The sequence below is a fragment of the Pseudomonas sp. RIT-PI-q genome (genome assembly GCF_001297125.1).
Lineage (GTDB): Bacteria > Pseudomonadota > Gammaproteobacteria > Pseudomonadales > Pseudomonadaceae > Aquipseudomonas.
The window spans coordinates 112,043-222,293 of sequence record NZ_LHPC01000038.1 but is presented as its reverse complement, the minus strand read 5'-3'; the positions used below and the strand labels follow the sequence as shown (position 1 = coordinate 222,293).

The 110,251-nt window shown below is 58.8% G+C and carries 112 protein-coding genes and 2 pseudogenes (2 of these 114 cut by a window edge); 51 read left to right on the top strand and 63 right to left on the bottom strand.

Translation table 11 applies throughout. The features are described 5' to 3' along the window. The 3 genes and pseudogenes from AEQ67_RS20360 to AEQ67_RS36815 form a co-directional block, all read left to right on the top strand. Positions 1 to 331, top strand: partial view of a tartrate dehydrogenase gene (locus tag AEQ67_RS20360; protein ID WP_059405621.1) — the 3' portion only. The gene continues 746 nt to the left of window position 1, outside the view; only the last 331 of its 1,077 coding nucleotides appear in the window; the start codon falls outside the window, past its left edge; its stop codon occupies positions 329 to 331. 137 nt (positions 332 to 468) lie between these two features. Then, positions 469 to 1,731 (top strand): annotated as a pseudogene (locus AEQ67_RS36820) (PDC sensor domain-containing protein); the annotation flags it as partial. A 345-nt stretch (positions 1,732 to 2,076) separates the two neighbouring features. Continuing rightward, positions 2,077 to 2,589: pseudogene (locus AEQ67_RS36815) on the top strand (methyl-accepting chemotaxis protein); the annotation flags it as partial. 72 nt (positions 2,590 to 2,661) lie between these two features. On the opposite strand, the gene AEQ67_RS20350 reads toward AEQ67_RS36815, so the two are convergent. The 12 genes from AEQ67_RS20350 to AEQ67_RS20295 all read right to left on the bottom strand — a co-directional run bounded on the left by AEQ67_RS20350 (position 2,662) and on the right by AEQ67_RS20295 (position 13,067). Next, the gene (locus AEQ67_RS20350; protein ID WP_059405619.1) at positions 2,662 to 3,477 is read right to left on the bottom strand and encodes an HpcH/HpaI aldolase/citrate lyase family protein; all 816 of its coding nucleotides are present in this window, start codon (positions 3,475 to 3,477) and stop codon (positions 2,662 to 2,664) included. After that, the gene (locus AEQ67_RS20345) at positions 3,474 to 4,316 is read right to left on the bottom strand and encodes an FAS1-like dehydratase domain-containing protein (RefSeq protein ID WP_059405618.1); all 843 of its coding nucleotides are present in this window, start codon (positions 4,314 to 4,316) and stop codon (positions 3,474 to 3,476) included. The genes AEQ67_RS20350 and AEQ67_RS20345 overlap by 4 nt, the downstream gene beginning before the upstream one ends. Positions 4,317 to 4,341: 25 nt before the next feature. Beyond that, a complete protein-coding gene (locus AEQ67_RS20340; protein ID WP_059405617.1) occupies positions 4,342 to 5,286 on the bottom strand; it encodes an electron transfer flavoprotein subunit alpha/FixB family protein in 945 nt (314 codons plus the stop codon). Between the two features lie 15 nt (positions 5,287 to 5,301). Beyond that, complete coding sequence (locus AEQ67_RS20335) at positions 5,302 to 6,051, bottom strand: electron transfer flavoprotein subunit beta/FixA family protein (RefSeq protein WP_059405616.1); 750 nt, start codon at positions 6,049 to 6,051, stop codon at positions 5,302 to 5,304. 37 nt (positions 6,052 to 6,088) lie between these two features. After that, positions 6,089 to 7,291 carry a CaiB/BaiF CoA transferase family protein gene (locus tag AEQ67_RS20330; protein WP_059405615.1) on the bottom strand — a complete coding sequence of 401 codons (1,203 nt, stop codon included), beginning with the start codon at positions 7,289 to 7,291 and terminating at the stop codon, positions 6,089 to 6,091. Between the two features lie 18 nt (positions 7,292 to 7,309). Further along, complete coding sequence (locus AEQ67_RS20325) at positions 7,310 to 8,473, bottom strand: acyl-CoA dehydrogenase family protein (RefSeq protein ID WP_059405614.1); 1,164 nt, start codon at positions 8,471 to 8,473, stop codon at positions 7,310 to 7,312. Between the two features lie 66 nt (positions 8,474 to 8,539). After that, a complete protein-coding gene (locus AEQ67_RS20320) occupies positions 8,540 to 9,136 on the bottom strand; it encodes a thiamine pyrophosphate-dependent enzyme (RefSeq protein WP_059405613.1) in 597 nt (198 codons plus the stop codon). Then, the gene (locus AEQ67_RS20315; RefSeq protein ID WP_007896342.1) at positions 9,124 to 9,663 is read right to left on the bottom strand and encodes a thiamine pyrophosphate-binding protein; all 540 of its coding nucleotides are present in this window, start codon (positions 9,661 to 9,663) and stop codon (positions 9,124 to 9,126) included. The genes AEQ67_RS20320 and AEQ67_RS20315 overlap by 13 nt, the downstream gene beginning before the upstream one ends. 215 nt (positions 9,664 to 9,878) lie before the next feature. Next, positions 9,879 to 11,105 carry a pyridoxal phosphate-dependent aminotransferase gene (locus AEQ67_RS20310; protein WP_059405612.1) on the bottom strand — a complete coding sequence of 409 codons (1,227 nt, stop codon included), beginning with the start codon at positions 11,103 to 11,105 and terminating at the stop codon, positions 9,879 to 9,881. Then, positions 11,102 to 11,740, bottom strand: a complete 639-nt coding sequence (locus AEQ67_RS20305) for an RraA family protein (protein ID WP_059405611.1) — start codon at positions 11,738 to 11,740, stop codon at positions 11,102 to 11,104. Before AEQ67_RS20305 ends, AEQ67_RS20310 begins: the two co-directional genes overlap by 4 nt. After that, a complete protein-coding gene (locus AEQ67_RS20300; protein WP_059405610.1) occupies positions 11,740 to 12,402 on the bottom strand; it encodes an RraA family protein in 663 nt (220 codons plus the stop codon). The genes AEQ67_RS20305 and AEQ67_RS20300 overlap by 1 nt, the downstream gene beginning before the upstream one ends. After that, the gene (locus AEQ67_RS20295; RefSeq protein ID WP_059405609.1) at positions 12,402 to 13,067 is read right to left on the bottom strand and encodes an RraA family protein; all 666 of its coding nucleotides are present in this window, start codon (positions 13,065 to 13,067) and stop codon (positions 12,402 to 12,404) included. The genes AEQ67_RS20300 and AEQ67_RS20295 overlap by 1 nt, the downstream gene beginning before the upstream one ends. 103 nt (positions 13,068 to 13,170) lie before the next feature. Here AEQ67_RS20295 and AEQ67_RS20290 point away from each other — a divergent pair, with 103 nt between their 5' ends. Then, entirely contained in the window at positions 13,171 to 14,064 is an 894-nt protein-coding gene (locus tag AEQ67_RS20290) for a LysR family transcriptional regulator (RefSeq protein ID WP_059405608.1), read from the top strand. 160 nt (positions 14,065 to 14,224) lie between these two features. Further along, positions 14,225 to 15,049: an alpha/beta fold hydrolase gene (locus AEQ67_RS20285; protein ID WP_059405683.1), complete on the top strand. Its 825-nt coding sequence runs from the start codon at positions 14,225 to 14,227 to the stop codon at positions 15,047 to 15,049. 62 nt (positions 15,050 to 15,111) lie between these two features. On the opposite strand, the gene AEQ67_RS20280 is transcribed toward AEQ67_RS20285, so the two are convergent. Further along, on the bottom strand, positions 15,112 to 16,476 hold the full coding sequence (locus AEQ67_RS20280; RefSeq protein WP_059405682.1) for an MFS family transporter: 1,365 nt from the start codon (positions 16,474 to 16,476) through the stop codon (positions 15,112 to 15,114). Positions 16,477 to 16,981: 505 nt separating this feature from the next. Here AEQ67_RS20280 and AEQ67_RS20275 point away from each other — a divergent pair. Then, a complete protein-coding gene (locus tag AEQ67_RS20275; protein ID WP_059405607.1) occupies positions 16,982 to 17,905 on the top strand; it encodes a LysR family transcriptional regulator in 924 nt (307 codons plus the stop codon). Positions 17,906 to 17,917: 12 nt separating this feature from the next. Here AEQ67_RS20275 and AEQ67_RS20270 read toward each other — a convergent pair whose 3' ends face one another. The 6 genes from AEQ67_RS20270 to AEQ67_RS20245 all read right to left on the bottom strand — a co-directional run bounded on the left by AEQ67_RS20270 (position 17,918) and on the right by AEQ67_RS20245 (position 24,418). After that, entirely contained in the window at positions 17,918 to 19,135 is a 1,218-nt protein-coding gene (locus AEQ67_RS20270) for a DUF3422 domain-containing protein (RefSeq protein WP_059405681.1), read from the bottom strand. Positions 19,136 to 19,341: 206 nt separating this feature from the next. Then, positions 19,342 to 20,859, bottom strand: coding sequence for an amidase (locus AEQ67_RS20265; RefSeq protein ID WP_059405606.1), 1,518 nt, complete (start codon positions 20,857 to 20,859; stop codon positions 19,342 to 19,344). Between the two features lie 248 nt (positions 20,860 to 21,107). Further along, positions 21,108 to 21,740: a nitrile hydratase subunit beta gene (gene nthB, locus AEQ67_RS20260; RefSeq protein WP_059405605.1), complete on the bottom strand. Its 633-nt coding sequence runs from the start codon at positions 21,738 to 21,740 to the stop codon at positions 21,108 to 21,110. Further along, complete coding sequence (nthA, locus tag AEQ67_RS20255) at positions 21,740 to 22,360, bottom strand: nitrile hydratase subunit alpha (protein ID WP_059405604.1); 621 nt, start codon at positions 22,358 to 22,360, stop codon at positions 21,740 to 21,742. Before nthA ends, nthB begins: the two co-directional genes overlap by 1 nt. A 29-nt stretch (positions 22,361 to 22,389) precedes the next feature. Further along, positions 22,390 to 23,430 (bottom strand): phenylacetaldoxime dehydratase family protein, encoded by a 1,041-nt coding sequence (locus tag AEQ67_RS20250; RefSeq protein ID WP_059405603.1) that lies wholly within the window; start codon positions 23,428 to 23,430, stop codon positions 22,390 to 22,392. Between the two features lie 91 nt (positions 23,431 to 23,521). After that, positions 23,522 to 24,418, bottom strand: coding sequence for a transporter (locus tag AEQ67_RS20245; RefSeq protein ID WP_082377924.1), 897 nt, complete (start codon positions 24,416 to 24,418; stop codon positions 23,522 to 23,524). 364 nt (positions 24,419 to 24,782) lie between these two features. Here AEQ67_RS20245 and AEQ67_RS20240 point away from each other — a divergent pair, with 364 nt between their 5' ends. The 3 genes from AEQ67_RS20240 to AEQ67_RS20230 all read left to right on the top strand — a co-directional run bounded on the left by AEQ67_RS20240 (position 24,783) and on the right by AEQ67_RS20230 (position 28,105). Beyond that, complete coding sequence (locus tag AEQ67_RS20240) at positions 24,783 to 25,832, top strand: helix-turn-helix domain-containing protein (RefSeq protein ID WP_236710386.1); 1,050 nt, start codon at positions 24,783 to 24,785, stop codon at positions 25,830 to 25,832. Between the two features lie 337 nt (positions 25,833 to 26,169). Then, complete coding sequence (locus AEQ67_RS20235) at positions 26,170 to 27,078, top strand: alpha/beta fold hydrolase (RefSeq protein ID WP_059405602.1); 909 nt, start codon at positions 26,170 to 26,172, stop codon at positions 27,076 to 27,078. A 106-nt stretch (positions 27,079 to 27,184) separates the two neighbouring features. Beyond that, positions 27,185 to 28,105: a hypothetical protein gene (locus AEQ67_RS20230; RefSeq protein WP_059405601.1), complete on the top strand. Its 921-nt coding sequence runs from the start codon at positions 27,185 to 27,187 to the stop codon at positions 28,103 to 28,105. On the opposite strand, the gene AEQ67_RS20225 is transcribed toward AEQ67_RS20230, so the two are convergent. Next, entirely contained in the window at positions 28,066 to 28,728 is a 663-nt protein-coding gene (locus AEQ67_RS20225) for a glutathione S-transferase family protein (protein ID WP_059405600.1), read from the bottom strand. The genes AEQ67_RS20230 and AEQ67_RS20225 overlap by 40 nt on opposite strands. Before the next feature lie 117 nt (positions 28,729 to 28,845). Continuing rightward, complete coding sequence (locus AEQ67_RS20220) at positions 28,846 to 29,748, bottom strand: DMT family transporter (RefSeq protein WP_059405599.1); 903 nt, start codon at positions 29,746 to 29,748, stop codon at positions 28,846 to 28,848. Positions 29,749 to 29,842: 94 nt separating this feature from the next. Between AEQ67_RS20220 and AEQ67_RS20215 the strand changes: the two genes are divergently transcribed. Beyond that, complete coding sequence (locus AEQ67_RS20215) at positions 29,843 to 30,739, top strand: LysR substrate-binding domain-containing protein (protein WP_059405598.1); 897 nt, start codon at positions 29,843 to 29,845, stop codon at positions 30,737 to 30,739. 1 nt (position 30,740) lies between these two features. On the opposite strand, the gene AEQ67_RS20210 is transcribed toward AEQ67_RS20215, so the two are convergent. Next, positions 30,741 to 32,171 carry an MFS transporter gene (locus AEQ67_RS20210; protein WP_059405597.1) on the bottom strand — a complete coding sequence of 477 codons (1,431 nt, stop codon included), beginning with the start codon at positions 32,169 to 32,171 and terminating at the stop codon, positions 30,741 to 30,743. Positions 32,172 to 32,304: 133 nt separating this feature from the next. Here AEQ67_RS20210 and AEQ67_RS20205 point away from each other — a divergent pair, with 133 nt between their 5' ends. From AEQ67_RS20205 to AEQ67_RS20185, 5 genes are all read left to right on the top strand, one after another. Next, positions 32,305 to 33,189 (top strand): LysR family transcriptional regulator, encoded by an 885-nt coding sequence (locus AEQ67_RS20205; protein WP_059405596.1) that lies wholly within the window; start codon positions 32,305 to 32,307, stop codon positions 33,187 to 33,189. A gap of 426 nt (positions 33,190 to 33,615) precedes the next feature. Beyond that, positions 33,616 to 35,004: a diguanylate cyclase domain-containing protein gene (locus AEQ67_RS20200; protein WP_059405595.1), complete on the top strand. Its 1,389-nt coding sequence runs from the start codon at positions 33,616 to 33,618 to the stop codon at positions 35,002 to 35,004. Between the two features lie 6 nt (positions 35,005 to 35,010). Further along, positions 35,011 to 36,339: a glycosyltransferase family 2 protein gene (locus AEQ67_RS20195; protein WP_059405594.1), complete on the top strand. Its 1,329-nt coding sequence runs from the start codon at positions 35,011 to 35,013 to the stop codon at positions 36,337 to 36,339. 1 nt (position 36,340) lies between these two features. Next, positions 36,341 to 37,174 (top strand): hypothetical protein, encoded by an 834-nt coding sequence (locus AEQ67_RS20190; protein WP_059405593.1) that lies wholly within the window; start codon positions 36,341 to 36,343, stop codon positions 37,172 to 37,174. Positions 37,175 to 37,180: 6 nt separating this feature from the next. Beyond that, the gene (locus AEQ67_RS20185; RefSeq protein ID WP_059405592.1) at positions 37,181 to 38,296 is read left to right on the top strand and encodes an HlyD family secretion protein; all 1,116 of its coding nucleotides are present in this window, start codon (positions 37,181 to 37,183) and stop codon (positions 38,294 to 38,296) included. Position 38,297: 1 nt separating this feature from the next. On the opposite strand, the gene AEQ67_RS20180 is transcribed toward AEQ67_RS20185, so the two are convergent. Further along, positions 38,298 to 38,567, bottom strand: coding sequence for a hypothetical protein (locus AEQ67_RS20180; protein WP_059405591.1), 270 nt, complete (start codon positions 38,565 to 38,567; stop codon positions 38,298 to 38,300). Here AEQ67_RS20180 and AEQ67_RS35875 point away from each other — a divergent pair. The 3 genes from AEQ67_RS35875 to AEQ67_RS20165 all read left to right on the top strand — a co-directional run bounded on the left by AEQ67_RS35875 (position 38,559) and on the right by AEQ67_RS20165 (position 40,420). Beyond that, positions 38,559 to 38,876, top strand: coding sequence for a hypothetical protein (locus tag AEQ67_RS35875; protein WP_059405590.1), 318 nt, complete (start codon positions 38,559 to 38,561; stop codon positions 38,874 to 38,876). The genes AEQ67_RS20180 and AEQ67_RS35875 overlap by 9 nt on opposite strands. Positions 38,877 to 38,982: 106 nt before the next feature. Continuing rightward, positions 38,983 to 40,050 carry a hypothetical protein gene (locus tag AEQ67_RS20170; protein WP_059405589.1) on the top strand — a complete coding sequence of 356 codons (1,068 nt, stop codon included), beginning with the start codon at positions 38,983 to 38,985 and terminating at the stop codon, positions 40,048 to 40,050. Positions 40,051 to 40,066: 16 nt separating this feature from the next. Further along, positions 40,067 to 40,420 (top strand): DUF1428 domain-containing protein, encoded by a 354-nt coding sequence (locus AEQ67_RS20165; protein ID WP_059405588.1) that lies wholly within the window; start codon positions 40,067 to 40,069, stop codon positions 40,418 to 40,420. 14 nt (positions 40,421 to 40,434) lie between these two features. Here AEQ67_RS20165 and AEQ67_RS20160 read toward each other — a convergent pair whose 3' ends face one another. Then, positions 40,435 to 40,629, bottom strand: a complete 195-nt coding sequence (locus tag AEQ67_RS20160; RefSeq protein ID WP_059405587.1) for a hypothetical protein — start codon at positions 40,627 to 40,629, stop codon at positions 40,435 to 40,437. Positions 40,630 to 40,689: 60 nt separating this feature from the next. Between AEQ67_RS20160 and thpR the strand changes: the two genes are divergently transcribed. Next, entirely contained in the window at positions 40,690 to 41,229 is a 540-nt protein-coding gene (gene thpR / locus AEQ67_RS20155) for an RNA 2',3'-cyclic phosphodiesterase (RefSeq protein WP_059405586.1), read from the top strand. Positions 41,230 to 41,617: 388 nt separating this feature from the next. Here the strand turns inward: thpR and AEQ67_RS20150 are convergent, their stop codons facing one another. From AEQ67_RS20150 to AEQ67_RS20130, 5 genes are all read right to left on the bottom strand, one after another. Continuing rightward, positions 41,618 to 42,715: a polyamine ABC transporter substrate-binding protein gene (locus tag AEQ67_RS20150; RefSeq protein ID WP_059405585.1), complete on the bottom strand. Its 1,098-nt coding sequence runs from the start codon at positions 42,713 to 42,715 to the stop codon at positions 41,618 to 41,620. Positions 42,716 to 42,897: 182 nt separating this feature from the next. Further along, complete coding sequence (locus tag AEQ67_RS20145; RefSeq protein ID WP_059405584.1) at positions 42,898 to 43,782, bottom strand: ABC transporter permease subunit; 885 nt, start codon at positions 43,780 to 43,782, stop codon at positions 42,898 to 42,900. After that, a complete protein-coding gene (locus tag AEQ67_RS20140) occupies positions 43,779 to 44,660 on the bottom strand; it encodes an ABC transporter permease subunit (protein WP_161807480.1) in 882 nt (293 codons plus the stop codon). Before AEQ67_RS20140 ends, AEQ67_RS20145 begins: the two co-directional genes overlap by 4 nt. 29 nt (positions 44,661 to 44,689) lie before the next feature. Further along, positions 44,690 to 45,832, bottom strand: coding sequence for a polyamine ABC transporter ATP-binding protein (gene potA, locus AEQ67_RS20135; RefSeq protein ID WP_059405582.1), 1,143 nt, complete (start codon positions 45,830 to 45,832; stop codon positions 44,690 to 44,692). A 354-nt stretch (positions 45,833 to 46,186) separates the two neighbouring features. Then, the gene (locus AEQ67_RS20130) at positions 46,187 to 46,948 is read right to left on the bottom strand and encodes a gamma-glutamyl-gamma-aminobutyrate hydrolase family protein (protein WP_059405581.1); all 762 of its coding nucleotides are present in this window, start codon (positions 46,946 to 46,948) and stop codon (positions 46,187 to 46,189) included. A 280-nt stretch (positions 46,949 to 47,228) separates the two neighbouring features. On the opposite strand from AEQ67_RS20130, the gene AEQ67_RS20125 reads away from it, so the two are divergent. The 6 genes from AEQ67_RS20125 to AEQ67_RS20100 all read left to right on the top strand — a co-directional run bounded on the left by AEQ67_RS20125 (position 47,229) and on the right by AEQ67_RS20100 (position 53,795). Beyond that, positions 47,229 to 48,605: a glutamine synthetase family protein gene (locus AEQ67_RS20125; protein WP_059405580.1), complete on the top strand. Its 1,377-nt coding sequence runs from the start codon at positions 47,229 to 47,231 to the stop codon at positions 48,603 to 48,605. A gap of 233 nt (positions 48,606 to 48,838) precedes the next feature. Continuing rightward, positions 48,839 to 50,329 (top strand): aldehyde dehydrogenase, encoded by a 1,491-nt coding sequence (locus tag AEQ67_RS20120; RefSeq protein WP_059405579.1) that lies wholly within the window; start codon positions 48,839 to 48,841, stop codon positions 50,327 to 50,329. Between the two features lie 52 nt (positions 50,330 to 50,381). After that, positions 50,382 to 51,668: an NAD(P)/FAD-dependent oxidoreductase gene (locus tag AEQ67_RS20115; protein WP_059405578.1), complete on the top strand. Its 1,287-nt coding sequence runs from the start codon at positions 50,382 to 50,384 to the stop codon at positions 51,666 to 51,668. 383 nt (positions 51,669 to 52,051) lie between these two features. Then, the gene (locus tag AEQ67_RS20110) at positions 52,052 to 52,600 is read left to right on the top strand and encodes a cupin domain-containing protein (protein ID WP_007895886.1); all 549 of its coding nucleotides are present in this window, start codon (positions 52,052 to 52,054) and stop codon (positions 52,598 to 52,600) included. Positions 52,601 to 52,773: 173 nt separating this feature from the next. Then, the gene (locus AEQ67_RS20105; protein ID WP_059405577.1) at positions 52,774 to 53,058 is read left to right on the top strand and encodes a hypothetical protein; all 285 of its coding nucleotides are present in this window, start codon (positions 52,774 to 52,776) and stop codon (positions 53,056 to 53,058) included. Continuing rightward, positions 53,055 to 53,795, top strand: coding sequence for a hypothetical protein (locus AEQ67_RS20100; protein ID WP_059405576.1), 741 nt, complete (start codon positions 53,055 to 53,057; stop codon positions 53,793 to 53,795). Before AEQ67_RS20105 ends, AEQ67_RS20100 begins: the two co-directional genes overlap by 4 nt. Positions 53,796 to 53,958: 163 nt before the next feature. On the opposite strand, the gene AEQ67_RS20095 is transcribed toward AEQ67_RS20100, so the two are convergent. Further along, positions 53,959 to 54,867: an alpha/beta fold hydrolase gene (locus tag AEQ67_RS20095; protein ID WP_059405575.1), complete on the bottom strand. Its 909-nt coding sequence runs from the start codon at positions 54,865 to 54,867 to the stop codon at positions 53,959 to 53,961. A gap of 283 nt (positions 54,868 to 55,150) precedes the next feature. Here AEQ67_RS20095 and AEQ67_RS20090 point away from each other — a divergent pair, with 283 nt between their 5' ends. Both AEQ67_RS20090 and AEQ67_RS20085 read left to right on the top strand, forming a co-directional pair. Continuing rightward, on the top strand, positions 55,151 to 55,621 hold the full coding sequence (locus AEQ67_RS20090) for a GNAT family N-acetyltransferase (RefSeq protein WP_059405574.1): 471 nt from the start codon (positions 55,151 to 55,153) through the stop codon (positions 55,619 to 55,621). A gap of 576 nt (positions 55,622 to 56,197) precedes the next feature. Further along, entirely contained in the window at positions 56,198 to 56,518 is a 321-nt protein-coding gene (locus AEQ67_RS20085) for a hypothetical protein (protein ID WP_152974884.1), read from the top strand. Positions 56,519 to 56,522: 4 nt separating this feature from the next. Here the strand turns inward: AEQ67_RS20085 and AEQ67_RS20080 are convergent, their stop codons facing one another. From AEQ67_RS20080 to AEQ67_RS20070, 3 genes are all read right to left on the bottom strand, one after another. Next, on the bottom strand, positions 56,523 to 57,221 hold the full coding sequence (locus AEQ67_RS20080) for a DUF4225 domain-containing protein (RefSeq protein WP_059405572.1): 699 nt from the start codon (positions 57,219 to 57,221) through the stop codon (positions 56,523 to 56,525). Next, the gene (locus tag AEQ67_RS20075; protein ID WP_059405571.1) at positions 57,214 to 57,714 is read right to left on the bottom strand and encodes an Hcp family type VI secretion system effector; all 501 of its coding nucleotides are present in this window, start codon (positions 57,712 to 57,714) and stop codon (positions 57,214 to 57,216) included. Before AEQ67_RS20075 ends, AEQ67_RS20080 begins: the two co-directional genes overlap by 8 nt. 256 nt (positions 57,715 to 57,970) lie before the next feature. Then, positions 57,971 to 58,264 (bottom strand): hypothetical protein, encoded by a 294-nt coding sequence (locus AEQ67_RS20070; RefSeq protein WP_059405570.1) that lies wholly within the window; start codon positions 58,262 to 58,264, stop codon positions 57,971 to 57,973. Positions 58,265 to 58,858: 594 nt separating this feature from the next. On the opposite strand from AEQ67_RS20070, the gene AEQ67_RS20065 reads away from it, so the two are divergent. Beyond that, positions 58,859 to 59,281 (top strand): HD domain-containing protein, encoded by a 423-nt coding sequence (locus AEQ67_RS20065; protein ID WP_059405569.1) that lies wholly within the window; start codon positions 58,859 to 58,861, stop codon positions 59,279 to 59,281. 83 nt (positions 59,282 to 59,364) lie between these two features. Here the strand turns inward: AEQ67_RS20065 and dctA are convergent, their stop codons facing one another. Next, positions 59,365 to 60,666 carry a C4-dicarboxylate transporter DctA gene (gene dctA / locus AEQ67_RS20060; RefSeq protein WP_059405568.1) on the bottom strand — a complete coding sequence of 434 codons (1,302 nt, stop codon included), beginning with the start codon at positions 60,664 to 60,666 and terminating at the stop codon, positions 59,365 to 59,367. Positions 60,667 to 60,922: 256 nt separating this feature from the next. Here dctA and AEQ67_RS20055 point away from each other — a divergent pair, with 256 nt between their 5' ends. After that, positions 60,923 to 62,329 carry an MmgE/PrpD family protein gene (locus AEQ67_RS20055; RefSeq protein WP_059405567.1) on the top strand — a complete coding sequence of 469 codons (1,407 nt, stop codon included), beginning with the start codon at positions 60,923 to 60,925 and terminating at the stop codon, positions 62,327 to 62,329. Positions 62,330 to 62,341: 12 nt separating this feature from the next. On the opposite strand, the gene AEQ67_RS20050 is transcribed toward AEQ67_RS20055, so the two are convergent. Both AEQ67_RS20050 and AEQ67_RS20045 read right to left on the bottom strand, forming a co-directional pair. Then, positions 62,342 to 64,078, bottom strand: a complete 1,737-nt coding sequence (locus AEQ67_RS20050; RefSeq protein WP_063854467.1) for a phospholipase D-like domain-containing protein — start codon at positions 64,076 to 64,078, stop codon at positions 62,342 to 62,344. Between the two features lie 93 nt (positions 64,079 to 64,171). Continuing rightward, entirely contained in the window at positions 64,172 to 64,387 is a 216-nt protein-coding gene (locus AEQ67_RS20045; RefSeq protein ID WP_059405565.1) for a PLD nuclease N-terminal domain-containing protein, read from the bottom strand. Between the two features lie 268 nt (positions 64,388 to 64,655). Here AEQ67_RS20045 and AEQ67_RS20040 point away from each other — a divergent pair, with 268 nt between their 5' ends. The 3 genes from AEQ67_RS20040 to AEQ67_RS20030 all read left to right on the top strand — a co-directional run bounded on the left by AEQ67_RS20040 (position 64,656) and on the right by AEQ67_RS20030 (position 66,512). After that, positions 64,656 to 65,144: an Hcp family type VI secretion system effector gene (locus AEQ67_RS20040; RefSeq protein ID WP_059405564.1), complete on the top strand. Its 489-nt coding sequence runs from the start codon at positions 64,656 to 64,658 to the stop codon at positions 65,142 to 65,144. Between the two features lie 7 nt (positions 65,145 to 65,151). Continuing rightward, a complete protein-coding gene (locus tag AEQ67_RS20035) occupies positions 65,152 to 66,129 on the top strand; it encodes a hypothetical protein (protein ID WP_059405563.1) in 978 nt (325 codons plus the stop codon). A gap of 74 nt (positions 66,130 to 66,203) precedes the next feature. Further along, positions 66,204 to 66,512, top strand: coding sequence for a hypothetical protein (locus AEQ67_RS20030; RefSeq protein ID WP_152974883.1), 309 nt, complete (start codon positions 66,204 to 66,206; stop codon positions 66,510 to 66,512). Positions 66,513 to 66,647: 135 nt separating this feature from the next. Here the strand turns inward: AEQ67_RS20030 and AEQ67_RS20025 are convergent, their stop codons facing one another. Then, complete coding sequence (locus tag AEQ67_RS20025) at positions 66,648 to 67,040, bottom strand: VOC family protein (protein WP_059405561.1); 393 nt, start codon at positions 67,038 to 67,040, stop codon at positions 66,648 to 66,650. A gap of 282 nt (positions 67,041 to 67,322) precedes the next feature. Here AEQ67_RS20025 and AEQ67_RS20020 point away from each other — a divergent pair, with 282 nt between their 5' ends. Genes AEQ67_RS20020 through AEQ67_RS20010 form a run of 3 tightly spaced genes read left to right on the top strand, consistent with a single transcriptional unit; the run spans position 67,323 to position 69,209 of the window. Beyond that, positions 67,323 to 67,811, top strand: coding sequence for an Hcp family type VI secretion system effector (locus AEQ67_RS20020; RefSeq protein WP_059405560.1), 489 nt, complete (start codon positions 67,323 to 67,325; stop codon positions 67,809 to 67,811). Positions 67,812 to 67,818: 7 nt separating this feature from the next. Beyond that, the gene (locus tag AEQ67_RS20015) at positions 67,819 to 68,796 is read left to right on the top strand and encodes a hypothetical protein (protein ID WP_059405559.1); all 978 of its coding nucleotides are present in this window, start codon (positions 67,819 to 67,821) and stop codon (positions 68,794 to 68,796) included. Then, positions 68,793 to 69,209 (top strand): hypothetical protein, encoded by a 417-nt coding sequence (locus AEQ67_RS20010; protein ID WP_059405558.1) that lies wholly within the window; start codon positions 68,793 to 68,795, stop codon positions 69,207 to 69,209. Before AEQ67_RS20015 ends, AEQ67_RS20010 begins: the two co-directional genes overlap by 4 nt. Positions 69,210 to 69,312: 103 nt before the next feature. Here AEQ67_RS20010 and AEQ67_RS20005 read toward each other — a convergent pair whose 3' ends face one another. From AEQ67_RS20005 to AEQ67_RS19985, 5 genes are all read right to left on the bottom strand, one after another. Continuing rightward, the gene (locus AEQ67_RS20005) at positions 69,313 to 70,728 is read right to left on the bottom strand and encodes a purine-cytosine permease family protein (RefSeq protein ID WP_059405557.1); all 1,416 of its coding nucleotides are present in this window, start codon (positions 70,726 to 70,728) and stop codon (positions 69,313 to 69,315) included. A 273-nt stretch (positions 70,729 to 71,001) separates the two neighbouring features. Continuing rightward, on the bottom strand, positions 71,002 to 72,150 hold the full coding sequence (gene argE, locus AEQ67_RS20000; protein ID WP_059405556.1) for an acetylornithine deacetylase: 1,149 nt from the start codon (positions 72,148 to 72,150) through the stop codon (positions 71,002 to 71,004). Then, entirely contained in the window at positions 72,147 to 72,824 is a 678-nt protein-coding gene (locus AEQ67_RS19995) for a DUF1028 domain-containing protein (protein ID WP_059405555.1), read from the bottom strand. The genes argE and AEQ67_RS19995 overlap by 4 nt, the downstream gene beginning before the upstream one ends. Positions 72,825 to 72,978: 154 nt before the next feature. After that, positions 72,979 to 73,395, bottom strand: a complete 417-nt coding sequence (locus AEQ67_RS19990; protein ID WP_059405554.1) for a RidA family protein — start codon at positions 73,393 to 73,395, stop codon at positions 72,979 to 72,981. 27 nt (positions 73,396 to 73,422) lie between these two features. Continuing rightward, positions 73,423 to 74,733, bottom strand: coding sequence for a flavin-containing monooxygenase (locus tag AEQ67_RS19985; RefSeq protein WP_059405553.1), 1,311 nt, complete (start codon positions 74,731 to 74,733; stop codon positions 73,423 to 73,425). 381 nt (positions 74,734 to 75,114) lie between these two features. On the opposite strand from AEQ67_RS19985, the gene AEQ67_RS19980 reads away from it, so the two are divergent. Further along, on the top strand, positions 75,115 to 76,347 hold the full coding sequence (locus tag AEQ67_RS19980; RefSeq protein WP_059405552.1) for an MFS transporter: 1,233 nt from the start codon (positions 75,115 to 75,117) through the stop codon (positions 76,345 to 76,347). Here AEQ67_RS19980 and AEQ67_RS19975 read toward each other — a convergent pair. Together AEQ67_RS19975 and AEQ67_RS19970 are read right to left on the bottom strand one after the other, a co-directional pair. After that, positions 76,344 to 76,832: a copper chaperone PCu(A)C gene (locus AEQ67_RS19975; RefSeq protein WP_059405551.1), complete on the bottom strand. Its 489-nt coding sequence runs from the start codon at positions 76,830 to 76,832 to the stop codon at positions 76,344 to 76,346. The two genes, AEQ67_RS19980 and AEQ67_RS19975, sit on opposite strands and share 4 nt — an antisense overlap. After that, complete coding sequence (locus AEQ67_RS19970) at positions 76,832 to 77,437, bottom strand: SCO family protein (RefSeq protein ID WP_059405550.1); 606 nt, start codon at positions 77,435 to 77,437, stop codon at positions 76,832 to 76,834. The genes AEQ67_RS19975 and AEQ67_RS19970 overlap by 1 nt, the downstream gene beginning before the upstream one ends. A gap of 515 nt (positions 77,438 to 77,952) precedes the next feature. Between AEQ67_RS19970 and AEQ67_RS19965 the strand changes: the two genes are divergently transcribed. After that, positions 77,953 to 78,153, top strand: coding sequence for a YbdD/YjiX family protein (locus AEQ67_RS19965; RefSeq protein ID WP_059405549.1), 201 nt, complete (start codon positions 77,953 to 77,955; stop codon positions 78,151 to 78,153). Positions 78,154 to 78,346: 193 nt separating this feature from the next. Next, positions 78,347 to 79,147 carry a hypothetical protein gene (locus AEQ67_RS19960; RefSeq protein ID WP_059405548.1) on the top strand — a complete coding sequence of 267 codons (801 nt, stop codon included), beginning with the start codon at positions 78,347 to 78,349 and terminating at the stop codon, positions 79,145 to 79,147. Between the two features lie 40 nt (positions 79,148 to 79,187). Here the strand turns inward: AEQ67_RS19960 and AEQ67_RS19955 are convergent, their stop codons facing one another. Both AEQ67_RS19955 and AEQ67_RS19950 read right to left on the bottom strand, forming a co-directional pair. Then, positions 79,188 to 79,928: a hypothetical protein gene (locus AEQ67_RS19955; RefSeq protein WP_059405547.1), complete on the bottom strand. Its 741-nt coding sequence runs from the start codon at positions 79,926 to 79,928 to the stop codon at positions 79,188 to 79,190. Positions 79,929 to 80,238: 310 nt separating this feature from the next. Further along, positions 80,239 to 80,487, bottom strand: coding sequence for a hypothetical protein (locus AEQ67_RS19950; RefSeq protein WP_059405546.1), 249 nt, complete (start codon positions 80,485 to 80,487; stop codon positions 80,239 to 80,241). A gap of 455 nt (positions 80,488 to 80,942) precedes the next feature. Between AEQ67_RS19950 and AEQ67_RS19945 the strand changes: the two genes are divergently transcribed. Beyond that, positions 80,943 to 81,611, top strand: a complete 669-nt coding sequence (locus tag AEQ67_RS19945) for a hypothetical protein (protein ID WP_059405545.1) — start codon at positions 80,943 to 80,945, stop codon at positions 81,609 to 81,611. Positions 81,612 to 81,651: 40 nt separating this feature from the next. Here AEQ67_RS19945 and speF read toward each other — a convergent pair whose 3' ends face one another. Together speF and AEQ67_RS19935 are read right to left on the bottom strand one after the other, a co-directional pair. Beyond that, the gene (gene speF / locus AEQ67_RS19940; protein ID WP_059405544.1) at positions 81,652 to 83,835 is read right to left on the bottom strand and encodes an ornithine decarboxylase SpeF; all 2,184 of its coding nucleotides are present in this window, start codon (positions 83,833 to 83,835) and stop codon (positions 81,652 to 81,654) included. A gap of 138 nt (positions 83,836 to 83,973) precedes the next feature. Next, on the bottom strand, positions 83,974 to 84,858 hold the full coding sequence (locus AEQ67_RS19935) for a serine hydrolase domain-containing protein (protein ID WP_059405543.1): 885 nt from the start codon (positions 84,856 to 84,858) through the stop codon (positions 83,974 to 83,976). A gap of 379 nt (positions 84,859 to 85,237) precedes the next feature. On the opposite strand from AEQ67_RS19935, the gene AEQ67_RS19930 reads away from it, so the two are divergent. Beyond that, positions 85,238 to 86,026: a DeoR/GlpR family DNA-binding transcription regulator gene (locus AEQ67_RS19930; protein WP_059405542.1), complete on the top strand. Its 789-nt coding sequence runs from the start codon at positions 85,238 to 85,240 to the stop codon at positions 86,024 to 86,026. Between the two features lie 361 nt (positions 86,027 to 86,387). On the opposite strand, the gene AEQ67_RS19925 is transcribed toward AEQ67_RS19930, so the two are convergent. After that, the gene (locus AEQ67_RS19925; protein WP_059405541.1) at positions 86,388 to 87,239 is read right to left on the bottom strand and encodes a CAP domain-containing protein; all 852 of its coding nucleotides are present in this window, start codon (positions 87,237 to 87,239) and stop codon (positions 86,388 to 86,390) included. Positions 87,240 to 87,381: 142 nt separating this feature from the next. Here AEQ67_RS19925 and AEQ67_RS19920 point away from each other — a divergent pair, with 142 nt between their 5' ends. The 5 genes from AEQ67_RS19920 to AEQ67_RS19900 all read left to right on the top strand — a co-directional run bounded on the left by AEQ67_RS19920 (position 87,382) and on the right by AEQ67_RS19900 (position 91,886). Continuing rightward, the gene (locus AEQ67_RS19920) at positions 87,382 to 88,002 is read left to right on the top strand and encodes a cell wall hydrolase (RefSeq protein WP_059405540.1); all 621 of its coding nucleotides are present in this window, start codon (positions 87,382 to 87,384) and stop codon (positions 88,000 to 88,002) included. Positions 88,003 to 88,189: 187 nt separating this feature from the next. Beyond that, positions 88,190 to 89,167, top strand: coding sequence for an NAD-dependent epimerase (locus AEQ67_RS19915; RefSeq protein ID WP_059405539.1), 978 nt, complete (start codon positions 88,190 to 88,192; stop codon positions 89,165 to 89,167). 116 nt (positions 89,168 to 89,283) lie between these two features. Further along, positions 89,284 to 90,024, top strand: a complete 741-nt coding sequence (locus AEQ67_RS19910) for a glycosyltransferase family 2 protein (RefSeq protein ID WP_059405538.1) — start codon at positions 89,284 to 89,286, stop codon at positions 90,022 to 90,024. Further along, the gene (locus AEQ67_RS19905; RefSeq protein ID WP_059405537.1) at positions 90,021 to 90,299 is read left to right on the top strand and encodes a lipid-A-disaccharide synthase N-terminal domain-containing protein; all 279 of its coding nucleotides are present in this window, start codon (positions 90,021 to 90,023) and stop codon (positions 90,297 to 90,299) included. Before AEQ67_RS19910 ends, AEQ67_RS19905 begins: the two co-directional genes overlap by 4 nt. Before the next feature lie 3 nt (positions 90,300 to 90,302). Continuing rightward, complete coding sequence (locus AEQ67_RS19900) at positions 90,303 to 91,886, top strand: ArnT family glycosyltransferase (protein ID WP_082377920.1); 1,584 nt, start codon at positions 90,303 to 90,305, stop codon at positions 91,884 to 91,886. A gap of 257 nt (positions 91,887 to 92,143) precedes the next feature. Here AEQ67_RS19900 and AEQ67_RS19895 read toward each other — a convergent pair whose 3' ends face one another. Beyond that, positions 92,144 to 95,635 (bottom strand): hypothetical protein, encoded by a 3,492-nt coding sequence (locus AEQ67_RS19895; RefSeq protein ID WP_059405536.1) that lies wholly within the window; start codon positions 95,633 to 95,635, stop codon positions 92,144 to 92,146. 124 nt (positions 95,636 to 95,759) lie between these two features. On the opposite strand from AEQ67_RS19895, the gene AEQ67_RS19890 reads away from it, so the two are divergent. Next, entirely contained in the window at positions 95,760 to 96,692 is a 933-nt protein-coding gene (locus AEQ67_RS19890; RefSeq protein WP_059405535.1) for a GlxA family transcriptional regulator, read from the top strand. Positions 96,693 to 96,926: 234 nt separating this feature from the next. Then, complete coding sequence (locus AEQ67_RS19885) at positions 96,927 to 97,901, top strand: nitrilase-related carbon-nitrogen hydrolase (RefSeq protein ID WP_059405534.1); 975 nt, start codon at positions 96,927 to 96,929, stop codon at positions 97,899 to 97,901. Between the two features lie 151 nt (positions 97,902 to 98,052). Here the strand turns inward: AEQ67_RS19885 and AEQ67_RS19880 are convergent, their stop codons facing one another. From AEQ67_RS19880 to AEQ67_RS19860, 5 genes are all read right to left on the bottom strand, one after another. Further along, a complete protein-coding gene (locus AEQ67_RS19880; RefSeq protein ID WP_059405533.1) occupies positions 98,053 to 98,751 on the bottom strand; it encodes a dienelactone hydrolase family protein in 699 nt (232 codons plus the stop codon). A 37-nt stretch (positions 98,752 to 98,788) separates the two neighbouring features. Beyond that, entirely contained in the window at positions 98,789 to 99,412 is a 624-nt protein-coding gene (locus AEQ67_RS19875) for a glutathione S-transferase family protein (protein WP_059405532.1), read from the bottom strand. A 45-nt stretch (positions 99,413 to 99,457) separates the two neighbouring features. Beyond that, positions 99,458 to 99,973 carry an HvfX family Cu-binding RiPP maturation protein gene (locus AEQ67_RS19870; RefSeq protein WP_059405531.1) on the bottom strand — a complete coding sequence of 172 codons (516 nt, stop codon included), beginning with the start codon at positions 99,971 to 99,973 and terminating at the stop codon, positions 99,458 to 99,460. A gap of 57 nt (positions 99,974 to 100,030) precedes the next feature. Further along, positions 100,031 to 100,234: an HvfA family oxazolone/thioamide-modified RiPP metallophore gene (locus AEQ67_RS19865; protein WP_059405530.1), complete on the bottom strand. Its 204-nt coding sequence runs from the start codon at positions 100,232 to 100,234 to the stop codon at positions 100,031 to 100,033. Between the two features lie 401 nt (positions 100,235 to 100,635). Continuing rightward, a complete protein-coding gene (locus AEQ67_RS19860; protein ID WP_059405529.1) occupies positions 100,636 to 101,478 on the bottom strand; it encodes an N-acetylmuramidase domain-containing protein in 843 nt (280 codons plus the stop codon). 165 nt (positions 101,479 to 101,643) lie between these two features. Between AEQ67_RS19860 and AEQ67_RS19855 the strand changes: the two genes are divergently transcribed. The 3 genes from AEQ67_RS19855 (at position 101,644) to AEQ67_RS19845 (ending at position 104,490) form a co-directional block, all read left to right on the top strand. Further along, positions 101,644 to 103,146: an aldehyde dehydrogenase family protein gene (locus AEQ67_RS19855; RefSeq protein WP_059405528.1), complete on the top strand. Its 1,503-nt coding sequence runs from the start codon at positions 101,644 to 101,646 to the stop codon at positions 103,144 to 103,146. A 214-nt stretch (positions 103,147 to 103,360) separates the two neighbouring features. Beyond that, entirely contained in the window at positions 103,361 to 103,711 is a 351-nt protein-coding gene (locus tag AEQ67_RS19850; protein WP_059405527.1) for a BON domain-containing protein, read from the top strand. Between the two features lie 155 nt (positions 103,712 to 103,866). Next, positions 103,867 to 104,490, top strand: coding sequence for a DJ-1/PfpI family protein (locus tag AEQ67_RS19845; RefSeq protein WP_059405526.1), 624 nt, complete (start codon positions 103,867 to 103,869; stop codon positions 104,488 to 104,490). A 185-nt stretch (positions 104,491 to 104,675) separates the two neighbouring features. Here AEQ67_RS19845 and AEQ67_RS19840 read toward each other — a convergent pair whose 3' ends face one another. Together AEQ67_RS19840 and cynS are read right to left on the bottom strand one after the other, a co-directional pair. Then, complete coding sequence (locus AEQ67_RS19840; protein WP_059405525.1) at positions 104,676 to 105,335, bottom strand: carbonic anhydrase; 660 nt, start codon at positions 105,333 to 105,335, stop codon at positions 104,676 to 104,678. A gap of 172 nt (positions 105,336 to 105,507) precedes the next feature. After that, positions 105,508 to 105,975 carry a cyanase gene (gene cynS / locus AEQ67_RS19835; protein WP_059405524.1) on the bottom strand — a complete coding sequence of 156 codons (468 nt, stop codon included), beginning with the start codon at positions 105,973 to 105,975 and terminating at the stop codon, positions 105,508 to 105,510. A gap of 122 nt (positions 105,976 to 106,097) precedes the next feature. Between cynS and cynR the strand changes: the two genes are divergently transcribed. Continuing rightward, entirely contained in the window at positions 106,098 to 106,982 is an 885-nt protein-coding gene (gene cynR, locus AEQ67_RS19830; protein ID WP_059405523.1) for a transcriptional regulator CynR, read from the top strand. Between the two features lie 5 nt (positions 106,983 to 106,987). Here the strand turns inward: cynR and AEQ67_RS19825 are convergent, their stop codons facing one another. The 6 genes from AEQ67_RS19825 to AEQ67_RS19805 form a co-directional block, all read right to left on the bottom strand. After that, positions 106,988 to 107,287 (bottom strand): hypothetical protein, encoded by a 300-nt coding sequence (locus AEQ67_RS19825; protein WP_059405522.1) that lies wholly within the window; start codon positions 107,285 to 107,287, stop codon positions 106,988 to 106,990. A gap of 137 nt (positions 107,288 to 107,424) precedes the next feature. Continuing rightward, complete coding sequence (locus AEQ67_RS19820; protein WP_059405521.1) at positions 107,425 to 107,754, bottom strand: hypothetical protein; 330 nt, start codon at positions 107,752 to 107,754, stop codon at positions 107,425 to 107,427. Between the two features lie 222 nt (positions 107,755 to 107,976). Beyond that, positions 107,977 to 108,129, bottom strand: a complete 153-nt coding sequence (locus tag AEQ67_RS35870) for a hypothetical protein (protein ID WP_161807478.1) — start codon at positions 108,127 to 108,129, stop codon at positions 107,977 to 107,979. Positions 108,130 to 108,328: 199 nt separating this feature from the next. Continuing rightward, entirely contained in the window at positions 108,329 to 108,850 is a 522-nt protein-coding gene (locus tag AEQ67_RS19815; protein WP_059405520.1) for a GNAT family N-acetyltransferase, read from the bottom strand. Between the two features lie 50 nt (positions 108,851 to 108,900). Next, positions 108,901 to 109,530 carry a glutathione S-transferase family protein gene (locus AEQ67_RS19810; protein ID WP_059405519.1) on the bottom strand — a complete coding sequence of 210 codons (630 nt, stop codon included), beginning with the start codon at positions 109,528 to 109,530 and terminating at the stop codon, positions 108,901 to 108,903. 78 nt (positions 109,531 to 109,608) lie between these two features. Continuing rightward, positions 109,609 to 110,251, bottom strand: partial view of a DNA topoisomerase III gene (locus tag AEQ67_RS19805; RefSeq protein ID WP_059405518.1) — the final stretch only. It continues 1,307 nt past the right edge of the window; the window shows 643 of its 1,950 coding nt (coding positions 1,308–1,950); its start codon lies beyond the right edge, outside the window; it ends in the stop codon at positions 109,609 to 109,611.

The window sequence follows — 110,251 nt, the reverse complement described above, 5'->3', positions numbered from 1 at the left end:
CCTCTCTGACCTCGGGCCGGCCTGCACGGGCACCATTGGTATTGCGCCGTCGGCCAACCTCAATCCGGAGCGCAAATTTCCTTCGCTGTTCGAACCCGTCCACGGTTCGGCGCCGGATATCTTCGGCCAGAACATTGCCAACCCTATTGCGATGATCTGGTCGGGCGCGTTGATGCTGGATTTCCTGGGTGACGGTCCAGAGTTCCGTGCGGCTCACGATGGGATTATGCAGGCCATCGAAACGGTCATTGCTCAAGGCCCCAAGACCCGTGATCTGGGCGGGCAGGGATCTACCCAGGAAGTCGGCCAGGCCATCGCCGACGCGCTCTGACCTCACCTGTTTGGCGAGTGGCGGTGCTTTCTTCGTTGGGCCGCCACTTGCGTTTCAGGCCGGTGTCTTCCGGCCATGGGTGGCAGGGCAGACCGCAGGAACAAGCCTCATAAAAAGTAAATCCACGGAGCGTTGACATGTCCATTCCCGGCTTATCCATAAAACTTCGCATCACCCTGCTGGCGGGTGTGTGCATGTTGGGCGTAGCGGCCATCCTGATAGGCTTTTCGATTTACCGGATCGACGCCATGTCGACATTGAGCAACGAGTCCAGCGCACGCAGCCTCAAGGAAGGCGCATTGCAGTACATGACGGCGTTGGGCGAGGAGCAGGCGCTCGTCGTCAGTCAGCGTTTTGTCAGCAGCCGGGTGTTTGGCGACGCGGTCATGCGCCAGGTCATGTTTGAGCGAGAACAAGCCAAGCGATTGGGCACTGATGCCAGAACCTTGCGTAGCGACCTGTTCAAACTGATGCAGCTGCAAGTGGCTGCCAATCCGGAGGTGCTGGGGTTGGGCGTGGGATTCGAACCTGATGCACTGGACGGTGATGACGCTCGTTTTGCCAACCAGCAAACGGACGGCGGGAATGAAAAAGGTCGTTTTGCGTCCTATGCCTCCACGCTTGTTCCGAGCTACACCATGAGCGAAAAAGAGATGGCTGATGACGGATCTCCAGGTACGTTCTGGTACACCTGCGCGTTCAAGTCCAGGCAGGACTGCGTCAGCAACCCGTATGCATTCACCAATACCAGTGGCGTCACGACGTTGATGTCAACGGTCTCGGTCCCACTGCTGAGCGGTGACTCGGTGTTTGGCGTCCTCTGTGTGGACTTGAGTCTGGCCAGTCTGCAGGCGCTGGTCGAACAATCCAGCCGTGCGCTTTACGACGGCCATGCACAGGTCAGTTTCATCAGTGCTGACGGTGTGGTTGCCGCCCGAAGTGGTGAGCCCCAGGCGTCGGGAAAACCGTGGGTCAACGCCGACCCGGCGCTAGAAAAACAAATCGCAGCGAGCATGAACGGTGATGCACCTGTGGTGCTCGAGAGTGACGGGAACATCATCGTCATCAAGCCGTTTTCACCGATTCCCGGTGCCGCGCGCTGGAGCGTTGTCATTCAGGTGCCGGAAGCGATCCTGCTGGCCTCGGCTGAAAAGCTCAAAGCGGCGCTGGCCAAGGCGAACAAGGAGGCGATTGTGGTCCAGCTGATCGTGGGTATCGTGGCGGCAACAGGCGGGCTGCTGTTGATCTGGATGCTGGCTTGCACCATTACTCGACCGATCCTGCGTGTCGCTGCAATGTTCAAGGACATCGCCAGCGGTGAAGGTGATCTGACACGCCGTCTGAACCCTGTCGGACGTGACGAAATGGGTGAATTGACGAGTTGGTTCAACCGGTTTCTCGACAAACTTCAGCCGATCATTGCCCAAGTGAAGTCTTCAGTGGGTGACACCCGTCGCACGGCTGACCAGGCAGCGGACATGGCGACACAAACCAGCAGTGGCATGCAGCAACAATTGCTTGAAGTCGAACAAGTGGCGGCCGCGTCTCAGGAAATGAGCGAGACCTCGCAGGAAGTGGCGCGCAATGCGGCCTCGGCGGCGCAAGCGGTGCGCAATGTCGATCGAGCGACCGAGGAAGGCGTGCAGACCATCGACAGGACCACGCAATGCATCACACAACTGGCGTTGGACATGCACCAGGCGATGCAACAAGTTGAGGAACTGGCCAGCAACAGCGAGCAAATCGGCTCAGTGCTCGAGGTCATTCGTTCAGTCGCCGAACAGACCAATCTTCTGGCGCTGAACGCTGCGATCGAGGCCGCCAGGGCGGGTGAGTCGGGTCGGGGATTTGCGGTCGTCGCGGACGAGGTGCGTCATCTGGCCAAGCGAACCCAGGTATCGGTTGGCCAAATCCAGCACGTCATCGAACACCTGCAATCGGGTACTCGAAGCGTGGTGCTGTCGATGCAAAACAGCCGCGCCCAGGCCGATCATAGTGTTGCGCAGGTGACGCTGGCTGTCGGCGCGCTGCAAAAAATCAACCAGGGCATCGAGATCATCAGCGATATGAACGTGCAGATCGCCAGTGCCGCAGAAGAGCAAAGCGCTGTTTCAGAAGAAGTGAACCGCAACGTCTCCAGTATCCGCGACGTCACGCATGTGCTGGCGCGTCAGTCGCAAGACTCTGCCAGCATCAGCCAGTCCCTGAATCTGCTAGCCAATCACCAGCAGCGTTTGATGGACGGTTTTCGTACTTGATGATTGGCGCTTGTTGCCTGGCAAGTGGGTTAAAAAGTGGTCAGCGCCTCAGCAACAGCGCTGACATTTGATTCAGCTCGCGCGCTGCAGAATGGCTTGCGCACGTCCAATAACCGGCGCATCGACCATTTGTCCCTCCAGCACAAAAACGCCTTCACCTGAGCTCGCGGCTTCCATGATGCGCTGTGCCCACTGCAGCTCTTCGATGCTGGGCTTTAACGCTTGATGAATGATTGCCACTTGGCTGGGGTGGATGCAAAGTGCGCCGCCAAAGCCCATGTCGCGGGCGAACTGAACGGCCGTGTGCAGGCCGGTGGTGTCCTGGATTGAGGGGAAAACCCCGTCCAGCGCCGGGGCCAGGCCAGCCACCCGGGTCCACAGCAACACCGCATAACGGGCGTGACTGAGGAACTCTTCAGCGGCACGACTGCCAGTAGTCAGGTTCAGGTCCAGGCCCAAATCAAGGCTGCCAAAGGACAATCGCTCAACGCCTTGGGCGCTGGCGATCGAGTCGAGTGCCGCCAAGCCTTTGGCGCTCTCGATGATCGGCCAGACAGGTTTGCCGCCGCTATTCGCGGTGGACACCTGCACCGCGCTTTCTGCTTTGGGCAACAGAAGGGCGGTCACGCCGGCATGGCGTCGGCATAGATCCAGATCTGCAGCGTGTGCCCAGTGATCCGCGGCATTGACGCGAACCAGCATCCGCGCATCCGGATGTTCATTCAAAAAGCGTTCAAGGTTATCCCTGGCGTACTCCTTTTGGTGTTCCTGCACGGCATCTTCCAGGTCGACAATGACCCGGTCCGCGCCGCTGGCGAGGGCCTTGAGGATGCGTTCGGGACGCGTGGCGGGCACAAACAAGGCGGAACGAACTACCGACGTATTCATGCTGTTTCCCCCTCGCTGAACTCGACTTCTGCGATCTGCGCAGTGCCGTGCTGATTGCCGGCCCAGAGCTGCGCCTTGCCGCTACCGGTCAAACGGCCGCCCACCTCGAAAGGTTGGGGTGAAATCAGCGGTCGCAGGCCACGGAAGGTGAAACGCTGCAGTCGCGCAGTCGGGTGCGCCCGGGTAAAGGCACGCAGGTTCAGCGTGGCGATCAATGGGCCATGCACCACCAGCCCCGGATAGCCTTCGGTCTCTGTGACGTAAGGCCAGTCATAGTGAATCCGATGGCCATTGAAGGTAACGGCGGAGTAGCGGAACAGCAGGGTCGGGGAGGGTTCGACCTGTTCCTGCCATTGGCCTTCAGGAACTGTTTCGCTGCTATTCAGTTTGGGCGGTGTCGGTTCCCGGTAGACGATGTCCTGCTCGTCCAGCAGTGCGCGCTGGCCGTCCTGGAAATACTCATGGCGTACCGTGACAAACAGCAGCGACCCGGTGCGGCCGTGCTTTTCCTCGACGTTGAGAATGGTCGATACGCAGGTGACATCGGCCTCTACCTTCAACGGTTGGTAGAACTCGATTCGGCTACCGGCCCACATGCGATTGCGGTTGTGGGCCGGCGGCAGGAAGCCGCCGAGCGCTGGGTGACCGTCCGGGCCCAGTTCGCTGGCGGCCACCGGCTCTTGAAAGAACGCCCAGTGCCACAGCGGCGGTAGCGGTTCGCCCGGCAACGGTGGCGCTTCGCTGAATGTCGCGGCAATGCGTTTTACCAACGTGAAACTGATCCGGTCCTGACTTTCCTGGCGGCGGCCGATCCAGGCTGAAAAATCGAAAGTGCTCATCGTCATCATTCCTGTAGGTCGGTGATCAGGCCAGGGCGGCCATTTCTGGAATCGCTTCAAACAAGTCCGCCACCAGGCCGTAATCGGCCACCTGGAAGATCGGCGCCTCTTCGTCCTTGTTGATCGCCACGATCACTTTGGAGTCTTTCATGCCGGCCAGGTGCTGGATCGCGCCGGAGATACCGACGGCGATGTACAGCTGTGGCGCAACGATCTTGCCGGTCTGACCGACCTGCATGTCGTTGGGGACGAAACCGGCGTCGACCGCAGCGCGGGAAGCGCCGACAGCCGCGCCCAGCTTGTCAGCCAGGGCGTACAGGTGTTTGAAGTTGTCGCCGTTCTGCATGCCGCGACCGCCGGAAACGACGATCTTGGCAGCGGTCAGTTCCGGACGATCGGACTTGGCCAGTTCTTCACCGACGAAGCTGGAAATGCCAGCGTCGTGTGCAGCGCCAACCGCTTCAACCGAAGCAGAACCGCCTTTAGCCGCTACCGGGTCGAAACCGGTGGCACGCACGGTGATCACTTTGACCGCAGCGTTCGATTGAACGGTTGCGATCGCGTTACCGGCGTAGATCGGACGCTTGAAGGTGTCAGCGCTTTCGACCGAGATGATCTCGGAGATCTGGTCAACGTCCAGCTGCGCGGCAACGCGTGGCAGGATGTTTTTGCCGTTGGAAGTGGCGGCCGCCAGGATGTGGCTGTAGCCCGCAGCCCCTGCTTCTTGAACAAGAGCAGCCACCAGAGGAGCGACGTTTTCCGGCAGCTGGTGCGCGTAAGCAGCATCGTCAGCGTTCAGGACTTTGCTCACGCCAGCGATTTTCGCAGCGGCTTCAGCCACGGCGCCAGCGCCTTGGCCTGCAACCAGCACGTGGATGTCGCCACCGATTTTGACGGCAGCAGCCACGGTGTTCAGCGTGGCCGGAGCCAGCACTTTGTTGTCGTGTTCAGCAATAACCAAGACAGTCATTTCACGCTCCTTAACTCAAAGCACCTTCGCTTCGTTTTTCAGTTTCTCGACCAGTTCAGCCACCGACTTGACCTTGATACCCGCGCTGCGTGCAGCCGGCGCTTCGACTTTCAAGGTTGTGTTGGTGGAGGCGGTGGAAACGCCCAAAGCGTCCGCAGTCACTACGTCGAGAGGCTTCTTCTTGGCTTTCATGATGTTTGGCAGGGACGCATAACGCGGCTCGTTCAAACGCAGGTCGGTGGTGACGATGGCCGGCAGTTTCAGGGAAACCGTCTGCGCGCCGCCGTCGACTTCGCGGGTCACGGCAACGCTGTCGCCACTGATCTCGACTTTGGAGGCGAACGTGCCCTGACCGTAGCCGCTCAGTGCAGCGAGCATCTGGCCGGTCTGGTTGTTGTCGCTGTCGATGGCTTGTTTGCCAAGGATCACCAGCTGAGGCTGTTCCTTGTCGACCAGCGCTTTCAACAGTTTGGCAACCGCCAGGGACGTCAGGTCTTCAGCGGATTCGACGAGGATGGCGCGGTCGGCACCCAGCGCCAGCGCAGTACGCAGTTGCTCTTGAGCAGTGGACGGGCCGATCGAGACGACGACGATTTCAGTCGCCAGTCCTTTCTCTTTCAGGCGTACGGCTTCTTCCACGGCGATTTCGCAGAACGGGTTCATCGACATCTTGACGTTGGCGAGGTCGACCCCGGAATGGTCCGCCTTGACGCGAACCTTGACGTTGTAATCGACCACGCGTTTGACCGCTACGAGGATTTTCATTGGGCAGTGTTCACTCTGCAATAGTGGATCGGCGCCGTCAGATGGCGCCGGCAGCGCGCATCTCTTCAATACGATTCGCGGACAGCCCCAGCTCCCTGAGCACTCGCTCAGTGTGCTGGCCAAGGCCTGGTACGGCGTCCATGCGCGGTTCGAAAGCGTTATTGGTGCCCGGCGGCATCAGGCTCGGTACGGTGCCGGTAGAGGTCTCGACTTCGCGCCAGCGACCCCGGGCCTTCAGTTGCGGATGATCCCAGACGCCTTGCATGTCATTGACCCGGGCGTTGGCAATCTGCGCGTGTTCCAGTCGATCGATCACCGCATCGAAGTTGAGGCTGGCGAATGACTCGACGATCAATTCCCGTAACGCGTGACGGTGTTCGACGCGCTTGAAGTTGGCGGAAAAACGCGGGTCTTTCGCCAGTTCGGGGAGTAGCAGCACTTTTTCGCAAAACAGCTGCCATTCGCGTTCATTCTGCAAACCCAGCATCACGGTGGTGCCGTCACCGATAGGGAAAGGGCCGTAGGGATAAATGGTCGCGTGCGCGGCCCCCGCGCGAGGGGGCGGAGGCGCGCCGCCGTAGGCGTAATACATCGGGTAGTTCATCCACTCGACCAGGCTTTCCAGCATCGACACATCGATGTGACTGCCTTCGTCGGTCCGCCCACGCAACAGCAATGCGGACAGAATGCCGGTGTACGCGTACATGCCGGCGGCAATGTCGGCGATCGAGCATCCGGCCTTGGCCATTTCTTCTTCACCCGAGCCGCCGGTCACCGAGAGAAATCCGCCCTCGCTCTGGATCAACAGGTCATAGGCTTTTTTGTTTTCATAGGGGCCGCCCACGCCATAGCCTGAAATGTCACACACAATGAGCCGCGGAAATCGCTGATGCAGCACCGCAAATGACAAGCCCATTCGCGCCGCCGCACCGGGTGCGAGGTTTTGCACGAACACATCGGCGGTGGCCAACAGGCTGTCCAGCACCTCGGTGGCCGTGTCTTGTTTCAGGTCGAGGGTCAGGCTTTCCTTTGAACGATTGGTCCAGACGAAGTGCGAGGCCAGGCCGTTGACGCGGTGGTCGTAGCCGCGGGCGAAATCGCCTGTGCCAGGGCGCTCAACCTTGATCACGCGGGCGCCAAGGTCGGCCAGTTGTCGGGTGCAGAAGGGCGCGGCAATGGCATGCTCAAGGCTGACCACAGTAATGCCATCGAGCGGACGGATGTCTTTGGACTGGCTCATGATTGATCTCTCTTGTTATTAGAAAGAGCGCGGCAGCTCAAGCAGGTGTTCGGCCACGTACGACAGGATCAGGTTGGTGGAGATGGGGGCCACCTGATACAGGCGGGTCTCGCGGAATTTGCGCTCGACGTCGTATTCGCAGGCAAAGCCGAATCCGCCGTGGGTTTGCAGGCAAGCGTTGGCCGCCTCCCAGGACGCCTTGGCCGCCAGGTATTTAGCCATGTTGGCGCTGGCCCCGGCGTTGATGCCGCTGTCGTATTCCTCGCAGGCACGCCAGCGCATCAGGTCGGCCGCTTCGATCTCGATGTGCGCTTCAGCGATGGGGAATTGCACGCCCTGGTTCTGTCCGATCGGGCGACCGAAGACGACGCGGTCGCGGGCGTAAGCGCTGGCCTTTTCGATAAACCAGCGGCCGTCGCCGATGCACTCGGCAGCGATCAGGGTGCGTTCGGCGTTCAAGCCATCGAGGATGTACCGGAAGCCCTTGCCTTCTTCGCCGATCAGGCTGTCAGCGGGGATCTGCAGGTTGTCGAAGAACAGCTCGTTGGTCTCGTGATTGACCATGTTGGCGATCGGCTGCACGGTCAGGCCGTTGCCGATGGCTTCACGCAGGTCCACGAGGAAAATCGACATGCCCTCGGACTTTTTCTTTACGTCGGCCAAGGGCGTGGTACGCGCCAGCAGGATCATCAGGTCGGAATGCTGGATCCGCGAGATCCACACCTTCTGCCCGTTGATCACATATTTGTCGCCTTTGCGTACGGCGGTGGTCTTGATCCTGGTGGGGTCGGTGCCGGTGGTGGGCTCCGTCACGCCCATCGATTGCAAACGCAATTCACCGCTGGCCAGTTTCGGCAGGTAGTGACTTTTCTGCGCCTCGCTGCCGTGACGCAGCAGGGTGAACATGTTGTACATCTGCCCGTGAACGGTGCCGGAATTACCGCCGCAACGGTTCACTTCTTCGAGGATCACCGAGGCCTCGGCCAGCCCCAGGCCGGAGCCGCCGTATTCGGTCGGAATCAGCGCGGCCAGCCAACCGGCGTCGGTCAGGGCCTTGACGAAGGTTTCCGGAAAGCCTTTTTCTTCATCGACTTTGCGCCAATAAGCCGCATCGAATTCAGCGCACAGAGCGCGTACGCCCTCGCGGATGGCATTGAGTTCTTCAGAGTTTCGGTCAGTCATTATTATTCTCCTCGACGCGTCACGCATGGCATCTGCCTTGCGTGACCGGGTCCGGGCAAAGAGCGATCAGATCGGGTTGAAACCCAAGGCGGCACGAAAGCGATTCTTGACGTAGTGACCGTCGCGCGGTGGCAGCACCCGTGGCGGGTTTTCCGCTTTGATCTTGATCGTCGCGAGCTTGACGCCATCACGCGTCGCAAAGCGTTCGCGCAGGTTGTGTACGCCTTCCATGTCACGGATTTCATCGGTCCAGCTGAAGCCGCAGGTTTTCGCCACCTGATCCAGGGAAATACCAAATCCCGCGTGGCTGACCTGCATGCCGGTCTCGCCGAAGTGACCGTTATCCAGCACCGCGATGGTCAGGTTGGCGGGTTTTTGCAGTGCGACAGTGGCCAGTGCGCCGAAGCCCATGAGCAATTCACCATCCCCGGTGACTACAACCACTGATTTATCAGGCTGCGCATTCGCCAGGCCCAGACCGACGGTGATGGCGCTGCCCATGGCGGCCCAGAGGTAATAATTCAGATCATTGTCACCGGCGGCCATGACGTCATAGGACGCCGAGCCCAGACCGGTCACGACCAGCACGTCTTTGCGGTCGGCCAGCAAGGTCTTGACCACTTCGCGGCGGCACAGGGTGTGGTTGGCGCTTACTTGACCCATTTCTTTTCTCCAATCAAGCGCTGACCGAGCAGCAGGGCAGTGGCGGAATCACCGTTAAAAGCCATGGTCGCGGCACCATGCAGAAGGGGCGCGACGTCTTCAGGAACGTCCGCGCGCCAGGTCATGACTTTCATCAGATTCAGCGAGGCTTCGGTGGCCTGACCCATAGGGTTCTGCCACGCGTTGAATTCAGCCCAGTCACCGCGCATGGTCACCACCATCAACAGTGGGAAGCCGGCACAGACTTGCAGGGCCAGGGTGTTGATGCAGTTGCCGACGCCGCTGGACTGCATCAAGAGGGCGCCGCGTTCACCGCCGAGCCATGCGCCAGCAAGGTAGCCGATGCCTTCTTCTTCGGTGGTGAGAACGACAGCCTTGATGTCCGGGTCGGCATACGACATGCGGATGGCCGCCGAGTGGCCTGCGTCCGGTACGAAGACCACGTGTTTGACGTCGTGGGCCTTGAGCACGCGGAACACGTCCTCCTGCCAGTCCTGCCCTACGGTTTGTTCAGCTTCTGTTGACATGCCAGTCTCCCAAGCAGTGCTGCTTTTGTGTTTTCACACATTCTGGGAGTGCCGGAACTGAACTACGACTACCGTTTTTGTCTTTGAGATATGCCCATTTGATATAGCTCCCCGACCCACTGTAGGAGCGAGCTTGCTCGCGATGGACGTTAACGAAGGCGGGGGTTCAGTGGTTGAGCGCGGCGCTCTTGAGTTCATCGCGAGCAAGCTCGCTCCTACAGGGGAGTGCCGCGCAGGGTGCTGCAGAATCGGCGAATCGCCGCGCATGCCTGGCGTAATGAAGCGTCATCCAAGGCATACGCAATCCGAATGTAAGGCCCCAGGCCAAAGGCACTGCCATGCACCACGGCCACATCCGCTTCGTCGAGCAATGCATGGGCAACGTCTTCGTCGGTGTGCAGCACTCGGCCACCGGGTGAGGTTCGGCCGATCAATCCGGCACAAGAGGCGAAGACGTAAAAGGCGCCCGCCGGACTGATGCATTCAAGGCCTGGGGTGTCATTCAGCAGCGCCACCATCAGATCGCGACGCTGCTGGAAAGCGGTACGGCTTTGGTGGATGAAATCTTTCGGACCCTCCAGCGCAGCCAGTGCGGCCTGTTGCGAGATCGAACAGGCGCCGGAGGTTTGCTGCCCTTGCAGTTTTTCCATGGCCTCCAGCAGCCAGCGTGGTCCTGTAGCAAAACCAATGCGCCAGCCCGTCATGGCGTAGGCCTTGGACACACCGTTCATGGTCAGGGTTCGGGGTGCCAGTCGTGGTTCGACCTGCGCCAGGGTATGGAACGCTTGATCATCGAAAATCAAGTGTTCGTAGATGTCATCGGCCAGAATCAGCACGTGGGGATGGGCCAATAAAACCTCGGCCAGGGCGTGCAGTTCTGCTCGGCTGTACACCGCGCCGGTCGGATTGGACGGCGAATTGAGGATCAACCAACGGGTCTGCGGCGTGATGGCTGCGGCCAGCGCCGAGGGCGTCAGCTTGAAACCGGTGTCGGCCTCGCAGGTCACGATTCGGGCTTCACCGCCGCACAGTTGAACCATCTCCGGGTAACTGACCCAGTAGGGTGCCGGCACAATGACCTGGTCACCCTCGTTGAGGGTTGCCGCGAGGGCGTTGTAGATCACCTGTTTGCCACCGTTGCACACGAGGGTGTCTTGCCACGACACGTCCAGGCCGTTCTCGCGGCGGAATTTGGCGGCCACCGCTTCTCGCAGTGAACGTGCTCCAGCGACTTGGGTGTAGCGAGTGTGGCCGTGTTCGATGGCGTTGATGGCCGCTTCACGAACATGCGTTGGCGTGTCGAAATCAGGTTCGCCCGCGCACAGCGAGATAATCTTCGCACCTTGCGCGCGACGCTCTGCCACGCGGTCCATGATTCGATAGGTCGCGGAAGGCTGTGCACTGGCCAGACGCAGGTTCAGCCGTTGGATGTCGGCGCTCATGCGCGGGTTCTCCACTGAGTCAGGTTCATCAGCTCCAGGGTCGAGCGGCCGTCGGTCAACGCCTGCATCATCTGCGCTTCCTTGTTCGCGCGCGCCTCGCCTTCGGCCAGCGTGCGTGCCGCATCCGCTTTGGGGATGATGATCACACCGTCGTCATCGGCCACGACCAGATCGCCGAGGGCGACCCAGGCCCCGTTGAAACTGAACGGTTGTCCTACCGAGAAAGCGCTGGCCTTGACCGTGCCTTTGACCGAGATTCCACGCGCAAATACCGGGAACTGGCGTTTCTTGAGGGCGGCGATGTCGCGTACGCCGCCATCGATCACCAGGCCAACCACGCCCGCCGCTTCGGCCGCCACGGTGAGCACTTCGCCCCAGTAACCGGCGATGAAGTTACCAGTACCCACCACCAGCACGCTGCCACGGGGCACACGTTCCATCGCCAGATGCAGGGCGAGGTTGTCGCCCGGCGAACATTCCAGCGGGTAAGCGGGAGCGGCGATGAAGGCGCCGTCCCAGACCGGGCGGATCGCACTGTCGACAGCGCAAGGCAGGTGAGACGCTTCATACAGCGTCGAACTGCCGAGCACTTTTGCCCGCGCATGAACATCCAGGGGGAGGGGGAGCGTGGTCATCAGACTTTCCTCTGCAAGCTGTGGTAACCCAGTGCGGCCCGGGCTTCTTTGAGGGTTTTGCCTTGCGTGATCAGGGCGCGAATGTCGGCTTCGAGCGATTCGATCTGACGGGCGCCCGCCGCCACTTCAGCTGCCCGAGCGCGGGGGACGATCACCACGCCATTGGCGTCAGCGACCACGATGTCGCGGGCACACACCCTGGCCGTGCCGATGGACACCGGCTGATTGATCGACTGGACCTGCACGCGGTCTTTGCCGGTGCGCATAAAACGGCCTTTGCTGAACAACGGGTAACCATCGCCCAGCGCTTTGCTCACATCACGGCAAACGCCGTCGATAACGGTAGCGGCGATCTGCCGGGTGCCGGCGTACTGGGTCATGATGTCGCCCCAGACCGTGCAGTCGGTGCGACCGCCGTTGTCGATGACCACGACATCGCCGGGCGCCACGTCTTCGATGAAATCGCCCACGGTGCCAGGCGGTGCACTGGCCGAGACGTACTGCACGGTAAACGCCGGGCCGACAATGACCTGGCTGTAGTTGTCCAGCGGTGCCACGCCGAGGCATTGACCGGGCAGGCCGAGTTTGTCCAGCGCATCGGAGACGCCCGGAGTGTCCAGGCCTGCAAACAAGGCCACCAGTTCTTTGTCTTCAGGATTCATCAGGCGTGCTCCACGTAAATCGCTTCGAACTGGGTGTCATGCATCACCTCGGCCACCGAGCGACCGCTGCGCACAGCCACGACCATGCCGTCCTGGCGGCGGGCGATGCGCTCAGCGAGGTCGATCACTTTTTCGATATGGCTTTGGGGCACGAACACGGTGCCGCAGGTGTCGGCGATCACATAGTCGTCCTCATGGACGTCAACGCCGGCGACTCTGATCGTCACGGCAGCATCAACCTGCACCACGCGGTTGCGCGCACTGATCATGGTCACGCCACGGCCAAAAACCGGGTAGCCAATCGACTCGCTGCCGTCGATGTCGCGACTGAAACCGTCGATCACTGTGCCGCGCAGTTGCTTGCGCGCCGCCGCATTGGCGAGGATATCGCCCCAGCAAGAGACGCCTTCGATACCGCCGGCGATCACTAGCACGCGATCATCGCTGTCGATCTGTTCAACCACAGGGGTAATCAGGTGCACGGTGGGGAGGTTGTCGGATTTGGGAGCCAGCAGCACGGTGCTGGCACGACCGACGATTTTCGGGCAGTTCCACAGCGGGCGCAGCCCGACGGTGGCCCCCGGCAGGCCGAGGAAATCCAGCGCATCGGACACCGTATTGGTATCCAGCGCGGCCAAGCGATCCAGCAAACTCTTGTTAGTCATGGTGTACCCCTGGGTGACGGAGGTGCCCAGTGTCGGTGAGACTTTTTGATAGGTATATTACGAATCACAGAAGCGTTAGATACGCTAAACCTATGGATTGATCATGATCAATTTTCGCCTGATTCGTCACCTCTGGTTGTTCCTGGCGGTGGCCGAAGAACAGAATTTCGGCCGTGCGGCCAAGCGTTTGGGCATGTCCCAGCCACCGCTGAGCGAGCAGATCCAGGTGCTGGAACAGGCGCTCAAGGTCAAGCTGTTCGACCGTTCGCGGCGCGGGGCCAAACTGACGCCCGTCGGCGCGGCAATCCTGCCGGCCGTGCGCAAGTTCGCCGACCAACTGGAGCGGCTGGAACTCGCCGTGGAGGAGGCGGTGGCGGGGCAGTCGGGGATGTTGACCATTGGTGCGATTTCCACGGCCATGTTCGATGTCTTGCCGGGTTTGATCGAGCAATTGAAAAGCGATTACCCGCATCTGACGGTATCCGTGCGGGAAATCGACAGCGTCGAAGCCGTTCCGGCGCTGGAAGCGGGGGACATCGATTTGGCCTTCGCCCGGCTCGACGGTGATTTGGGTACATCGATCAGTTCACTTCCGCTGTTGGAGGACCGTCTGGTGGTGGCGCTGCCCAGCAATCATCCCTTGGCCTCACGCACACGAATCAGCCTGTCCAGTCTGGCCAACGAGCCGTTGGTGATGTTTTCCCGAAAGGTCAGCCCGGTCTATTTCGACAATCTCATTGCTACGTGTCGCGCCAGCGGCTTTTCCCCTCGCGTACTGCATGAAGTGCGATCCGTTGCCTCGCAAATCGCTTTTGTCAGCTATGGCCAAGGCATCGCACTGGTGCCGGCCTCACTGAAAAAACTGGCGCCGGACAATGTGGTGTTTCGAGCGCTGAGCCAGAAGCTCAATGTCGTGACCACGGCAGTGGCCTGGAATGCAGATCGGCCCAATCCGGTGGTGGAGGACGTCGTTGCCCGCTTCCGCGCCAAGGCGTGAGTTAACCCGGGGATTGTGCTTGAACGTCGGTTGATAGGTTTGGCGTATGAAAGCCTTCCTCAATCAGGAATGTACAGAACAGCCGATTTCCCTGAAATTGCCTGCCCGGCTGCCGGCAACCCAGGCCCGGCGCAACCTTTTCGTTCAAGGAGGCAACAACGTGCCCTCAGCAAAAACGTTCACTCACGTGCAACTCCCTCTGACAGTGGAGGGTGTCTCGTTGAACGTGGCCGCCCTCCATCGCGACGGCATCCTGGCGCCGATTGTGTTCCTGCATGGCTTTGGTTCGACCAAAGAGGACTATGCCGACATCGTGCAGCAGCCTGCATTGGCCGATCACCCGTTCGTTGCTTTTGACGCTCCGGGTTGCGGTGAAAGCCAGTGCAGTGATCTTTCCAGAATATCCATACCCTTTCTGCTGCAGACGGCGCTGCGGGTGCTGGAGCATTTTGGCGTTGAACGCTTCCATCTGGTCGGCCATTCCATGGGCGGGCTGACCGCGCTGCTGCTGGCCCATCAGTTCCCTGACCGGGTGCTCAGCTTCGTCGATATCGAGGGCAATATTGCCCCGGAAGACTGCTTCCTCAGTCGGCAGATCGTCGACTATCCGAGCCACGATCCAGAGGCGTTTTTCGCCGCCTTCATCGAACGTGCCCGGCAGGCCCCAGCCTTTGCCAGTGCGCTCTATTCCGCGAGTTTGCGACACAAGGTGCGGGCCGGTGCGGTGCGAGGGATCTTCCAGTCGATGGTCGACCTCTCCGATAACGCCGACCTGATGGGCAAATTCCTTGGCTTGAAATGTCCACGGATGTTCATGTACGGCGAACAGAACGCATCACTGTCCTACCTGCCGCATATCCAGGCCCATGGGGTTCGGCTGGCGCCGATTGCCGGTTGCGGGCATTTCCCGATGTATTCCAATCCCATCGCGATGTGGCAACAGATCGTCGATTTCCAGGCCGTCTGCGCATCGGCTACGCCATGATGAAAAAAGGGCCCATGGATCTCCAAGTGCCCTCGCAAATACCTGCGGTAATCGTCAGCGCCTCAAGCCCTCGCAGCGTTCGACTTTGCGTAACCCTTCAAACCGGTGCGCTCTTCGATTTCACCGGAGCCGCTGATGTACCCATAGCGCGACAGGTTCGGCATCAGCATCGAGGCGATGAAGGTGATGGTCACGATCGCCGCGACGTAGAAGAAGAAATACTCCTCGATACCCTGCGAACGAAGCGACAAGGCGACGTATTCAGCAGTCCCGCCGAAAGCCGCATTGCCGACGGCGTACGGAAAGCCCACGCCCAATGCCCGCACCGCAGGCGGGAACAATTCCGCTTTGACGATCCCGGCAATCGGGGTGTAGAGCGACGCAATGGCCAGGCCCCCAAACACCAGCAGGAACGCCGTAAACGGACTGCTCACCGACTGCAACGAATAGAGCAGGGGGATCACCAGGACCATGGCCAGTCCGGAAAACATCAGCATGTGCGCCTTGATCCCGATACGGTCGGCGAGCAAACCAAACAGCGGTTGGCAGAACATGAAGCCGATCAGGGACGCCGTCATGATGAAACTCACCGTTTCCGGACTGAAACCGGCAGAGATCACCAGGAACTTCTGCATGTACGTGGTGAAGGTATAGAAGTACAGCGAACCGCCGATGGTGAACGCAAGCACCAGGGCGACGGCGCGTTTGTGTTTGAACATACCGCGCAGCGAGCCGGCATCTTTACGGCTCATGTCTTTTTTGGTGGCGGTTTCATGCATTGCGCGTCGCAGGTACACCACAACAATCGAGCTCAGGGCACCGATAAAAAACGGAATCCTCCAGCCCCATTCGCGCAACTCCTCACCGGTCAGGGTTTGCTGAAGAATCACCACGGTCATCAAGGCCAACAGCTGCCCGGCAATGATGGTGAAATACTGAAACGAGCCATAGAAACAGCGACGACCGGGGGTCGCGATTTCACTGATGTACGTGGCACCGGTGCCGTATTCGGCGCCGACAGACAAGCCCTGGATCAGTCTCGCGACGACCAGTAAAACCGGCGCGGCCATACCGATGGTGTCGTAGGTCGGCATGATCGCGATCAGCAGTGAACCGGCGCACATCATGAACACCGAGATAATCATCGAGACCTTGCGGCCGCGAGTATCGGCAATCCAGCCGAAAATCCAGCCGCCCAGCGGGCGCATGAAAAAGCCGACGGCGAAGACCCCGGCGGTGGCGAGCAATTGGCTGGTGGTATCCCCTTTGGGGAAAAACGACGCCGCGAAGTAAATGGCGGTATAGGCGTAGATGAAAAAGTCGTACCACTCCACCAGATTGCCGGAGCAGGCGCCCATGATGGCCTTGACCCGGTTCGGGCCGGTCTTGGCGGTGTGGTCTGTTGAGGTTGTTGTTGATGCGGACATGGTGTTCACCCTTTCTTCAAGGCGAGACGTTACGAGGCGCACGCTGAGGCGTGTCCGACGTTGCTGACTCGATGGGTTGATCTGCTCAACGCAGTAACGTTGGCCCGTAGATGGACGGTGCAGGTGAAGAGGGGGGATGAACGCGAGAGGTCAGTTGTTCGCTGCCAGGGTAAACGGGACAGGTCGAGTCAGGAGAAACGTTGTCAATCATGGCGCAAGCCCTCGAATCTTATTCTTGTAGTAAGTCGAGCGCTCCAGGCGCTGACGTTGATTGCACGCTACCTCAGAGTGGGGAGCGAAATAAGTCGTCAGACAGGCCTAACTGATATAGCAAAATTCTATAGCTTGTCGTACAGCCCCGAGGCGCTGAGGGATACAGCCGGGACCCAACGCATCAGGTTCAATGCGGCGCGGGTCCTGTGGCACTGCAAGGGTCGCTAATGCGTTTACACTCTCACTACCTTCGGCACATATCGCGCCGAGCCCGACTTTGACTGGCCTGGTAATGGATGTCGTTCAACTCAAAACCCTGATTCATGTGGCCGAACTCGGCAGTCTCAGCAAGGCTTCCGACCGGCTTCACATTGCACAACCGGCCCTGAGCCGACAAATTCGACTGTTGGAAAAAGAGCTCGGCACTTACCTGTTCGATCGACACGGGCGAGGCATGGAGATTACCGATGCCGGCCGTGAGGTACTGGCGCATGCCACCCGAATCATGGAGGAAATGGAGTCCATTCGAAGCTCGGTGGTGGGCGGAAAGTCTTCTTTTCGCGGCATGGTGGTCATCGGTACGACGCCGACGGTTGCGGAAATTGTCACCGTGCCGCTGGTGCGCAAGATCAAAGAGGCGCATCCGAGTCTCGCCGTCAGGTTTTCCTCGGCCTTCAGTGGCTACCTGCTGGATTGGGTTCAGCGTGGCGAGCTGGAATTGGCGATTTCTTACGATCCCCAACCCCTGCATACGCTGCGTATCGTGCCGGTGATGATGGAAAACCTGCTGCTGGTCGGGCCCGCCAGCGCCAACCTGCGCATCGATACGCCGGTATCGTTCGAGTCTTTGGCCGAACAGGCATTGGTGTTGCCAAGCGCTCGACACAGCCTTCGCGTGATTCTGGATAATTGCGCGCGTGAAGTCGGCATCAAGCTCATGACCAGCGTCGAAGCGGACTCCTTCGGCGCGATGATCGACCTGGTCCGCAATGGATTCGGTTTTACCGCGTTGCCGTTGGCATCGATTTACACGCAAATCGAATCGGGCGTGCTCAGTGCCGCGCCACTGGTTGACCCCGTTCCCATGCGCAAACTGGTCCAGGTCTTTCCCGCGGACAGACGAGTCAGCCCGGCCGCCAAGTTTGTCGGGGATGCGTTCATCGAGATCGCCAGCGATCTGGTCAATCGCAAGATTTGGGCGGGGCACATGCTTTGAGCAACCGCGACATCAGTGCCCTTTGACTTTCCTGATCCGCATCACAATCAGCGCAAGGATGGCGATCGCCAGCGGCGTCATGGCCAGCATGGCCTCTCGCGGGGATATGTCGACGCCGAGCAGGTGCAGCCCTGAATAGCCGAGCTTCAGCAGGTTAAGCAGGTAGTAAGTGATGGCGATAATCGACAGGCCTTCCACCGCGCGCTGGATCTTGATCTGGGCGTCGGCGCGGGCGTTCAGGCTTTTGAGAATTTCCGAGTTCTGTTCTTCCATTTCTACCTGAACCCGGGCTTGCAACAGGTCGCCCAGGTTGGCCACGCTTTCGGCCAGGTGCTCCAGGCGCTGTTCGGTGGCGGTGCAGTACCTGACGGTCGGTTTGAAGCGGCGTTCGATGAACACCCCGAGGCGCTGGCAATCGCCGACGTGACTTTCGCGCAATTCGCCAAGGCGCTCGTACACCAACTGGGCATAGGCCTGAGTGGCACTGAAGCGGTGGCGGGTTTTCGCGGTACTGCTGACCACTTGGGCGGAAAGGTTGGAGATGTCCGCCAGCAGGGCTTTTGCGTTGCCGCCGTTGGCGTGGGCATTGCGCTCGGAGAGGGTGACCAGGGTTTTGTCAAAGCCATCGAGTTGCGCGCTCAAGGTCTTGGCCGTGGTCAACGACAGCGAGGCCATCATGCGGTACGTCTCGATCTCCAGCAGACGGCGGATCATCCGCCCTTGGCGATAGGCATTGAGGCGTCGGTTGATGAACAGCAAGTGGTTGCTGCCGTCTTCGCAAAGTCGAAAATCGCTCCAGACCACCGCATCGCCACCGCCCACGCAGGAACCGCACGGGTCCTTGAAACCGTAGCCGGCGATGTCCAGGCCGGCTTCGCCACGCACGACGATCTGCACCGAGTTGATCAGCTGCGGCAAATACGCTTCGACCTTTTGCGCCAGCACCTCTGGCAGTGATGTCCAGGACAGATCATCGCTGGATGAAGTGACGACGAGGGTGAGGGTGAAGAACTCGGCGTGGCGTTCCCACTTCAGTGCGTGGCCATCGAGTTGGGTAATGCCTTGGGCGGCACTCAGGTCGAAGGTGGCAGGGCAGCAGTCCTGAAGGAGCGTATTGCACGCTTGCTCGCCGCCGAGAAAGGCCAGATGAAACACATGGGCCGGCTCGTCGAAATACAGTGACGGGCGCGCGTGCAGTTCGTTGTGCAGGGTTTGTCTTTGCGGATGCATGCTGTTCAGGCCAGGTTGGTTTTTGTTCTTGGCGCTTGCGATCAACGCCCACTCGCTCGCGGTGTTCAGGACAGTGATCGACGGCTGTTGTTGGTGGGACAGGTGGCCGAACTCGCGAGTCACTACCAGTGATCGATACTTTGCATTCAACAACGAATAGGGCAGGGCCCCGACGTGATGCGACTCACGTCGGGGGTGTCGTCGATTTAACAGACCTTCCAGTCAGCGTTCTGCTCGAAGGCATAGGCCGCACGATAGAGGTCGGCTTCGGCGAAATGTTTGCCCACCAACTGCAAACCGATCGGCAAGCCTTCGCGTGTGGCACAGGGGAGTGACAGGGCCGGGTGCCCGGTGACATCGAAGCCACAGGTGTTGGCGAGCATCTCGAAACTGCGCCCCAGGTAATCCGCCAGTGGCGCATCGGCTGGCGGTAGTGGCGTGGCTTTGAGGGGCAGGGTGGGCATGAGCAGCAGATCGTGACGGGTCAGTATCTCGTCGTAAGCCAGACGCAACTTGCGTCCGAGATTCTGCGCCTTGCCGTAAAAGCGCCCATGGTAGTGGCGGCTGAAATACTCGCCCAGGATCATCGTGGTCTTGACCGTATCGGGTAGCTCATCCGCTCGATGTCGCCAGCTCGCATGGTGCTCCATCATGTCGGTCAGGTAGAGTCCCCGCCAATTGAAGCCGTGGCTGTTGCCCTGCATCATTTGCCGGGTGGCGCCTTCGGCAGCGATCGCCAGCCAGATGGCGGGACCCAACAGGTGCATGGGCATGGACACTTCTTCGACCGTCGCGCCCTGAGCGCGGAATACTTCGCAGGCCTGACGCACCGCCTGGTCGACATCGCTCTCAGCGTTGGCATGGCCGAAGCCTTCCTTGAGCACCGCTATTTTCAGCCCCGTAATGCCCCGCGACAGACCCTCGGTGTAGCGTGCTGTTCGGGTCCCGGCCAATTGACGCGGATCGAGCCCGTCGACGCCGGCCATTGCTTCGAGCATCAGGGCGTTGTCCTGCACCGTCCGGGTAATGGGGCCCAGATGATCGAGGGTCCTTTCTATCGGCATGGCGCCGGTATACGGCACCAGGCCGTGGGTCGGTTTCACCCCGTACACGCCACAGAAAGAGGCGGGGATGCGCACCGATCCGCCCTGATCGCTGCCCACCGCCAAATCGACTTCACCGGCGGCGACCAACGCTGCACACCCTGAGGACGAACCGCCAGCGGAGTAGCCCGGGCGCAACGGATTGTGCACCGGACCGCTGGCCGACGTGTGCGATCCCCCGGAAAAGCACAGGGCCTCACAGACAGCCTTGCCCGCGACGCTGGCGCCGGCATCCAGCAGGCGTGTCACGACCGTCGCATCGACCTCGGGCCGATAGCCATCGAGGGTAAATGATCCGTTGAGCATCGGCAGGCCGGCGACGGCAATGTTGTCTTTGATGACCAGCGTTTTTCCAGATAGCGGCCCTGCACTGTTGCCTTGGATGTGCGCCTGGCACTGCCACGCGCCGAGACGGTTTTGCGCAGCGCTCGGAACGTGACCGGGCGACCGTGGGTAAACAACCTCCGGAAGGAAGTCGGCCTGCTGGTCGAGCACGTCATAGGCGTCGAAATTGGCCTGCAGTACGCACTGATAATCGTCGAGTTGTCTGGCCGTCAGGTGAATGCCCAGGCTGTTGGCAATCACCCCGAGTTCGTCGGTGTTGGGTCGAGTAACAGACATTTTGTGTCCTCGCTGTAAAAGGGAAGCCCGCTGCTGGAGCCAAATGAATGGGTCAGCAGCCAAAACACGACCCTGTAGCAGCTGGCGAAGCCTGCGTTCGGCTGCGCAGCAGTCGTAAAGTCAGCCCATGCGGTGCGTCAGACCCACCGCGCAATCCGGATTTGCGACTGCTTCGCAGCCGAACGCAGGCTTCGCCAGCTGCTACAGGGGTCGCGTTTTGGCTGCTGACCCAATTGAAAGTGGAGTTTTCAGGCCTTGAGCAGGTAGCTGCCGAACAAGTCCACCACCACGGTGCCCGTGTCTGCGGCATCGCCCCACAGTTCGTGGGTGGTGAAGAGCACGTGGTAAGTCGGCTCGCTGGCACTGGGCAGGCCATGACCGACGGTGTCGGGAAACGGCCATTCATGCGTCGTGCGGTGCACCACAACCCCGTACTTGCCCCGTACATAGCCGGGCATGCGCACATGACCGTCGACGTACTCGTCGCGCACGCGTACCCGTTCGCCGCGCTGGAACGGGATGGCTGGCGGGTTGGCCGCGCGCCCGGGCCCGAGCGGCAGCGCCAACGGGTATGCACCGGCGGCGAGTTCTTCAAGGCGCTGTCGGGTGATGGCGCCTTTTTCGACAAACAGCGACGCGACACCCACGATAATTCGATCGTAGTAGCTGGACACGAGGTATTGCCTCGGCTCCATTCGCTCGATCGCGTGGCGCAGCTCATCCACATTGAACAGTCCCAGCTCCCCGGCACCGAGGAACAGGAGACTGTAGCCAAGGTGTTCCCAGTCTTCATGGAACACCGGTTTGTAACTCAGCGAGTTGGCGCTGTGCTGCACGCGCCCAAATCCCTGGACACCGCCCAAATCATGGATGCCATCCATCATTGCTTCACTCGCGGCTGGTGGGAGGGGGAGCCGGGGCGTGCGATGCCGATCAGCACGTCCTTGGTGACGAGCGCGGCGAGCTGTTCTTCGGTCCAGTCCTCGGTGCCGGACGGGCGGAAGGGCAGCACCATGTAGCGGGTTTCCGCACTGGTGTCCCAGACCCGGATTTCGACCTCGTCCGGCAAGTCCAGGCCCATCTCGCGAAGCACCGTTCGCGACTCCCTCACGACGCGGGAGCGGTATTCGAAGCTTTTGTACCAGTCCGGTGGCAGGCCGAGGACCGGCCAGGCCGTGCACGAGCACAAGGTGCAGACGATGACGTTTTGCAGGGCTGGCGTATTTTCCAATGCCACGATGTACTCACCTTGTACGCCGGTGTAACCGAACTGCGCGCAAGCCGCGGTGCCATCGCTCAGTAGCAATTCGCGGTACTGCGGATCGACCCAGGCCCTGGCGACGACGCGTGCGCCATTGGCCGGGTCGAAATCGTTTTGCATGATCTCGGTGAAATTCTCGACATACCCCTCGGGAACCAATGCGCGTTCCTCAAGGGCGTTTTTCAGGGCGACGGCGCGTACGGCAGCCGAGGCCTGAGCGTGACGGGAATGGTCGTTCATGATCGTTATCCTCTAGACGATGCCGGGTCTCAGCTGTGCTGCATCAGGCCGGTCTCGGCATGGCAATTGATGTACTCGTAAAGCTGATCTTCGGCGCGCAGCACGCTGACCTCGTGATAACCCTTCCACTTGAGCTCGCCCCCCAGTTCCTGAACGATCTTCATGAAGGTGCCAAATATCTCGATGTGCGTCGGATGGGATTCGGACCAGCGCTCCAGGTGCGCGAGAGAGCGCCAGTGGCTGACTGAAAAAGTTTTCTCCAGCCGTTGCCCGTTGGCGTTCAGATGCTGCATGTAACGGTTGCTGTAACAGCCCACTGGCAAGCCGTCATCGCGCAGGAATTCCATGCCGGCTCGCAGCGCCGGTTCCATCTGGTTCAGGTACAGGTCACGTTCGGTGCCTTCGGTTTCACTCCAGTCCTGGCCTGAACGGATGACCACCAGATTCTCGTGGCCCTTGATCACTTTTCGACGTGAAGCCAGGGTGGCCTCAAGCTGGCCGCTTGGGGACATGGAGTCGGTCTGGGATAAAGGGATTCGGTCGCGCATTGAGCCCCAGTAGCCGTGCTCCTGAATGTCGTCACTGCGCGAACCCATCACCACACCGACCCCTTCCAGGTCATCGGGCATGGCGAAGAAGGTTTCAAAGCGTTCGACGCCCGGGGTCAGGATTTCCCGGAAATAACCCAGGCCGTCGCTGCCCAGGTCGTCGCTGTCCCACCATTGCGAGACCGGTTCACTGGACTGCCAGCGGAGGAAGGACTGAGGGCTATCCCAATAGGCGATGGCGATCATGTTGTCGTAGCCGGCGGCGTCGACGTAGTGAGTGATGTCGTGATGGCCCGGTCCGTCAACGAGACTGAAACGCTGCACGATGTTGCGCAGCGCCGCGCAGGCGGGACCCAAGTAAAGCTCGCCCTTGGACTGGACGCCAAAATAGCCCATGACCACTTGCTCGATAGAGCCATCGGCACGACCTACCCAACCGGGGTAAGGCGGTGTGTAGTCATCTTCAATCCGACGGGCACGAGACCGAGGGCACATCAGGTGTTTATCAATCGCGGATTCCATACGTCGCTCTCTTTTTATTTAGGTCATTGGCAAGCCAACTGCACGCAACCGGTGCAAGTGGGCGGGTGCTTGTTTGAAGGAGGGAAGGGCGTCAAAACACCCGCGCATAACGCAGGTTCATGCGAAAGTCCTCTTTGGGACCGTTTTCGACCGAGAGATCCCGGCCTAGCTGCAGCTGGAACTGATCCTGAGGCGTGACGAACTTGGTGGCAGTCAAACGAATGTTGGTGGTGCGCATCGCATCATCGCGCTCGCCCCGATCAACCTCGGTTTCCCCACCCCAAAGCTGCCCGAAACCCACTGCGAAAGAGGTCGCGGGGTCCGGCATGTAGCGAGTCATGACCTGCGCGCTGTAGGAGGTTTTTTGCTTGAGCACCGCGGAGCTGGCGCCGTAGGCGTCGTTGTCGCCATACCAGATCGCATCGCCCACCAGGTCCACCGCCCATTTGTCGAGAAAGTGCTTGATGTAGGCACCCTGAAAGTCGACTTTCCAGCGGTTTTCACCGAGGTTGATCGGCTCGTTCTTGTCGTAGGTGCCGCTGGGTACGTAGAGGTAGGCGTTGGCGCTGAGGGTGTCTCGAGCGCTGTTGAGGAGCACCTTGATCGGCGCCGTCAGGATCAGGTCGCCGGTGCCGCTGGTGTCGCCGAGCGCCGAGGCGCTGCCATGGCCGGAAAGCTGACCGAACGGCAGCAGGAACTGCGGGTCGATGGTGACCGACTCGCTGAGTTGGTAGACATGCAGCAGCCGCAGAATGCCGATATCGGATGTCAGGTTGAAATCCGACATTGCCTGGTGGCCGTTGGATCGCCACGAGTCGGTGGTTGCATGCTGGTAATAGACCGCCCCGATCGTCGCCCCTATCGGGTATTGCTCGTAGTCACCCGGTGCCACTTCCACCGCCAGGGTGGCGAACGATGTCCCTATCAGGATCAACCCCAGCAATACCGACTTTTTCTGTCGCACTAGCCACGCTTTCACTTTGCTCATTGTCTGTCGCCTGTTGTTGATTGTCCCTTCGTAGGGGGACATTTAAGGAACGTGCCTCTCGGGGTGTTCACCCGCCAAAGCGGGTGAGGTAGCGACGACTGATGACGGTGTCCGCAGATCACTGCCGTCCGGCGCTGGCTCAAGGATGCGGCGGTGCTGAATCGGCTTCTTGGCTGGGCCGGAACAAAAAGTTTTCTCAGGCGGCCCTTTGGGCGCTGACGGTGGCGAAGCTGTCGGGGAGTGAGGTAAGAAGTGTTCTAAGGTTTGAGAAAACGTTTGATGCAGAGGTTGCTTCGTTAGGCCCACGGATGTGCCTGGTATGGGGTCATTCCAAAATCACTTCCGCAGGAAGGGGGCTTCGCAGATGGGTAAGCAACAGGAAGGGGGCTTGAAGGGATGGGGGGCAAGTGCCGTTGACCTGAGTGGCGGCAGGCAAGTGCCGGTGACCAATTGGTCTTGCGAAAACATCGACGTCGCCACCCAAAGCGGTTCCACGTCCGAGCGAGTGGACTACTGGCGAGAAATGATTTTGCGGATGTTTGCCGACGTTGAAATCGGCGCTGTCCCGAACCCGGCGTTCTTCGGCAAAGTCAGGTCGCAGAAGTGCGAGCTACTGCGCATCAGTGACGTCAGTGCAGCGGCTCAGGCCGTCAACCGTCGTCACCTGCAACCAAGATCGCGGGACGAAGACAAATACTTTGCGGTGTTGATGCTCGAGGGGACCGAGCAGTTGGAACAGGACGGAAACAGGGCAATTATCGGGCCCGGGGATTTCGCCATTTATGATGCGACGCGACCGCATCAATTGAGCTTTGCCAATGATTGGCGGCAGATCATCGTGAGCTTGCCAAGGACCGGCCTGAATCAACTGGTGGTGGGAATGGAAAACCGGATGGCGACGCGAGTCTCCATGGACAATCCGGTCGGCCGCGTCATGCGCATGTTCCTGGAGAGTGTGACCTCACAAATTGGCCAGTTCTCTGCCGCCGAGATGATCAAGTTGTCGGAGTCGGCCACCAATCTGATTGCGCTGACGTTGGGCAACTTGCAAACCCTGGACCCTGCGCACTCTCGCAGCCAGGCGCTGACCTTGATGCGGGTGAAGGTCTTTGTGAACGACAACCTTCGCGATCCGACACTCAATGCCCAACAGGTCTCGCTGGGCACAGGTCTTTCAGCGCGTTACATCAATAAGCTGTTTGAACATGAGGGTTCCTCGCTGATGCGCTACCTGTTGCGTCGTCGCCTGGAACGTTGCAGCGCTGATCTGTTGAACCCGGCCAACGCCACGTTGCGGATATCCGACATCGCTTTTCGTTGGGGCTTCAATGACCTTTCGCACTTCAGCCGAGTCTTTCGTGAGGTCTATGGTCACGCGCCCCGGGATTGGCGCGAGGCTCAGCTTCGGCAGTAACCGTTTTCAGCCACAATGCCTACCGTGTAGCAGCTGGCGAAGCCTGCGCTCCGCTGCGAAGCAGTCGTGAAATCAGGCGATGCGGCCCTTCAGGGCTGCCTCGTGCTCAGGGTTCACGACTGCTTCGCAGCCGAACGCAGGCCTCGCCAGCTGCTACAGGACGTCGAGCCTGCTCTACCCTTGAGGCTCAACGCAATAACTCGTCTGCGTTCTTGCAGACGGGGAAATCCCTGCTTAACTCTGAATCGCCGGTCTGTCAGTGACTTACCGGTCACGGGAACCATCCGGGCACCCTTACGCTGTGCGTTCAGTCCAATTGGTTCAGGGAAGAGATGCCATGATGCCGCAAACTGCGATTATCGAGATTTGCGAGAAGTACAAGGTTTATACCGAGCACTATCTCAACACTGCCGCTGACAAGACCATCATTCTGGTCAACGGCTCACTGGCGACCACCGCGTCCTTTGCCCAAACGGTGCGTTACCTGCAACCACGGTTCAACGTGGTTCTCTACGATCAGCCCTACGCTGGGCAGTCGAGACTGCACAACCTCCACGACCAGCCGATTCGAAAAGAAGATGAAGCGCAGATACTGCTGGCATTGATCGAGCACTTTCGCGTGGACCATGTGCTGTCCTTTTCCTGGGGCGGGGCGGCCACTTTGCTGGCGCTGGCTCAACGGCCGCGACGGATCGAGAAGGCAGTGATCAATTCTTTCTCGGCGCGGATCAATACGCCGATGCGTGATTACCTGGAGCGCGGCCTGAACCATCTCCAGGCCTGTGACCGCCTGAACATCGGGCACCTGATCAACAGCACGATCGGCAAGCATCTGCCATCGCTGTTCAAGCGCTTCAATCACCGTCATGTCAGCAACCTGGCCGAGCACGAATACCGGCAGATGCATTTTCACGTCAATGAAGTGCTGACCCAGGACACCCACTGCTACGTCGCCTGTGCCGATGCCATCGAAATCCCGCTGCTGTTTGTCAACGGTGAATGGGACGAGTACACCTCGGCGGAAGACGCTCGGCTGTTTGCCAAACATGCCCCTCAGTCGAGGTTTCATACGATCAAGAACACCGGGCACTTCCTCGATATGGAACACTCGGCGGCCTGGAACGACGCCCAGCACACGTTGCTGGGGTTTCTGCAACCGGCTCCGAGAGTCGCGCTGCCGCTGGACAGCGGACAACGCGGCATCGTCAGTGATCGTGATTACAGTTGCAGTGCGGCACAGGGTTAGCGCCTTCAATGACAACCTGATCCGTGTTTTTTCGCCGCACCTGCTTCTTTCGCTGCAACCGGCGTGGAACTACAGTCAGTGACGCCGCTTCACGAGGCTTCAGGTCATGTACAGCTCGCTAGTCCTGCCGAGCAGCGCTCGGCAATTTCACGACCGCGTCTATGCCGGCGAAATCATCCGCATCGATGCCTTGCAGCCCATGGCGACGCTGGTGGAATACGCACGCGAGTTTCGCGAAGACGCACTCAATCCCTGGCAGCCGCAACAGATCCATCTTCACTTGAACCATTTTGAGCAGACTGAACACTTCGCAAAATGGCAGAACGATTTCGCCGGCTCGGCGGAGATTCAGCGGCGCTGGCGGGACGTCGTGGAAAGCCTTGGCATTGCGCCGGATACCCTGGCGTGTGATCGCCTGCATTTACGTTTTCAACCCCATCGTGAACCCGAGCAGGTCACGCCCCGTGCCCGCACCACCGCCACCATCGCGTTTCATCGCGATACCTGGGGCTCGAATCTCTACGCGCAAACCAATTGGTGGGCGCCGATCTATCCCATCACCACCGGGCGAACCTTTGCCTTATACCCGGACCTGTGGCAACGACCGCTGCGCAATTCGAGCGCCGATTTCGACATGCGCGAAATCCTCCAACGATCCCATCGAGACGGGCGCAACGCGGTGGATGCCGATGAGGCCATCCCGCATCTGCTGGAAGCGATTGCCGCGCAGGAGGGGATTGCCGTTGATATCGCTCCGGGCAGTCTGCTGGCCTTTTCCGGGGCGCATGCCCATGCCGGGGTTGGCAATCACACGGGGCTGACGCGTCTCTCTTTCGAAACCCGCTCGATCCTGATCGACGACCTGATTCGCGGAGTGGGCGCGCCCAATATTGATGGACACGCGCCGTGGCAGACGCTCGGACTGTTCCGCCGAATGAGCGATGCCAAGCGCCTCAACGACATCCTCGGTTGTGGATTCATCGAGCCCTATCGGAACCGCTGCGCAATAGCCTCTTCAAACGGATAAAGAGAAAAATACGGCCTGGCTTCGTCGATCACTCGCTGGACTGACGGCCTTTGCATCAACCTCTCGAAATAAGCACTCAAGTGCTGGTAATCGTCGGGAAACGGCAGCAGCGTGCTGGTATAGAAAAGAGCGGGGGCCGCGGCGCAATCGGCCATGCTGAAATCCGCCCCGGCTACCCAGATTCGCGAGGCCATTCGATGATCGAGCATGCCGTACGCCGTCATCAACATGGAGCGCGCTTGGGTCAAATCGCCGTGAGCGCCGCGCAAGTGATCACCGACAATGTGTTGCAGCGGCCCCTGGACGTACAGGTCGAAAAAGCGGTCCCACAGGCGCGCCTCCAACGCAGTGTCCCAATCCTCTGGAATCAGGCGGGACGGGCCTGGGTAAACCCGATCCAGGTACTCGATGATGATCGAGGACTCGGGCAATTCGCGCTTGTGCGCATGATCGCGGATGACCGGAAACTTGCACAGCGGCCATAACGCTTGAAGCTCCGTCCGGTCGGCCTCATTCCCCAGATCGATAATCCGTCGGTCGAAATCGATCCCGTGTTCGTAGAGCGCGATCAGCACTTTGTGACAGAACGACGACAGGGGGTGGTAGTAAAGCGTCAGCGACATGTTTGAGCTCCTCGGCGCAGTGCGCGCCCCAATCTCGATCTTCATCAAGAATAGCGAAGCGTAAGAACGCCTATGGGAAGAGTTACGGACGGTCAAGCTGCACTAACGCAAAACGGGTCATTTCACCGTCATCACCTGAAGCCGCTTGCGCCCCGTTTGCAGCAAGTACACGCCACCCATAATCGCAACAATCGCCAGGATGTGGTCGGGACGCAGGCTCTCGCCCGCGAATACAGTGCCGATGACGATGGCCACGAGCGGCGGGATGTACGTCACGCCGGACGCCGCAACGGCGCCGAGTTTCTGCACGAGGGTGTAGTAGAGGATAAAGGCCAGCCCGGTTCCCAGCAGGCCCAATCCCAGCGATACGCCGAGCATCGCGCGGGTGTCGGTGGTGATGTTCGCCAGCCCGGTAAAGTCTGTCACCGCCGCGATGATGATCAGTGCAAGCCCCATTTGGTAGGTGCTGAGTGCGACGGGTGAGATATCGATGCCACTCCAAAAGCGTCGTGCATAAACGAATGAACACCCCAGGCTGAGTGAACCGATCACCATGTACAGCACGCCCTGAAGATTGATCGTCGCCGAGTCGGCGTGCCAGGGTTGCGCAATCAGCAGCACGCCGAGAAAACCTGCACCGATTCCCGCCGCCATCCGCGCCGTCAGCGCCTCGTCACGCAGAAAAACAAACGAAGTCACGAAGGTGAATAGCGGAATCGCACCGCTGAGCATGCCGGCCACGCTGGACGGCAGTAACGAAGTGCCCTTGGCGAAGGCGTAGTAATAGATCGCCGTCGCCAGCAACGACATGACTAGAAAGTGATGGGCGTAGCGCAGGTGGTGCCAGCGCAGCGAGCGCGTGAATAACGCGTAAGCCAGGATCGGCACAAAACCAAAGAACACCCGCAGCAAGACAATCTGTCCGGGCGTGATCAGCGCCGACGCCCATTTCATGAAGATGAAGTTGGTCCCCCAAATCAAGCCGAGGGCCGCGAAGGCAACGTAGGTGGTGTTTTTCATGGTGCACCTCATAAACAACAGGCCTCATTGTGGTGGGTGCGGAACACCTGCTACAAATGACTAATCGTCCTTGATGCAATAGAAAAACTACGCCATGAAATCGATGCCACCGCTTAAGGCTTTGCATTACTTTGACGCTGCAATGCGCCATGGCAGCTTCACCGAGGCGGCTCACGAGCTGTTTGTGACGCCGGGAGCGGTGGGCCAGCAGATACGAAATCTGGAGCAATGGCTCGGAGTTTCCCTGTTCACCCGGCAGGTTCGTCAGGTCCAGCCGACGGCGGAAGGCCTTCAATACTGGGGGCGAATCCAACCGGCGCTGAACCATATCGCCGAGGCGAGCCACACGCTCAAGAACAACAAAAGCAACAGCGCCAGAATCAGCATGCCGCCGACCTTTGCGGCCAACTGGTTTGCCCGGCGTATACCGCTGTTTGTGGCGGCGCATCCCGCGGTAGACCTGCATTTGAGTTCATCGACGGAGCTGGTTGATTTCACCACCGGGCTGGTCGATCTGGCTGTGCGGTATTTCGATGGGGGCGGATCAGGCCTCGACATCCAGCTCCTTTATCGAGACGAAGCGCGTGCCTATTGCTCGCCGGCGTATCTGCGCAAGATTGATCCCAAAGACCCCGGCAGCATTGCCAGCGTCACGTTGATTCACACCACGATGCATCCGCACTGGGCTGTGTGGCTAGAACGGCATGCCGGGTTAGCACCGGATGCGATCGAGGCCATCGCCGGCATGCATTTCGATCAGTCACTGTTGTCGATTGACGCGGCCAAACGGCATCAAGGCGTGGTGTTGACCAGTCCTTTGCTGGTGCAAGCCGAGGTTGAAGACGGTTTGCTGGTTGAGCCTTTTGCCCTCGGTCTGGCACTGGATAAAGGCTTTTATCTGGTGCATCCGCGCATGGCGCAGCAACGTCCCGCCGTGCAGGCCCTGAAGCAATGGCTGATTGAACAGGCGTCACTGACGGGCGCCCACTGAATCAGGCAGTCTCGGCAGCAACCGCTCGAGCCCGGCTGCCCATTGCAATGGCCAGTGCGGCGGCAATCAGCAGCAACGCGACGGCAAAAGTAATCCGCATACCGCCGGAGACCACGTCCGGCCGCGCCGTGCTGATGTCGACCGCTGCCGAGGCGAGCGCGAATACCGCGCCCATCGCCGACGCGCCGGTGATCAGGCCCAGGTTGCGCGACAGGTTGAGCAGGCCGGAGATGACGCCGCGCTGGTCGGGTGCAACATCGGCCATGACCGCCGTGTTGTTGGCGGTCTGGAACACGGCATAGCCGAGGGTGATCACGACCATCGGGGCGATGTAGCCAGCGATGCCGAAGGTCAGTGGCAACAGCGCAAGCATGAGGCAACCGATCGCCATTGTGCTGAGCCCGGCGAGGGTCATGCGCGGGGCGCCAAAGCGGTCGGCGATGCGGCCGGCGGGCACACCGGTCAACGCTGCGACAAACGGCCCGACCGACAACACCAGCCCGACCCCGACGGCGTCCAGCCCGAGCGCCTGGGACAGATAAAACGGCCCGACCACCAACGTCGCCATCATCACCGTCGCAACAAGCGTGCTCATGCCGAGGCTGCAACTCAACACCGGGTCGCGGAACATGGCCAGGCGAATCAGCGGTGAGGCGACTCTCGTTTCAGTCATCAGAAACATTCCAAGACCCAGCAGCGCCGCCAGCAGCAGGGCAATATTGAGCCAGCCGAAACTGCCTCGCCCCAGCGTCATGGCCAGCGCATACGCCGCCAGTGTAAGCGCCAGCAGCAGCGTGCCCACAGGGTCGAAACCGGCTCGCGCAGCCTTGGGTTTCTGCCGGTCGGCGGGCAGATAGCGATGCGCAAGCACCAGCGTCAACAAGCCTAACGGCACGGTGATCAGGAAGATCGCGCGCCAGCCGTAGCCGGCGATCAGCAGGCCGCCGAGCGACGGCCCCGACGCCGTGCCAATCGCCGACATCGTGCCCAGCAACCCCATGGCGCTACCGGTTTTTGCCTTTGCAACGGTCTCGCCAACAAACGCCATGGTCAGCGCCATCATGATGGCGGCGCCCAGCCCCTGCAGCGTCCGGGCGGCAATCAGCAACGGCAGGGAAGGGGCGAAGCCGCACAGCGCCGAGGCCAGGGTGAACACGCCGATACCGATCAAGAGCAACCGCCGACGGCCAGTGAGGTCACCGAGTCGACCGACGCTGACGATCAACGTGGTGATGGCCAGGAGATAGGCGATGACAACCCACTGTACGTGTTGGAAAGAGGCGCCGAACACCTGTGTCAACGTCGGCAAACCGACATTGGCAATGCTGGTGCCGAGCGATGACAGCAGCATCGAAAGCGAAAGGCTGGCCAGGGCCCAGCGAACCGAGGGTGTGGGTGGCGCATTGTCCGCTACTGCAAGGGTCGGCTTCATCCTGTACCTCTCTGTCTGGCAACTCGCGAAGTGGAGCTATCAGGAATCTACGCTCGGGCCTAATATGGCGGAAGACGCACCCTTTGCACTGTATACGTGCGTTAAACGCCTTATCCCACTTGCGGAGCGCTGCATGTCCACGCCCGATCTGAACTTGCTGATCACCCTTGATGTGCTGCTCGCCGAAGGCAGCGTGGCGCGCGCGGCAAAACGCTTGCGGCTGAGTCCATCGGCGATGAGTCGGGCATTGGCGCGATTGCGCGAAACCACGGGCGATCCGTTGCTGGTCAGGGCGGGGCGAGGGTTAGTCGCAACACCGCGAGCGCTTGAACTGCGCGAGCGGGTCAGTCAGTTGGTACAGGAGGCCGAGGCGGTGCTGCGCCCGGCCGAACAGCCAGACCTCACACAGCTGGTCCGAACGTTCACACTGCGCACCAGCGAAGGCTTCGTCGAGAACTTCGGCGCTCAGTTGATTGCGCGCATCGCCGAACAAGCCCCAGGCGTGCGCCTGCGCTTCATGCACAAACCGGACAAGGACAGCACGGCACTTCGCGACGGGACTGTCGATCTGGAGACGGGTGTGGTGGGCAAGTCCGCTGGCCCGGAGTTGCGCACCCAGGGTTTGTTCCGGGACCGTTTCATCGGTGTTGTGCGAATCGGTCACCCATTGAGTGAAGGCGAAATCACGCCCGCGCGTTATGCGGCGGGCAGTCACATCAGTGTGTCCCGGCGGGGGCTCGACAAGGGGCCGATCGATGAAGCGCTTGTGCCTCTGGAGCACCAGACAGTGACCATCGTTGCAGGTTTCTCCACCGCGCTGGCGCTCGCCCGGACCACCGACCTGATCGCCAGCGTTCCGGAGCGGCACACCGCCAGCCTGCGAGAAGGCATGCACAGTTTTGTGCTGCCGGTTGCTTTGCCGATGTTCACGGTAGCGATGCTGTGGCACCCGCGACTGGATGCCGATCCGGTGCATAAATGGTTGCGCAGTTGTGTTCGGGGTGTCTGTGCACAGTGAGTGTCAGGGTGATATCAACTACAACTGCCCCTGGAATGGTTAATCTAACGCTTAGTTTGATGGGTGATAACTTCCATTGATTTCGCTATAAAAATACATTGAACTTATGGGTGGGTGTGAGGTATTGGTTTAATTATCGTTACTGTAAAATCTTCTCCTTTTCAAACGTGACAGTGTTTGTATGGCGTAACGCTATCGATGATGGCTATAAACTAGCACTGAACAGAAGTTATGTTAACTGTATGAAAATAAAGAGAATTCATTGGTGCGTGTAATTGCATGTCGATGTTTGGCGGTGGGTCGATATGGGGGGATTTTCGCGTTCGTCGTATCAAACAAATAACTTCATGCATTTTTTCAACGTAGTGCTAGTGTTGCTTGTCTCTTGTTAACCACACGCTTATCTGTCTGTAGAGGCGAGCCGTCATGCCGACTCCAGATCCTCGGATTGCGATACTGGGTAATAGAGTTCCAGGCTTGAATTTTCCGGAGCTTGAACACTTTGCCGATTTAGGCAGTTTGTTGGCTGCAGCCGCAGTTGATGTGTTGCTGCTTGACATGCCTGCCGCTTATGCGGGGAGAGTGCTGCGCAAGTTGCGCTCGATTCCGTCTTTTCGCTACATCCTCATTTACTGCTGCCGTGACCAGGATGGCTGGTGCGAAACCTTGGGTGACGGCGCGTGCCCGGTTGATGCCAGCGAAATAAAAACCCTCTGGGGTATATGGCAAGAGCGCTTCAGGCAGTTCAGGTACGGTTCTGCTCCTGAGCGTTTTGAGAGTCGGGTGCTGTCCTGGTTGTGGCTGCGCGACAGCGCCCGCGTATATGCCCTGCGCGACCCGCAAGTGCCTCAACATTATCGCTATCCGTTACTGGATGTCCTGGCTGATAACGAGCAGGTCAACTCGTTTGTCTGGCTCGGTTTGATGGTGCAACAGGGCTGGCTGGAAGAGGGGGTTCTGGTCGATCGCGTGCGTCTGTGTTCCGATTGTGGCTCGGGCCGGCTCAATTATATTGACGTGTGTGCCGAATGCCAGGCGCTGGACATTTCACGGCAACCTTCATTGCACTGCTTCACCTGCGGTCATGTCGGGCCTCAGGAGTCTTTTCTCAAAGACGGGGTGTTGTTGTGCCCCAATTGCTTGAACCGGTTACGCCACATTGGCAGTGATTACGACCGCCCGATGGAGAACTACCGCTGTCGCTCATGTCAGGCGTTTTTTGTCGATGCTGAAGTGCAGGCTCGCTGCCTGGACTGTGGCCTGTCACACACGCCCGACAAGTTGCGCGTCCGTGAGGTCAGGGATTTCCAACTGGCCGAGGCCGGACGTTTTCGCTGCCGTCAGGAGTTCAGCGATCAATCGGTTCATCACTTCGGCAGGCTCAACCTGTTAGGTGGCAAGGACTTCTACAACCTGCTGACCTGGCAGATCCAGCTGGTGCGCCGCTACCCATCGCCGGCCTTCTCAGTGATTGGCCTGCGTTTCGTCAATCTGGCCGGGACGATGTCTCGCCTGGGTGAACACCGCGGCCACGCCTTTATCGATAGCGTGGCTGATCGCTTGAAGGAAACCGTCAGGGAAACGGACCGCTGTTCTCGAAGTACCGAGGAGTATTTCTGGATCATGCTGCCCCACACCGATGGCAAAGGACTGGAAAGCGTCAAGCAGCGCCTGGGCCGGGTTGCCGAGCTGTTTTCAGCACCGGAGGTCAGTGACATTTCCCTGCGTGTCATCAGCATCACCGCGCCCGACGACCTGCTCGATCAGGAAGATGGTGAATTGTTGCTGGCGCGTCTCGCCAGTGACTTGGGTTGATGCGCCATGAGCCCTTTCCTGGAGCAACTCTTCAACGCACTCAGCGCGCTTGCGGGGCCGGATGGTCTGAGCCGTTTGTTCTACATGCTGTTTCCAGCGTTCCTGATTTTTGAATTACCGCTGATGATCATGGTGCTGCTGGGGGTATTGCGCTGGTTCACACGGCGGCGCACCCATGTGCCGAAGATCAGCGTCTATCGGCCCAAGGTCTCTTGCATCATTACTTGCTACAGCGAAGGGATGGACGTTCAGACCACGCTGTTAAGCCTGTGCGAACAGACTTATGCCGGCCACATCGAGATGATTCCGGTGGTGGACGGCGCCACGGTCAACCAGCCGACACTCAGTGCCGTTCGCAGTTTCTACGTCGACCCGCAGTTGTACCCCAGGCGCCATTTGCGGCCGATCGCCAAATGGCAGCGGGGCGGTCGGGTGTCGTCATTGAACGCGGGGCTGTCGCTGGCCAGCGGTGAAATCGTCATGGCGCTTGATGGTGATACCTCCTTCGATAACAACATGGTCGGCGCCATCGTGCGGCATTTCGAGGACCCCTCGGTGCCTGCGGTCGCCGGTAGCCTGCGCGTGCGCAATGTCTGGGCCTCTTGGGTGACCGCGATGCAGTCGCTGGAATACCTGCTGTCGATTCATATGTCGAAAATCGGTCTCGCCGAATGGAACCTGGTCAACAACGTCTCGGGGGCCTTCGGCGCGTTCCGTCGCAGTTTCCTGGTGAAAATCGGCGGCTGGAACACGCACACCGCCGAGGACCTGGACCTGACGCTGCGCATCAAGAGTTATTTTAAACGGCACGACTTGAGGATTCCCTTCGAGCCGGAAGCGGTCGGGCATACCGATGCCCCTGCCACGCTCAAGCAGTTTCTGATGCAGCGCCTGCGTTGGGATGGCGACCTGTTTTTCCTGTACATCCGAAAGCACAACCACAACATCAGCCCGAACTTATTGGGCTGGCGGACCTTTCTGATGATCCTGCTCACGGGGTTCTTTTTTCAGTTGGTGCTGCCGTTTCTGATCTTCAGCTACACCTTGCTGGCGTTGTTCATCCTGCCGGGCAAGACCTTGCTGTTCCTGTTTGTGCTGATCTATCTGCTGTACCTGATGATTACCGCACTGTTGTTCACCGTCATGATCGTGATGGTGTCCGACCGACCTCGACAGGACATGATCCTCGGCTTGCTGGTGCCGGTGTTCCCGCTGTTCATGCTGCTCCTGCGGTGCTGGAGCGCGGTGGCCATGCTCAACGAGATGTTCCGTCGTGGCCATGAAGAAAGCTCGATGGCGCCGTGGTGGGTGCTTAAACGAGCCACGAGGTTTTGATATGCGCTCGATTCCTCTGCTGTTGACGCTGCTATTGCTGCCGACGCTGATGATGGCACCGGCGCAGGGCGCCCCATCGCGCAACTGGTCGCAGGCCAGTTATGTCTGGGACAGCGAAGCATTGCTCGATCCCGACCATCGGGCGACTGAACTTGAGGCGTTGCGAAAAGCCGGGATGGACAAAATCTACCTGGGCCTCAAGTCAGCGCAGCTAAAAGAGCTCGGCTCGACGCGTCAACGGCTGGAGCAATTGCTCCGGGACGCGACCGGCAAGGGGCTGCAAGTGAGCCTGTTGCTGGGTGATCCGGCCTGGATCGAGCCGCAACAGCGCCATGAGCTCAGCGATTTATTGGCGAAACTGAAGGGACTTTTATTCACCAGCCTGCACCTCGACCTGGAAGTCGAGCAACTGGGTATGCCGGTCCCGGATCAGCGCTTGAAGGACTGGATCGAGACCTTACGCGTGGCCGCCAAAGAGAGCCCTTGGCCGGTAGAGATTTCCAGCCATCATCGCTGGTTCGCCGAGGCTAAACCCGGTCAAACCTGCGTGCCGTGCGCGCTACCCGGCGCCGGCGTGCGTCAGGTCAGCCTGATGATCTACACCCGCAACCCGCAAAACAGTGCGCGCATGGCGGAGCAGATCGCCAGGCGCTGGCCTGATCTGGAGTTTCGCCTGGCGCAAAGCACCGAGCCGCAACTGGATGCCACGGAGTCCTGGGCTGGCGCGTCGAACGAGCAGTTGCAACGTCAGACCAGCGTCTGGCGCGAACAGCTGCAACCACAAGGGATTGCCGGTATCGACTGGCAAGCCTGGCGAGACTTTCCAAAACGGTGAGCCGTCATGAAAATTCGATTTGATAGCCGTAAAGAGCTGAGCCCGACCCAGGAACAGGGTTTGAGCGTGTTGTATGCGCCGGGCAAGCGCGTGGCGTTTCGGGTGCGTTGGTACTTGATTCTGCTGCTGGTCGCGAGCCCGTTGCTCTGGCTCGGCGGCAAGCTGGCCTATGGCATGCTGATGATCGACGCGCCGGCGCAATTGCGCTTGCCGATTCTTGAGGTGCGCGCGCGGGATGCCGGTCGGGTCGAGCAGCTGTTTGTCACGGCCGGTGAACAGGTGCGGGTCGATCAACCGTTGGTCAATCTCGACAACCCGGAATGGCGTGCCCGGCTGTCGCAACTGGCGGCGATGCCGACCAATACCGTGCGTGCCACCGACACCAAACTGGACGGCAGGGAGCGCCAGTTGCTCAGGACCCGAATCGGCAGGGCCGAGCAAAAGGTACAAACGCTGGAAGACATGGTAATCAGTGGGGCCGTCTCTCGTGGCGAGGTGCTGGCGGCGCAATCCGAACTCGACGCCTTTCGCGCCGACTTGCTGGCGTACGAGCGCCGCGAGCAACAGGCGCGTCAGTCGCCGTTGAGCGTCGAGCGCGAAATTCTTCAACAGAATGCCGAGCAACAGTGGTTGAAAACCCGGCTCGCCGCGTTGTCGGTCAAGGCCGCGCAGAGCGGTCGGGTTGCAGAGGTATTGGTCAATCCCGGCGAAAACGTCGGCGCCGGCACATTGCTGATGCGCATCGAACGCCTGGAAGAGCCGCTGCTGTGGATTTACCTGGAACCGCTGAACATCAGCTACGCCGCGATTGGCCAGCCGCTGCGCGTGCGCATGCCGGATGGCGAGTGGCTGACGGCCCATGTTGTGCAGGCCGTGGACAGCGCCGGTCGCACGCCAACAGTGTTGCGTGGGCCGTTTGCTGCCAGTGAAATGGGTTTGCAGGTCGCCGCGCGGTTTGATCAACCGCTGCCGCCGCGCTGGAGAATCGATCAGCTGCCAGTAAATGTGCGTTTTCCCACCGACTGGCAGGAAATGGTCAGTACCAGCCGTGAACTGATTGAGGGAATCGCCGACTTCATTGCGATGGAGCGGCCAGCCACGGCCGCACAGGGGAATAAATAAGTCAGAAGGTGAACTGACGCGCCGAACGCGGCGAGGCGTGAGCCACTTCCATCTCTAGCAGATGTTCGACCAGAACATCGTTCAAAAACCGGAACTGATCGTTCAATCCAACAACTTCGTTGTTGAAATGGTTACCTGCGGCGGGGATCAGCAACGCTTCGAAGTTTTTGTCGAACACCAGTGACAGTTCTTTTCGCGACACGACTTCTTGCGAGTAGTAGTTGTTGCCGAATACCGGAAAACTCACGGCAAGGGTGACGGAATGGATCATGACGTGCGCTCCTCAGTCAGGACGTACCAGGAAAAAATGCTCAGTGTGAAAGCCGTCAGGGCCATGCAGGTCAGGAGATGGATCATCATGATGTGCCCCTCCGCTGTGGGGTTTTTCTGTGGGGTTGAGATTGATCCTACGCTGACGGTCATTGAGCGGAAGGCATTCGCGGCGATGGTGAATATCGATGGAAGTGATGGTGGCTTTTGCGGTGTTCTTGAGGGCCTCATCGCGGGCAAGCCCGCTCCCACAGGTCTGTGGCCATCCCAGATCATTGTGGGAGCGGGCTTGCCCGCGATGAGGCACTAAAGAACACCACAACCCCAAGCGAACAAACGCCGCCACCTATACTCAAATCAATAGGCCTTTTGAACACCGGACATCCCGTCCGAAACGTCTTTAGGAAACCGCGATCTTGAACCTGCGTTCGCTGATCGTCGCCGTGCTGGTGGTATTGGCGGGTTGCGTCACGCCTGCGCCTGCCCCGGTGGTAGTGGCACCCGTGGTGATTTCCCAGAGCACCTGGCAGCAAGTGGACCGGGAGATTGTCGCGGCGTCGCAATCGGCCACCGAGCAGACCAGAATCTACGCGCGCGGTGCCATGGATTACTGGCGAACCCGGGTCTATCAACTGACTGAAGAGAACTTCATTCCATGGTTCAGCAGTTACTGGACACAGGAATGGCTATCGATGAAGGTCAGCTGGTACACCATCAGCGCCAAAGGTGAGCAGGATGCGTCGGCCAAGCGTCTGGCGGCCTATCTGCTGGAGCAATACCAACAGCGGGTGTTGGCGCCGGTCGCGGTGGAGATCGATCCCGACGCGATCCTCGGCCTGGCCACGGCGTTCTACGTCGACATCCTTCAGGAAGAGCTGCAGAAAATCTCCCAGCGCCACGGCGTGCCGATGGCTCAGCTCAACGGCCGGATCCAGAAAATCCCCGCCATTGCACTGGGGCCACCAACCGCGCGGGACGCTTCGCTGTATCAAGTCGTGCACACCCAGCCGCTGAACACCTTGCCGGCCTATGCGGCGCTGATCGACAAGATCCACGCGGCGGGTGGCGACAAGGGCGTCGGGTCGACAGACACCGCCATGGCGCCGGTGGCCAAGCGCGCCAGCCAACGGATGGAGGCCGAAATGGCCCCGCGCGGTGCGGCCAGTGCGGTAGCTGCTGCAGCGGGCAAACTGGCCGGAGGCTTGATTACCGTGGGTGTGGCGGGGATTCGCGCGATTATTCAGGCCGCCGATCGGCCCGACAGCGAAGCACTGATTCGCAGTAGCCTGGGCAATACGTTCGACAAGGCCTGGCTGAAACTGGTGCAGAACCCGACGACCGGCGTAATGGCCGGGACGCTGTACATGGCGGGGCAGATCGAAGGCAACCTGGCGGGGAGCGCCGAAGTACCGTCGGTCAGTTCGGGCAGCGGCGCTGTCGATTGGAGCCCGAGCGAATCGACTAACCAGCAGAACGCCCCATAACCCAAGGAGAGCTACCATGTCCTACGTTGATGGCTTCATCGCTGCCGTACCCACTGCCAACCGCGAAAAATTCAAGAAACACGCTGAAACCGTCGCTGCCATTTTCAAGGAAAACGGCGCACTCAGCCTCGCCGAGTGCTGGGGTGACGACGTACCCGACGGCAAAGTGACCTCGTTCCCCATGGCGGTAAAACTCAAGGAAGACGAAACCGTGGTGTTCTCCTGGACCGTCTGGCCGGACAAGGCCACCCGTGATGCCGGCATGGGAAAACTCATGTCCGATCCACGGGTGCAGCCGGACGTCAATCCGATGCCGTTCGATGGTCAGCGGATGATCTTCGGCGGATTCGAAATGATCGTCAAAGCCTGAAACCAACGCCAGGATCACTCCGGCGAAGGGGTGATCCTGCAACTTTTTCGATGGCGAATCTCGTTGTCCGTCGGTCGCTCCTTGACGAACTCGAAGCGTGGCTCACCTTCGCTGTAATGCACCAGCCAGCCCCATTCCAGCTCGAATTCATCCTGGCCAGGTTTCGGCGGCACGGCCCACCACGGCTCTTTGCTGATGATTTGTCGCATGGCCCCCTCCCGTCGTTTCGTCTGCATGAACTATAACTTGCCTGTCAGGAGGTGCCACGAATGAGCGACGAATCCCATGAGCCGCTGAAACGGCTGTTTTTTGCACTGGGCTGCGCCCCCGCGCAACGTCGGGCCATTGCCCAATGGCGTAGCGAGTTGCAGCTGCGCAGCGGACGTCCGGTGCCGGCGGAAAACTTTCACCTGACGCTATTGTTTTTGGGGGCTGTTGAAGTGGCGCAGATCGCCGACATTTGCACAGCGGCGGCGAATGTTCGCACGCCCGGCATGGCGTTGACCGTGATGCTTGATCGATTGGACGTCTGGCGCAAGTCGGGAGTTTTGCTGCTGGTGCCGGAGCAGGCGCCGCCGGAATTGCTGCGTCTGGTGTATGCGCTGGAGCAGGCGATGCTGCCGTTCAGGTCTGAGGATTCGCCCAAGGAATTTCGCCCGCACCTGACCTTGATGCGCGACTATCGGGCGCCAGTGCCTGAATCCGTTACGCCTCCCGAGTTTTTCCTGCGCGCCGATCACTTCAGCCTGTTTGAATCCCACAAGGGCCGCTATCGGGCACTGGCGCAATGGCCGCTGGTGGCGCCGTAAACCCAAACAAAAAAAGGCGCCCACGGACTCATGCTGACCGTTGTAGGAGCGAGCTCGCTCGCGATGGACGTTAACGATAACGCGTGATTGATGGACAAACCGCGTCGCCCTCAAGTCCATCGCGAGCAAGCTCGCTCCTACAGGCATTAGCCCGGGGCACCAAAATTCACCTTAACCGAGGAAGCCAGGTGAAGCCGTTCTTCAGCAGAGGAGGGCAGCGGTGGTAAGGCGCTGCGTGAACGGAAAAGCTGATGTCTAGGTTGAATGTTATGGCCTCATCGCGGGCAAGCCCGCTCCCACAGTGGTCTGGTGTGGAACACAGATGTGTGTACGACGCTGATCCCTGTGGGAGCGGGCTTGCCCGCGATGGCCATTTCAGATTCAGCGATTATTTCCCGAGCTTCACCCGCGTCCAGCCCCGGGTCATCACGCGCTGGATGCCGATCGGCAAATCAGGAATGGCATACAACGTCGCCATCACCGCTTGCGGCGGGTACGAACCCGGATCATCACGAATCGCTTCATCCACCAACGGCGTGGCCGCCGCGTTGGCGTTGCTGTAGCCGATGTTGTTGGTGATCTCGGCGATGATGTCCGGGCGCATCAGGAAGTTCATGAACAGGTAGGCGTTCTCGACGTTGGCGGCATCACGCGGGATGGCGACCATGTCATAAAAACTGCCGGCACCTTCTTTCGGAATGCTGTAGTCGACCTTCACCTTGTCGCCGGCTTCCTTGGCGCGGGCCTTGGCTTGCAGCACGTCGCCGGAGTAACCGACCGCCACGCAGATGTTGCCGTTGGCCAGGTCGGAGATGTATTTCGACGAATGGAAATACGCCACCGAAGGGCGAATCTTCATGAACAGCGCTTCGGCCTCGGCGATGTGCTGCGGGTCCTTGGAGTTCACCGGGTAGCCCAGGTAGTGCAGGGCGGCCGGGAGCATCTCGGTCGGCGAGTCGAGGAAACTGATGCCGCACGCTTTCAGCTTCTCGGCGTTTTCCGGCTTGAACAGCAAATCCCAGGAGTTGGTTGGCGCGTTGGCACCCAGCACCTCCTTGACCTTGTCCGGGTTGAAACCGATGCCGATCGAGCCCCACATGTACGGGAAGGCATGCGCGTTATCCGGGTCGCTGGCAGAGGCGTTTTTCAGCAGGACCGGGTTGAGGTTTTTCCAGTTCGACAGCTTCGACTTGTCCAGTTCCTGATAGACGCCGGCCTTGATCTGCTTGGCCAGGAAACTGTTGGACGGCACGACGATGTCGTAGCCGGATTTGCCCGCGAGCAGGCGTGCCTCAAGGGTTTCATTGCTGTCGAACACATCGTAGGTCACGCGGATGCCGGTCTCGTCTTCGAACTTCTTGACGGTGTCCGGGGCGATGTAATCCGACCAGTTGTAGACGCGCAGTACCTTGTCATTGGCCTGGGCGCCGGTGGCGATCGCGCCCAATAAGGACAGTGTCAGCAGAGTCCTGCCAAACATTTTCATCGGTACAACTCCATTTCTTTTTTATTCAGATACGCAAAACAGTTGCTGTCTTCGCGCACCCTTGTAGGAGCTGGCTTGCCAGCGAAGCATTCGAACGCACCACGTTTATCCTGTTAAAACGCGTCATCGTTATCGTTCTTCGCTGGCAAGCCAGCTCCTACAAAGTGTGCGTTCGCAAGCCTTTAAGCCGTTGCTTCTACCATTTTCTTTTCAGGTTGCTGCCAGGACTCGCTGGCGGTCTGGTCCATCGCTTCCTGGATCGCCCGTTTGCGGGTCGCTTCGGCACGGCGGCTGAAGTACCAGACCATGAAGGTCACGATCGATACGGCAAGCAGAATCAGGCTGGCCACGGCGTTGATTTCGGGTTTCACACCCAGACGCACCGCCGAGAACACTTCCATCGGTAAGGTTGTCGAACCCGGTCCGGAGACGAAGCTTGCCAACACCAAGTCATCCAGCGACAAGGCAAACGACATCATGCCGCCGGCCGCCAGAGACGGCGCGATCATCGGAATGGTGATCAGGAAAAACACCTTGAACGGCTTCGCCCCCAGGTCCATGGCCGCTTCTTCGATGGACAGGTCCAGCTCACGAAGGCGCGCGGAGACGACCACCGCCACATAAGCGGCACAGAACGTGGTGTGGGCGATCCAGATCGTGACGATGCCACGCTCCATCGGCCAACCAATCAACTGCGCCATGGCTACAAACAGCAGCAACAGCGACAGACCGGTGATCACTTCCGGCATCACCAACGGCGCGGTCACCAGGCCGCCGAACAACGTGCGGCCCTTGAAACGCGTGACGCGAGTCAGCACGAACGCCGCCAAGGTCCCCAGTGCTACAGCGGCAATCGCGGTGTAGCAGGCGATTTCCAGCGAGCGCACCACCGAGCCCATCAGTTGCGTGTTGTCGAGCAAACCGGCGTACCACTTGAACGACCAGCCACCCCACACCGTCACCAGTTTGGAGGCGTTGAACGAGTAGATCACCAGAATCAACATCGGCAAGTAGATAAACGACAGGCCGAAAATCAGCATGAACTTTGAAAATCCGAAGCGTTTCATCCCCGTGCCTCCATTTCTTTGGCCTGGCTGCGGTTGAACAGCAGTATTGGCACAATCAGGATCAACAGCATCACCACCGCCAGGGCAGACGCCACCGGCCAGTCGCGGTTATTGAAGAACTCTTGCCACAGCACACGGCCGATCATCAGGGTCTCTGGACCGCCCAACAGCTCCGGAATCACGAACTCACCGACCACCGGGATGAACACCAGCATGCAGCCGGCAATGATCCCGTTCTTGGCCAGCGGCACGGTGATTTTCCAGAAGTTGTTGAAGTTGCTCGAACCCAGGTCAGACGCGGCTTCCAGCAAGCTGTGATCATGCTTGACCAGGTTGGCGTACAGCGGCAGCACCATGAACGGCAGGTACGCATACACCACGCCGATATACACCGCGGTGTTGGTGTTGAGGATCTCGATCGGGTGATCGGTCAGCCCGGTCCACATCAAAAACGCGTTGAGCAAACCGTTGTTGCTGAGGATGCCCATCCACGCATACACGCGGATCAGGATCGCGGTCCAGGTCGGCATCATGATCAGCAACAGCAGAACGTTTTGCGTTTCCTTGCTCGCCTTGGTGATCGCGTAGGCCATCGGGAAACCGATCACCAGGCACATCAGCGTGCTTAAAAACGCCACCTTCAACGAGCCGAAGTACGCCGAGATGTACAACTCATCCTGAGTCAGCAAACTGTAGTTGCCGAGGTTCAGCAACAGCTGGAATTTCTGCTCGGCGAAGGTGTAGATCTCCGAGTAAGGCGGAATGGCCAGGGCCGCTTCCGAGAAGCTGATCTTCATCACCAGGAAAAACGGCAGCATGAAGAACAGGAACAGCCACAGGAACGGAATCCCGATGACGAGCTTTCGACCACTCGGCATCAGCCGCATAAACTGCTGATTGAGTGTTTTCATGAGCGCAGTACCACGCCGCTGTCGTCTTCCCACCACACGTAGACCTTGTCGTCCCAGGTTGGGCGCGCGCCACGGCGTTCGGCGTTGGCCATGAACGACTGCACGACTTTGCCGCCAGGCAATTCCACGTAGAACACCGAGTGGCCGCCGAGGTAGGCGATGTCATGCACCTTGCCGCTTGACCAGTTGTAGCGCGTGTCGGGCTTGGTGGTGCTGACCAGCAGTTTTTCCGGGCGAATGGCGTAGGTGATCGACTTGTCCTGCACCGACGTGCTGACGCCGTGACCGACGTAGATCTTCTGCTCCAGGTCCGGGCTGTGAATGATCGCGTGACCTTCCAGGTCCTCGACCACGGTGCCGTCGAAGGCGTTCACGTTGCCGATGAATTCGCAGACCATGCGGCTGACCGGTGCTTCATAGATGTCGACCGGGCTGCCGATCTGGGCGATCCAGCCGAGGTGCATGATCGCAATGCGTTGAGCCATGGTCATGGCCTCTTCCTGGTCGTGGGTCACCATCACGCAAGTCACGCCAACGCGCTCGATGATCTCCACCAGCTCCAGTTGCATCTGCGAACGCAGCTTTTTATCCAGCGCGCCCATCGGTTCGTCGAGCAGCAACAGCTTCGGACGCTTGGCCAGGGAGCGGGCGAGGGCGACGCGCTGACGCTGACCGCCGGACAACTGATGCGGTTTGCGTTTGGCGTATTGGGTCATGTGCACCAGGCGCAGCATCTCTTCGACGCGGGCGTCGATTTCGCTGGTGGACAAACGATCCTGCTTGAGGCCGAAGGCAATGTTCTGCGCCACCGTCATGTGCGGGAACAGCGCGTAGGACTGGAACATCATGTTGATCGGCCGCTCATAGGGCGGCATGTCGGTGATGTCGACACCGTCGAGCAGAATCCGGCCTTCGGTCGGGCGCTCGAAGCCTGCGAGCATGCGCAGCAGGGTCGATTTACCGGAACCGGAACCGCCGAGCAGGGCGAAGATTTCGCCTTGATGGATCTCCAGGGACACATCGTCCACGGCGGTGGTTTCGTCGAATTTCTTGGTGACGCGGTCGACTTTCACCAGCACCTTTTTCGGTGACTGGTGACCTTCAAGAGCCTTCCTGTAGATGCTGGAGGCGTTTGCCATGTGAAACTCCCAACAGGTTTCAGTCGTCGGGCCAACGCGGCCTGACTTAAGAGTGGATTGCAAGCCCGGGGCGGGTAACGCCGGCCACTGTAGGAGCGAGCCTGCTCGCGATGGACGCCAACGATAACGCGGGCTGTCTGAATGCCCGCGTAGTCCGGACGTCCATCGCGAGCAAGCTCGCTCCTACAGGGAATTGCGTTGCCGATCCGTTCGGGCTTATTCGGCACCGCCATCCTGGCTGCCTGTTCGTACTTGTTGTTATTGCGGTTCATCTATTACGTGAGTGACCGGCGCGCAAAGGCACGCCCGCCCGGCTCACGGGGGCAGCTAAATCGTTGAGTGGGTATCAGGTCGTCAGCGCTGGTTACGCAGCGCCACCCGTTGCCGGCATGCCTCGCCAAACGCCTGGAAAATACTCAAGTAGGGCGGATTCGAAAGCACCTGCCATTCCGGGTGCCATTGCACGCCGAGGGCGAAAGCCTTGCTGTGCTCGACCGAAATCGCCTCGATCAAACCGTCCGGCGCCACCGCTTCGGCGCGCAGGCCGGGCGCGAGTCGGTCGATGCCCTGGCTGTGAATCGAATTGACCTGGAACACCATTGGCAATTCCAGCGCTTCAAACACGCCGCCCGGTTGCACGGCGACCGCATGAGCCGGTGCGTACTGCACCGCCAGCTCCGGACTGTCCGCTTCGCGGTGATCGAGCATCCCCGCAATTTCGTGGACCTTCTGATGCAGGCTGCCACCGAACGCCACGTTCATTTCCTGAAAGCCCCGGCAAATGCCGAGCACCGGAACGCCCGCCGCAATGGCTGCACGCAATAAAGGAAGGGTGGTGGCGTCCCGCGCCGGATCGTGATCCGTGCCGGGGGCACTGGCCGGGCCTTGATAGTGGAAAGGTTCCACATTCGAGGGCGAGCCGGTCAGCAACAGACCGTCGAGCTGCGCGAGCAGGTCCTCGATTTCGGTCAGGTCGCCTAGGGAAGGAATGACCACAGGCAACCCCAGCGCCGCGACGCTGACAGCACGCAAGTACTTGTCGCCGCTGATGTGGTAGGGGTGCAGGCCAATCTGTTTGACGCATGCTGTAACGCCGATCAATGGCTTGAATGCCATTTTTATCACCTCGAAGTTTCACACTTGAACGAGCTTTTCCGGAGCTTAGCCTTGTTGATTTTAATTAACAACTCTCATGTAAAAAATTCTAAACGCCGCACGTCCGATCTTCAGTCTTTACGCGGTGCGCAAGACTGATCTGGCACTCTCGTGCCCAAAAAAGGCCCGAAAATAAAGGATGAGAGGCCAGGTGTTCGCTATTGACTTCACTTGGCCGTTCGGGTTGACTGAGCTCGCAACAAGGTAGTGAACATAATAATTAACAGCTAATAGGTGCAAAATGTCGGTCCCTCTGCGTACCGTTCAACTCAACGAAGCAAACGCATTCCTTAAGAAATATCCTGAGGTTTTGTACGTCGACCTTCTGATTGCGGATATGAACGGTGTGGTGCGCGGCAAGCGCATCGAGCGCACCAGTCTTCATAAGGTTTACGAAAAAGGCATCAACCTTCCGGCCTCTCTCTTTGCTCTGGACATCAACGGTTCTACGGTGGAAAGCACCGGCCTGGGTCTGGACATCGGCGACTCTGACCGGATCTGCTTCCCCATCCCGGATACGCTCAGCATCGAGCCATGGCAGAAGCGCCCGACCGCGCAACTGTTAATGACCATGCACGAACTCGAAGGCCAGCCGTTCTTCGCTGACCCTCGCGAAGTGCTGCGTCAGGTGGTGAGCAAGTTCGACGCAATGGGCCTGACCATTTGCGCGGCGTTCGAACTCGAGTTCTACCTGATCGACCAGGACAACGTGAACGGTCGGCCGCAATCGCCACGTTCGCCGGTCTCCGGCAAGCGTCCGATCTCGACCCAGGTGTATTTGATCGACGACCTCGACGAATACGTCGACTGCCTGCAAGACATCCTCGAAGGCGCGAAAGAGCAGGGCATTCCTGCCGACGCCATCGTCAAGGAAAGCGCCCCGGCACAGTTCGAAGTAAACCTGCATCACGTCAACGACCCGATCAAGGCCTGCGACTACGCGGTGTTGCTCAAGCGTCTAGTGAAGAACATCGCCTACGACCACGAGATGGACACCACCTTCATGGCCAAGCCGTATCCGGGCCAGGCGGGCAATGGTTTGCACGTGCATATTTCGATTCTCGACAAAGAAGGCAACAACATCTTTGCCAGCGAGGATCCCGAGCAGAACGCCGCACTGCGTCACGCGATCGGCGGTGTGCTCGAGACCCTGCCGGCGCAGATGGCCTTCCTGTGCCCGAACGTCAACTCCTACCGTCGTTTCGGCGCACAGTTTTATGTGCCGAACTCGCCGAGCTGGGGCATCGACAACCGTACCGTGGCGGTCCGTGTGCCGACCGGTTCTGCGGACTCGGTGCGCATCGAGCACCGCGTCGCGGGTGCCGACGCTAACCCGTACTTGTTGATGGCGTCAGTCCTGGCCGGTATTCACCACGGCCTGACCAACGAAATCGAACCGGGCCCAACGGTCGAAGGCAACAGCTACGAGCAAAACGAGCAGAGCCTGCCGAACAACCTGCGCGACGCACTGCGCGAGTTGGACGACAGCGAAGTCATGGCCAAATACATCGACCCGCTCTACATCGACGTGTTTGTGGCGTGCAAGGAAAGCGAGCTGGCCGAGTTCGAGAACTCCATCTCCGACCTTGAGTACAACTGGTATTTGCACACGGTTTGATGGGCCACAACCCGTCAATTAAGGATATGGGGGTGAACACAAAACCTGTGTGCACCACCAATCCCTGTGGGAGCGGGCTCGCCCGCGATGACGGCAGCACTTTCAACATTGATGTCGCCTGACACACCGCCATCGCGGGCAAGCCCGCTCCCACAGGGAATTGCGGTGCTCTGATCCTTTGCTGGTTGGCTTCAATCCGACAACTACTTATTCCTCTGCGTCGAGTCACAACAATGACAAACACTCGCAGCGACTGGGAACAACGCTTCCAGTCCCTAACACTAGAAGGCCGCGCATTCATCGACGGCCACTATTGCGCAGCCCTCAGTGGCGCAACGTTCGAATGCATCAGCCCGGTCGATGGCCGCTTCCTGGCCAACGTCGCCAGCACCGATGAAGCCGACGCCAACGCGGCCGTCGCCGTCGCGCGCCGCACTTTCGAATCCGGCATCTGGGCCAATCTGGCCCCGGCCGAACGCAAGCGCATCCTGATTCGCTTCGCCGACCTGATCCTGGCCAACCAGGAAGAACTCGCCCTGCTCGAAACCCTCGACATGGGCAAGCCGATCAACGACTCGATGAACATCGACATCCCGGCGACCGCCAACGCGATCCGCTGGAGCGCCGAAGCCATCGACAAGATCTACGATGAAGTCGCCGCGACACCGCACGACCAACTCGGCCTGATCACCCGCGAACCTGCCGGTGTTGTCGCCGCCATCGTGCCGTGGAACTTCCCGCTGATCATGGCCAGCTGGAAATTCGCCCCAGCCCTGGCAGCCGGTAACTCGTTCATCCTCAAGCCTTCGGAAAAGTCGCCACTCACCGCCATCCGCATCGCGCAATTGGCGCTGGATGCCGGCATCCCCAAAGGCGTGTTCAACGTACTGCCGGGCTTCGGTCACACCGTCGGCAAGGCGCTGGCGTTGCACATGGACGTCGACGTGCTGGCCTTCACCGGCTCGACCGCGATTGCCAAGCAACTGCTGATCTATTCCGGCCAAAGCAACATGAAACGCGTTTGGCTTGAAGCCGGGGGCAAGAGCCCGAACGTGGTGTTCGCCGACGCGCCGGATTTGCGCGCGGCGGCACAAGCGGCAGCCGGTGCGATTGCCTTCAACCAGGGCGAAGTCTGCACCGCCGGTTCGCGTTTGCTGGTCGAGCGTTCCATTCGCGAGCAGTTCATTCCGCTGCTGGTGGAAGCACTGCAAGCCTGGAAACCGGGACATGCTCTCGACCCCGAAACCACCGTCGGCGCAGTCGTCGATCAGCGTCAACTGGACAACGTGCTGCGCTACATCCAGGTCGGCAAAGACCAGGGCGCGCAACTGATCGCGGGCGGCAGCCGCACCCTCGAAGCCACCGGTGGCCTGTACGTGGAACCGGCGATTTTCGACGGCGTGACCAACGCCATGACCATCGCCCAGGAAGAAATCTTCGGCCCGGTTTTGTCACTGATCACCTTCGACACTGAAGAAGAAGCCCTGGCCATCGCCAACGACAGCATCTTCGGCCTGGCCGCCGGCGTCTGGACCAGCAACCTCAGCAAGGCGCACACCTTCGCTCGCGGCTTGCGCGCCGGCAGCGTCTGGGTCAACCAGTACGACGGCGGCGACATGACCGCGCCGTTCGGCGGGTACAAGCAGTCGGGTAACGGTCGGGACAAATCGCTGCACGCGTTCGACAAATACACCGAACTCAAAGCGACCTGGATCAAGCTCTAACACCTCTACAACGGCGGCCGCCGAATCGTATCGGCGGCCATCGGAGAAACGTATGAAACACACAACACATGTAAACAGCTACTACGCCGCCACCCGTAACTTCACCGGCGAATTCCCGGTGCTTGAAGAGCTGGTGGAATGCGACGTCTGCGTGATCGGCGCCGGCTACACCGGTTTGTCTTCGGCCCTGTTCCTGGCTGAAGCCGGCTACAGCGTCACCGTGCTCGAAGCCGCCAAAGTCGGCTTCGGTGCCAGTGGTCGCAACGGCGGCCAACTGGTCAACTCCTACAGCCGTGACGTCGATGTGATCGAAGAGCGCTACGGCGACAAGACTGCCGAAGTCCTCGGCAGCATGATCTTTGAAGGCGCCGACATCATTCGTCAGCGCATACAACACTACGACATCCAGTGCGACTACCGCCCGGGTGGCATCTTCGCCGCGCTGAACAAAAAGCAACTCAAAGGCCTGGCCGAGCAGAAAAGCAGCTGGGAACGCTACGGCAACAAAAACCTGACAATGCTCGACGCGGCGGACATCAAGCGCGAAGTCGGTTGCGACAACTACGTCGGCGGCCTGCTCGACATGCAGGGCGGCCACATCCACCCACTGAACCTGGCCCTCGGCGAAGCCTCGGCCATCATCGGCCTGGGCGGCAAGATCTACGAGCAATCGGCAGCGGTGGAAATCACCTACGGCGAACCGATCACCGTGCGCACCGCCAAAGGCGTGGTCCGCGCCAAATACCTGCTGATCGCCGGCAACGCCTACCTGCCGCAAGACCTCGACAACCGCGTCACGCGCAAAAGCATGCCGTGCGGCTCGCAAATCGTCGTTACCGAACCGTTGTCCGAAAAGGTTGCGCGCAGCCTGATCAAAAACAACTACTGCGTCGAAGACTGCAACTACCTGCTCGACTACTACCGCCTCACCGCTGACAACCGCCTGCTGTACGGCGGCGGCGTGGGCTACGGCGCCCGCGAACCGGACGACATCGAGCAACTGATCAAGCCGAAAATCCTCAAGACCTTCCCGCAACTCAAGGACGTGAAGATCGACTCCCGCTGGACCGGCAACTTCCTGCTGACCATGTCGCGCATGCCGCAATTCGGCCGCATCGAGAAAAACGCCTACTACATGCAAGGCTACAGCGGCCACGGCGTCACCTGCTCGCACCTGGCCGGCAAACTCATCTCGGAAATGATCCGCGGCGACGCCGAACGCTTCGATGCGTTCGCCTCGTTGCCGCACATGCCGATGCTCGGCGGCCGCACCTTCCAGGCCCCACTCACCGCCATGGGCGCCGCGTACTACGCGCTGCGCGACCGTTTCGGCATCTAACCAACCCGTTCGGCGGCCACCCCAAAAACCTGGCCGCCAACACAACCGGACACCCCACTGGCGGCAACCCACAAAGGGTGCCGCCAACACAAACCCCGTAGGAGCTGGCTTGCCAGCGAAAGCGCCAGATCAGCCACCATCAACGTCGCCTGACACACCGCCATCCCTGTAGGAGCCGAGCTTGCTCGCGATGGTCCATCAGCCAAATTGATGCAGCCTGACACACCGCCATCGCGAGCAAGCTTGCTCCTACAGCAACACCACCAAACGTGATTTAATACCCGACTTTCACATTTCCGGGACAGGGAAGCGGTACTTTCGCGGCCACAAGTCGCCCGCCATCCACCCCCATAACCCTTAAGTATTCTTCGCATAAGGCTGTCATGGACACGGGCTCACGACTCAAATTAGTACGCGAAAGCTACAAACTGTCCCAGCGCGAGCTGGCCCGGCGTAGCGGCGTCACCAATGCCACCATCTCCCTGATCGAACAAAATCGCGTCAGTCCCTCCGTCAGCTCCCTGAAAAAACTGCTCGAAGGCATCCCTATGTCTTTGGCGGACTTCTTCACCTTTGATCAGCCGCCGCGTGAGCACCAATACGTATTTCGTGCCAATGAACAGCCGGATCTTGGGCGTCATGGGTTGCGGTTGCTGTTGATTGGCGCTTCGGTGCCGAGCCGACAGATGCGGCTGTTGCGCGAGCAATACGCGCCTGGGGCGAGTTCGGGGGAAGAGCCGATTGTGCACTCGGAAGGGGAGGAGTGTGGGCTTGTCACTCGTGGCACTGTTGAGTTGACGGTGGATGGGCAGATTAGTGTGCTGAATGCAGGGGATGGGTATTACTTTCCGACGACGTTGCCGCATCGGTTTCGGAATATTGGGGCGGATGAGGCGGAGATTATTAGTGCGAATACGCCGGCTAACTTCTGATAGTGAAAGCGGCTAGGTGGCCGTACGGTCCAAAGCAGGCGCAAACGATGCCTGAAACATTGCCTCAAGAATGATTGGAAAACCTGCTGGGCCTGAAGCGGCTCAGCGCTCGACGCCCATTGGGATGTATGATAATTGTTGTCGTACCTACCAGGTGTGAGCCGGAGTCAGATATGTCTCGTAAGAAAGAGAAGCGACCCAAGACTGAGGCGCAAATTGTCGCCCAGGAATCCATGATTCCCTCGATTGCCGCAAAGGCATTCAGAGACGCCTATAACGTGGCGCTCTCCAAAGGGCAGTCTGTGCTTGTGGTTCGTGCAGGTCAGTTGATGAAGGTTTCTAATGCCGAGACTGTGATCCTTCGTTCGGTCGAGACCTACGGGACGATCAAGGCCGGCACTCGACTAAAGGTCAAGAAGACCCGGGATGGGGAATTTGTTCCTCTGAAACAAGCTTGAGTACACCGAGGGTCAGGATTTTCGCTGGGCCGAATGGCAGCGGTAAGAGTACGTTCAATTCAAAAGTCCCAGCTCACTTACTCGTCAACTACGTCAACCCTGATGCGATCGAGTTAGGTGTACGTGAAACTGGTTTCTTCGATTTTGCGCAGTTCAAGCTCCAGTCTCATGTGGATCGCGCGATCCCTTTTTTGCGTGCCAGTGGGCTCCTTGCTAAATTCCCTGAATCTTTGGCCAAGCTCGATGATTTGATCATTGAAGATGATCAGCTTGTGTTCCCTTCACGGCAGATAGACTCGTACATTGCCTCAGTTCTTTCCGACTTCATCCGTGTGTCGCTGATCCAGGAACTTGCTAGCTTTACTTTTGAAACCGTAATGTCTGATGTCAGTAAAATTGAGTTACTGCAGCAAGCGCGCTTAGCCGGCTACCGGGTATACGTGTACTACGTAGCTACCGCAGATGCTGAAATCAACGTGGCTCGGGTTGCTTATCGTGCATCGATAGGTGGGCACGACGTTCCGCTTGACAAGATTCGGTCGCGCTATACTCGTTCTCTGGACAACTTGGCCGATGCTATTTTGATGTCCAATCGGGCTTACATTTTCGACAATTCCCAAGATGGTGATTCCAGTTTTGCCCAGATTGCGGAAATAACGGAGGGCGAAGACATAGATATCGTGTCAGATACCCAGCCAGCGTGGTTTAAACAGTATGTACTGGACAAGTTGACCTAGCATCACGGCGATGTAGAAAAAGATGACAAGTCTATTTGATAAATAGATCTGTCACCTTTTTTCCGGCCATAAAAAACAAAACCCTGAACGATCAGGGCTTTGTTGTTTTGGAATTACGCAGATACGAATCGCTACTGCCCGTCGCTCACTGCACATCCCGCCGTCATTGCCCGATAAAGTCCCGAATCGCCTTGATCGTCTGCGTCGGCGCTTCCTCCATCAACCAATGTCCGGCACCCGGCACCACCACTTCCGTGACGTTGTCTGCGGCATTGCGCATCACAATCGCTTCATTTTTCCCAAAGGATTTCTCACCCCCGACCGCAAGCACCGGCATGGTCAGCCGCGTCGTCATCGACGCGTTATTGTCCACTTCATCCTGACGAATGCTGCGGAACTGGGCGAAGGCCGCGTGCATGTTGCCGGGGCGAGCGTAGAGTGCGGCGTAGTGCTGGCGCATCTCTTCATCGACCTTGGCGGCATCGCCCGCGAACTCATTCCAGAACCGGTCCAGATAAATACGCTCACGTCCGGCCACCAGACGTTCCATGTCCGCGCCGCCAAAGTCGAAGTGCCACAGCATCGGCGAGCGGACGATGTCGTTCCAGGGCGTAATGCCCGGCACCGGCGCGTCCATCACCACCAGGCGATCGGTCAGCCGCGGATACCGTGAGGCGTAGGCGAAAGCGACCATGGTGCCAATGTCGTGGCCGACCACCACGGCGTGCTCGATCCCCAATGCGGCCAACACGCCACGAATATCGCCGGCCTGAGTCTTCTTGTCGTAACCTCCTTCGGGAATCGACGACAAACCCATCCCGCGCAGGTCTGGCACTACCACCGTGTGATCCTTGACCAGATCGGCCGCCAGTGGCGCCCACATATCGCCGGTGTCACCGAAGCCATGCAAAAGCACCACGGCCGGGCCTTTTCCGCCGATGCGTACGTGCATTGTTACGCCGTCGACCGGAATGTCCTGAATGCGAAAGGACTTGGGGAATGGCGTCACGTCGGCGTGAACTGTCAGGCTTAGGGTCAATAGCGTCAAGGCAGTCAGCAGGAAACGGAACATGACGAAGTCTCCAGACGTGCGCGTGGGTGCGCTGTCGGAGAGCGTAGACCGTATGGGGACGGATGATTGGAAGCAAGCGCCTGGATTGACAAGTCGTTTCATCCAAAACACTATCGGCCCATGACCTACACACGCCGCATGAACATGATGTGCTCCTCCATGACCGCCTTTGGCGGGCCGTGAGGTCACGCGTTCATAGCATTTGACGTCGTCACCCAAAGCCCCGCCAGAAATGGACGGGGCTTTTTAGTTCTCCGTCCACCGAAAGCTAACGGAGAATGAAATGTTCGAGATCCGACGCGCCAAACCAAGCGACGCCCAAGCAGCATTCGACATCCGCCTTCAAGCGATACGGCACCAATGCATCGGCGCGTACACCACCGAGCAAATGCTGGCCTGGACAGCAGGCGCCGCCAAGGACGGGTACTGCGACCTGATGGAAAAACACTTTTATCTGGGTTGTATCCAGGGTGAACCAGTGGCGACAGGAATGCTTGATCTGGCGAACAGCGAAATCGGCGCGATCTTTGTGCTTCCAGGTTTTATGCAACAAGGCATCGGCTTGAGAATCCTGCGTCACCTCGAATGCCTTGCGCGGGAGTTGGGGTTGAAGGAGGTCAATTTGGACGCTACGTTGAATGCGGCTGATTTTTACCGACGATGTGGTTTTGTGGGGGATGAGCCTGCTATTTACCATTCGCCCTCGGGGCTTCAGTTGGCGTGTGTTCCGATGGTGAAGGGGCTTTTACTTTGATGGGACGGTTGGCTGGGCTGTTTTGATTCTGGGGAAAGTGGGCATGAAGAAGGTTTCGGAGTATTAGGACGGATGAGGTGGAGATTATTAGTGCCAGCTCAACGGCCAAGTTCTGATAATGATGACGGCTCTGATGTAATTTAACTTGATATTTCTCGGTTGATAAAAGCCCGATGCATTTTCAGGTGTCGGATGTTTTATGTTCATGTTCTAGGATGTTTATATTGCGTAGTTAGACGTTATAGGTCGTCATTTGAAAGTCTGTATCGCCATGGTTTTTGGTGAGTTTGCATGGGGCGCTTAGGAAGAATACGTAAGATGATATGAAGTGGCCTGTAAGACTTTTCGGTTTGTCATTAATTCGTGTCATTGATTAGGGCTGAGAACATGGATGTGAGGTTATAATTTCTGAGGTTTTGTGCGCCGATTATGTCAGGTGTGCAATATTTTTCAGTCTGGATGAGGTGGCTATTTATGCGGTTTCGGGTTTTTTTTACTGTTCTGGTTTCTGATGTTCTAACTGTAATGATCAGTATGTTTTATTCGATGTTTCTTATAGGTTTGATAGAGAAAGTAATGCCGTTGGGCGGAGTTTATTATTGGGTGGCTCTAAGTATTATGTTTGTTTTTTTATTATTTATTAATTTTCGCTATTGCTCTAAAAGTTTAATTGATTTTTCGCTTGGTCGTGATGTTCGCGTTGAGCGAGACTCTGCTTGGGTTGTATATTTTGGCGTGTTTATCAGTTCTTTGCTTGTGTCAGCTGTTATCGTTCAGGAGGTTGAAAAACAATTTCCTTTAGTGGGTGTGCTCTATTTTTTTATCAGTGGGTTGGTTTTTGTGATGGTTTTTTCAGGCCTTTGCATTTACGTGAAGAGATTGCGTCGTCAAAGTTGATCTATCATGGTTTGAACTGGTTTTCAGTTTTTTCGTCTGCTATGTTTTTGATTGTAATTGAATCAGCCAAGGCTTCAAAAGCGAGGGCCAGTCTTCCCATTTGCCTGTAAGCGGGTTCATAGTTGATAGGGTCGCGCCTAAAAAGTTCTAGTGACTTAACCTTGCGCACTGTACTCAGCGCACCAAAAGCTGATAGGCCTAGGTCTACAGAGTAATAAGCGATGTTGCCGGTTTGAGTGTCGTTGGCTAAGTTTTGATACATCTTCCGAAACGGGCCCACTACACCCGGGGAGCCTGGTCCATTGTAAATATTTCCTACGCCTTCATAAATATTGTTAATGCCATGTGCGGAGTAGAGTATTCCCAATGGGGTTTCTATGCCTCTTGTACGTCCTATCTTCGAAGCACCCGTCTGAACTTGCATTACGCCCGCTAAAACACCCATGCCGTTTTGAGCATAAAAGAGCGCCTTGAACGATAATTCGGCATACTCTTCGCTGATCTCCTGTATGCCCTGTTGCGCACTGATCAAACCGTCATCAACAGCTTGGATGATCTCGTTGGCATAAGATGAAACAATCGAGCTGAATTGGAGCTGCAAAAGACTATCGAACAACTGTGTAGCACCGATCGTACATCCCAATGCAACAAGATCGGATGCAAATTTAGTGACGTCGTGAATGTCACAGATATCATCATTCATCCTCGTTCCCCCAAGCGCTATAAGCACACGTTCCTGCCTGAACATGAGTCCAGCTTATATCGCGATAACGAATAGACACTATTTCTTGTGGCTGTGCATCGTTCATGTGAATAGCATGAGGGACTTGCAGGTTGATATGTGCAATCTTCGCCCCAGTGAGTCGTATTGAATAATACTTGTCCTGGCCTCCCGCAAGGGACGTACGATAAAAATGGATCGTGCATTCAACTTCTTCGCGTTCATGCAGCGCACTTGCTAAAAGCGGTGAGGATTTATCGATGTTTTTTGTAATCATGATCGGCATGTGCTTGCCGCGATCGCCTGAAACTCCACCATCATTGCCGGTAATCATGTTGTGTGAATACGCCAGAACCATGATCTCGTCTTCATGATCAATCTGGCATTTGTTGCCGATAGAATTCAGGCCTGAGCAACCGGTGGAAATCAAGCCTTGTCGTTTACCGGTAATGCTCATGTAACCGTGGTTTGCCATAGGTTCCACTCCATTTAGTCGGCTGATCGATCTATTTCGAGCGTAACAGGAGCACTAAAGGGGAGGTACTGATGAGATTAAGCATCTGAAGAGGTTCAGACGCTTCTTACAAATCTCTAAGAAAAAGCCGATGGAAGAACCTTACACACTGCGGATTGACCTCTGAGTTTAAGTGGTTCTCTCGTACGACTATCAGTGCAGAAACCGGAAATAAAAACCCGCAAGGAATTGCGGGTTATTTTTGCCTGAAATTTAATTACTGTGCCTTAGGCGTATCAAACCCACGCTGCTCAATCACCCGAAACACATCGCTCACATCCTGGAGCAAGATCCGAGCGATGTTAGCGACGGTGTTGATGTCGTTTTCGGCGTAGTCGGGGAGGTTGGTGCAGCCCATGAGCTGGAGGTAGGGCAGGACGGCGTTGAGGCGTTCGCTGACGCAGTTGTGGAGTTCGCGGATCGGGGCATCGCTGTCGATGAGCAGGACGGGGTAGCTGGTGGCGAATTGGGCCATGGGGGTGAAGCGGCGTGGCGGGTGTTCGGTTGTCATGGTGCAAGTCCTCACAAAAAAAGAAGAGTTGCCACCTTTCTGCTGCGAAACAAATGGGTGGCAATTGTACGTGGGTTCGCAGACCGGAGACCCGCACCAAAACCCGGCAGACCTGAGGGTCCCCCACGCACAACCGCCATGAAACATTTTGCAGCCGGAGCCGGCTGCATCATGCCTGACAGTATTTTGGTGTCAATCTTGAGGGCTGCGAAACCCTATCGCTAACTGCGGTCAGCGACGGACCAAACTATATGCGCCGATTTTCGTGCCTGCAAACGGGTGTGTAGGACGACTGCTCGGCTTTTGTAGCAGCTGGCGCAGCCTGCGTTCGGCTGCGCAGCAGTCGTAAATCAACCACCTCGGTTTAACTGAAACACCGCAGCGTGTGATTTTGCGGCTGCTGCGCAGCCGAACGCAGGCTTCGCCAGCTGCTACAGGGGTGGGGTGATGTTTAACAGTGCGGCAGGGAGTGGGGTGGTTTCGGGACATGACTGGAGAAAGCGCCCTTGCCGCAAGGGATAAATTCCTACACGATTTTCGGATGTCGATTTTTAAGTACCCACCACTACGACCTCCCACCCAAGGACAACCAAGATGACTCAATCACTGGAACGTGCCATCGCCATTGCTGCCGCCGCCCACGAAGGGCAGGTCGATAAGGGCGGTTCGCCGTACATTCTGCACCCGCTGAAGGTGATGCTGAGGGTCGACACGCTGGAAGAACGGATCGTGGCGGTCCTGCATGATGTGGGCGAGGACTGCGGCGGAAGTCTCGATGATTTGCGTAAAGAAGGCTTCAGCGAAACGGTGCTGATGGCGATTGAGTCTGTGACCAAGGTGCCGGGTGAGTCTTATGAGGCATTCGTCGAGCGAGCGGCGCAGAACCCGATTGGCCGGGTGGTGAAACTGGCTGACCTTGAGGAGAACAGCGATCTGTCGCGGATTGCCCAGCCGTCCTGGGATGATCTGGAGCGCATTGAAAAGTATCGGCGGGCGATTGGCGTTTTGCGCTCCTGACCTCTATCAAGTAGGCGACGAGTGCCTCCCTCATTGGGGGCTTCGTCGCCTATGCCGAGAATCAGGGTGTGCGTCGAAGAAAATCAAAGCGCCGCATCAGGCATCCGCCCAAGCGTGCGTTGATATTCAACCTGCGCCGTCTGCTCCGAAAACTCCCCCGCCCATCTCGACACCACAACCGTTGCCACGCTATTCCCAATGGTGTTGCAGAGCGCGTTCGCCATGGACATAAACCGGTACACCCCAAATATCAGCGCCAGGCCCTCGACCGGCAGCACACCAATTGCGCTGACAGTAGCGGCGAAGACGACGAAGCTGCCGCCATTCACGGTCGCCGCGCCTTTGGAGGTCAGCAGCATGACCGCAAGTATGCCCAGTTGTTGGTCCCAGCTGAGTGGCACGCCGTAGGCGTTGGCAATGAACAGCACGCACATCGACATGTAAATCGATGTGCCGTCCAGGTTAAACGCGTAACCGGTGGGCAGTACCAAACCGACGCTCTGTTTCGAGCAACCAAATTTTTCAAGTTTTTGCAGCAGGCGCGGCAGGACACTTTCCGAGGAGGCGGTGCCCAAGACAATGAGGATTTCGTCCTTGATGTACTTCAAAAATCGCCACAGGCTGAACCCGGACAGTCGGCAGATCGCCCCCAGAATCACCAGGATAAAGAACGCAATCACCACGTAGAACATCAGCACCAGATTGGCCAGTGACATCAGCACCGCGCTGCCGTTACTGCCGACGGCGTAGGCCACGGAGCCGAAGGCGCCGAGTGGAGCCAGTTTCATGATCAAGTTGATGAATTCGAAGAAGCATTCGGAGATCCGGTGCAGCCCGTCTTCGATGAAGTGTCGACGTTCCGGTTTAAGGGCCAGCAGGGCGAAGCCAAACACCACCGAGATGACCAGCACCTGAAGCATTTGCCCGCCGGAGAACGCGCCGACGAAGTTATCCGGGAAGATGCTGTAGATGAATTCCATGGTCGATGCGGGAGCATGGGCTTTCGCGACGGCTGCATTGGCCGCCGCTGTTGCCGCGCTGTTTGGGTGGGCGCCGTGCATGTTGGCGCCGATATCCAGCAAGTTGCCCCACAGCAGGCCTATGGCCAATGCGAGGGTGGATACCACCTCGAAGTAGATGATCGCTCTTACGCCGACTTTACCGACGCGTTTGATATCGCCGGCTGAGGCGATGCCCTGTACCACGGTGAAAAACACCAAGGGCGCTACGGCCGTTTTGATCAGTTTGAGAAAGATGTCGCCGAAGATTTTGAATTGGGTCGCCAATTGCGGTGCGAGAAAACCTAAAGCGATCCCCAACCCCATGGCGACGACGACCTGAAACGTCAGGTTTTTATAAACCGGTTTCTTTTCTTTGGTGGACATGTCTGTGATCTCGTTGTTGTTTTTGTCGAGTAATGACTAGGCGGATTACAGAAGTTACCCATGCCGCAGACAATCGAGTTTTTGGCCTTTTACCGTTGAGGAAAAATCAAACCTGAGAGGATTAACGGCGTTTTTTCCATTGATTTTTTATCAAATGAACCGGGACTTTTTATCGTTTGAGACGGACCTCGTTCTTGTTTGACGATCTCGGGCAACTTGGACAAAACAATAAAGTGACCTTCCGGTTGAGGACGTTATGGAAAATAAGAACGAGAACATCACCTTTGAGTTGGCGTCTTTGGCAGTCGGCATTCGCTTAGAGGATGTTCCCCCGCAGGTGCTCAGCATTGCGCGCCAGGCGGTGCTGGACTGGTTGGGCGTCACCGTGGCTGGTGCCGATGATTCCATTACGCATACGCTGGCTGACTTCATGGTGTCGGAAGGCGGCCATCCTCGCTGCACGCTCATCGGTCGCACGGATCGTCTTCCCGCTTCTGCGGCAGCGCTGGTCAATGGCACGGCGTCGCATTCGCTTGACTACGATGACGTCAATTTTTCCGTGCCGGGTCATGCCACCGCGCCCGTGCTGGCGGCGGCGCTCGCGCTGGGTGAAGACCTCCAGGCCAGCGGCGCACAGTTGTTGGAGGCGTTCATCGCGGGTTATGAAATTTCCTGCCGAGTCGGTCAGTTGGTCGCGCCCAATCATTATTCGAGCGGCTTTCATGCGACGGCGACGATGGGGTGTTTCGGGGCTGCCGCTGCGGCTTCTCGCTTGCTGGGGCTCGACGCGCAGACGACTGCGCGGGCCTTGGGCATTGCGGCAACGCGGGCGGCCGGGTTGAAAGCCGCCTTCGGATCTTCATGCAAAGCGTTGCAGGTTGGCGAGGCGGCACGTGCTGGTTTGGTGGCCGCGATACTGGCCCAGCGAGGTGTGGATGTGCCTGACAACATGATCGGACACCGCCTCGGGTTTGCCCGGACGCACTCGTCCAACATGGCGGTGCACGCCGCCCTGAGGCAACCGCGTTACGTCGCCGATTTTGCCGTGGAAACCACAGATGCGGCGCCCGCGTATGGCTACCATTTGGAAACCAATCTTTTCAAATATCACAACTCTTGCTACGAAACTCATTCGGCGATTGAAAGTGCGCTTTACCTGCTTCGCACTGAAGCGTTGAAGGTTTGCGAGATCGTTGCGATCGATATTTTCGTCAATCCGCATTGCGACGACATCTGCAATATTGCCTGGCCAACCACGCCGCTGCAGGCCAGGTTCAGCCTCAAACCCACGGCCGCGATGGCCTTGCTCGGCAAAGCCCCCGCCGATCCAAGCGCATTCAATGATCAGAACGTGGCAGACCCGCAGATTCAGGCTTTGCAAGAACTGGCGCGGGTCATTCTGGACCCGGCGTTGCGAGTGCCGGAAACCACGGTGAGGATCAAGTTGCGCGATGGTCGCGCGCTGGAGCGGCGGCATGATTCGAGTCGGCCGGAAGTGGATCTTGATGCGCAGCAAGAACGGCTGACGAACAAGTTTCGCGCGTTATGTGAAGGGCATCTTTCTCGGTCCACGCTTGAGGAGCTGGAACGGACTGTCATGGGATTGGAGTCCGTGGCCGACGTTGGCGAACTGGTACGGCTGACGGCAAAGCGTGCGCGGTAGGCACGCTCACTGTCAGTGAGAAAACAACTGCCGATCACGCTGTTTTTGTGAGCCTTCGACGTAATCCTCCTCGAACCAGGCCGGTTTACCCGAAATGGCGCTGGGTTTTCGCAACATCAGAGGCGGTATCTTTCCTCCGGCGCCTTCAGCTGCTGGCGCAAAGGCTTTTTGCATGTCGCTGCGAAAGTGCAGGTGATCAAAGATGAGCAGCGCTTCAATGGCATAGACCAGCGCAATTTTTTGATCCTCGATCAGAATAAGGTGATCACCGTTATTTTTTTCGCCAGCGACGGACAAGTTTGAGGACCCGGTGAAGACTTTGGCACTCGGTAGATTGAAGTCGGTGACGACAAACTTGTTATGCACGGAGATCCCGCTGCCGCCGGCCCATTCGGTCTTGAATGGCTCGGGTGCATTCTTGGCCAGATAAGCAAAATCAACTTCAGCCGATGTGCCATCCGGCTTGATCACATCCATGCCCGAGGGTTTGTCGGTGACGCCGTAGTTGAAAATCGGGCGTTTATAGAGGCGGGTGATCGACTGGTAAGTCGGCCCCGACTTGATCTGGTTGAGGAAGGCAATGTTGAACAGCACCGAACTGGTGGCCTGGTCGATTGCGCCGCCTACCGGGCTAAGCGACAGGTCAGCGCTGTGGTGGGGTGAAAAACAGAAGTGCAGGCGCGGGCCTTCGGTTTCAATGACGTGCCACTTCTTGGCCAGGTCGCAGTCGGCAAAATTATCCGGGTCATCGAACGATGCATCGAAGACTCGACCGTACAGGTCTGCTACCGCTGGGTGCTCGAACAACAATGCATTGTTGTTTTGAACGTAGCACCCGCGAAAGCTGAAGTTGGTCGAGCCGCACAGTACTTTGTAGGGCACTCCATTGCGGCGGGCGACCAGGACTTTATGGTGTTGCAGGCCGTTGAAGTATGTACGCCGAACGTTGGCCGCACCAGCGGACGCAGCCAGGCGCGTGGCGGCCCTGGCCTCGCAAGTATCGGGTTCAGTGTGGCTGTCGGAGTCGTCGATAATGATCCGTAGACGACTGCCGAGTTGCTCCAGTTTGGCGACAATGTCTGGCTCATTCAGATCGTAGGCGAAGACATCGAGTGTAGTGTCCTCTTGCTCGAGGACTTCATTTAACACGCCAAAGATCATGGATGCGGCTTCAAAGCCCAGCCACTCATACATTTTTGTCTCGGTCTTAAGGTGATCGAGACCGTCTTTGCTATCGGATGGAATCAGGCTCTTCCCATAGTCATTGACCTTCATGCCGGCGGGGACTCGATCTCGAAAGGCCTGTGATGAAGTAAATCCTCGGGTAAAGCCGATATCCACGATGCCGGCGTAGCTGACGGGATCGAGATCAATAGCCAGTTCGATGGACGTGCCGCGAACAAGTTGGCCGTCCTCGGGCATGAGCATCATGGTGCCCCGGTAGACGTAGGATCCGTGCTCGGCTTCGTACGGAAAGTGAATCCAGCGAAACTTCTGGAAAGGCGCTTCGAGCGACGAAAACTTGCGTGCGCCACTGACCGCTTTTATCGCGGGTTCGTCGTACTGAAAGGCCAGGCGATTGGGCAACGGCTTGAAGTCCACTGCGCCGGGGAACTTGCATTCAATCGCAAACCCTACGAACGAGGCTGGAGGGGCTTCGACGTCGAAGCCAATCAGGCACGTCCGCTCTCCGCGCCAGAGTTTCATGGTGAAGCCGTCAGTTGTCCTTGCGTTCTGGAAGTCAGGCATGGGAAGTACTCGAGTGGATGGCGCGAGTTAATCCGTTGCTGGGCTCGCTTCATCGTAGTTCAAGTCTATGAATGCCTCGTGATACTCCCGTCTTTAATTGGTCTGCTGTGAATGTGGGTTTCCTGCCATGTGCTTCGGCCCCGCCAACGCCCACAGCACCAGCCCAACCAGCGGCACAAACACGATCACCACCATCCACACCAGCTTGTTGCTGGATTTGCCTTCGGCTTTACGCAGCCGGTTTATCGCCCACAACTCAACCAGTAAAAGCACTGCCGCGAGCACGATCCAGATTGTTTCGATATGCATGGGTCACCTCCTAAATAGTCATTTGGTTAGGTGGGCGGTGGCGGGCAGGGTTCAGTTTTTTTGGGTGCAAGTTCGACGAGTATTTCGTCAGGGCAGCGCAGACTGCCCGAATTTTTGCTTTCGAAGGAAATGTCCTACAGCTGGAGGTTGGAACTGAATAGGACCGGTCTGATTCCTCCATTTGGCGATCTTCCGATAGGCAATTACTCAGTTAAAACGCCGTACATTCACTCCTGCAGAACGCGATTTCATCACAAGGAGAGGACGCATGGCGTTTGACGCATTTGTCAAAATCGAAGGAATACCCGGCGAAGCCCTGGATGAAAACTACCGCGATTGGATTGAGGTCAGCGGCTACAGTTTTGGCACTCAACAAAGTACTTCAGGAACAGCCAGTTCCAATGGCGGCGCGAGCTCTGGACGTACGACGCTGAGCAATTTCACCTTCACCAAAGTTCTGGATAAGTCGAGCTGCAAGCTGATGGAGGCCAGTTGTGCCGGCGAGCATCTGAAAGAAGTCAGTCTGGTGTTGAGCCGTGCGGGTGGCGAGAAGCTTAAATACTTCGAGGTGGTGCTCGAGGAAGTCATCATTGCCGACTACATGCAAAATGCCTCCGCCGGCGTTCCTGTAGAAATCGTGCAACTGAATTATGGTCGCATCAAAACCATCTACACCCAGCAAAAGCGCAGCGATGGTGGCGGGGGTGGGAATATAGCGGGTGGCTGGGATCGCATCAGCAACAAGAAATATTCGTGAGGCTGAAATGGCAGAGCCTCTAGCGTTCATCAATTCGCAAAGTCAGACCTACGAATCCCTCAAGGCGCAATTGGGTCTGACGGGGATTTCCAAAAGCAAATTCGATGCACTCAACAGCCACATCGCCAACACCGTAGTGCTGGCAGGTGAGCTGGTGATCATCGGTGACGCGTCTACTTCATCAAGCACGAGCCAAGAGGCGTACTTGATGGCCAAGGCACGCGACATTCATATTGGCCTGTTGACCAACCATGTCGATGCGGACGACTTCTTTCTGGATAACTTCGAACTGCTGCAGGGCATGCTCGCCAACGGCGCTATTGGCGCCGGGGTCGTCAGTGATGCCTGGAGCAAGCACATGGCAACGATCAAGAAAACGCTGGAGGAAATCGAGCAGCTGCATAAGGAATATCTGCGCAGTGGATCAATCACCGCCAGGGACAAGTTTTATAGCGAACGCGCGGTGTTGTTCGGCAAGCTGGAACTGCAGCTCGCCAATGTCGCGTCCTATGGTTCAGGGCTTCGTTATCAAGGTTCGATAAAGCGAATGCTGGGGATCTCGACCAAGCGTTATATGAGTTCGGGGGAGATTGCGGGTTACGCGGAAAAGGTCAGCGGCGTGGCTAGGGCTGCGAAGCTGATCAAGAACGGGACCTACATTGGCACGGCGCTGGACGTCGCTTCCACCGCTCTTGATATTCAAAAGGCTTGTTCATTGGGCCGCGAAGATGAGTGTAGAAAGGCCAAGTATGTAGAGAGTGCTGCGTTGGTCGGAGGTTTGACAGGTGGAGCGATAGGGGGTTCTATCGGTGGCTCAGCCGCCACGGGTGGTTGCATAGTTGTCTTGGGAATCGCCAGCGGAGGCCCCGGAGCACTTGTATGCGGAGTGTTGGGCGGCGCAGTCGGAGGATGGGTCGGGGGAAACTACCTAGGGGACGCAGGCGAAAGGATGGGTGAATACTTGTACGGGAAAATGACTCAATGAATGACATACCGCTCGGGTTAACTTCACTCCTTGTAGTCGCACCCACGATACTCATAGCGATATGGTTGTTTTACATGATCCATATTTTTACCGAGAAAGCGGAATCACTGCTGCCTAATAGCAGCTTTGTAACAGGGATCAGATCCACCTATGCGCATGCGGGACTGCTTGGGAAAGCCATTCGCAATGGCGTTGTAACGCTAGCTTTAATGATGCCCCACACGTTCGCCAGGAAAGGCATTCTAGATCTCACTGAAGCTAAAAACTTCCCACAAGGTTTAAAACGCATACTGTTTTTATCGTGGGGATCGGCTTTTGTTTTTCTAATAGCTGGAATCGTACTAGGCGCCTACCTCAAACACATGAAATCGAACGGCATTTAAAATTTTTTTATATAAATATCATTGTCCGGCCTACGGTGAATGCGGCTGTGGTCGGTGTGTTTCTGTCCCGCTAGACAGTCATTCAGTTAGGTGAGTCGTGGCGGCTGTGGTCATTAGTTTTTTTGTGGTTGTCGCTCAAGACTGCACTGGGGTGCAAAGTTCCACTAATGTGCCATCCGGGCAGCGAACGTAGGAGACGGTTTGCCCCCAGGATTTGACGAGCGGGGCGGCTATTTCAGTGGCGCCAGCGTTCATTGCTTTGGCGTGGGCGGAGGGGACGTCGTCGGTCACGAGGCCCACTTCCATGCCCAGTGGTTTAACGCAGGTGTGGGCCGAAATGTGGCCAGCGCTGAAGTTCATCGCCGCGAGTTCGTCGGCGGCGAACGCCAGGGCGGTTTCGCCGGTTTCGAGTTCGCCGTAAGTGTTGGATTCGTGGAGGAAGCGAGTGGTGAGGCCGAAGGCTGTTTCGAAGAATTGCAGTGAGGCTGGGACGTCGGGGACGTAGATGATCTGGTAGCCGAATTTCATAGGCGAACATTCCTTGTTTGGGCATTGGGATGAGGAATGTAGCAGATTGCAGGTGTACTTGATCGCGCGGATCTTTGTCCGCGAACCGGTGGCAATCACTTGTTTCGTAACAACAATCGGCAGTCATTTTGACTTTGAAGGAAAAGTCCTACAGCTCGATGTTGGAACTGAATAGGACCGGTCTGATTCCTCCATTTGGCGATCTTCCGATAGGCAATTGCTCAGTTAAAACGCCGTACATTCACTCCTGTAGAACGCGATTTCATCACAAGGAGAGGACGCATGGCGTTTGACGCATTTGTCAAAATCGAAGGAATACCCGGCGAAGCCCTGGATGAAAACTACCGCGATTGGATCGAGGTCAGCGGCTACAGTTTTGGCACTCAACAAAGTACTTCAGGAACAGCCAGTTCCAATGGCGGCGCGAGCTCTGGACGTACGACGCTGAGCAATTTCACCTTCACCAAAGTTCTGGATAAGTCGAGCTGCAAGCTGATGGAGGCCAGTTGTGCCGGCGAGCATCTGAAAGAAGTCAGTCTGGTGTTGAGCCGTGCGGGTGGCGAGAAGCTTAAATACTTCGAGGTGGTGCTCGAGGAAGTCATCATTGCCGACTACATGCAAAATGCCTCCGCCGGCGTTCCTGTAGAAATCGTGCAACTGAATTTTGGTCGCATCAAAACCATCTACACCCAGCAAAAGCGCAGCGATGGTGGCGGGGGTGGGAATATTGCGGGTGGCTGGGATCGCATCAGCAACAAGAAATATTCGTGAGGCTGAAATGGCAGAGCCTCTAGCGTTCATCAATTCGCAAAGTCAGACCTACGAATCCCTCAAGGCGCAATTGGGTCTGACAGGTGTTTCCAAAAACAAATTCGATGCACTCAACAGCCACATTGCCAACACCGTGGTGCTGGCAGGTGAGCTGGTAATCATCGGTGATGCGTCTACTTCATCCAGTACCAGCCAAGAAGCGTACTTGATGGCCAAGGCACGCGACATTCATATCGGCTTGTTGACCAACCATGTTGATGCTGACGACTTCTTTCTGGATAACTTCGAACTGCTGCAGGGCATGCTCGCCAACGGCGCTATTGGCGCCGGGGTCGTCAGTGATGCCTGGAGCAAGCACATGGCAACGATCAAGAAAACGCTGGAGGAAATCGAGCAGCTGCATAAGGAATATCTGCGCAGTGGATCAATCGCCGCCAGGGACAAGTTTTATAGCGAACGTGCGGTGTTGTTCGGCAGGCTGGAACTGCAGCTCGCCAATGTCGCGTCCTATGGTTCAGGGTTGCGTTATCAAGGTTCGATAAAGCGAATGCTGGGGATTTCGACCAAGCGTTATATGAGTTCGGGGGAGATTGCGGGTTACGCGGAAAAGGTCAGCGGCGTGGCTCGGGCTGCGAAGCTGATCAAGAGCGGAACGTATATTGGTACGGCGCTGGAGGTGGCTTCATCGGGGCTTGAGATCAGAAATGCGTGTGCGCTGGGGCGGGAGGATCAGTGTACTAGGGCCAAATATGTGGAGGGATCGTCCTTGGTTGGCAGCTTGGCGGGCGGAGCTGCAGGGGGCCATCTAGGAGGGCTTGCGGCAATGCAGGGTTGCGCAGTTGTGTTGGGCGTCGCTACTGGCGGCACTGGAGCGCTTTTGTGTGGTGTGGTTGGTGGGGCAATAGGAGGGGTGATAGGTGGAAAACTCGGGGACGGCATTGGTGAAACTCTCGGCGAACTCATGTACGGGGACCGGATGCAATGAGCCAAGTGTCGCTCGGTCTAATTTCGTTTTTCATTCTCGTACCCCTGATTCTCATAGAGTTTTGGTTGATTTATATGGTGCATGTCTACACGGAAAAAGCGGAAGCGCTTATGCCAAACAGTCGTTTCGTGGAAGATTATAAAGGGATGTTTTCCCACGCGGGCCTTATGGGAAAAGCCATGCGCAATGGCTTACTCACTTTGGTTCTGCTAACACCAAACCTGACGGCCAAGAGAGGTCTTGTGGATATCTCGGAAGTCAAAAATTTCCCAAGAAAATTGAAGCGAATATTAGTTGTGTCATGGGGCTTATGTTTTTTGTTTTTTGTCGCCTTAGTGATTTTTGGCAGTTACCTTAAATATATGAAATACGTGGCGGGTGTTCATATGGTTTCCTCGTCATACGTGGCATGACATAAGCGAGTTCTGCTCGCGAGCGGTGTGACATCCAGCATTGATGCTGAATGTCAGGGCCTCTTCGCGGGCAAGCCCGCTCCTACAGGGGATTGGGGATTAGTTAGATGGAGTTAGCCAGTTTCCCGCTCGACAAGCGACGCTTGTACGCCGTGTCGCGGTTGGCCAGCCAGAAGTACAACGGCGAGGTGACCAGCAGACCGACTAGCCAGGACAAATCCGCCCCATTGATGTGCTCCGAGATCGGCCCGACATACAGCGGCGTGTTCATGAACGGAATCTGCACCACGATCCCGATCGCATAGGCCAGCAACGCCTGCGGGTTGTACCGGCCATAGATCCCGCCATCGACCTTGAAGATCGAGTTGATGTCGTACTTGCCTTTGTGAATCGCATAGAAGTCGATCAGGTTGATCGCGGTCCACGGCACCAGCACCACGAGCAGCACCAGCACCATGTCGACGAAGTGGCCGATGAAGTTGGCGGACGCGCCGACGGCGGCGAAGCAGCAGGCGGCGAGGATGACGATCGAGAGGATGGCGCGGCTTTTGGCCGTGGGAATCCAGCGGTAGGCGAAGGTTTGGATCAGGGTGATCAGCGACAGCACGGCGCCGTAGAGGTTGAGGGCGTTGTGGCTGATGACGCTGAGCAAAAACAGCACGAGCATCAACGGGCCGATGGAGCCGGTGGCGAGTTTGACCGCGTCCATGGTGTCCATGCCGACGGGCGTGGCGAGGACGGCGACGGCGCCGAAGATGAACGAGAGGCTTGAGCCGAGCACGGTGCCCAGATACGTCGTCCAGAACGTCGAGGCCACGGGTACGTCAGCCGGCAGGTAGCGCGAGTAGTCGGAGACGTACGGCGCGAAAGCGATTTGCCAGAGTGCGGCGAGCGACACGGTGGCGAGCCAGCCGGAGATGTTGAAGCTGCCACGGGTGAGGAAGTCAGCAGTTTGCACGTGGGTGAAGATGTAGCCGAAACCGAGCACGATGCCGGCGCCGAGCACCCAGGTGCCGATGCGGTTGAGCACGTGGATGAAGCGGTAGCCGATGATGCCGATGATGCCGGAACCGAGGGCGCCGATCACGATGCCCACGGGCACCGGCACGCTGTCGACCACGCCGTGCAAAGACTTGCCGGCGAGGACGATGTTGGAGGCGAAGAAGCCGATGTACATGATGCCGGCGATCAGCACCACCAGCAGGGCGCCGAGGGAGCCGAACTGGGCGCGGCTCTGGATCATTTGCGGGATGCCCATCTGCGGGCCTTGCGCCGAGTGCAGCGCCATCAGCACGCCGCCGACCAGGTGGCCGACGAGGATGGCGACGATGCCCCACACCAGGTTCAGGTGGAACATCTGCACGCCGAGGGCGCCGGTGACGATCGGCAGCGGCGCGATGTTGCCGCCGAACCAGAGGGTGAACAGGTCTCTTACCTTTCCATGGCGATCTTGCGGGGGCACGTATCCTATCGTGTGTTTTTCGATGAGCGGGGCGGAGGTTGTTGCAGAGGTGACCATGACGAACTCCAAGGCAAAAGTGAGTACGTGGACGTACTTCGGTGAGCGCCGCGTGAACGACGCTTTTCTTGTTGGAGTTGATGATGTGCGGTGGGGTGGGATAGATAAATTAGTAAGTTTGTTGGTATAGACGTTAAAAAATGTATGTCTGTGGGTAGCCGAAAAACCCTGTGGGAGCGAGCTTGCTCGCGATGACGGTCTGTCAGCCAAATCAATATTGACTGCCAGGCCGCCATCGCGGGCAAGCCCGCTCCCACAGGGTGTTTGGGTGATTCAGCTGATTGATTGCAACATCCGTTGCAGCATTTCATCGCAGCCGTTCAATTGCGCCGAGCTGACGAACTCGTCGGGTTTATGGCCTTGGTCCATGCTGCCGGGGCCGCAGACGACGGTGGGAATTCCGGCGGCGTCGAAGAGACCTCCCTCCGTTCCGAACGCCACGGTGCCGAACTCCCGTGAACCGGAAAATGCAGCGATCAACTCAGCCGCTTCACTGCGCGCATCGGTCGCCAAGCCGGGATACGCCGACAACTCGCTGAAACGAATCTCGCTCTGTTCACTTACCGCACGCATGCGCGGCAAAACCTGTTGCTCGGCAAAAGCCTTCAACTCCTGCGCAACCTCACTCGGATCATGCGAGGGCAGGGCGCGGATTTCAAAGTCGAAGCGGCAATCGGCGGGGACGATGTTCAACGCCTTGCCGCCAGCAATCACACCGGTTTGCACTGTGCTGAACGGCGGATCAAATCGCGCGTCATGATGTTCCGGCGCTTTGAGCCGGTTGCCAATCCGCCCCAGTTCGCCGATCAGTTCGGCGGCGTATTCAATCGCATTGACCCCCAGTGGCGCGTAAGCCGAGTGGCACGCTTCACCGTGAATGTCGCAGCGCATCGCCAGTTTGCCCTTGTGACCGAGCACCGGTTTGAGCTCGGTCGGTTCGCCAATGATGCACAGCATCGGTTTGACCGGTCGCTTCTCCAGTTCCGACAGCAACGAGCGCACACCAAGGCAACCGACTTCCTCATCGTACGAAAGCGCGATGTGCACCGGCAGACGAAGCGAGGCCTTTACCAAGGAAGGAACGAGGGCAAGCACGCAAGCAATGTAGCCTTTCATGTCCGCCGTGCCGCGACCGTACAGCTTGCCGCCGCGCTCAGTGAGCTCGAACGGTGCAACCGTCCATGGCTGACCATCGACGGGCACCACGTCGGTGTGCCCCGACAGCACGATGCCCGGTCGATCCGCCGGGCCAATAGTCGCGAACAGATTGGCCTTGCTGCGCGGCTCGTTGTAGACCAGTTCGCAAGGCACATCGAAGCGTTCGAGGTAGTCGCGGACAAACTCGATCAGGTGCAGGTTTGATTCGCGGCTCGTGGTGTCGAAGGCCACCAATTGCTTTAGCAAATCGCGGCTGGCGCTCATCGGTCGTCTCCAGCGACGCCGTAGCCAGGGGACTTGTCGGGGGCCAGGGCGCGGTCGATGTAGTCCTGGACCTGCGGGCGATAGGCGTCCCACAGTTTCTCCAACTGGCCGATGGGGTCTTCGTCAGCCCAATCGACCCGCAGGTTGATGATCGGCCAGGTCAGTTCGCCGACCACCACCACTGCAGCCGAATGCACCGGCCCGGCTTCACCGCCCGCTGCGATAGCGGCTCTCATCGCCGCGAGCAGGCGATCGGTCAGTTGGCCTTCGCCTTGCTCAAACGCGCTGACCATGGCCTCGATCACCGCACGGTCCGCCAACATGTTGCCGGCCGCCACGCATTGCTCGCCGGACACGGCGTTGTGGTTGCCCAGGGTTTGCGAACCGCTGAAATGCGCGGTGCGGCCGAGGTGGTCAATCGCCGTGATCTGTCGGTACTGGCTGTAGCCGTTGCGGGTCAGGACTTTGTCCAGCGCCTCGGCGGGTGCGAGGCCTTGCTCCATGAGGGCGAGGGCTTCCGGGCCGAGGGAGGGCAGGGTGATGTTTTGCGTGGAGACGGCGCCGACACCCGGCAGCAACCACGGGCAGCGGGCGCCGACGGCGATGCTGGAGGAACTGATCGCGATGCCGAACTGACCGGTTTCGGGGCAACGGGCGGCGATGGAGAAGGTCATGGTTTTGCTCCTTGTTTAGCCTTGGCGAAGTGGTTGTCTGGGCGGGCCCCTTCGCGGGCAAGCCCGCTCCCACAAGGTCCTTCAGTGGCCACAAATGTGTGCACGACGACGAACCTGTGGGAGCCGGGCTTGCCCGCGATGGCCGCGACTCGGTCTACTCAGGAATCACCGCAATCACATCAATCTCCATCAACCACTGAGGCTGCCCCAACGCCGACACCACCAACCCGGTGGAAATCGGAAACACGCCTTTAAGCCATTTCCCGACTTCCTGATAAACCGGCTCGCGATACCGCGGATCGATCAGGTAAGTCGTGGTTTTCACGATATGGCTCAGGTCGCTGCCAGCCTCTTCCAGCAACTGCTTGACGTTGCGCATGGCCTGCTCGGCTTGCGCACGCGGGTCGCCAAGACCCACCAGTTTGCCTTCGAAATCGGTGCCCACCTGGCCACGAACATAAACGGTGTTGCCGGCCCGGACGGCTTGGCACAGGTCATTGTCCAGGCTCTGGTTCGGGTAGGTTTCCTTGGTGTTGAACATGCGAATACGGGTATGGGTTGGCGTGGACATGTGACGCTCCTGAAAAAGAAAAGTGGCTTAAGCGCTGACAGTGGTTTTATGGGTGAGCGGGGCGGTTTCAGCCTCGCGTTGCGCCGCATCGTGGTAATCGAGATACGAGCGCTGGATGGCGATGTGGTCGGCCACGTACTTGGCGTCGTGCCAAACACCCCAGATGAACGAAGAACCGCGACGCGACTGCCACGGCAGGCCGAGGAAATACACGCCTGGCTCGCTCGACACACCGCGCTGGTGCTGTGGCTTGCCGTTGTTGTCGAAGGCATCGACCTTGAGCCAGCTGTAATCCGTGGCAAAACCGGTGGCCCAGATGATCGAGGTCACGCCAGCCTTGGCCAGATCAAGCTCAAGAATCGGCCGGGTCACGCACTCAGGATCCGGGAAGGTAATGCGCGCTTCCGGCTCTTCCGGCAGGTCCAGGCCATTGCGCTCGATGTAGGCATCGGCGGCGTTAAGCAGCGCCAGATAATTCTCATCGCCGCGCGCCAGGTTGTCGGCCAGGTTCGGCTGGAACGTCGCCACGCTGCCATTGAATGCCTGGGTCAGGCCGACCAGCGTCATGCCGCGATGGGCCAGCCCACGGAAGTCCACCGTGCGACCGCCATGCGCACCGCTCACGGCGATGGTCACGTGTTCGCGCCCCGGCTTCATCGCCGCCTGATCCCATTCGCCGAGCACGCCCAGCCACCAGCAGAAATCACGGTTGCGATAGGCGCGAGGAGGGCGATCGTGCGCGCCCACCGAGAGATAAACCTTCTTGCCGGCACGCTGCAATTCATCAGCGATTTGCACGCCGGACGAGCCAGCACCGACGACCAGCACAGCGCCCTCAGGCAGTTGCGCTGGATTGCGGTAATCAGCCGAATGGATCTGCATGAACGGCTGATCTTTCGGTGCAATCGGCGGGATAACCGGACGCTGGAACGGCCCGGTAGCCGCGACCACGCGGTTGGCCTCGATCACGCCTTCGGAAGTTTCAATGGTGAAACCCGGGCGACCAACATTGCGTTCAACCTTCAGCACGTCGACGCCGGTGCGGATCGGGGCATTGAATTTCTTCGCGTAGGCTTCGAAGTAGTCTGCCACACGTTCTTTCGGTGCAAACTCGTCGGGGCTGAGGTCGTCAAAATCAAGGCCTGGAAAACGGTCGTGCCACGCCGGTCCATTGGCCACCAGCGAATCCCAACGCCCGGTGCGCCAGCGCTCGGCGATACGGTTGCGCTCCAGCACCAGGTGCGGCACGCCGAGTTTGCTCAAGTGTTCACTCATGGCCACGCCAGCCTGACCGGCGCCAACAATCAGCGTATCTGTTTTTATTTTTTCAGTGGTCATCTCTATACCCTTCGAGTTGGAGTTAGGTCGCTAACGGCCTGCCATTTCTTGGGCTCAAGACTAGGGATCACCCTGGTATCGGTAAAATATTATTAAGCTGGCATTTGAGTATAAATAACTGAGGCAGAGCGTTTTATTCCGTGGCAGTCTCGATTCGTTCGAACGATGCTGTTAAAGATGAAACGACCAGTTGTAGCAGCTGTCGAGCCTGCGAGGCTGCGTTCGGCTGCGCAGCAGTCGTCAAATCCGACGACGCGATTCATCAGGAGAACCACGTTTGCGGGGTTTACGACTGCTGCGCAGCCGAACGCAGCCTCGCAGGCTCGACAGCTGCTACAGAGGTCTTGTTATGGCTAAACCACTTTCTAGCGGCCCACTCCGATGACCGATCTAAACGAAAAAATTGGCCTGAGCGAGGCGCCACCGGTCGATGCTTCCCCGCGTCGCCGAACCTTACTGGCCGCCTGCAGCGCGCACGCGGTGCATGACGGTTTGACCGACGTGATCTACGTGTTGTTGCCGATCTGGCAGCTGCAGTTTGGCCTGAGCTTCGCGCAGATCGGGCTGTTGCGCGGTGCCTATTCGGGGACGATGGCCGGCTTCCAGTTGTTGGTGAGTCGCGCGGCCAAACGCTGGGGGCGCGAGCGTATGCTGGTGGGCGGAACCGCGCTGGCCGGTTTGGCCTACCTGTTTGTCGGGCTGGCAGACGGGCTGCAGTTGCTGTTGTTGGCTTTGATGCTGGGCGGATTGGGCGCCAGCACCCAACACCCGTTGGCGTCATCAATGGTCAGCGACACCTTTGAGGCGGGCGGCGGGGTCAAGGAGGCGTTGTCGCAATACAACTTTGCCGGCGACATCGGCAAGATGCTGATACCGGCACTGGTCGGCGTGCTGCTGACCGTGGTCAGCTGGCGCACCAGCGTGACGCTGATGGGTTTGTTGGGGCTGGTCGCCGCAGGGCTCTTGGGCTGGTTGATTGCAGCGCGCAACGTGCCAGCGTCCAGGTTGCACAAGGCCGCCAAAGTATCGACCGGAAGCGGCTCCGTCAGCGGGCTGCGTGCACTGCTGGTGACCGGTGTGCTGGACAGCGCGGTACGCATGGGATTCCTGACCTTCTTGCCATTCCTGTTGACCAACAAAGGCGCCGGGACCGCAGGCATTGGCCTGGCGTTGGCGCTGTTGTTCGTGGGCGGGGCGTTCGGCAAGTTGCTGTGCGGCTATCTGGGCGCGCGCATCGGTATGATGAAGACGGTATGGCTGACGGAATCGGCGACCGCGCTGTTGATCATTCTGGCCGTGTACTTGCCGCTGACCGGCACGCTGGTGATGTTGCCGCTGTTGGGGCTGGCGTTGAACGGGACATCATCGGTGCTCTATGGCGCAGTGCCAGAATTATCCAATGCCGAGAAACGTGAGCACGCTTTTGCGCTGTTCTACACGGGCACGATTGGTGGCGGGGCGTTGGCGCCGGTGTTGTTTGGTCGCCTGGGGGACGTCACCGGGATTCCGGTGGCGGTGATGACGCTGGCGGCGATTCTGTTGCTGACATTGCCGTTGTCCTGGTGTGTGCAGCGCGGCCTGGACCGCGCTGCCCAAAGAGCACCCGGCCGTTAATGCATCTTGCTGTGATCAGCCATGCCCAGTGCCCGAGCTTCGGCTTGCACCTGGATCGTTTCTTTTTCGCCCTTGGCGTTTTCCACGATCAGGGTCAGCGGGACTTTATCGCCTTCCTTAACCTGAGCCGTCAGGTCAATCAGCATCACGTGGTAGCCATGCGGGTCAAAGCTCACCGGTTTGCCGGCCGGCAGCGCCACGGACTCGACCTGGCGCATGCTCATCACGTCGTCTTTCATGCTGGATTGGTGAATTTGCACGGTGTTGGCGACAGGCGACTGTACGCTGAGCAGCTTGCTGTCGCTGTCGGCTTGCAGGGTCATGAAGGCACCGGTCGACTGCTGGCCGGCTACCGTCGCGCGGACCCAAGCGTCATTGACCTGGGTTTGCGCGGATACCTGCCAAGCCATGCCGATCAGGGAAAGCCCCAGTACCAGCTGTTTAACACGGCGTGAGAAAGCGGTGGTTACGCGTAGCGAATTCATTAGCAGACTTCCATGACGGTGAGCAGGTCTTCTGCACACTCTTGGGCGGTAAGCGACGCGGACAGCCCCAGGCGCAGGTTGCCCCGGGTGTCGAAGACGTAGCTGGTGGCGGTATGGGACAGGGTGTAGCTGGAACCGCTCGGGATCTTTTCATAGAACACGCCGAACTCCTTGGCGGTGGCGGCGGTTTGTTCCAGCGAACCGTGCAGCGCCTCGAAGCTTGGGTCGAATGACTTGACGTAGGCGTCGAGCATTTGCGGTGTGTCGCGCTCGGGGTCGAGGGTGATGAAGATCACTTGCAGTTTCTTGCCGTCGCGGCCCATCAGTTTCTTGGCTTGCACCGCACGCGCCAGCGTCGTCGGGCAGACCGCCGGGCATTGGGTGAAACCGAAGAAAATCATCGGCATCATGCCGCGATAGCTGGTCAGCATCTTCGTTTCGCCCTGGGCATCCTTGAGCTTGAAGGTACGCCCCATGATCTTGTCGCTGAGGTCCTTGCCGTATTTGTATGACAGTTTGCTGCTGTCATCGCAACCGGCGAGCAAACCCAGGCTCAACAGGCTCATGCCGCGCAGGACTGTGCGACGGGTATACAACGTACTCATGGGAAAAATCCTGTGTAGCGACGTGAGATCTACAGCGGCTGATTAATCAGACGAAAAAAGCGCGTGGATATTAACAAACTGTTGCCGTGCTCCGCACATTGTCAGACGAAGGTCTGGTCCGGTACAGCGTCAGAAAACGCAGAAAAATACGGATCAGACCAGCGGGCGGGCCATAACGCCAACCTTGTCCCAGCCTGCGCCCGGCTCTGTAGCAGCTGTCGAGCTTGCGAGGCTGCGTTCGGCTGCGAAGCAGTCGTAAAATCAGGCAGCGCGGTGTGTCAGGTGTACCGGGCAATCAGGGTTTACGACTGCTGCGCAGCCGAACGCAGCCTCGCAAGCTCGACAGCTGCTACAGAGCCGAACGCAGCCTCGCAAGCTCGACAGCTGCTACAGAGCCGAACGCAGCCTCGCAGGCTCGACTGCTGCTACAGGGTTTGTGTTGCGGTGGCTGACACATTGCAGATACAAAAGTGCGCTTTCATGGGCCTGTCCCCACCCACAAAGAGAGCGTTGCCATGTATCGCAAACTGCAACAGGCCGCCAAATTCCTCAGTCAGGGCGCGCGTTTGATGGTCGGTGTCCCCGATTACGATAACTATGTCGCCCAAATGGCACTCAAACACCCGGACCAACCGGTGATGAGCCAATCGGCGTTTATTCGTGAACGTCAGGAAGCCCGCTACGGCGGCAAGCAATGCACCACACGTTGCTGCTGAACGTCTGGCCCCGCGCACCAGTCAGCACAATATTCTCCCCATTTCCTGACGGCTGCTAAGCTTCGATTTGGCTGCGTCCGGGCCCGTTAATGGCCGGTCGTTGATAGCGTGACGACGGAGTACCCCTTCAGTTCCAGCGCCCACTTCCAGTGAGGTGGCGAGGGACTGTCGGCAACCTGCACGGAGGCAGGCAATGGTGATCAAGCACGTGGGCAATTCGAGTGCCGAGGCTGTTCCCGAGCCACTCGATCGTGAAGAAATGGAGCGGGTTCTGGCGCTGCTGCTGGCCAGTCCGTTGTTCGCCAAGTCCAGGCGGATGGGCAGCCTGCTGCGGTTTCTGGTCGAGCATGACCTGCAAGTGTCGAACCTTCCGCTGACCGAGCATGCCATCGGCATCGCGGTGTTTCGCCGTGACCCGGCGGTGTACTGCACGGGCGACGATCCGGTGGTGCGGGTGCAGATGGGCCGGTTGCGGCGCAAGCTCGCCAGCCATTACGCGACCGTCGGCCAGCACGATCCTGTGCGCCTGAGCATCCCGGCCGGTTGTTATCGCCTGGCGTACCAGCGGCTGCGGCCCAAAGGGCTTGGCATGCGCCATCCTGTTTTGCAGATCCAGCCGTTTACTTGCATCACTGCCGATGGCGATGACTTTACCCGGGGCTTGTGCGAAGAGTTGAGTTGCCGGCTGTTTGAGTCGTTCGAGCAGACGCAAACCCAGGCGAACCACGTATTGATGAAGGTGCCGCGAAGCAGCGCAAAAACACCGGACCCGGTGCGGGTGGGGCGCGGCAGCTATTCCCTGGAGGGCAGCGTGCGGGTGGAACCGAGCCGTGGCCGCGCCTCGGTGCGCCTGATTGATATCGCTCAAGGGCGGATTCGCTGGTCAGAGCAGTTCGATCGCAATCGACCGTACGGCATCGCTACCCAGGAAGATCTGGCGGAATCCATCTGTCGCTCATTGACCGGCTATTTCGCCCGGGCAGATGCCTCCTGAAAGGAAGGGGGCAACCGCAAGGTTGCCCCCCATGCGACGGTTACACGGTTTTCCATTCACCGCCTTCGTAGAGGCGGGCGGCGTCATTAGCGAAGGTCAGGTCGATTTCGATGGACTTGGAGCGCGAGGTGCTGAACATGGTGCTGGTCTGCACGTTCTGTTCGAACCACACGAGAATGGTCTCGACCGGAGTCAAAACGGTATTGCCGGTGACCACCTGGTTGACCGCCACGTAGATGGGCGTGCTGACCTGGTTGCCATCGATGCCGGTGGACAACTGGTTGACCCCTGGGTGAATGGGCGCGTAGTTATTCACCAACGTGAAGGAGACGTCGGGACCTCCCGTCACCGCAGCGCCCATCAGGCCGCTGGAGTCGAGTATCGAGGTTTGTCCCAGGCCAATATTGACGGTGTTGGTCGACGCTTTGACGGTGACGTTGTCCTTGAACACGTTGGAGGCGAACAGCTGGTACTGGGGCGTCCAGCTGAATTCGTTGTTGCTCAAGTACGCGTCATAGGACTGCCAGACCACGTTGTAATCTTCCGTACCCACCTTCTTGGCAAAGCACAGCTTGTAACCGGATTTTTTGAGTAGCGTCAGGTCGCCGGCGGCGATCTCGATCGTGACCACTTTTTGTGTAGCTGCCAGGGTTGATCTCAACACCTTGCCGTAGTCGGCGTGAGTCAAGGCTCTGGTGGCGCCCAGGATAGATTTGACGGCCTCTTGCACGTCATTTTGAAGTTGTTGGCCGTGTTCGCTTAAAGCAATTGATTTGCTCATGGTTTCCCTATTCCTTGGTGGTGTGTTGGGCAATCAATGGGCAGCGGGCATCGAATTGCACAAGCGGCACCCGTGACAGGTCTCCCATGCCTCCGTCGGGGGAGGCGGGCGGTGCCGATGATGTGTCACAACCCTGTAAGCACATTGACGGCTTCACTGTAGGGACACCATGCGGGGCGGCGAAGTGTCTTGGCGTTACATTCGAAAGGGGCACGGACCCGGTACGGATCAGGCAGGTAACAAGCGGCGTATCGCTGGCGTATCAAGGGGAGAAACAGCAGGGCGGCCGTTCGACCGCCCCACCGTGGCCTCAGTGCGCCGCAGTGCTTGCCTTCACGTCAGCCCAGACGAAGTTCCAGCTGTTGCGTTTGCCTTTGGCAATCTCGATCAGCTTGTTCTCATAGTGGGTGTGATTGACCGTGCCGGTGTAGGTCAGCTTTCGGCTCTCGTTGTTGCCCGTCACCGTGCCCGGTGTGCCGCCAACGTCGGTCATGGCTTTTTTCATATCGGTTTCCGACGGGGCACTCTTATCGTTTTTTTCAACGGTTACGAAACTCATGGTGTCACCTCTTCCGTGATGGGGGGATCGGTGGGCGACAGGGTCGATACGCGTTCACGTCCGTGTCATCACACCGAAGCCATACTCTATTGGCCGGCCGAGTGGCGCAGAAGTGACAACACGGCTTGTAAGGTAACAACGCGGATACAGCTGAAAACGGGTCGCGTAACCCGGACGTATCAGCCATCCGATGACGAAGCACTGATGACCCTGTCGGAGCGGGCTTGCCCGCGATGAGGCTTTCACATTCAAAATCTATGTTGACTGATACACCGTCATCGCGGGCAAGCCCGCTCCCACAGGGATGGGTGGTGACACATAAATCTCGGGCACCCTACCGCGTCAGCCAATCATTCGTTTGATCGATGACGACCATCAATAAACGCAAGTTCTGTTTTTCCGCCAAGGGAGGAGGATAGCGTTATGTCGAACTCGCCATTGAAGGAACCTGTGCGATGAGAATGTCTACCTTGCTGGCTTTTGTCGCCGTGTTGACCGGCAGTGTTGCCGCCACCGTGCCTGCCTATGCGGCCGATCAGTCCTGCCACTTTCTCCCGGTAGGCGATAGCACCGCCAGCTTGCAACACGCTCAATCGGTGGGTGTGCTCTACAGCGAGAATACTGTCGAAACCCTGCAATACCTTGAGCAATACCACGCTGTTGCGTTGAATGGCGCGAAGAATCCTGCGCTGGATTCGCGGATCAGCAATGCGTTCGTCACCAGTTCCGACCCGAAACGGGCGATCAATTGGCTGATGGCTTCGCTGCAGAAAGAATTCGCCTCGGTGACCGTTTACGACAACCTCGACGCGGTGGTGCAAGCCCATCCCGACGTGGTGGTGATGCTGGACACTTACAGCCGTCTGGTGTCGAAGCGCAACAACCAGGTCGAAGCGCGCTTCCTGGCCAAGTTTTACGACTCTAACCTGCAATACATCGGCAAGGCCGAAGGCTCACGTGAACAACAGATGCCTTCGGTGTGGGTGCATGACAAGGCCGCCCCGCAGATCGCCGCGCAAATCGACCAGCAAACCGCGCTGCAAATCAACGCGCTGAAGCAGTTCGATGCGTCGCTGAAAGCACTGGTGACGTCGGGCAATGTGGCGCAAGTCGCCAACAATTGACGCCACCCGATCGTTCATCGGGTGGCCTCACAGGCTGGGGTCAATCCTTGATCACATAGCCATAGGCCCGAATGCGACCCCCTTCTTCTTTCAAGTACACGCCCTGAAGTTCCGGGGTGAAGCCGGGCAGTGAGTTGATACCGTCCTCCAGTGCCAGGAAATACTTGAGCACCGCACCGCCCCAAATTTCTCCGGGCACTACGCAGAGCACGCCAGGTGGATACGGAAGGGCACCTTCGGCGGCGATACGACCGTCCGCCTCTGCCAATGCCACCAACTCAACGTTGCCGCGAATGAATTCGAATTGGGCCGCCTGAGGGTTCATCGCCTTTTTCGGGAAGTGTTCCTTGCGGAACATTGCCTTCTGCAATTGCTGGACGTTGTGGTTGCGGTAAAGGTCGTGCATTTCTTGGCAGAGCTGGCGGATCGTGTAGTTGCGATAGCGCTCTTCGTACCGCGCATAGATCGCCGGCAACACCCGGCTCATCGGTGCGTTATCGTTGACGAAGCGTTCAAAGCGCGCAATCTGCGCGGCCAGATGGGTCATCTTCGCCCAGTCTTCGGCCGGCGTGAGCAGGAACAGAATCGAGTTCAAGTCACACTTTTCCGGAACGATGCCGTTCTCCCGCAGGAAGTTGGCCAGGATGCCGGCGTGAATCCCGAAGTCGGTGTAACTGCCATCTACAGGGTCGATGCCCGGGGTGGTAAACAGCAACTTGCACGGGTCGATGAAGTACTGCTTGTCTCCATAACCGGAGAAAGCATGCCAACGATCTTTCGGATGAAACTCGAAAAACCGGATGTCATTGGCGATTTCTTCAGTGGGATAGTCTTCCCACGCGCGCCCTTCGATGGTGTCGGGTACGAACGGGCGGACCATGGTGCACGCTTCCAGGATCAACTTGCGCGCATCGATGCCGAACTTCACGCAGTCTTCCCACAGGCGCAAGCCGCTGCGCCCTGAGTGGATGCGCGCGTTCACGTCCAGTGAGGCGAACAGCGGGTAAAACGGGCTGGTAGACGCCTGGGCCATGAACGCATTGTTCAGCCGCGCATGGTTGCAATAACGGGCCTGGCCCTTGATGTGGCGGTCTTTCTTGTGAATCTGCGACGCCTGGGAAAATCCTGCCTGCTGTTTGTGCACCGATTGGGTGACAAAGATGCCGGGATCGTTTTCATGCAGATCCAGCAGCAGCGGCGAGCAATCCTTCATCATCGGGATGAACTGTTCATAGCCCACCCACGCCGAGTCGAACAGGATGTAGTCGCACAGTTTGCCGATGCGATCGACGACTTGTCGGGCGTTGTAGACGGTGCCGTCGTAAGTCCCCAGTTGAATGATCGCCAGGCGAAACGGCCGTGGCAGGTTGGCCCTGTCCGGCGCGACTTCGCTGATGAGTTCGCGCAGGTAGGATTCTTCGAAGCAATGGGCGTCAATCCCGCCGATGAAGCCATAGGGATTGCGCGCGGTTTCCAGGTACACCGGCGTGGCGCCAGCCTGGATCAACGCCCCTTGGTGAACGGATTTGTGGTTGTTGCGATCGAACAGCACCAGGTCGCCAGGGGTGAGCAGGGCGTTGGTCACGACTTTGTTGGAGGCTGATGTGCCATTGAGGACGAAGTAAGTCTTGTCGGCGTTAAACACCTTCGCCGCATGTTTTTGCGCCAGAAGCGCCGGGCCTTCGTGGATCAGCAAGTCGCCGAGCTTGACGTCGGCGTTGCACATGTCGGCGCGAAACAGCGTCTCGCCGAAGAAATCGTAGAACTGCCGGCCAGCCGGGTGTTTGCGAAAAAACTGGCCGCCCTGGTGGCCAGGGCAGGCGAAGGTCGCGTTGGCCGATTCGGTGTAGTGTTTGAGCGAGTCGAAGAAGGGCGGCAACAGGCTCTCTTCGTAAGCCTTCGCTGCCGTTTCCAGTTGGTGACCATGGTATTCGGCGTTGTTGCGCGAAGGATCAAAAATGCCGTTGACCTGCAGCAGCACATCTTCAAGGTGCTGGTAGACGTCCCGGGCGCGTGTGCCGGTGCCGGGAGCGGTGACCAGGAAAATCGGAATATCAAAACCGGTCCGCTGGATGTCTTCCAGTGCACCCGATAACACATCCTCCACCGAGAACACCGCGACCGCGACGTCGGTGTAGTCGGTTTGATTGAGCGGGACCACTTCCCGTGAAGTGTGGAAACAATCAAACACGGAATCACTGGCAGCTATTTTCAACGCTTTCATGCGGGGAATCTCCTAGCGACATTCACTTGTCTGCTGTTTTTAAAGAGATCAATTTCCAGGGGCGCCTTAATGGCACCCCGATCCAGAATAATGCCAACACTGGTTATAGATCATGACTTGGAACAGTTTTCGATTTGTTTAGCCCTTGCCGAGGATTGCCAACAGGCGCTGCACCGCCTCGGTTTCGACGGCGCCTTCGTTGGCGCCTTCCTGAAACACCGCGCAACTGGCCGTGTCGTTGCCGTTAACGCAGCGATAGACCGCGACGACGCTGCCCGGTCCGCCGCCGGTATGTCCGCTCAAGGTCAAGCCACCTTCCACTTCGCCCTGCATCAGGCCCAGACCGTAACCTGGTGAAAGCCACGGGCGTCCGGGAATCGGTCCACCCAAGGCGTGAACCGTTTGCATCTCTCGCAGCAACGATTCAGCAAAGAGGTGTCCGGCCAGCAGGCGGTCCAGGCCCAGGGCGGCTTCATCCAGCGGACCGACCAACAAACCGTGATAGACCCAGCCGGGATCGTAGGTGGACGCTGCGCCCATGTTTACACCCGCCAGATCGGTGCGCGTCGTGGCCAGGCGTGTGCGCGATAAGCCGAGGGGTGAAAACGCCCGTTGGGTCAGTGCCTCTTCAAGCGGCAGGCCTGTCGTGCGTTCAATCAGTCTGGCGACATACAGGTAGCCGACGTTCGAATAACGCCAACCGTCTCCCGGTGTATAGCGCAACCTGGTGGCGTCAAGACGCTGCAGCATGTCATCGGCCAGCCACGGGGTGTCATCGCGGGCCACGGCAGCGTGGTAGTCGGCGAGCTCGCCATAATCCGCCAGCCCGGCCTCATGCCGCAGGAGTTGGCGCAGTGTGAAGGGGCCTTCTGGCACCACGTCGTCCAAGCTGATCAAGCCATCACGCACCAGTGTCAGGGCCGCCGCCGAGAGCAGCGTTTTGGTATAGCTCCACCAGGGAACTGTTGTCTCGGGTTGTGCAGGCGTGAGCGGTGAACCGTTGCGTACAAGGGAAAAAACCATGGGTAACTGCTCTGGCTTGGGGCACCGGGGAGTGTGCCAGAAAACAATCAAGCCCCACGCACTCTCACCAACAACGCATCCCGACGCGATCTCACCAGCAACACCTACCCGACGCAATCTCACCAACAACGCCGACCCTGTAGGAGCTGTCGAGCTTGCGAGGCTGCGATCGGCTGCGCAGCAGTCGTAAACCCTGAGTTCCGGATACATCTGGCACACCGCGTTGACTGGTTTTACGACTGCTGCGCAGCCGATCGCAGCCTCGCAAGCTCGACAGCTGCTACGGATTGAGTTACGGGTCGGCATTAGCCATCGACCTGATTGTGTTTACGCGGTGGTTTGGCTAATCTCGCATAAACACGCAAAAACAGGCATAAGCATGCAAGATCAGCATTCAGCAGCGGAGCTGCCCCAGCTCCGTCGTCAGAAAATTCTGCTCATCCTCGAACGCGACGGCAAGGTCATGGCCTCCGAGTTGAGCCAGCATTTCGCGGTGTCGGAAGACACCATTCGCCGGGATCTTTCGGAGCTTGCCGCCGCTGGCCTGGTGCAACGGGTGCACGGCGGGGCGTTGCCGCGTCCCAAGGACACGGGGAAAGATTACTTCACCCGGGTCAGCGAAACCGATGAGGTGAAAACCCATCTGGCGCAGCTTGCGGCCGCTCGGGTGGAGGATGGGCAAATCGTGATGTTCGATTCCGGCACCACCACGCTGCAGATCGCGCGTTCGTTGCCCTTGGACATTTGCATCACCGCGATCACCACCTCGCCGATGACGGCGATTACTTTGGCCGAGTACAAAGGCATCAAGGTGATTCTGGCGGGCGGGCAACTCAACCTGGCGACGATGTCGGTCAGTGGCCACGAGACCGTGCGTTTGTTGCAGGGGATCAAGGCCGATCTGCTGTTCACCGGGGTGTGCGCGATTCATCCGGAGGTTGGCATCAGCTCGCTGCATTACGATGAGGTGCCCGTGAAACAGGCGCTGTTCGACAGTGCCTCGCAGGTGATCGCTGTCACCACGGCGGACAAACTGGGGGCGGTGGAGCCGTTCGTGGTGGCGCCGTGTTCACGTCTGCATACGCTGATCACTGAGCGTCATGTGGCGACGGGGAATATCGAGGATTACCGCAAGCTTGGGATTGAAGTGGTGCAGGCGGACGCTTGAGTCTTTTGGCATTGTGTTGGATGTGCCGGCCTCTTCGCGGGCAAGCCCGCTCCCACAGGGATCTTGGGTGGCCACGGGTTTCGAGTCGTTGAAGATCAAATTGTGGGAGCGGGCTTGCCCGCGATGGCGGTGGGGCGGCTGGCAATTTGTTGTGGTTTTACCACAGATTCCAATCAGCCATGAACCAACGCAATCGCAAACGACACCACGATCATGCAGGCAAACGCAAAGTTGAGATTCATGAGGCCAACGTCCGATCTGTTAAAAGTGGTGCCATATTGAACAGGTCGCAGGCAAATAAAAAATTCGGCTTCATGATTTAAAAGATCAAAGAAAATGATGATTGCCGGCTACGGCTTGCTTACTGCGCACCAAACATCACCGTCCAGTAAATCCCCGCATCACTTTTCGGATCGACCGCATAGGCCGCCCCTGCATCACGGAACTGTGGGTTCATCAGATTCGCGCCGTGGCCGGGGCTGGCCAGCCAGCCATCGCCCACCTTGCGCCCGGTGTCTTGCCCGGCGGCGATGTTTTCGCCGATTTGTTGAGCGTCATAGCCCGCCAGTTCCGCCCGGTCGCCCGGTGTGCGGCCATCGCGGTCTTTGTGATCGAAGAAGTTGTTATTGGCCATGTCCCGGGAATGCGTTTCGGCGGCTGTTCCCAGGATGGCGTTCCAGGTCAGCGGCGTGGTGGCAGCGAAGGATTGTGCGCCGCACTGTTGGGGCCGGGTGCGGGCGACATTGAGCTCGGCCAGCAGTTTCTGGCCTTCCGCCTGCCAATCACCCAGGCGCGCGCTCAACAGCGGACGAGCCACCACGATGCGCCATTCGCGGGCCTGGCGGCTGACGCCGACATCGACGAATTGCGGGTCGAGCACGATCTGGCAAAAAGTCTCCTGGATCGCTTTCATCGCCGCGGCCGCATCACGCGGCCCGGACAGGCTGATCGCCTGCACGTTCTTCATGGGATAACCCGCGGTCGCCATCGCCTGCTGCAAATTGCCGATGCTGGTGGCAGACAGCGCCAGTCGTGGATCGGCTGACAGCGGCGGCAGCTCCGATGAGACCTGGCCGGCGCAGCGTTGCAACTGGCTGCGGTAGACGTTGATCGACTCGATCAGCTGTGACTCGTCGCCCGCCACGGCGTTGGCAGCGAACAGCAGTCCCACCGACAACCCGGCAAGACGCATAGCGGATGATGTGAAGCGCATGGAAATCCCCCTTGAGCAGATTGCGCCCATGATGCGCGAAGTTACCCCATCAAAGGCAACGGATTTTCCAGAATGTTAGGAGAGGTGTGCAATCATTTCACTACTACACTGAAACGATACTGCCCACTGAGTCATTCCCGCCATGCGCCTCGACTGGTTAGCCACCTGCCTCGCGATCACTCTGCTTGCCGGCCCCGCATTCGCTGCGGATCAAGAGCAAAAACAAAAAGTCGCCGAAGACAAGGCCGAGGTGCTTGAGCAAAAAGCCGCAGAGACCCCCAGCCCCGCACCGGCGACGAAAGCCCAAGCCATTACCCAGTCCGAAGTCCAGGCCGTGGACCCCGCCGGCGTCGCACCGCTGGACGACGCCATCACCTGCCTGGCCCGCTCCATTTATTGGGAAGCCAAAGGCAAGGATTCCGCCGACATGGAAGCCGTCGCCAACGTCGTCATGAACCGACTCGGCCACGAGGGTTTTCCGGATACGGTGTGCGGTGTGGTCAAGCAAGGCTCCGAGACCAAGAGCTGCCAGTTCTCGTGGTGGTGTGACGGCAAGTCCGATTCGGTTCAGGAAGAGGGCCCTTATTCAATCGCCAAGGAAATCGCACGCAAGGCGTTGAACAAGCAACTGCCGGATCACACTAATGGCGCGCTGTATTTTCATGACCGCACCGTGAAGCCGGTGTGGGCTAAGGAATACATCAAAACCGTGGATATCGGCTTGTTCCGGTTTTATAAGCCGCGTGGTGGGGACGCCAAGTAGCAGCGTCGATTTTCGACTGTTTTTTCAAGACATACCTCAACGTTACCGAAACTGAAATATTTCTGTTTTATAAGTTTCACGACGCAACCGTGCGTAAGTGAAGCCATAAGCAGGAACTTCAGATGAAGCTGACGAGGGTGTTGACCAGGAACAGTTGGCAGGCAGGCGTGGTCCGGGCGAACGCCTCATGACCATTCTCGTCACCGGCGCCGCCGGTTTCATCGGCTTTCATACCGCCCGGCGCTTGTGCCTGGACGGTCATGAAGTGGTCGGGATCGACAACCTCAACGACTACTACGACGTGGCGCTCAAGCAGGCGCGGCTTAAAGAGCTGGAGTCCTTGCCGGGTTTTCGTTTCCGTAAAATGGACATCGTCGATAAACCGGCGTTGCTGGCGTTGTTCGACGAACACCGGTTTACCGAGGTGGTGCATCTGGCGGCGCAGGCCGGCGTGCGTTACTCGCTGGACAACCCGGATGTTTACGCTCAATCAAATCTCGTGGGTTTCCTCAATGTGCTGGAAGCCTGCCGGCACCATCGCCCTGACCATCTGATCTATGCCTCGAGCAGTTCGGTGTACGGCACCAACAGCAAAATGCCGTTCAGTGTCGAAGACCCGGTCGATCACCCCATTTCACTGTACGCCGCCAGCAAGCGCGCCAATGAACTGCTGGCGGACAGCTATTGCCATTTGTATGGCCTGAAGGCCAGCGGCCTGCGCTTTTTTACCGTCTACGGTCCTTGGGGCCGACCGGACATGGCGCTGTTTAAATTCACCGACGCGATCCTCAACGGCCTGCCGATCGACCTCTATAACCAGGGCCAGATGTCGCGCGACTTCACCTACATCGACGACATCGTCGAAAGCATCGCCCGCCTGCGTTCGCGGCCGCCGGTGCCGGGTGATGCTGACGCAGGCGCCAACCGACTGTTCAACATCGGTCGCGGCATGCCGGTGGCGTTGCTGGATTTCGTCGAGTGCCTGGAGTCGGCGCTGGACAGACAGGCGCTGCGCAATTTCATGCCGCTACAGGCCGGCGATGTGGTCAAGACCTGGGCCGATGTATCGGCACTGGCGGAGTGGGTCGGCTTCCGTCCGCAGGTGACGGTTGAAACCGGTGTGACGGAATTCGTGAAGTGGTATCGGCAGTTTTATCGGATTTGAATGGGGTACTGCCGTCTGTAGGCGCTGGCTTTCCCGCGAAGGGGTCCTCAGGGGCGCCTTCGCGGGCGGGCCAGCTCCTACAGGGATTGCGTTATTTAGGAAAAATGAGGGACTCCATGAGCCAAGACATTTTTGTATCGGTACTGATTCCAGCGAAGAATGAAGCGAACAACCTTAAGCCCTTGCTTGAGGAGATACGTGTGGCGCTGGCCGACGAGTCTTATGAAATTATCGTGGTCGACGATGGCAGTACCGACGCCACGTTGCACGAGTTGCGGCAGATCAAAAGCAGCGGCCTGGACACCTTGCGCATCCTGCGTCATGAACGTTCGCTGGGGCAAAGCACCTCGCTCTACCATGCGGCGCGCGAGGCTCGCGGGCAATGGCTGGCAACGCTCGATGGCGACGGGCAAAACGACCCGGCGGACATCCCCGGCATGTTGGCGCTGGTGCGTGGCGAGCGGGGCAGGGGCGACGTGCAATTGGTCGCCGGCCACCGCACCAACCGCCGCGATACCGCAAGCAAACGCTGGGCCTCGCGTTTCGCCAACGGCCGGCGCCGCCGCCTGCTCAGGGACGCCACCCCGGACACCGGTTGCGGATTGAAGCTGATCGAGCGCGTGGCGTTTTGGCGCCTGCCGTATTTCGACCATATGCACCGCTTCATTCCGGCGCTGATCCAGCGCCACAATGGGCGAATGATCGTCCACCCGGTCAACCACCGACCGCGCACGGCCGGCGTGTCCAAGTACGGCAACCTCGACCGCGCGCTGGTGGGCATTCTCGACTTGATCGGCGTCTGGTGGCTGATCAAACGCACACGCCTGAACACCAACGCCCAGGAGGTGGACGCATGACCCTTTCACGCGAAGTCCTGTGGCTGGTGATCGGCTTTGCCGGGCAGATTGCGTGTGCCGGGCGATTCGTCTTGCAGTGGCTGTACAGCGAATACAAGAAACGCAGCGTGATCCCGGTGAGCTTCTGGTACTTGAGCATTGTCGGCAGCACCTTGCTGTTCGCCTACGCGATTTACCGCCAAGACCCGGTGTTCATTGCCGGTCAGGCCTTTGGTTCCATCGTGTATCTGCGCAACCTGCAATTGATCGCCAAAAGCAAAAACATCAAGGAATAAGTCATGCGCCGAACCCTATCGCCCAGGGTCGAATGCCTGGGCCTGATGCTGCTTGCCTTGCTGTTGATCGGTGCCGGCCTGGGGCTGCGTTCGGCGCAGAACGTCGATGAGGAACGGTTCCTCGGCGTTGCGCTGGAAATGCTGAATAACGGTTCGTGGTTGATTCCACATCGCGCCGGGGAAATTTACGGCGACAAACCGCCGATTTTCATGTGGACGGTGGCGTTCTTCGTCTGGCTTACCGGCAAGCCCAACATCGCCCTGTACATTCCGGGGCTGTTTTCGGCGGTGACGGTGACGGCGATGGTCTACGACCTCGGCCGTCGGCTGTGGAATCAGCGCGTCGCTCGCACGGCCGCGCTGCTGTACCTGGCGACTTACCAGACCTACAGCATCCTGCGCACCGGGCAGATCGACAGCTTTTTGATTCTGTTCACGTCGCTGGGCCTGTACGGGTTGGCGCGTCACCTGTTGCTGGGGCCGGCGTGGCGCTGGTTTTACGTGGGCTGTGCGGCCATGGGCATCGGCGTGATCACTAAAGGCGTCGGCTTCCTTCCAGCGCTGATGTTGATCCCGTATGCCTACGCGGTGCGCAAGGATTGGCCGGGTGTGGTGGCCATGCCGGGCGATGCGCGCAAATGGTTGCTGGGTTTTGTGGTGATGCTCGGGGCGATTGCGATCTGGCTGCTGCCGTTGGCGGTGTCCATTGCGTTCAATGACGCCGCTGACGAAGTGGCCTATGCGCGGGAAATCCTTCTGCGCCAGACTGCCGGGCGCTACGCCGCCGCGTGGCATCACCGCGAACCGTTCTGGTACTTCTTCGTCAACGTCATTCCGCAGTATTGGCTGCCTTTGGTTTTGGTGTTGCCGTGGCTGGTGCCGGCCTGGCGCAGACAGTTGAGCAAACGCGACGGCCGGGTGCTGGTGCTGCTCGGTTGGGTTGCGCTGGTGGTGCTGTTTTTCTGTATCAGCAGCGGCAAACGCAAGTTGTACATCTACCCGGCGCTGCCCGGATTGGTGCTGGTGGCCGCGCCGCTGATCCCGTGGCTGCTGCAGCGCTGGTTCCGCCAGCGCCCACGGTTTCGACGCGCATTCCCGGCGCTGGTCGTGACCTGGTTTGTGCTGTGGTTCGCCCGTGGTTTCATCGAGCCGGTCAAGGACGGGGTCAATCCGGATCAGGTGATCATGACGCAGGCGAATACCCTGAGCCACGGCGCGGAGCTGGTATTGGTCAACTGGAGCGAGGGGCACTGGTTGTTCGCCCGCCAGCCGATCGTGCATTTCGGCATGCTCGATTCCACGGTGGAGAGGGCTGCGCAATGGCTGCGCGAACATCCGCAAGCCTACGCGTTGGTGCCGGATGAGGTGCTGGGTCGCTGTTTCAACCCCGAGGCTGCCCGTGAACTGGGTAAAACCTCTGGTGCGCAGTGGTCGATTGTGGGTGTCGATGCGGATAACGGCAAATGCCCCCCCGAGCCGTCATCCACGGTCTATCGATTCAACTGGCCGCAGATTGTGGGTTACACGGTTTTTGGCGAAAACCGGCCGCTGGATGTCGTACGCGCCGATACACCAGATAAGCCATAACACGATCCTTGTAGCAGCTGTCGAGCTTGCGAGGCTGCGCTCGGCTCTGTAGCAGCTGTCGAGCTTGCGAGGCTGCGTTCGGCTGCGCAGCAGTCGTGAAACCAGTCGATGCGGTGTGTCAGACACACCGCGTACTCAGGATTTACGACTGCTTCGCAGCCGAACGCAGCCTCGCAGGCTCGACAGCTGCTACAGGGATAGATGCAACCTCCTAAGCTCGACAGCTGCTACAGAGATAGATGCAGCCTCGCGGTTGGCTAAAACTTTGCAAAGTTCAGCGCATCGACAATCGCCGAGCCGCCGATGCCGGTCAGCGACAGCAGCAGCGCCCGGATCAACGGGTCCTCGGAGTAGCGTGAGAACGAGCCGGTATTGAGCGTCGCGACGCGCTCGCGGATCATCTTGAATTTCTCGTAGCAGGGCGATGTTTCGGGTGTTTGCAGCAGGAAGGCGTCCAGTCGTTGCAACGCGAGCGAGCGGGCCTTTTCCGCTCCGCGCCGCAGCGACAATGCCGAGACCAGCAGTACCAGCGCCGTCAGCAAGTACGAAATGATCAGGCCCGGCGGGGTCGGCCAGTTATCGAACAGGCTGCTGCGCGACGCCAGCAGGATCAACATCACCACCGTCGGCGCGTAGATCAGCCGGTTGACCGCCGAGGTGCGCTTGGCGATCAGTTGCAAATCCACCCACTCATCGATGCACGGATGCCTGAGCATGCCGAAGGTTTTCTTGTGCTCCGCCTGCAAGCTGCCGGGCCAGATCGCATGGTGTTCGCTGAGGTGACGGATGAAGCGCGTCAGCAGCAGATTGGCGTCCACGACCCAGAACACCAGCACCTGGAAAATCAGCGTGGGCAGCAGCCAGCCCATCATCCACCACATTGATTCGCCGCGAACGGGCATGCCTTCCATTGGCCAGACGACAAACAGCACGCTGGTGACGACGACGAAAACCCAGGTGGCAAGCATGGCCCGCAGCATCCGCGCACCGAAGGAACCGCACACGCAATGCTCACCCCAGAAGCGCGCAATGGAGATCAGCTTGCGCCCGTCCGCGCAGGTGGCCTTGGCCGGTGTGCAGGACTTCGACCACTCTTCGCGGGTGCTCATCAGCGGGAAAAAAATCAGCACCAGGCAATGCCCGAGTTCGTTGCACCAGCGCCGAAACTTCCAGCCCTTGCCGCGACGAATCAAACGCCGGAGCTGACCCCATAAGGTCATCTCGTATTTGCGCATGTGCAGGGTCAGGTGATACGTGGTCTCGATCTCGGCCCGGTTGACGCGCAGGTTGCGCCAGCCCCATGCCAATGCCGAGAGCGATATCAGCACCGCCAGCAGTCGCAGGGCCATGGTCGGCCAGGCGCTGATGCCTTCGAACAGGAACATCGGCTCGCCCAGGCCGTTGTCCGTCAACGTGCTGCGCATCTGGTACGCCAACATCAAGGCGAGAATAAACATCACCAGCGGAACCACGATGTACCACGCCCGGGAGTCGTACAAGCCGGTGCTGGCGCTGCCAGTCACATCCTGGGCCATCGCCAGTTTTCTCGCAGAGCGCCGGGTCAGGTTCGATGTGACGATGCCCAGCAGGATCAGCACGAACGTGAACCAGAGAAACTCCGCGTGCCAGAACCGCGTGGCGATGAAGGCGCAGGCCGCCGCCACCATGTACAACGTGATCGGCACGCCTCGGACCCAGGCCAGTCGTGCATCGTGATCATCTCGCGGGCCCTCGATCTGCCACCAGACGATGAACCCGGCGAGTATCAACAGCGTGAGTGTCAGCGGCCCGGCCCAGAAAAACGATTGGGCCTGCTTGAAGCGCTCGCGGATCGACGAGGAGGGTTCAGGGTAGGGCGGTGGCGATGGATCCTGGAGGCAGCGCAGCGCCATGAGGTCGTGCGGACGCACGCCACGGTCGGACTGCGATTGGGTCGGGGCTTCGCAGTTGGACGGGCGTGAGGCAGTCAGCCGACTCGCCAGAGGAATGAAGCCGCTGATGCCCACCTCGTAGATCCCCGGTGACAGCAGCTCGGATTTTGAATAGTCGAACTTCGCCCGTTTGGCATCGAAGGATTGTGGCGCCAGGGCGGCCAGCACCGAGATGAACACAGCACTTTGCAGGCTGTCGCGAAACGGCGGCACGTCCTGTTGCAGGGCACGGGTCAGCGTCAGGCCATAGGGCGCGGCGAGTATCAGGTTGCGCGTGGTTTGCGCCTGGCCGCGCTGCAACATGCGTGCGTCGAGGTCGGTGGAAAAGTACAGTTTGTACGGCAACCGGCTCTTCAGCGCCTGCAACACCAGCAGCTTGTCGTAGGCATCGACGCCCAGCACACCGATCGCGCCGATGCCGCTTTCGCCATTGCGTCGATAGGCCGCGTCCTCGTTGGCAATGTGATCGGCGAGGCGTCGCAGGTAATCGAGCTGGGAATTGCCATCGGATTTCTCCAATGGACTGAGATCAATCTGTGTGGAGTCTTTACTGTTTTTGCCGGGATCGGCAGGGGCGCTTTTGTCATTGCTGGCCGATTCCTCGGGCAGGCGACCGTCCAGACCGCGTAGATAGCTGAAACGCAAAATCCACTGATCGACCACCGCCCGCTGGTTTTTGTCATCGTTACCGAGGTGGGCGTCGTTGGCGACCTGCGACTTGAAGCTTTCGATCAGCGCGCGGCTGTAGAAGCTGTCCCACTCGGAAATCAACGCAATGCGATTGCCGCTGCGTCGCAGGTCACGGGTGCATGGTGAGCCGATGCGTCGCAGCTTGCCTTCGCTGCACCGCACGCCAGCAGCGGGATCGACACGACGCAGCTTCAGCTCCTCAAGCATCAGCTGCGTCATGGTGCCGTCGTCGCTGACGGTGCGCAGCAACTTCATCGGTGGTCTGCTTGCCAGCGGCGGTGAAAGTTTCTTGTAGCCGCGATCCAGGGTTTCGTTATCCGCCGTGGCCAGCGGCGAGTAAATCTCGACATCCGCGGTGGCTTTGCCGATGTCCTGATCCTGGAACATGTCGCGCAGTACGGTTGAGGTCGAAGGGCCGATGACTTTCAGAACGGCATCGGCGGGCGGTTCGGAACACGGCGTTGGCGTGCAGGCCCGGGCGATTTTGTTGTTCAGGGTTGCGCGTAGTTTTTCCAGTTGCTGCAACGGGGTTGAACCGAGCGCGTCCTGTTTCAACCAGAACACTATCGTTCGGTCGGGCGGCGGTGAGGCACCATCCAGTGCCGTCGGCGGATCGAAGGGATTGGAGACGAAGATTTCATAGGGTGCGTCGACGAACGCGGTTTTCTGCGGTGCATCGACCGACAGGTCAGCGGCGAGTCTCAAGCAGTGGATGTACTGTTCCTGATCCGGCACGCGATGGGAATTCTTGAACCCCGCCAGCAAGGCATAACGGATGCGGCGGCGTCGTTCGACTTCGTCGGCGTAAGGGCCACCTTCGACCAGCGCTACCATGACATCGGGCGCTGAATTTTCGCCTGGCAGGGGCGCTATATCGGCACTGCACACATTGTCCGCATCCGGGTTCTTGCTGTCGGTGAGCTTTTTGCGATAACGCTCGACGGCGTCGAAAGGGTCTTGCCAGAGCCGTGCTTCGATGGGCAGTTGCGCCTGAAACTGCGCGCCGATGGGCCGCGGTTCAAGGAACGGCTCGCGGTTGAGGGCGAACATCGAGACCACCAGACTGAGGATCACCGCACTGCCTGGCAGCCAAAACGCCAGGTTAGTGCCCGAACCGTGGTTGTCCATGGCCTGTGCCTCTTGTTTTCGGCCAACTGATTACAGTTATGTATAGACCCGATTTGCGCGTACAGTGCAATTCAATGGCCTAAAACCAGTCATGCCACGTTTCAGGACAAGAGAGGCGGCTGTCATGCACAAGATCGGACTGATTGTTTACCCCGGATTTCAGGTGCTCGGCCTGGCCATGTGCGCCACGTTCGAGTTGAGCAACACCGCCGCCGACGAACCGGTGTACAGCATTACCTTGCTGTCCGAGCACGGCGGGACAGTGCAGACGTCCGCCGGATTCGGCGTGGAAACCAGCGCGTTCGACCAGCGCCCGTTCGATACGCTGCTGGTGATGGGCGATAACCTGATCCGCCCGACAACACCGGGCATGGTGGAGTTTTTGCGCAACGCCAGCCAGACCACCCGGCGCCTGGGTTCGATCTGCACCGGCGCTATCGTGCTGGCCGAGGCCGGCTTGCTCGACGGCCGACGGGCGACCACACACTGGTGTCATGCCCCGGCGTTGCAGCGGGCGTACCCGAAAGTGAAAGTGGAGGAAGACCGGATCTTCATCAACGACGGCAACATCTGGACCGCGGCGGGCATGAGCGCTTGCGTCGATTTGGCGCTGGCCCTGGTTGAGAACGACCTCGGCGCCGAAGTGGCGCGGCGCGTGGCCCGGCAATTGGTGGTGTACCACCGGCGCGCGGGTGGGCAGTCGCAGTTTTCGGTGATGCTTGAACTTGAGCCCAAGACCGATCGCATCCAGGCTGCGCTGACCTACGCCAAGCACAATTTGAAGTCGGCGCTGTCAGTCGAGGAACTGGCCAGCGCGGCCAATTTGAGCCCGCGCCAGTTCAGCCGTGTGTTCCACGCCGAAACCGGCCAATCACCGGCCAAAGCCATCGAAAACCTGCGGGTGGAGTCCGCCCGCCTGATGATGGAAACCGGTCGGCACTCCATCGATGTGGTGGCAGCCGACACCGGTTTCGGCGATCGGGAGCGCATGCGCCGGGCGTTTATCCGTGCCTTCGGCCAGCCACCGCAAGTCATACAACGCGCCAACCGAGCCTGAACCCGATCCCGCCCACGGCCCCCTGCGTAGGAGCTGGCTTGCCAGCGAAGCATTTGAATGCGCCACGATTATCCTGTTGAAGCGCGTCATCGTTAACGACCTTCGCTGGCAAGCCAGCTCCTACAGGGTTATGTGGCGGTGTCCTAAAAGGTGGTGTATACGACATTTAAGTCTAAATATTATTGGCGTAATTTAGATCTCGTTGAAGCCCACTTCCTCAATGAGATCACCGCCATGACCATCGTCAAAGCCGCCGCCGTCCAGATCGCACCCGTGCTCTACAGCCGTGAAGGCACTGTCGATAAAGTTGTCCAGAAGATTCTCGAGCTCGGTGACCAAGGTGTGCAGTTCGCCGTGTTCCCGGAAACCATCGTGCCGTACTACCCGTATTTCTCGTTCGTGCAGTCGCCGTTCGAAATGGGTGCCGAACACCTCAAACTGCTGGACCAGTCCGTGACCGTTCCGTCGGCCGCCACTGATGCCATCGGTGCCGCCGCCAACCAGGCTGGCATGGTCGTGTCCATCGGCGTCAACGAACGTGACGGCGGCACGTTGTACAACGCGCAGTTGCTGTTCGACGCCGACGGCACACTGATCCAGCATCGCCGCAAGATTTCCCCGACCTATCACGAACGTATGATTTGGGGCATGGGGGACGGCTCTGGCCTTCGCGCCACCGACAGCGCGGTAGGGCGCATCGGCCAGTTGGCGTGCTGGGAACATTACAACCCGCTGGCCCGTTACGCCTTGATGGCCGACGGCGAGCAAATTCACGCGTCGATGTACCCAGGGTCGTTTGCCGGACCGTTGTTCACTTCGCAAATGGAAGTCAACATCCGCCAGCATGCGTTGGAGTCGGCGTGCTTCGTGGTCAACTCCACCGCCTGGCTGAACCCTGAGCAACAGGCGCAGATCATGGCTGATACCGGTTGCCCCATCGGCCCGATTTCAGGGGGGTGTTTCACCGCGATCATCAGCCCGGATGGCGTGATACTCGGCTCGCTGACTGAAGGCGAAGGCGAGGTGATCGTCGACCTCGACATGAGCCTGATCGACAGACGCAAACGCATGATGGATTCCCGTGGCCACTACAGCCGTCCGGAACTGCTGAGCCTGCTGATCGACCGCACACCGCAGGCTCATGTGCATGAACGCAGCGCTCATCCGAAGTTGGCAGTGATCGACTCAGTGGAAGAAGTCAGCCTTTAAACCGCGTCGTCCCCATCGCGGGCAAGCCACGCTCCCACATTGGATTGCATTCCCCTGTGGGAGCGTGGCTTGCCCGCGATGGGGCCATCACAGGCGCAAAAAAAGAGGACTTCCACCCAAGCGGTGGAAGTCCTCTTTTGTTCATCAGGCCTTACAGCTCCTGACCCAAAAAGATCAACGTATTGCCATGCGCCTCAGCCGCGGCGCGCTGGTTGTAGCTGTCGCGGTGCGAGCAGTTGAAGCCATGTTCGGCTTCCGGATACACGACAATTTCCACGTTGTCGTTGTTCTCGAAACGCTCGGCGATTTTCTCCACGGCTTCCAGTGAAATGTGGCTGTCCTGTTCGCCGAAGTGCATCAGCAGCGGCACTTCGATTTCATCGGCGCGGTCCAGGTGATTCTGGATTCCGCCGCCGTAGTAGGCGACGGCGACGTCCACCAGCCCATTAGTGGCGGTGAGGTAAGAAAGCAAACCACCGAAGCAGTAACCCAGCGAGGCGATGCCGCCGTCCAGTTCCGGCTGATCTTTCAAGGCATCGATGGCCAGTTCGATGTCGGCTTGTGCCTTGACGATGTCTGTGGCGTTCATCAATTCGACGGCGCGTTTCCAGCCGGCTTCGTCGTAGGTCAGTTCGATACGGTGGCCGTTGCGCCAGAACAAGTCCGGTGCGATCACCAGGTAACCATCAGCCGCGTACTGCTCGGCGACCGAGCGGATGTGTTCATTCACACCGAAAATCTCCTGGATCAGCACGATCCCCGGACCTTTGCGGGTATGCGGAATCGCCAGGTAAGCGCCGAATTTACCTTCGTCGCTGTCGATCTCGATCCATTGGGTGGTCACGCTCATGGTGGCTCCTGTCTACGCAATTGAGGTGGGGTAAAGCTTACTGTGGCTGTGTGGCCTGGAAGCTTGGCAGTGCCTGCATACGTTTCCACCATTCGCTGAAACCGTCTACTGCAAATATCTGCGGTGCATCCGGGGTCATCGCTATATAGGCACAACCCGGTGACAGGTAAAAGTCGCCGATGCTGGGTTCCTGACCGGCAATAAACGGATCGCTGCCTTTTATTTTCATCAGCTCGCGCAGTACCCGTTTCGAGTTCTCGATCCCTTTGCGGCGTGAATCTTCATTCTTCCCGCCCAGGAAATCAGGAAACAGGTGGTAGCCAAACACCTGCACCAGGTTGCCGTAGCCGTAGGAATCGTAAATGCCCTGGGCCATGTGGGTACGCGCACGGTCATGGGCGTTATCCGGTGTGATCGACGGGCCTGGCAGGACTTCGTCCAGGTAGGCCACGATCGCAGCGGTTTCGATGATCCGGAAACCGTCGTGGTCGACGACGGGCACCTTGCCGAAAGGGTGACGCACCAAATGCTCTGGCAGGTGCGGCTCACCTTTGATGACGTTGACCTGCACCTGATCGAAGTCGGCGTCTTTTTCCGCCAGCAGCATCTTCACCGTGCGCACATACGTACTGCCATCAAAACCGTAGAGAGTGAGGCTCATGACCATTGCTCCAACATTGAGGGACTTTATCGAGACCCTGGCGTATCAGCGGTTGTGGCGACGCCAGAAGAATCGAGCCAGCAGCGCATCGAAACTGAGCTTGCCGGCACCCGAGAGCAACAGTGGCACAAAGGCCGCGAGGTAGATCAGCGGCAGTTTGAAGTTGCCAAAGCCCTTGTTGCTGATGGAGTAACCCTGGGCAAGCTCACTCAATGTAGACCAATCGGCCGGCCAGTGAACGGCAGCGGTCGCGACGATGGTCACCACGATCAGAATAAAGGCCGAAACCCGCGTGCCCAGACCGATCAGGATGGCGAGGGCGCAGATCAGTTCGGCCCACATCGACAGTTCCCAGTTCAGCGTGGCCGAGACGTGGTCGAACGGAAACGGGAAGCGGTCCTGGATGTCGGCGAACCAGTTTTCGCCATTCCATTTTTCCAGCCCTGACTCAAAGAACTCCCAGGCGAGGAACAACCGCAGGGTCAGCGGCGCGATCCAGTCACCGGCACGGTCGAGGTTCAGGTGCAGGCCTTTGACGGCCGAAGAAATTGAGCTGTTCATGGGGTTGATCTCCGTTCAGTCAGGGGTGCGGGGCAACGACGTGCCCCGCGCAATGGATTACTCGCCGGCGCCGCACTTGCCTTCGCCACATTTGCCTTCAGCCGGTTTCTCGGCGGTATCGGCCTGGACCTGGCTGTAGCCGTGGGCGAGTTGCTTCATGCTGAACGCTTCGGACTCGGATGCCGACGCGACGTTGGACAGGGCCAGGCCACCGGCGATGATCAGGCCGAGGGTCAGCGAAGAAGTCGAGAGCTTGAACATGGTGATACTCCGTAGCGTTGAGTGAGTTGAGCGCTTTGATCGGCTTGGCCAATCGACAGGCACATTTCATCAAGCAGGTGTATCTGCGATGTGTCGTTGACGCGGGGTTTTATGGCCGGGGTGTGTCGAGAGGGGGGCTGTACACATTGTGATACGTAAGCACCTCGGCAAAACCGAGCCCCTGTAGGAGCTGTCGAGCCTGCGAGGCTGCGATCGGCCCTGTAGGAGCTGTCGAGCTTGCGAGGCTGCGATCGACTGCGAAGCAGTCGTGAAATCAGGCAATGCGGTGTGTCAGGAAAACCGCGTGTTCAGGGTTTACGGCTGCTTCGCAGCCGATCGCAGCCTCGCAAAGCTCGACAGCTCCTACAGGGCCGATCGCAGCCTCGCAAGCTCGACAGCTCCTACAGGGCCGATCGCAGCAGCTCCCACACGGGCGCGGTGTGGCGGGGCGGTTGCAACGGCAACGCGTCGATCCGGTTGCGCAAGTGCTCCAGCGTTTCGTCGTCCAGCACCGTGGTGAGCCCCATGCCTTCTTTTGCCTGGAACAGGTTCATCGCGTCCCGGGTCTGCTTGCCGACGATGCCGTCGATGGTGCCCGGATGAAAGCCCAGGTACGTCAAGTAGGTTTGGGCCATGCGAATCCGCAGGTCCGGGGTGCCGCCATACGAGAACTTTTGGTAGGCGGCGCTGAGCCGTAAGTCATAGTTGTTGATGGCGTAATTGGGGCCGTTATAGCGGCGGGCGAAATTGGCCCAGTCCTTGGCGCGTAACGCGTCTACCGCGCCGCCTTCGATCAATGTGCCAATGGTGCACAGCAGTTGTTCGTTCTCGGACGCGACCATTCGCTTGACCATCGACTCGACGTCCGCCGAATGGGTTTGAGCGAAGTTGAACCCCATCGTCTGCCCCAATCCCCACGAGGTACTTTGCAAGGCTGCGTTCCTGTTCAGGCGAATGGCCTGGGTCAGACGGTCGTATTGGTGCGCGCCCGATTCGCCGTAGTTGCCAGGGGTTTTGCTGCTGATATCCGGGTGCTGTGCATCAAACGTCTGGTGGGTCAGACGGCTGAAGACGTGACGCTCAAAGAGGATTTTCGGACGGCGATCGGAAAAATATCCATTGCCGGAGGTTTCTACTGCCAGAACAGCCCAGAGTTGCGCGGCACTGACTTTGGCGAGGTCCAGGGCATTCGCCAAACCTTCGTCGTCAAGGGCCGCTCCATGGCTTGTGAATTCATCGCTCATGACGGTCTCCTTGGAAAACGGGAAACGCTGGTTTACCCCTTTAGCGTAGGAGGGCCGGGCGCTGGGCCGGCGGATTTTCGATCACCGGTCAGGCGCGCGGTTAATGACGCTCCGTGGAATTTCCTATACATTTTCCGCCCGCCCACTGCATGGTGAAATCGCTTCATGTCTCTTGCGCTCGAACGTCTAGTCGCTGGTACGCCGATCCCTTTCGCTGGTAATCGTGTCTCTGTGGTCAGCCCCGAACTGGCGGCACGCTTTCAGCCCGGCGACCACCTGCTGGTGGAACAGGTCAGCGGCGAGTTGTTGTTGATTCCAGTGGCGGATCAGCAAGCGGCAGCCATCGCAATCGAGCGTGCCGAAGCGGCATTCACGGCCATGTCCGCGGTTTCGGATCAGGCGATCAGCGCGTTCTTCGATCTGTTTGCCCAACGTCTGGAAACGCCGGAGTGCTGGGCCTTGATCGCGGCCGCCAACCTGGCCGACATCGAACGAGCCAAGGCGCGCGGGCGCTCCACCACGCGCCTGCTGGCCGATGAGCGCATGCGTGGCGACATGATCGCCGGCCTGCGGGCCTGGCGTGACGCGTCGGCCACCCGTGGCAAAGTGGTCAGTTGCGTCGAGCATGACGGCTGGAAAGTCGAGCAAGTGGTCTCGCCATTGGGCATCGTCGCTTTCGTCTTCGAAGGCCGGCCGAATGTCTTTGCCGACGCCGCCGGGGTGTTGCGCACCGGTAACACCGCCGTGCTGCGCATTGGCAGCGATGCCTTGGGCACGGCGCAAGCCATCGTCACCCATGCGCTGAATCCGGCACTGAGCGATGCCGGGTTGCCAGCCGGTGCGGTGTCGCTGGTGGAAAGCGTCAACCACTCCGCCGGTTGGGCGATGTTCGCCGACCGACGCCTGTCGCTGGCCGTGGCCCGTGGTTCGGGGCGTGCCGTCAGTCAACTGGGCAGCATCGCGCAACAGGCCGGCACCGCCGTCAGCCTGCACGGCACCGGTGGCGCCTGGTTGATCGCGAACCAGGACGCCGACGCCCAGCGCTTCGCCGCCGTGGTGCGCAATTCGCTGGATCGCAAAGTCTGCAACACCCTGAACGTCTGCCTCATCCACCGTGACCGCGCCAGCGAACTGGTGCCGCTGTTTCTCGACGCGTTGCAACAGGCCGGCACCGCACGGGGCCAGGGCTGCAAGTTGCACATCGTCGAAGGCAGCGAGCAGTGGTTGCCGGCGGATTGGCAGACCGCCAGCGTCGAGGTGTACCGCGCCGAAGGCTATCAGACCGAACCCTTGGCCGAAGCGCTGCCCGAGGATCAGTTGGGCCGCGAGTGGGAATGGGAGGAAACCCCGGAAGTCAGCCTGAAGATCGTCGATGACCTGGACCAGTCCATCGCCTTGTTCAATCGCTACAGCCCGCAGTTCACCGTGTCGTTGATCAGTGAAGCAGCCGAGGCTCAGGATCGTTTCTACAACGCAGTCAACGCACCTTTTGTCGGCAACGGGATTACCCGTTGGGTCGACGGCCAGTACGCGCTGAACAAGCCGGAACTGGGGCTTTCGAACTGGGAAAGCGGTCGACTGTTTGCGCGCAGCGCGATTCTCTCGGGTGATGGCGTGTTCACCATTCGCAGTCGCATGACCCAGATCGACTTGTCGGTCAAACGCTGAGCCGGCCGAATTGACTGTCCGCACCCTGGCGGACAGTCACGGGGACAACAATCCGACTGCACGCAACCTGCGAACTATAATTAATGTGGGTCTGTGTTTGCGTGGCGAGCACTCCAATACGAATCAGGTGTCCATGACGCTCGCCTGAGAGGCAGAGGGCTGCGCGGCAAGCGGGACAGACGGTGCATCTGATTAAGTGTGAGAGGGTTCCGTCATGAAAAATCACTCCTTTCAACATTACTCTCATGGTCTGGAAACGGCTGTTCACGACGCGTGGATTACCACTCGGGTGAAATCGGCGCTGGCATTGGCTACGCCAAGCCTTGGCCTGCAGGTCCATGTCAAAACCCTTGAGGGCACGGTGGCACTGAGCGGCCGCGTCAACACCCATAAACAGTGTGAGCAGGCTGTTGCGCTGACCCGTTCGGTTCCCGGTGTCGTTGACATCGATGCCAGGGAATTGCTGACTCACGTGTTCAAACCCGGCAGCTTTCCAGAAGCGCCCAACGCCGAAGAAAGCCCAGAGAGCCGGCCACAATCGTCAACAAAAATGGACGACAAATGAGTGATGCAGCGCCCCCGTAGGCCGGGGGCGCTACACCGCACCGTTGCAGTGGGCGAAACAGAAGATTGTGTTTTCTGAGCATTGTCTCGATAGCTGTTGAAGCAGAGCATGAGCGCCGGCTGTATCAATCCTGCTGACGGTGGAGGCTGTGCCCGATGAAACGTGTACTCATGTTGTTGGCCAATGGTGTCGAGCCCCTGGAAATGGCGGCTTTTACCGATGTGCTCGGTTGGGCCAACCTGCTTGGCGACCAACCCCTGGAATTGGTCAATGCCGGCCTCAGGCCACGCATCGAAACGACCTTTGGCTTGTCACTGAACCCTCGTCATCTATTGAACGAACTGGATCTGAACAGCTTCGACGCATTGGCGTTGCCCGGTGGATTTGAGCCGGCAGGCTTTTACGAGGAAGCCTTGAGCGAGCCGTTTCTGGCGACCATCCGCCACTTTGTCGAGGCCGGTAAAACCGCCGCCAGTGTGTGTGTTTCTTCGGTGTGCCTTGGCGCCGCCGGTGTGTTGCAAGGCAGGAACGCCACGACCTACCACCAGGAGGGCGGCAAGCGCAAAAACCAACTGGTTGAAACCGGTGCCGTTTTCGTCGACCGCCCCGTGGTGGTCGATGGCCGCATCATCACGTCCAGCGGCCCAGGTACGGCCACCGAAGTTGCGTTCATGCTGCTGGAGCAACTCACCAGCGCCGAGAACGCCGCCCATGTGCGCAAGAAAATGCGTTTCGCGACACCCGATCGCGAGTGGTACGAAACGCCGCAAGTGCCATAGCCGATCATTGAATACACGTACCCCCCTGTAGGAGCTGGCTTGCCAGCGAAGGACTCGAATGCGCAACGGTTATCCTGTTGAAACGCATCATCGTTGACGACCTTCGCTGGCAAGCCAGCTCCTACAGGGGGATGTTCGTGTTCGCAAATCAGGCCGGCCGGTAGGCCGCTGTGTTCCAGCATTCATCAAGCGGCTTCGACCGCTTGGCCGTAGACGGCGCAGGTATTCGGGTGCTCGGCCAGCGACACGAAGGTGCGGCGGTTGGCATCCAGCGCATCGACCGAACCAGTCTCGATGTCATAGACCCAACCATGCAGGTTCAACAAGCCTTTTTCCTGAGCCAGTCGCACGCTCGGGTGAGTCTGGATGTTGGCCAGTTGGGCGATGACATTTTCCCGGACCATCGAACTCACTTTCGCCGCGTCATTGGCGTGAGGGCGGGATTCGTTGATGACTTTCGCCGACTCGGCGTGTTGCAACCAGCCGCTGACGGCGGGCAGGTGGTCCATGCATTTGCACTGGGCGACGGCCGTCATGGCGCCACAATCCGAATGGCCGCAGATCACAATGTCAGTCACGCCCAATACGGCGACGGCGTATTCGACGGTGGCCGAAACACCACCCGGATGCGGACTGTAGGAAGGCACGATATTGCCAGCGTTACGGATCACGAACAGTTCACCGGGTTCTTGCTGGGTCAGCAGTTCCGGCACCACACGGCTGTCGGAACAAGTGATGAACAGCGTGCCGGGGTGTTGCGTGGTAGCCAGGTGTTTGAACAGGTCGGTGCGTTGTGGAAACGCTTCCTTCTGGAACTTCAGAAGACCTTCGATGAGCGCTTTCATGGTGGATTCCTCATGCGTGAATCAAATGATGACCCTGTAGCAGCTGCCGAGCTTGCGAGGCTGCGTTCGGCTGCGAAGCAGTCGCCTGGGACTGCTTGTTCCGTCGGCGAGGATTTCATCCTCGAACGCAGCCTCGCAAGCTCGACAGCTGCTACAGAGGTAACGGTGTGGCCTAGAAAGGGCGCAATGGCAGGAACTTGCCGTCCAGGGTGATCACGGCGCGGGAGCCGCCTTCAGGGTCTTCGACTTTCTTCATGTCGAGCTTGAAGTTGATCGCGCTGATGATGCCGTCGCCGAATTGCTCATGAACCAGGGCTTTCAAGGTGGTGCCGTATATCTGGATCATTTCGTAGAAACGGTAGATGGTCGGGTCGGTCGGGACACCCGAGAGGCTGCCGCGCAGCGGGATGATTTGCAGGCGGGCGACGGTGTCGGCATCCAGGTCGAGCTTCTCGCCAATTACTTTGGCGGCGTTTTCCGGCAGTGGGTGCTGACCAAGCAGGGCGGCGGTGACGTAGGCGAGGCCCAGCCCGGTGCCGTCGGTCAGGTCCTGCCACGACAGGGTTTTGCGCGCCTTGGCATCGAGGATCGACGTGGTCAGGGCCAGACTCGGGTCGTTGTAAGCGTGGGACTGTTGCATGGTGTTTCTCCTGTCGCGGATGGTTGTGCTTGGGTGTGAAGCAATCTTCTGCCGATTGATCCATAGCGTCCAAGACCGATATACAATGCAACGCATAAGCACTGCCTATAGAGGGTGATCCCATGCTGCTCCGACATTTGCGCTATTTGCTGGCGGTCGCCGACCACGGCGGCTTCACCCGCGCCGCCGAAGCGCTGCACGTTTCCCAACCGACCTTGTCGCAACAGATCCGGCAACTGGAAGAAACCCTGGGCGTCAGCCTGTTCGACCGAACCTCGCGCACGGTCAAGCCGACCGACGCGGGCCAGGCCTACATCGAATGTGCCCGTCGGGTGCTGGTGGAGCTGGAGGCTGGCAAGCGCGCGCTGCATGACGTGAAGGATTTGTCTCGCGGCACCTTGCGCCTGGCCATGACGCCGACTTTCATGGCGTACCTGGTGGGGCCGCTGGTGCGTGATTACGTGGCGCGGTTCCCGAACATCCATTTGCAGATTTTCGAGTGGTCGATGGACGACATTGAGGCGGGACTGTTGAATGACTCACTGGACATCGCCATCGCGTTTACCCAGGTCAGGAACGCCGACATCGAGTCGATCCCGGCCTTTACCGAGACGTTGGGAGTAATGGTCGGGCGCGATCACCCGTTATATGAAAGCCAGGGGCCATTGTCGGCGCAGGAAGTGGCGCAGCTGGAGTTCGCACTGCTGGCCCCGGACTTCGTCACCCGCACCCGTATCGATGAATATTTTGCCCAGGAGCAGATCACACCGAAGGTAGTCATCGAGGTCAACTCGGTCAGCACCTTGCTCGAAGTCATCCGGCACACGGCCATCGCCACCATCCTGCCGGAACCCATCGCCACCGAGGACCGCGCGCTGCGCAAGATTCCGTTGCTGGGGGAAGCGCCCAAGCGCGGCGCGGCGCTGCTTAGACGCAAAAACAATTATCACAGTGCCGCGTCGGTGGCCTTTATGAACCTGGTGTTGGGCGCGGCTGCGGTGGAGTGACGAGGTCAGTCATCCACTGACTGGCACACACCATTGGGCGCCTTGCCGGTGGAGCTCACGGTTACCGAGTCGTCATCGGCGAGGACGATCGAGATTGTGAGACCCGATCCTTTGGCTTCGAAGCGGCGATCGTCGATGGCTTTGATGTCGGCTTCTTTGCTGTTGATCAACACCGGGCCGTCCTGATCCGCATGGACGGCGATTTTTCCGGGACAGTCGACGTCGAAGGAAGGAACGCCGGGGACACTGTTGGCCTGGGCGACCGTTGTTATTGCCAGCAGCATGAACGTCAGGGCAGTTTTCATCGCAAGCCTCCAAGGTTTGGCGCGTACGCTTAACGATAGCTTTGTTTGCTATGCACGAGGCAAACAAAAAGGCCCCGCTCGATAATACGAGCGGGGCCTTTTATTTAAGGGGTGTGAAATAAAACCCCAGGGAAGTATCAGTAGAACCGGTCAATCACCCGAACTTCGTTCTGGTTCTGCATCGAGGCCCACGCCTGTTTCAGCGTTTGCAGAACATTACCGATGAAGTCCTTGTCGGCCGCGGCTTTCTTGCCGACATAGCCTTGGCCGCGACGGTACATCTTCAGGCGGGCCAACAGGTTCTGGTTGTTCTTGTCGAACTCCGCTTCATGAGCGTGAGGCGACAGGCAGTCGATATGAACCTGGCCCGACTTGCTGATCCACAGAATGTGGCTGTCATGGCTGTCTTTTTGCGCAGCGAACATACGAGCCAGTTCATCGATAGTGGGTTGATTGTTCAGATTCATAATAAAGCCCCTTGACCATTTGGTGATCTTTCAAAGTTGATTCGCTAATACAGGTAGCCCATCGGTTAGTTGATCCCTGGCACCGAAACCAGGACGTCAGCGGTCAGCCGCCAAATCGACGGGGTCCCGCGTCTGTTGCATGTAGTCGTGTTGAATAACTGCTACGCAATAGCGTCACAACGAAGAGAAGCAGCGAAAACCTTCAGGCCACTACCGACGCTTTCAGGGTCGGCCACAAGCTTCTTGAGGATTGATCGCCAGCGCTTCTCGTCCTTGTACTGGACGTTCGGGCCAGGTCAGCTTCTTCAATCTGCCTTGTGGGCAGCGTGTATCCGGGAAAAACAGCTCGGCGGTCAGACGAGCTTGCTCAAACATGTTGCCTGTACTCCCGATCGGGGAGACGTCTGCATCATGCAAGGCCAAAACGGCCTCGTCAACAGTTATGTAGTGATTATTTTAAGTCACTACATATTGTCGGACAAAGTGGTTTTGGAATTAAAAAGGGCAGCGTGGTTAACGCTTGTGCAGGGTGGGGTGTAGCGGGAATCGTCAAGATCGCAGCCTGCGGCAGCTCCTACGGGGTTGGTGTAGGAGCTGCCGAAGGCTGCGATCTTTTAAAGCGGTAGAAGGTGCATGGATAGCCGTCGACGGGCAGCTGATGCCGGGTGAACTCGCCCTGGGCGAGTTCAGGCATCACCCTGGCCCAGAACCGCCGCGCAGGCAGGTTCGCATCGATGTGGAAAATCTGCCATTGACCGGGGAATTGGCTCAAGAGGGTGGAAACGACAAACTTCGCGACACCTTGGCCACGGAAGCGTCGGCTGACAAAAAAGTAGCCGATGTTGTGCTCTGCGCCAGGCAGAAGGGTTTGGTTATCCAAGGTCACAAAACCGGCCAGCTCCCCATCGACGTTGATCAGAAACGGGCGGGTTGCGGGGTTTCGCCAGTAATCCAGTTGGGGCTGGACGTTGAAGAAGCCACGCCCGCCGAGTTTCAGCGGCAGCCACTCGCTGAAGTCGTACATATAGAACTGCATCAGGTTTTCAATCGTTTCCAGTTCGTCGCGCTGGGCGGCGTGCAGTTCTATCAAGGGCATGCGGAGTGGGCTCCTGATGCGCAGGCCATCCGTGGCCCGGACGTGATCACTCAATGGGGCGCGAAATCGTATTTACCGCCTTTCTTCAGTGCGGCTGCGTAGGCCGGGCGCGCCTGAAAGCGTTCAATCCAGGCCGCTACATGAGGATAGTCGCCGAGCTTGCCCTGGGCCCTGGCGATCTCGCCGATAAAGCTCATCTGGATATCGGCGGCGCTCAGTTCATCGCCCAGCAAGTAATCGGACTGGCTCAGTGCCGTGTCGAGGTAGCCCAGGTAGTTGGCGACTTCCGAATTGATCCGTGGATGCAATGGCGCACCGGCCTCACCCAGACGTCCAACGTAGAGGTTGAGCATCAGCGGCAACATCGCCGAGCCTTCGGCGAAGTGCAGCCACTGCACGTATTCATCGTAGGCCGGGGTAGACGGATCGGGTTGCAGGCGACCCTGGCCATGGCGGCGAATCAGATAATCGATGATAGCGGAGGACTCGATCAGCTTCTGCGTACCGTCCTCAAGGACTGGCGATTTGCCCAGGGCATTGACCGCTTTCAGCTCCGGCGGTGCCAGGTTGGTCTTCGGGTCGCGCTGATACAGCTTCAGCTCGTAGGGGATGGCCAGTTCTTCCAGCAGCCAGAGAATCCGCTGGGAGCGGGAGTTGTTCAGGTGATGCACGATGATCATGGTCAATCCCTTTTAAGAAAAAGCGGCGGTCGCCGAGCTTGAAGAACACTAGACCATCACAGTCGGTTCGAAGTGCCCTTAAGCCTTGCTCGCTGGTTTTGCCGCGCGTTTGGTGCCCGTCGAGGGCTTGCGCTTGGCCGGTTTTCGTTTGTTCTTCCACGGTGTCGCGCCACGTCCGGCGGGGCTGGCAGGGCCGCTGATGGTCAGGCTCAGGCCGGCACACCGGGCGACCTGCTTGCTCATCCACGCCGCCTGTTTGGTGACGAATTCTTCCAGGCTCATTTCACCGCTTTGCACCATGTCCAGCGCCTGCTCCCAGATCGCCGTGGTTCCGGGGTCGGCGATGGCGCGCGGCACGGCGTCGATCAGGCTGAACGCTGCCGGGGTGGCGGCCAGGGCCTTGCCGTTCTTGATCAGGTAACCGCGGTCGAGCAAGCCCTGGATGATCGAGGCGCGGGTTGCCTCGGTGCCGATGCCGGTGGTGTCCTTGAGCTTTTGCTTGAGCAGCGGATCTTCCACCAGTTTGGCGACGTTCTTCATGGCCTTGATCAGGTCACCTTCGGTGAACGGCTTGGGCGGTTGCGTCCACAGGTCCTTGAGCTTGATGTCGGCGATCGCGCAATCAAGCCCTTCGGCCAATGCTGGCAATGTTTGCGGCGCCGGTGCTTCGCGGCCCTTGGCCGGGGCCAGGGCTTCGGGAAGGGCGCGTTTCCAGCCGGGC

Excerpts from the sequence above, each read along its gene's own strand:
- AEQ67_RS20350 (WP_059405619.1), bottom strand. The coding sequence starts at position 3,477 with ATGAATACGTCGGTAGTTCGTTCCGCCTTGTTTGTGCCCGCCACGCGT.
- AEQ67_RS20345 (WP_059405618.1), bottom strand. The coding sequence starts at position 4,316 with ATGAGCACTTTCGATTTTTCAGCCTGGATCGGCCGCCGCCAGGAAAGT.
- AEQ67_RS20340 (WP_059405617.1), bottom strand. The coding sequence starts at position 5,286 with ATGACTGTCTTGGTTATTGCTGAACACGACAACAAAGTGCTGGCTCCG.
- AEQ67_RS20335 (WP_059405616.1), bottom strand. The coding sequence starts at position 6,051 with ATGAAAATCCTCGTAGCGGTCAAACGCGTGGTCGATTACAACGTCAAG.
- AEQ67_RS20330 (WP_059405615.1), bottom strand. The coding sequence starts at position 7,291 with ATGAGCCAGTCCAAAGACATCCGTCCGCTCGATGGCATTACTGTGGTC.
- AEQ67_RS20325 (WP_059405614.1), bottom strand. The coding sequence starts at position 8,473 with ATGACTGACCGAAACTCTGAAGAACTCAATGCCATCCGCGAGGGCGTA.
- AEQ67_RS20320 (WP_059405613.1), bottom strand. The coding sequence starts at position 9,136 with ATGGGTCAAGTAAGCGCCAACCACACCCTGTGCCGCCGCGAAGTGGTC.
- AEQ67_RS20315 (WP_007896342.1), bottom strand. The coding sequence starts at position 9,663 with ATGTCAACAGAAGCTGAACAAACCGTAGGGCAGGACTGGCAGGAGGAC.
- AEQ67_RS20310 (WP_059405612.1), bottom strand. The coding sequence starts at position 11,105 with ATGAGCGCCGACATCCAACGGCTGAACCTGCGTCTGGCCAGTGCACAG.
- AEQ67_RS20305 (WP_059405611.1), bottom strand. The coding sequence starts at position 11,740 with ATGACCACGCTCCCCCTCCCCCTGGATGTTCATGCGCGGGCAAAAGTG.
- AEQ67_RS20300 (WP_059405610.1), bottom strand. The coding sequence starts at position 12,402 with ATGAATCCTGAAGACAAAGAACTGGTGGCCTTGTTTGCAGGCCTGGAC.
- AEQ67_RS20295 (WP_059405609.1), bottom strand. The coding sequence starts at position 13,067 with ATGACTAACAAGAGTTTGCTGGATCGCTTGGCCGCGCTGGATACCAAT.
- AEQ67_RS20290 (WP_059405608.1), top strand. The coding sequence starts at position 13,171 with ATGATCAATTTTCGCCTGATTCGTCACCTCTGGTTGTTCCTGGCGGTG.
- AEQ67_RS20280 (WP_059405682.1), bottom strand. The coding sequence starts at position 16,476 with ATGTCCGCATCAACAACAACCTCAACAGACCACACCGCCAAGACCGGC.
- AEQ67_RS20275 (WP_059405607.1), top strand. The coding sequence starts at position 16,982 with ATGGATGTCGTTCAACTCAAAACCCTGATTCATGTGGCCGAACTCGGC.
- AEQ67_RS20270 (WP_059405681.1), bottom strand. The coding sequence starts at position 19,135 with ATGCATCCGCAAAGACAAACCCTGCACAACGAACTGCACGCGCGCCCG.
- AEQ67_RS20265 (WP_059405606.1), bottom strand. The coding sequence starts at position 20,859 with ATGTCTGTTACTCGACCCAACACCGACGAACTCGGGGTGATTGCCAAC.
- nthB (WP_059405605.1), bottom strand. The coding sequence starts at position 21,740 with ATGGATGGCATCCATGATTTGGGCGGTGTCCAGGGATTTGGGCGCGTG.
- nthA (WP_059405604.1), bottom strand. The coding sequence starts at position 22,360 with ATGAACGACCATTCCCGTCACGCTCAGGCCTCGGCTGCCGTACGCGCC.
- AEQ67_RS20250 (WP_059405603.1), bottom strand. The coding sequence starts at position 23,430 with ATGGAATCCGCGATTGATAAACACCTGATGTGCCCTCGGTCTCGTGCC.
- AEQ67_RS20245 (WP_082377924.1), bottom strand. The coding sequence starts at position 24,418 with ATGAGCAAAGTGAAAGCGTGGCTAGTGCGACAGAAAAAGTCGGTATTG.
- AEQ67_RS20240 (WP_236710386.1), top strand. The coding sequence starts at position 24,783 with ATGGGTAAGCAACAGGAAGGGGGCTTGAAGGGATGGGGGGCAAGTGCC.
- AEQ67_RS20235 (WP_059405602.1), top strand. The coding sequence starts at position 26,170 with ATGATGCCGCAAACTGCGATTATCGAGATTTGCGAGAAGTACAAGGTT.
- AEQ67_RS20230 (WP_059405601.1), top strand. The coding sequence starts at position 27,185 with ATGTACAGCTCGCTAGTCCTGCCGAGCAGCGCTCGGCAATTTCACGAC.
- AEQ67_RS20225 (WP_059405600.1), bottom strand. The coding sequence starts at position 28,728 with ATGTCGCTGACGCTTTACTACCACCCCCTGTCGTCGTTCTGTCACAAA.
- AEQ67_RS20220 (WP_059405599.1), bottom strand. The coding sequence starts at position 29,748 with ATGAAAAACACCACCTACGTTGCCTTCGCGGCCCTCGGCTTGATTTGG.
- AEQ67_RS20215 (WP_059405598.1), top strand. The coding sequence starts at position 29,843 with ATGAAATCGATGCCACCGCTTAAGGCTTTGCATTACTTTGACGCTGCA.
- AEQ67_RS20210 (WP_059405597.1), bottom strand. The coding sequence starts at position 32,171 with ATGAAGCCGACCCTTGCAGTAGCGGACAATGCGCCACCCACACCCTCG.
- AEQ67_RS20205 (WP_059405596.1), top strand. The coding sequence starts at position 32,305 with ATGTCCACGCCCGATCTGAACTTGCTGATCACCCTTGATGTGCTGCTC.
- AEQ67_RS20200 (WP_059405595.1), top strand. The coding sequence starts at position 33,616 with ATGCCGACTCCAGATCCTCGGATTGCGATACTGGGTAATAGAGTTCCA.
- AEQ67_RS20195 (WP_059405594.1), top strand. The coding sequence starts at position 35,011 with ATGAGCCCTTTCCTGGAGCAACTCTTCAACGCACTCAGCGCGCTTGCG.
- AEQ67_RS20190 (WP_059405593.1), top strand. The coding sequence starts at position 36,341 with ATGCGCTCGATTCCTCTGCTGTTGACGCTGCTATTGCTGCCGACGCTG.
- AEQ67_RS20185 (WP_059405592.1), top strand. The coding sequence starts at position 37,181 with ATGAAAATTCGATTTGATAGCCGTAAAGAGCTGAGCCCGACCCAGGAA.
- AEQ67_RS35875 (WP_059405590.1), top strand. The coding sequence starts at position 38,559 with ATGGATCATGACGTGCGCTCCTCAGTCAGGACGTACCAGGAAAAAATG.
- AEQ67_RS20180 (WP_059405591.1), bottom strand. The coding sequence starts at position 38,567 with ATGATCCATTCCGTCACCCTTGCCGTGAGTTTTCCGGTATTCGGCAAC.
- AEQ67_RS20165 (WP_059405588.1), top strand. The coding sequence starts at position 40,067 with ATGTCCTACGTTGATGGCTTCATCGCTGCCGTACCCACTGCCAACCGC.
- AEQ67_RS20160 (WP_059405587.1), bottom strand. The coding sequence starts at position 40,629 with ATGCGACAAATCATCAGCAAAGAGCCGTGGTGGGCCGTGCCGCCGAAA.
- thpR (WP_059405586.1), top strand. The coding sequence starts at position 40,690 with ATGAGCGACGAATCCCATGAGCCGCTGAAACGGCTGTTTTTTGCACTG.
- AEQ67_RS20150 (WP_059405585.1), bottom strand. The coding sequence starts at position 42,715 with ATGAAAATGTTTGGCAGGACTCTGCTGACACTGTCCTTATTGGGCGCG.
- AEQ67_RS20145 (WP_059405584.1), bottom strand. The coding sequence starts at position 43,782 with ATGAAACGCTTCGGATTTTCAAAGTTCATGCTGATTTTCGGCCTGTCG.
- AEQ67_RS20140 (WP_161807480.1), bottom strand. The coding sequence starts at position 44,660 with ATGCCGAGTGGTCGAAAGCTCGTCATCGGGATTCCGTTCCTGTGGCTG.
- potA (WP_059405582.1), bottom strand. The coding sequence starts at position 45,832 with ATGGCAAACGCCTCCAGCATCTACAGGAAGGCTCTTGAAGGTCACCAG.
- AEQ67_RS20130 (WP_059405581.1), bottom strand. The coding sequence starts at position 46,948 with ATGGCATTCAAGCCATTGATCGGCGTTACAGCATGCGTCAAACAGATT.
- AEQ67_RS20125 (WP_059405580.1), top strand. The coding sequence starts at position 47,229 with ATGTCGGTCCCTCTGCGTACCGTTCAACTCAACGAAGCAAACGCATTC.
- AEQ67_RS20120 (WP_059405579.1), top strand. The coding sequence starts at position 48,839 with ATGACAAACACTCGCAGCGACTGGGAACAACGCTTCCAGTCCCTAACA.
- AEQ67_RS20115 (WP_059405578.1), top strand. The coding sequence starts at position 50,382 with ATGAAACACACAACACATGTAAACAGCTACTACGCCGCCACCCGTAAC.
- AEQ67_RS20110 (WP_007895886.1), top strand. The coding sequence starts at position 52,052 with ATGGACACGGGCTCACGACTCAAATTAGTACGCGAAAGCTACAAACTG.
- AEQ67_RS20105 (WP_059405577.1), top strand. The coding sequence starts at position 52,774 with ATGTCTCGTAAGAAAGAGAAGCGACCCAAGACTGAGGCGCAAATTGTC.
- AEQ67_RS20095 (WP_059405575.1), bottom strand. The coding sequence starts at position 54,867 with ATGTTCCGTTTCCTGCTGACTGCCTTGACGCTATTGACCCTAAGCCTG.
- AEQ67_RS20090 (WP_059405574.1), top strand. The coding sequence starts at position 55,151 with ATGTTCGAGATCCGACGCGCCAAACCAAGCGACGCCCAAGCAGCATTC.
- AEQ67_RS20085 (WP_152974884.1), top strand. The coding sequence starts at position 56,198 with ATGCCGTTGGGCGGAGTTTATTATTGGGTGGCTCTAAGTATTATGTTT.
- AEQ67_RS20080 (WP_059405572.1), bottom strand. The coding sequence starts at position 57,221 with ATGAATGATGATATCTGTGACATTCACGACGTCACTAAATTTGCATCC.
- AEQ67_RS20075 (WP_059405571.1), bottom strand. The coding sequence starts at position 57,714 with ATGGCAAACCACGGTTACATGAGCATTACCGGTAAACGACAAGGCTTG.
- AEQ67_RS20070 (WP_059405570.1), bottom strand. The coding sequence starts at position 58,264 with ATGACAACCGAACACCCGCCACGCCGCTTCACCCCCATGGCCCAATTC.
- AEQ67_RS20065 (WP_059405569.1), top strand. The coding sequence starts at position 58,859 with ATGACTCAATCACTGGAACGTGCCATCGCCATTGCTGCCGCCGCCCAC.
- dctA (WP_059405568.1), bottom strand. The coding sequence starts at position 60,666 with ATGTCCACCAAAGAAAAGAAACCGGTTTATAAAAACCTGACGTTTCAG.
- AEQ67_RS20055 (WP_059405567.1), top strand. The coding sequence starts at position 60,923 with ATGGAAAATAAGAACGAGAACATCACCTTTGAGTTGGCGTCTTTGGCA.
- AEQ67_RS20050 (WP_063854467.1), bottom strand. The coding sequence starts at position 64,078 with ATGCCTGACTTCCAGAACGCAAGGACAACTGACGGCTTCACCATGAAA.
- AEQ67_RS20045 (WP_059405565.1), bottom strand. The coding sequence starts at position 64,387 with ATGCATATCGAAACAATCTGGATCGTGCTCGCGGCAGTGCTTTTACTG.
- AEQ67_RS20040 (WP_059405564.1), top strand. The coding sequence starts at position 64,656 with ATGGCGTTTGACGCATTTGTCAAAATCGAAGGAATACCCGGCGAAGCC.
- AEQ67_RS20035 (WP_059405563.1), top strand. The coding sequence starts at position 65,152 with ATGGCAGAGCCTCTAGCGTTCATCAATTCGCAAAGTCAGACCTACGAA.
- AEQ67_RS20030 (WP_152974883.1), top strand. The coding sequence starts at position 66,204 with ATGATCCATATTTTTACCGAGAAAGCGGAATCACTGCTGCCTAATAGC.
- AEQ67_RS20025 (WP_059405561.1), bottom strand. The coding sequence starts at position 67,040 with ATGAAATTCGGCTACCAGATCATCTACGTCCCCGACGTCCCAGCCTCA.
- AEQ67_RS20020 (WP_059405560.1), top strand. The coding sequence starts at position 67,323 with ATGGCGTTTGACGCATTTGTCAAAATCGAAGGAATACCCGGCGAAGCC.
- AEQ67_RS20015 (WP_059405559.1), top strand. The coding sequence starts at position 67,819 with ATGGCAGAGCCTCTAGCGTTCATCAATTCGCAAAGTCAGACCTACGAA.
- AEQ67_RS20010 (WP_059405558.1), top strand. The coding sequence starts at position 68,793 with ATGAGCCAAGTGTCGCTCGGTCTAATTTCGTTTTTCATTCTCGTACCC.
- AEQ67_RS20005 (WP_059405557.1), bottom strand. The coding sequence starts at position 70,728 with ATGGTCACCTCTGCAACAACCTCCGCCCCGCTCATCGAAAAACACACG.
- argE (WP_059405556.1), bottom strand. The coding sequence starts at position 72,150 with ATGAGCGCCAGCCGCGATTTGCTAAAGCAATTGGTGGCCTTCGACACC.
- AEQ67_RS19995 (WP_059405555.1), bottom strand. The coding sequence starts at position 72,824 with ATGACCTTCTCCATCGCCGCCCGTTGCCCCGAAACCGGTCAGTTCGGC.
- AEQ67_RS19990 (WP_059405554.1), bottom strand. The coding sequence starts at position 73,395 with ATGTCCACGCCAACCCATACCCGTATTCGCATGTTCAACACCAAGGAA.
- AEQ67_RS19985 (WP_059405553.1), bottom strand. The coding sequence starts at position 74,733 with ATGACCACTGAAAAAATAAAAACAGATACGCTGATTGTTGGCGCCGGT.
- AEQ67_RS19980 (WP_059405552.1), top strand. The coding sequence starts at position 75,115 with ATGACCGATCTAAACGAAAAAATTGGCCTGAGCGAGGCGCCACCGGTC.
- AEQ67_RS19975 (WP_059405551.1), bottom strand. The coding sequence starts at position 76,832 with ATGAATTCGCTACGCGTAACCACCGCTTTCTCACGCCGTGTTAAACAG.
- AEQ67_RS19970 (WP_059405550.1), bottom strand. The coding sequence starts at position 77,437 with ATGAGTACGTTGTATACCCGTCGCACAGTCCTGCGCGGCATGAGCCTG.
- AEQ67_RS19965 (WP_059405549.1), top strand. The coding sequence starts at position 77,953 with ATGTATCGCAAACTGCAACAGGCCGCCAAATTCCTCAGTCAGGGCGCG.
- AEQ67_RS19960 (WP_059405548.1), top strand. The coding sequence starts at position 78,347 with ATGGTGATCAAGCACGTGGGCAATTCGAGTGCCGAGGCTGTTCCCGAG.
- AEQ67_RS19955 (WP_059405547.1), bottom strand. The coding sequence starts at position 79,928 with ATGAGCAAATCAATTGCTTTAAGCGAACACGGCCAACAACTTCAAAAT.
- AEQ67_RS19950 (WP_059405546.1), bottom strand. The coding sequence starts at position 80,487 with ATGAGTTTCGTAACCGTTGAAAAAAACGATAAGAGTGCCCCGTCGGAA.
- AEQ67_RS19945 (WP_059405545.1), top strand. The coding sequence starts at position 80,943 with ATGAGAATGTCTACCTTGCTGGCTTTTGTCGCCGTGTTGACCGGCAGT.
- speF (WP_059405544.1), bottom strand. The coding sequence starts at position 83,835 with ATGAAAGCGTTGAAAATAGCTGCCAGTGATTCCGTGTTTGATTGTTTC.
- AEQ67_RS19935 (WP_059405543.1), bottom strand. The coding sequence starts at position 84,858 with ATGGTTTTTTCCCTTGTACGCAACGGTTCACCGCTCACGCCTGCACAA.
- AEQ67_RS19930 (WP_059405542.1), top strand. The coding sequence starts at position 85,238 with ATGCAAGATCAGCATTCAGCAGCGGAGCTGCCCCAGCTCCGTCGTCAG.
- AEQ67_RS19925 (WP_059405541.1), bottom strand. The coding sequence starts at position 87,239 with ATGCGCTTCACATCATCCGCTATGCGTCTTGCCGGGTTGTCGGTGGGA.
- AEQ67_RS19920 (WP_059405540.1), top strand. The coding sequence starts at position 87,382 with ATGCGCCTCGACTGGTTAGCCACCTGCCTCGCGATCACTCTGCTTGCC.
- AEQ67_RS19915 (WP_059405539.1), top strand. The coding sequence starts at position 88,190 with ATGACCATTCTCGTCACCGGCGCCGCCGGTTTCATCGGCTTTCATACC.
- AEQ67_RS19910 (WP_059405538.1), top strand. The coding sequence starts at position 89,284 with ATGAGCCAAGACATTTTTGTATCGGTACTGATTCCAGCGAAGAATGAA.
- AEQ67_RS19905 (WP_059405537.1), top strand. The coding sequence starts at position 90,021 with ATGACCCTTTCACGCGAAGTCCTGTGGCTGGTGATCGGCTTTGCCGGG.
- AEQ67_RS19900 (WP_082377920.1), top strand. The coding sequence starts at position 90,303 with ATGCGCCGAACCCTATCGCCCAGGGTCGAATGCCTGGGCCTGATGCTG.
- AEQ67_RS19895 (WP_059405536.1), bottom strand. The coding sequence starts at position 95,635 with ATGGACAACCACGGTTCGGGCACTAACCTGGCGTTTTGGCTGCCAGGC.
- AEQ67_RS19890 (WP_059405535.1), top strand. The coding sequence starts at position 95,760 with ATGCACAAGATCGGACTGATTGTTTACCCCGGATTTCAGGTGCTCGGC.
- AEQ67_RS19885 (WP_059405534.1), top strand. The coding sequence starts at position 96,927 with ATGACCATCGTCAAAGCCGCCGCCGTCCAGATCGCACCCGTGCTCTAC.
- AEQ67_RS19880 (WP_059405533.1), bottom strand. The coding sequence starts at position 98,751 with ATGAGCGTGACCACCCAATGGATCGAGATCGACAGCGACGAAGGTAAA.
- AEQ67_RS19875 (WP_059405532.1), bottom strand. The coding sequence starts at position 99,412 with ATGAGCCTCACTCTCTACGGTTTTGATGGCAGTACGTATGTGCGCACG.
- AEQ67_RS19870 (WP_059405531.1), bottom strand. The coding sequence starts at position 99,973 with ATGAACAGCTCAATTTCTTCGGCCGTCAAAGGCCTGCACCTGAACCTC.
- AEQ67_RS19865 (WP_059405530.1), bottom strand. The coding sequence starts at position 100,234 with ATGTTCAAGCTCTCGACTTCTTCGCTGACCCTCGGCCTGATCATCGCC.
- AEQ67_RS19860 (WP_059405529.1), bottom strand. The coding sequence starts at position 101,478 with ATGAGCGATGAATTCACAAGCCATGGAGCGGCCCTTGACGACGAAGGT.
- AEQ67_RS19855 (WP_059405528.1), top strand. The coding sequence starts at position 101,644 with ATGTCTCTTGCGCTCGAACGTCTAGTCGCTGGTACGCCGATCCCTTTC.
- AEQ67_RS19850 (WP_059405527.1), top strand. The coding sequence starts at position 103,361 with ATGAAAAATCACTCCTTTCAACATTACTCTCATGGTCTGGAAACGGCT.
- AEQ67_RS19845 (WP_059405526.1), top strand. The coding sequence starts at position 103,867 with ATGAAACGTGTACTCATGTTGTTGGCCAATGGTGTCGAGCCCCTGGAA.
- AEQ67_RS19840 (WP_059405525.1), bottom strand. The coding sequence starts at position 105,335 with ATGAAAGCGCTCATCGAAGGTCTTCTGAAGTTCCAGAAGGAAGCGTTT.
- cynS (WP_059405524.1), bottom strand. The coding sequence starts at position 105,975 with ATGCAACAGTCCCACGCTTACAACGACCCGAGTCTGGCCCTGACCACG.
- cynR (WP_059405523.1), top strand. The coding sequence starts at position 106,098 with ATGCTGCTCCGACATTTGCGCTATTTGCTGGCGGTCGCCGACCACGGC.
- AEQ67_RS19825 (WP_059405522.1), bottom strand. The coding sequence starts at position 107,287 with ATGAAAACTGCCCTGACGTTCATGCTGCTGGCAATAACAACGGTCGCC.
- AEQ67_RS19820 (WP_059405521.1), bottom strand. The coding sequence starts at position 107,754 with ATGAATCTGAACAATCAACCCACTATCGATGAACTGGCTCGTATGTTC.
- AEQ67_RS35870 (WP_161807478.1), bottom strand. The coding sequence starts at position 108,129 with ATGTTTGAGCAAGCTCGTCTGACCGCCGAGCTGTTTTTCCCGGATACA.
- AEQ67_RS19815 (WP_059405520.1), bottom strand. The coding sequence starts at position 108,850 with ATGCCCTTGATAGAACTGCACGCCGCCCAGCGCGACGAACTGGAAACG.
- AEQ67_RS19810 (WP_059405519.1), bottom strand. The coding sequence starts at position 109,530 with ATGATCATCGTGCATCACCTGAACAACTCCCGCTCCCAGCGGATTCTC.